Source organism: Micromonospora sp. NBC_01740, assembly GCF_035920365.1.
Lineage (GTDB): Bacteria > Actinomycetota > Actinomycetes > Mycobacteriales > Micromonosporaceae > Micromonospora > Micromonospora reichwaldensis.
In genome coordinates, this window is record NZ_CP109150.1 from 1,072,405 (window position 1) to 1,185,128 (window position 112,724).

At 73.5% G+C, this 112,724-nt stretch carries 104 protein-coding genes, 1 tRNA gene and 1 pseudogene (2 of these 106 only partly in view); 46 read left to right on the forward strand and 60 right to left on the reverse strand.

The window, feature by feature from the left end:
* The 5 genes from OG989_RS05145 to OG989_RS05165 all read right to left on the reverse strand — a co-directional run.
* On the reverse strand, positions 1-846 hold the 5' end (the start) of the coding sequence (locus OG989_RS05145) for an L-aspartate oxidase (RefSeq protein WP_327029831.1). Its footprint begins 849 nt before the window's first position; only the first 846 of its 1,695 coding nucleotides appear in the window; the start codon lies at positions 844-846; its stop codon lies beyond the left edge, outside the window.
* A gap of 128 nt (positions 847-974) precedes the next feature.
* Complete coding sequence (locus OG989_RS05150) at positions 975-1,856, reverse strand: septum formation family protein (RefSeq protein WP_327031111.1); 882 nt, start codon at positions 1,854-1,856, stop codon at positions 975-977.
* A gap of 191 nt (positions 1,857-2,047) precedes the next feature.
* On the reverse strand, positions 2,048-2,473 hold the full coding sequence (gene panD, locus OG989_RS05155) for an aspartate 1-decarboxylase (RefSeq protein WP_327029832.1): 426 nt from the start codon (positions 2,471-2,473) through the stop codon (positions 2,048-2,050).
* Between the two features lie 36 nt (positions 2,474-2,509).
* A complete protein-coding gene (gene panC, locus OG989_RS05160) occupies positions 2,510-3,358 on the reverse strand; it encodes a pantoate--beta-alanine ligase (protein WP_151457734.1) in 849 nt (282 codons plus the stop codon).
* 29 nt (positions 3,359-3,387) lie between these two features.
* The gene (locus OG989_RS05165; protein ID WP_327029833.1) at positions 3,388-4,341 is read right to left on the reverse strand and encodes a Rossmann-like and DUF2520 domain-containing protein; all 954 of its coding nucleotides are present in this window, start codon (positions 4,339-4,341) and stop codon (positions 3,388-3,390) included.
* A gap of 225 nt (positions 4,342-4,566) precedes the next feature.
* Between OG989_RS05165 and OG989_RS05170 the strand changes: the two genes are divergently transcribed.
* Both OG989_RS05170 and OG989_RS05175 read left to right on the forward strand, forming a co-directional pair.
* Positions 4,567-5,808 (forward strand): SAM-dependent methyltransferase, encoded by a 1,242-nt coding sequence (locus OG989_RS05170; RefSeq protein WP_327031112.1) that lies wholly within the window; start codon positions 4,567-4,569, stop codon positions 5,806-5,808.
* Positions 5,805-6,974: an NADH-quinone oxidoreductase subunit D gene (locus OG989_RS05175; protein ID WP_207914470.1), complete on the forward strand. Its 1,170-nt coding sequence runs from the start codon at positions 5,805-5,807 to the stop codon at positions 6,972-6,974. The genes OG989_RS05170 and OG989_RS05175 overlap by 4 nt, the downstream gene beginning before the upstream one ends.
* Positions 6,975-7,044: 70 nt before the next feature.
* Here the strand turns inward: OG989_RS05175 and OG989_RS05180 are convergent, their stop codons facing one another.
* From OG989_RS05180 to OG989_RS05195, 4 genes are all read right to left on the reverse strand, one after another.
* Positions 7,045-8,721 (reverse strand): hypothetical protein, encoded by a 1,677-nt coding sequence (locus OG989_RS05180; protein WP_327029834.1) that lies wholly within the window; start codon positions 8,719-8,721, stop codon positions 7,045-7,047.
* Between the two features lie 157 nt (positions 8,722-8,878).
* Entirely contained in the window at positions 8,879-9,883 is a 1,005-nt protein-coding gene (locus OG989_RS05185) for a glycine betaine ABC transporter substrate-binding protein (protein WP_442791908.1), read from the reverse strand.
* A 321-nt stretch (positions 9,884-10,204) separates the two neighbouring features.
* Positions 10,205-10,927 (reverse strand): ABC transporter permease, encoded by a 723-nt coding sequence (locus OG989_RS05190; RefSeq protein ID WP_151456516.1) that lies wholly within the window; start codon positions 10,925-10,927, stop codon positions 10,205-10,207.
* On the reverse strand, positions 10,924-11,610 hold the full coding sequence (locus OG989_RS05195) for an ABC transporter permease (protein WP_327029835.1): 687 nt from the start codon (positions 11,608-11,610) through the stop codon (positions 10,924-10,926). Before OG989_RS05195 ends, OG989_RS05190 begins: the two co-directional genes overlap by 4 nt.
* Positions 11,611-11,612: 2 nt before the next feature.
* Here OG989_RS05195 and OG989_RS05200 point away from each other — a divergent pair, with 2 nt between their 5' ends.
* The gene (locus OG989_RS05200; RefSeq protein WP_151456514.1) at positions 11,613-12,614 is read left to right on the forward strand and encodes an ABC transporter ATP-binding protein; all 1,002 of its coding nucleotides are present in this window, start codon (positions 11,613-11,615) and stop codon (positions 12,612-12,614) included.
* 12 nt (positions 12,615-12,626) lie between these two features.
* Here the strand turns inward: OG989_RS05200 and OG989_RS05205 are convergent, their stop codons facing one another.
* The 7 genes from OG989_RS05205 to folP form a co-directional block, all read right to left on the reverse strand.
* The gene (locus OG989_RS05205; RefSeq protein ID WP_311413186.1) at positions 12,627-13,124 is read right to left on the reverse strand and encodes a hypothetical protein; all 498 of its coding nucleotides are present in this window, start codon (positions 13,122-13,124) and stop codon (positions 12,627-12,629) included.
* A gap of 60 nt (positions 13,125-13,184) precedes the next feature.
* A complete protein-coding gene (locus tag OG989_RS05210; protein WP_327029836.1) occupies positions 13,185-13,499 on the reverse strand; it encodes a hypothetical protein in 315 nt (104 codons plus the stop codon).
* A gap of 54 nt (positions 13,500-13,553) precedes the next feature.
* Positions 13,554-14,768 carry an ABC transporter permease gene (locus OG989_RS05215; protein ID WP_442791909.1) on the reverse strand — a complete coding sequence of 405 codons (1,215 nt, stop codon included), beginning with the start codon at positions 14,766-14,768 and terminating at the stop codon, positions 13,554-13,556.
* A 121-nt stretch (positions 14,769-14,889) separates the two neighbouring features.
* Positions 14,890-15,432, reverse strand: coding sequence for a DUF3180 domain-containing protein (locus OG989_RS05220; RefSeq protein ID WP_132238636.1), 543 nt, complete (start codon positions 15,430-15,432; stop codon positions 14,890-14,892).
* 19 nt (positions 15,433-15,451) lie between these two features.
* Positions 15,452-15,979, reverse strand: a complete 528-nt coding sequence (folK, locus tag OG989_RS05225) for a 2-amino-4-hydroxy-6-hydroxymethyldihydropteridine diphosphokinase (protein WP_311413188.1) — start codon at positions 15,977-15,979, stop codon at positions 15,452-15,454.
* Positions 15,976-16,341, reverse strand: a complete 366-nt coding sequence (gene folB / locus OG989_RS05230) for a dihydroneopterin aldolase (protein ID WP_151456509.1) — start codon at positions 16,339-16,341, stop codon at positions 15,976-15,978. The genes folK and folB overlap by 4 nt, the downstream gene beginning before the upstream one ends.
* Positions 16,338-17,258 carry a dihydropteroate synthase gene (folP, locus tag OG989_RS05235; protein WP_327029838.1) on the reverse strand — a complete coding sequence of 307 codons (921 nt, stop codon included), beginning with the start codon at positions 17,256-17,258 and terminating at the stop codon, positions 16,338-16,340. The genes folB and folP overlap by 4 nt, the downstream gene beginning before the upstream one ends.
* A 343-nt stretch (positions 17,259-17,601) precedes the next feature.
* On the opposite strand from folP, the gene OG989_RS05240 reads away from it, so the two are divergent.
* From OG989_RS05240 to OG989_RS05270, 7 genes are read left to right on the forward strand one after another with little or no spacing between them, the layout of a single operon-like run.
* Complete coding sequence (locus OG989_RS05240; RefSeq protein WP_121401588.1) at positions 17,602-17,916, forward strand: hypothetical protein; 315 nt, start codon at positions 17,602-17,604, stop codon at positions 17,914-17,916.
* Positions 17,917-17,929: 13 nt separating this feature from the next.
* Positions 17,930-18,292 carry a hypothetical protein gene (locus tag OG989_RS05245; protein ID WP_089003089.1) on the forward strand — a complete coding sequence of 121 codons (363 nt, stop codon included), beginning with the start codon at positions 17,930-17,932 and terminating at the stop codon, positions 18,290-18,292.
* Positions 18,293-18,341: 49 nt separating this feature from the next.
* A complete protein-coding gene (locus OG989_RS05250; protein ID WP_327029839.1) occupies positions 18,342-21,761 on the forward strand; it encodes an ATP-binding protein in 3,420 nt (1,139 codons plus the stop codon).
* Between the two features lies 1 nt (position 21,762).
* A complete protein-coding gene (locus OG989_RS05255) occupies positions 21,763-23,730 on the forward strand; it encodes an MFS transporter (RefSeq protein WP_327029840.1) in 1,968 nt (655 codons plus the stop codon).
* Positions 23,727-24,284, forward strand: a complete 558-nt coding sequence (locus OG989_RS05260) for a hypothetical protein (RefSeq protein WP_327029841.1) — start codon at positions 23,727-23,729, stop codon at positions 24,282-24,284. The genes OG989_RS05255 and OG989_RS05260 overlap by 4 nt, the downstream gene beginning before the upstream one ends.
* On the forward strand, positions 24,281-25,447 hold the full coding sequence (locus tag OG989_RS05265; protein WP_327029842.1) for a M23 family metallopeptidase: 1,167 nt from the start codon (positions 24,281-24,283) through the stop codon (positions 25,445-25,447). Before OG989_RS05260 ends, OG989_RS05265 begins: the two co-directional genes overlap by 4 nt.
* Positions 25,448-25,460: 13 nt before the next feature.
* Positions 25,461-26,063 (forward strand): hypothetical protein, encoded by a 603-nt coding sequence (locus tag OG989_RS05270; RefSeq protein ID WP_151455495.1) that lies wholly within the window; start codon positions 25,461-25,463, stop codon positions 26,061-26,063.
* Positions 26,064-26,066: 3 nt separating this feature from the next.
* Here OG989_RS05270 and OG989_RS05275 read toward each other — a convergent pair whose 3' ends face one another.
* A complete protein-coding gene (locus tag OG989_RS05275) occupies positions 26,067-26,630 on the reverse strand; it encodes a hypothetical protein (protein ID WP_327031113.1) in 564 nt (187 codons plus the stop codon).
* A 195-nt stretch (positions 26,631-26,825) separates the two neighbouring features.
* On the opposite strand from OG989_RS05275, the gene OG989_RS05280 reads away from it, so the two are divergent.
* On the forward strand, positions 26,826-29,375 hold the full coding sequence (locus tag OG989_RS05280; RefSeq protein WP_327029843.1) for an FtsK/SpoIIIE domain-containing protein: 2,550 nt from the start codon (positions 26,826-26,828) through the stop codon (positions 29,373-29,375).
* Positions 29,372-30,136: a hypothetical protein gene (locus OG989_RS05285; protein ID WP_327029844.1), complete on the forward strand. Its 765-nt coding sequence runs from the start codon at positions 29,372-29,374 to the stop codon at positions 30,134-30,136. Before OG989_RS05280 ends, OG989_RS05285 begins: the two co-directional genes overlap by 4 nt.
* Before the next feature lie 53 nt (positions 30,137-30,189).
* Here OG989_RS05285 and folE read toward each other — a convergent pair whose 3' ends face one another.
* The 4 genes from folE to OG989_RS05305 all read right to left on the reverse strand — a co-directional run bounded on the left by folE (position 30,190) and on the right by OG989_RS05305 (position 34,227).
* Complete coding sequence (folE, locus tag OG989_RS05290; protein ID WP_121401600.1) at positions 30,190-30,855, reverse strand: GTP cyclohydrolase I FolE; 666 nt, start codon at positions 30,853-30,855, stop codon at positions 30,190-30,192.
* A gap of 38 nt (positions 30,856-30,893) precedes the next feature.
* Positions 30,894-32,918, reverse strand: a complete 2,025-nt coding sequence (gene ftsH / locus OG989_RS05295; protein ID WP_132238612.1) for an ATP-dependent zinc metalloprotease FtsH — start codon at positions 32,916-32,918, stop codon at positions 30,894-30,896.
* A 493-nt stretch (positions 32,919-33,411) separates the two neighbouring features.
* Complete coding sequence (hpt, locus tag OG989_RS05300) at positions 33,412-33,987, reverse strand: hypoxanthine phosphoribosyltransferase (RefSeq protein WP_151455493.1); 576 nt, start codon at positions 33,985-33,987, stop codon at positions 33,412-33,414.
* 102 nt (positions 33,988-34,089) lie between these two features.
* Entirely contained in the window at positions 34,090-34,227 is a 138-nt protein-coding gene (locus tag OG989_RS05305) for a hypothetical protein (RefSeq protein ID WP_192581456.1), read from the reverse strand.
* Between the two features lie 150 nt (positions 34,228-34,377).
* Between OG989_RS05305 and OG989_RS05310 the strand changes: the two genes are divergently transcribed.
* The gene (locus OG989_RS05310) at positions 34,378-35,334 is read left to right on the forward strand and encodes a GlxA family transcriptional regulator (protein WP_132238610.1); all 957 of its coding nucleotides are present in this window, start codon (positions 34,378-34,380) and stop codon (positions 35,332-35,334) included.
* Positions 35,335-35,400: 66 nt separating this feature from the next.
* Here OG989_RS05310 and OG989_RS05315 read toward each other — a convergent pair whose 3' ends face one another.
* From OG989_RS05315 to dacB, 4 genes are all read right to left on the reverse strand, one after another.
* The gene (locus OG989_RS05315) at positions 35,401-37,041 is read right to left on the reverse strand and encodes a gamma-glutamyltransferase family protein (RefSeq protein WP_327029845.1); all 1,641 of its coding nucleotides are present in this window, start codon (positions 37,039-37,041) and stop codon (positions 35,401-35,403) included.
* A gap of 103 nt (positions 37,042-37,144) precedes the next feature.
* Positions 37,145-38,137, reverse strand: coding sequence for a tRNA lysidine(34) synthetase TilS (tilS, locus tag OG989_RS05320; protein ID WP_327029846.1), 993 nt, complete (start codon positions 38,135-38,137; stop codon positions 37,145-37,147).
* Positions 38,138-38,147: 10 nt separating this feature from the next.
* Positions 38,148-39,218, reverse strand: a complete 1,071-nt coding sequence (locus OG989_RS05325; RefSeq protein WP_151457677.1) for a zinc-dependent metalloprotease — start codon at positions 39,216-39,218, stop codon at positions 38,148-38,150.
* Positions 39,219-39,402: 184 nt separating this feature from the next.
* Positions 39,403-41,100 carry a D-alanyl-D-alanine carboxypeptidase/D-alanyl-D-alanine endopeptidase gene (dacB, locus tag OG989_RS05330; RefSeq protein WP_327029847.1) on the reverse strand — a complete coding sequence of 566 codons (1,698 nt, stop codon included), beginning with the start codon at positions 41,098-41,100 and terminating at the stop codon, positions 39,403-39,405.
* Positions 41,101-41,451: 351 nt separating this feature from the next.
* On the opposite strand from dacB, the gene OG989_RS05335 reads away from it, so the two are divergent.
* Positions 41,452-41,958, forward strand: a complete 507-nt coding sequence (locus OG989_RS05335) for an inorganic diphosphatase (protein ID WP_151455811.1) — start codon at positions 41,452-41,454, stop codon at positions 41,956-41,958.
* A gap of 34 nt (positions 41,959-41,992) precedes the next feature.
* Here OG989_RS05335 and eccD read toward each other — a convergent pair whose 3' ends face one another.
* Positions 41,993-43,393 (reverse strand): type VII secretion integral membrane protein EccD, encoded by a 1,401-nt coding sequence (gene eccD, locus OG989_RS05340; RefSeq protein WP_327029848.1) that lies wholly within the window; start codon positions 43,391-43,393, stop codon positions 41,993-41,995.
* A 101-nt stretch (positions 43,394-43,494) separates the two neighbouring features.
* Between eccD and eccCa the strand changes: the two genes are divergently transcribed.
* The 3 genes from eccCa to OG989_RS05355 all read left to right on the forward strand — a co-directional run bounded on the left by eccCa (position 43,495) and on the right by OG989_RS05355 (position 49,842).
* Entirely contained in the window at positions 43,495-47,463 is a 3,969-nt protein-coding gene (gene eccCa / locus OG989_RS05345) for a type VII secretion protein EccCa (protein ID WP_327029849.1), read from the forward strand.
* 86 nt (positions 47,464-47,549) lie between these two features.
* Positions 47,550-48,944, forward strand: coding sequence for a type VII secretion-associated serine protease mycosin (mycP, locus tag OG989_RS05350; RefSeq protein WP_442791910.1), 1,395 nt, complete (start codon positions 47,550-47,552; stop codon positions 48,942-48,944).
* A gap of 124 nt (positions 48,945-49,068) precedes the next feature.
* Positions 49,069-49,842 (forward strand): phosphatase PAP2 family protein, encoded by a 774-nt coding sequence (locus OG989_RS05355; RefSeq protein WP_327029850.1) that lies wholly within the window; start codon positions 49,069-49,071, stop codon positions 49,840-49,842.
* Positions 49,843-49,846: 4 nt separating this feature from the next.
* Here the strand turns inward: OG989_RS05355 and OG989_RS05360 are convergent, their stop codons facing one another.
* The 6 genes from OG989_RS05360 to OG989_RS05385 form a co-directional block, all read right to left on the reverse strand.
* Positions 49,847-51,025, reverse strand: coding sequence for a MarP family serine protease (locus OG989_RS05360; RefSeq protein ID WP_151455806.1), 1,179 nt, complete (start codon positions 51,023-51,025; stop codon positions 49,847-49,849).
* A 63-nt stretch (positions 51,026-51,088) separates the two neighbouring features.
* Positions 51,089-51,781, reverse strand: coding sequence for an NUDIX hydrolase (locus OG989_RS05365; RefSeq protein ID WP_151455805.1), 693 nt, complete (start codon positions 51,779-51,781; stop codon positions 51,089-51,091).
* Positions 51,782-51,851: 70 nt separating this feature from the next.
* On the reverse strand, positions 51,852-52,475 hold the full coding sequence (locus OG989_RS05370; protein WP_327031115.1) for a TlpA family protein disulfide reductase: 624 nt from the start codon (positions 52,473-52,475) through the stop codon (positions 51,852-51,854).
* 162 nt (positions 52,476-52,637) lie between these two features.
* Complete coding sequence (gene nth, locus OG989_RS05375) at positions 52,638-53,426, reverse strand: endonuclease III (protein ID WP_151455804.1); 789 nt, start codon at positions 53,424-53,426, stop codon at positions 52,638-52,640.
* Positions 53,427-53,487: 61 nt separating this feature from the next.
* Positions 53,488-54,651 (reverse strand): CapA family protein, encoded by a 1,164-nt coding sequence (locus tag OG989_RS05380; protein ID WP_327029851.1) that lies wholly within the window; start codon positions 54,649-54,651, stop codon positions 53,488-53,490.
* Positions 54,652-54,707: 56 nt separating this feature from the next.
* Positions 54,708-55,370 (reverse strand): adenosylcobinamide amidohydrolase, encoded by a 663-nt coding sequence (locus tag OG989_RS05385; RefSeq protein WP_327029852.1) that lies wholly within the window; start codon positions 55,368-55,370, stop codon positions 54,708-54,710.
* A 217-nt stretch (positions 55,371-55,587) separates the two neighbouring features.
* Between OG989_RS05385 and OG989_RS05390 the strand changes: the two genes are divergently transcribed.
* The 9 genes and pseudogenes from OG989_RS05390 to OG989_RS05430 all read left to right on the forward strand — a co-directional run bounded on the left by OG989_RS05390 (position 55,588) and on the right by OG989_RS05430 (position 66,838).
* Positions 55,588-56,265 (forward strand): Crp/Fnr family transcriptional regulator, encoded by a 678-nt coding sequence (locus tag OG989_RS05390; protein ID WP_089003062.1) that lies wholly within the window; start codon positions 55,588-55,590, stop codon positions 56,263-56,265.
* 85 nt (positions 56,266-56,350) lie between these two features.
* Entirely contained in the window at positions 56,351-57,094 is a 744-nt protein-coding gene (locus OG989_RS05395; RefSeq protein ID WP_327029853.1) for a metallophosphoesterase family protein, read from the forward strand.
* A 365-nt stretch (positions 57,095-57,459) separates the two neighbouring features.
* Positions 57,460-58,062 carry a TetR/AcrR family transcriptional regulator gene (locus OG989_RS05400; protein WP_327029854.1) on the forward strand — a complete coding sequence of 201 codons (603 nt, stop codon included), beginning with the start codon at positions 57,460-57,462 and terminating at the stop codon, positions 58,060-58,062.
* Positions 58,063-58,115: 53 nt separating this feature from the next.
* Positions 58,116-58,895 (forward strand): annotated as a pseudogene (locus OG989_RS05405) (TIGR03084 family metal-binding protein); the annotation flags it as partial.
* A gap of 89 nt (positions 58,896-58,984) precedes the next feature.
* Complete coding sequence (locus OG989_RS05410; RefSeq protein ID WP_327029855.1) at positions 58,985-60,778, forward strand: acyclic terpene utilization AtuA family protein; 1,794 nt, start codon at positions 58,985-58,987, stop codon at positions 60,776-60,778.
* A complete protein-coding gene (locus OG989_RS05415; RefSeq protein WP_327029856.1) occupies positions 60,775-61,914 on the forward strand; it encodes an acyl-CoA dehydrogenase family protein in 1,140 nt (379 codons plus the stop codon). Before OG989_RS05410 ends, OG989_RS05415 begins: the two co-directional genes overlap by 4 nt.
* The gene (locus OG989_RS05420) at positions 61,911-63,512 is read left to right on the forward strand and encodes an acyl-CoA carboxylase subunit beta (protein WP_327029857.1); all 1,602 of its coding nucleotides are present in this window, start codon (positions 61,911-61,913) and stop codon (positions 63,510-63,512) included. The genes OG989_RS05415 and OG989_RS05420 overlap by 4 nt, the downstream gene beginning before the upstream one ends.
* Before the next feature lie 55 nt (positions 63,513-63,567).
* Complete coding sequence (locus OG989_RS05425) at positions 63,568-65,631, forward strand: acetyl/propionyl/methylcrotonyl-CoA carboxylase subunit alpha (RefSeq protein WP_327029858.1); 2,064 nt, start codon at positions 63,568-63,570, stop codon at positions 65,629-65,631.
* 16 nt (positions 65,632-65,647) lie between these two features.
* The gene (locus tag OG989_RS05430; protein WP_327029859.1) at positions 65,648-66,838 is read left to right on the forward strand and encodes an acyl-CoA dehydrogenase family protein; all 1,191 of its coding nucleotides are present in this window, start codon (positions 65,648-65,650) and stop codon (positions 66,836-66,838) included.
* A 95-nt stretch (positions 66,839-66,933) separates the two neighbouring features.
* Here the strand turns inward: OG989_RS05430 and OG989_RS05435 are convergent, their stop codons facing one another.
* Positions 66,934-67,536: a nucleotidyltransferase domain-containing protein gene (locus OG989_RS05435; protein ID WP_327029860.1), complete on the reverse strand. Its 603-nt coding sequence runs from the start codon at positions 67,534-67,536 to the stop codon at positions 66,934-66,936.
* A 99-nt stretch (positions 67,537-67,635) separates the two neighbouring features.
* Here OG989_RS05435 and OG989_RS05440 point away from each other — a divergent pair, with 99 nt between their 5' ends.
* The gene (locus OG989_RS05440; RefSeq protein ID WP_327029861.1) at positions 67,636-67,791 is read left to right on the forward strand and encodes a hypothetical protein; all 156 of its coding nucleotides are present in this window, start codon (positions 67,636-67,638) and stop codon (positions 67,789-67,791) included.
* A gap of 95 nt (positions 67,792-67,886) precedes the next feature.
* On the opposite strand, the gene OG989_RS05445 is transcribed toward OG989_RS05440, so the two are convergent.
* Together OG989_RS05445 and OG989_RS05450 are read right to left on the reverse strand one after the other, a co-directional pair.
* The gene (locus OG989_RS05445; RefSeq protein WP_327029862.1) at positions 67,887-68,999 is read right to left on the reverse strand and encodes a hypothetical protein; all 1,113 of its coding nucleotides are present in this window, start codon (positions 68,997-68,999) and stop codon (positions 67,887-67,889) included.
* Positions 69,000-69,250: 251 nt separating this feature from the next.
* Entirely contained in the window at positions 69,251-71,056 is a 1,806-nt protein-coding gene (locus OG989_RS05450) for an alpha/beta hydrolase (RefSeq protein ID WP_327029863.1), read from the reverse strand.
* 283 nt (positions 71,057-71,339) lie between these two features.
* Between OG989_RS05450 and OG989_RS05455 the strand changes: the two genes are divergently transcribed.
* Positions 71,340-71,687, forward strand: a complete 348-nt coding sequence (locus tag OG989_RS05455) for a hypothetical protein (RefSeq protein ID WP_327029864.1) — start codon at positions 71,340-71,342, stop codon at positions 71,685-71,687.
* Here OG989_RS05455 and OG989_RS05460 read toward each other — a convergent pair.
* The 7 genes from OG989_RS05460 to OG989_RS05490 all read right to left on the reverse strand — a co-directional run bounded on the left by OG989_RS05460 (position 71,664) and on the right by OG989_RS05490 (position 79,541).
* The gene (locus OG989_RS05460) at positions 71,664-73,169 is read right to left on the reverse strand and encodes a serine/threonine-protein kinase (protein ID WP_151456543.1); all 1,506 of its coding nucleotides are present in this window, start codon (positions 73,167-73,169) and stop codon (positions 71,664-71,666) included. The genes OG989_RS05455 and OG989_RS05460 overlap by 24 nt on opposite strands.
* Positions 73,170-73,199: 30 nt before the next feature.
* Positions 73,200-73,670 (reverse strand): hypothetical protein, encoded by a 471-nt coding sequence (locus OG989_RS05465; RefSeq protein ID WP_327029865.1) that lies wholly within the window; start codon positions 73,668-73,670, stop codon positions 73,200-73,202.
* A 127-nt stretch (positions 73,671-73,797) separates the two neighbouring features.
* Positions 73,798-77,382 carry an adenylate/guanylate cyclase domain-containing protein gene (locus OG989_RS05470; protein ID WP_327029866.1) on the reverse strand — a complete coding sequence of 1,195 codons (3,585 nt, stop codon included), beginning with the start codon at positions 77,380-77,382 and terminating at the stop codon, positions 73,798-73,800.
* Positions 77,379-78,206, reverse strand: a complete 828-nt coding sequence (locus OG989_RS05475; protein WP_327029867.1) for an MBL fold metallo-hydrolase — start codon at positions 78,204-78,206, stop codon at positions 77,379-77,381. The genes OG989_RS05470 and OG989_RS05475 overlap by 4 nt, the downstream gene beginning before the upstream one ends.
* Before the next feature lie 121 nt (positions 78,207-78,327).
* Positions 78,328-78,789, reverse strand: a complete 462-nt coding sequence (locus OG989_RS05480) for a RidA family protein (protein WP_151456539.1) — start codon at positions 78,787-78,789, stop codon at positions 78,328-78,330.
* Positions 78,790-78,865: 76 nt separating this feature from the next.
* The gene (locus tag OG989_RS05485) at positions 78,866-79,021 is read right to left on the reverse strand and encodes a DUF4177 domain-containing protein (RefSeq protein WP_018222171.1); all 156 of its coding nucleotides are present in this window, start codon (positions 79,019-79,021) and stop codon (positions 78,866-78,868) included.
* Between the two features lie 46 nt (positions 79,022-79,067).
* A complete protein-coding gene (locus tag OG989_RS05490; protein ID WP_327029868.1) occupies positions 79,068-79,541 on the reverse strand; it encodes a hypothetical protein in 474 nt (157 codons plus the stop codon).
* A gap of 532 nt (positions 79,542-80,073) precedes the next feature.
* On the opposite strand from OG989_RS05490, the gene OG989_RS05495 reads away from it, so the two are divergent.
* Genes OG989_RS05495 through OG989_RS05505 form a run of 3 tightly spaced genes read left to right on the forward strand, consistent with a single transcriptional unit; the run spans position 80,074 to position 82,850 of the window.
* Positions 80,074-80,640, forward strand: a complete 567-nt coding sequence (locus OG989_RS05495; protein ID WP_327031116.1) for an Rv0361 family membrane protein — start codon at positions 80,074-80,076, stop codon at positions 80,638-80,640.
* Between the two features lie 26 nt (positions 80,641-80,666).
* Positions 80,667-81,644 (forward strand): ArsA family ATPase, encoded by a 978-nt coding sequence (locus OG989_RS05500; protein ID WP_327029869.1) that lies wholly within the window; start codon positions 80,667-80,669, stop codon positions 81,642-81,644.
* Between the two features lie 54 nt (positions 81,645-81,698).
* Positions 81,699-82,850, forward strand: coding sequence for an ArsA family ATPase (locus OG989_RS05505; protein ID WP_327029870.1), 1,152 nt, complete (start codon positions 81,699-81,701; stop codon positions 82,848-82,850).
* A gap of 6 nt (positions 82,851-82,856) precedes the next feature.
* Here the strand turns inward: OG989_RS05505 and OG989_RS05510 are convergent, their stop codons facing one another.
* Positions 82,857-83,177: a WhiB family transcriptional regulator gene (locus OG989_RS05510; protein WP_132238543.1), complete on the reverse strand. Its 321-nt coding sequence runs from the start codon at positions 83,175-83,177 to the stop codon at positions 82,857-82,859.
* A 404-nt stretch (positions 83,178-83,581) separates the two neighbouring features.
* On the opposite strand from OG989_RS05510, the gene OG989_RS05515 reads away from it, so the two are divergent.
* Positions 83,582-86,017, forward strand: a complete 2,436-nt coding sequence (locus OG989_RS05515; RefSeq protein ID WP_327029871.1) for a penicillin-binding protein — start codon at positions 83,582-83,584, stop codon at positions 86,015-86,017.
* 81 nt (positions 86,018-86,098) lie between these two features.
* Here OG989_RS05515 and OG989_RS05520 read toward each other — a convergent pair whose 3' ends face one another.
* On the reverse strand, positions 86,099-86,554 hold the full coding sequence (locus tag OG989_RS05520) for a GatB/YqeY domain-containing protein (RefSeq protein ID WP_151453586.1): 456 nt from the start codon (positions 86,552-86,554) through the stop codon (positions 86,099-86,101).
* Positions 86,555-86,579: 25 nt separating this feature from the next.
* Between OG989_RS05520 and OG989_RS05525 the strand changes: the two genes are divergently transcribed.
* Complete coding sequence (locus tag OG989_RS05525; RefSeq protein WP_151453585.1) at positions 86,580-87,473, forward strand: metallophosphoesterase; 894 nt, start codon at positions 86,580-86,582, stop codon at positions 87,471-87,473.
* A 286-nt stretch (positions 87,474-87,759) separates the two neighbouring features.
* Positions 87,760-87,836: transfer RNA gene (locus OG989_RS05530), tRNA-Pro, on the forward strand.
* Positions 87,837-88,146: 310 nt separating this feature from the next.
* Here OG989_RS05530 and OG989_RS05535 read toward each other — a convergent pair.
* Positions 88,147-88,353, reverse strand: a complete 207-nt coding sequence (locus OG989_RS05535; protein WP_327029872.1) for a hypothetical protein — start codon at positions 88,351-88,353, stop codon at positions 88,147-88,149.
* Positions 88,354-88,540: 187 nt separating this feature from the next.
* Positions 88,541-89,020 (reverse strand): barstar family protein, encoded by a 480-nt coding sequence (locus OG989_RS05540; RefSeq protein ID WP_327029873.1) that lies wholly within the window; start codon positions 89,018-89,020, stop codon positions 88,541-88,543.
* A gap of 791 nt (positions 89,021-89,811) precedes the next feature.
* Here OG989_RS05540 and OG989_RS05545 point away from each other — a divergent pair.
* Positions 89,812-90,510, forward strand: a complete 699-nt coding sequence (locus tag OG989_RS05545) for an HAD family hydrolase (RefSeq protein WP_327029874.1) — start codon at positions 89,812-89,814, stop codon at positions 90,508-90,510.
* A gap of 169 nt (positions 90,511-90,679) precedes the next feature.
* Here the strand turns inward: OG989_RS05545 and uppS are convergent, their stop codons facing one another.
* Positions 90,680-91,462, reverse strand: coding sequence for a polyprenyl diphosphate synthase (uppS, locus tag OG989_RS05550; RefSeq protein WP_327029875.1), 783 nt, complete (start codon positions 91,460-91,462; stop codon positions 90,680-90,682).
* A gap of 624 nt (positions 91,463-92,086) precedes the next feature.
* Positions 92,087-92,311, reverse strand: a complete 225-nt coding sequence (locus tag OG989_RS05555) for a winged helix-turn-helix domain-containing protein (protein ID WP_327029876.1) — start codon at positions 92,309-92,311, stop codon at positions 92,087-92,089.
* Between the two features lie 485 nt (positions 92,312-92,796).
* On the opposite strand from OG989_RS05555, the gene OG989_RS05560 reads away from it, so the two are divergent.
* Together OG989_RS05560 and OG989_RS05565 are read left to right on the forward strand one after the other, a co-directional pair.
* Positions 92,797-93,015, forward strand: coding sequence for a flavin reductase (locus tag OG989_RS05560; RefSeq protein ID WP_327029877.1), 219 nt, complete (start codon positions 92,797-92,799; stop codon positions 93,013-93,015).
* A complete protein-coding gene (locus tag OG989_RS05565) occupies positions 93,012-93,185 on the forward strand; it encodes a hypothetical protein (RefSeq protein WP_327029878.1) in 174 nt (57 codons plus the stop codon). The genes OG989_RS05560 and OG989_RS05565 overlap by 4 nt, the downstream gene beginning before the upstream one ends.
* 268 nt (positions 93,186-93,453) lie before the next feature.
* On the opposite strand, the gene OG989_RS05570 is transcribed toward OG989_RS05565, so the two are convergent.
* On the reverse strand, positions 93,454-93,861 hold the full coding sequence (locus OG989_RS05570) for a hypothetical protein (protein ID WP_327029879.1): 408 nt from the start codon (positions 93,859-93,861) through the stop codon (positions 93,454-93,456).
* A gap of 365 nt (positions 93,862-94,226) precedes the next feature.
* Positions 94,227-94,700: a hypothetical protein gene (locus OG989_RS05575; RefSeq protein WP_327029880.1), complete on the reverse strand. Its 474-nt coding sequence runs from the start codon at positions 94,698-94,700 to the stop codon at positions 94,227-94,229.
* Between the two features lie 132 nt (positions 94,701-94,832).
* On the opposite strand from OG989_RS05575, the gene OG989_RS05580 reads away from it, so the two are divergent.
* The gene (locus tag OG989_RS05580; protein ID WP_327029881.1) at positions 94,833-96,116 is read left to right on the forward strand and encodes an MFS transporter; all 1,284 of its coding nucleotides are present in this window, start codon (positions 94,833-94,835) and stop codon (positions 96,114-96,116) included.
* Positions 96,117-96,198: 82 nt separating this feature from the next.
* Here the strand turns inward: OG989_RS05580 and OG989_RS05585 are convergent, their stop codons facing one another.
* The 4 genes from OG989_RS05585 to OG989_RS05600 form a co-directional block, all read right to left on the reverse strand.
* Positions 96,199-97,905, reverse strand: coding sequence for a bifunctional metallophosphatase/5'-nucleotidase (locus tag OG989_RS05585; protein WP_327029882.1), 1,707 nt, complete (start codon positions 97,903-97,905; stop codon positions 96,199-96,201).
* Positions 97,906-98,193: 288 nt separating this feature from the next.
* A complete protein-coding gene (locus OG989_RS05590; RefSeq protein ID WP_151453575.1) occupies positions 98,194-98,649 on the reverse strand; it encodes a lamin tail domain-containing protein in 456 nt (151 codons plus the stop codon).
* 270 nt (positions 98,650-98,919) lie between these two features.
* The gene (locus OG989_RS05595; protein WP_327029883.1) at positions 98,920-99,594 is read right to left on the reverse strand and encodes a histone deacetylase; all 675 of its coding nucleotides are present in this window, start codon (positions 99,592-99,594) and stop codon (positions 98,920-98,922) included.
* 19 nt (positions 99,595-99,613) lie between these two features.
* Positions 99,614-100,396, reverse strand: coding sequence for a phosphodiesterase (locus OG989_RS05600; protein WP_151453574.1), 783 nt, complete (start codon positions 100,394-100,396; stop codon positions 99,614-99,616).
* A 216-nt stretch (positions 100,397-100,612) separates the two neighbouring features.
* Between OG989_RS05600 and OG989_RS05605 the strand changes: the two genes are divergently transcribed.
* Positions 100,613-102,034 (forward strand): GGDEF domain-containing protein, encoded by a 1,422-nt coding sequence (locus OG989_RS05605; RefSeq protein ID WP_151453573.1) that lies wholly within the window; start codon positions 100,613-100,615, stop codon positions 102,032-102,034.
* A 14-nt stretch (positions 102,035-102,048) separates the two neighbouring features.
* Here the strand turns inward: OG989_RS05605 and OG989_RS05610 are convergent, their stop codons facing one another.
* The 3 genes from OG989_RS05610 to OG989_RS05620 form a co-directional block, all read right to left on the reverse strand.
* Positions 102,049-102,552 carry a helix-turn-helix domain-containing protein gene (locus tag OG989_RS05610; RefSeq protein WP_327029884.1) on the reverse strand — a complete coding sequence of 168 codons (504 nt, stop codon included), beginning with the start codon at positions 102,550-102,552 and terminating at the stop codon, positions 102,049-102,051.
* A gap of 62 nt (positions 102,553-102,614) precedes the next feature.
* A complete protein-coding gene (locus OG989_RS05615) occupies positions 102,615-103,028 on the reverse strand; it encodes a hypothetical protein (protein ID WP_327029885.1) in 414 nt (137 codons plus the stop codon).
* Positions 103,029-103,856: 828 nt separating this feature from the next.
* Positions 103,857-104,021, reverse strand: coding sequence for a hypothetical protein (locus OG989_RS05620; RefSeq protein ID WP_327029886.1), 165 nt, complete (start codon positions 104,019-104,021; stop codon positions 103,857-103,859).
* Between the two features lie 99 nt (positions 104,022-104,120).
* Between OG989_RS05620 and OG989_RS05625 the strand changes: the two genes are divergently transcribed.
* The 7 genes from OG989_RS05625 to OG989_RS05655 all read left to right on the forward strand — a co-directional run bounded on the left by OG989_RS05625 (position 104,121) and on the right by OG989_RS05655 (position 110,628).
* Complete coding sequence (locus tag OG989_RS05625) at positions 104,121-105,326, forward strand: hypothetical protein (RefSeq protein WP_327029887.1); 1,206 nt, start codon at positions 104,121-104,123, stop codon at positions 105,324-105,326.
* 329 nt (positions 105,327-105,655) lie between these two features.
* A complete protein-coding gene (locus OG989_RS05630) occupies positions 105,656-105,898 on the forward strand; it encodes a hypothetical protein (RefSeq protein ID WP_327029888.1) in 243 nt (80 codons plus the stop codon).
* Between the two features lie 18 nt (positions 105,899-105,916).
* Positions 105,917-106,063 carry a hypothetical protein gene (locus tag OG989_RS05635; protein ID WP_327029889.1) on the forward strand — a complete coding sequence of 49 codons (147 nt, stop codon included), beginning with the start codon at positions 105,917-105,919 and terminating at the stop codon, positions 106,061-106,063.
* A 229-nt stretch (positions 106,064-106,292) separates the two neighbouring features.
* The gene (locus OG989_RS05640; RefSeq protein WP_327029890.1) at positions 106,293-106,826 is read left to right on the forward strand and encodes an RNA polymerase sigma factor; all 534 of its coding nucleotides are present in this window, start codon (positions 106,293-106,295) and stop codon (positions 106,824-106,826) included.
* Positions 106,823-108,646, forward strand: coding sequence for a hypothetical protein (locus tag OG989_RS05645; RefSeq protein WP_327029891.1), 1,824 nt, complete (start codon positions 106,823-106,825; stop codon positions 108,644-108,646). Before OG989_RS05640 ends, OG989_RS05645 begins: the two co-directional genes overlap by 4 nt.
* A gap of 231 nt (positions 108,647-108,877) precedes the next feature.
* Complete coding sequence (locus OG989_RS05650) at positions 108,878-109,858, forward strand: hypothetical protein (protein WP_327029892.1); 981 nt, start codon at positions 108,878-108,880, stop codon at positions 109,856-109,858.
* A 230-nt stretch (positions 109,859-110,088) separates the two neighbouring features.
* Positions 110,089-110,628, forward strand: coding sequence for a histidine phosphatase family protein (locus tag OG989_RS05655; protein WP_327029893.1), 540 nt, complete (start codon positions 110,089-110,091; stop codon positions 110,626-110,628).
* 38 nt (positions 110,629-110,666) lie between these two features.
* On the opposite strand, the gene OG989_RS05660 is transcribed toward OG989_RS05655, so the two are convergent.
* The 3 genes in view from OG989_RS05660 to OG989_RS05670 are tightly spaced (each overlapping or abutting the next) and all read right to left on the reverse strand, a layout consistent with a single transcriptional unit that may run on beyond the window.
* Positions 110,667-112,157 (reverse strand): hypothetical protein, encoded by a 1,491-nt coding sequence (locus OG989_RS05660; RefSeq protein ID WP_327029894.1) that lies wholly within the window; start codon positions 112,155-112,157, stop codon positions 110,667-110,669.
* Positions 112,154-112,486, reverse strand: coding sequence for a helix-turn-helix domain-containing protein (locus OG989_RS05665; protein ID WP_327029895.1), 333 nt, complete (start codon positions 112,484-112,486; stop codon positions 112,154-112,156). Before OG989_RS05665 ends, OG989_RS05660 begins: the two co-directional genes overlap by 4 nt.
* Positions 112,483-112,724 carry the 3' portion of a tyrosine-type recombinase/integrase gene (locus OG989_RS05670; protein WP_327029896.1) on the reverse strand. The gene runs 883 nt beyond the window's last position, so 242 of the gene's 1,125 nt are visible here — the last part of the coding sequence; the start codon falls outside the window, past its right edge; the stop codon is at positions 112,483-112,485. The genes OG989_RS05665 and OG989_RS05670 overlap by 4 nt, the downstream gene beginning before the upstream one ends.

The following is a 112,724-nucleotide window of genomic DNA, read 5'->3' on the forward strand; positions in this document are numbered from 1 at the left end:
CTGCTGGGCGTGCCCGGTGCCGGGCACGCCGGCGCCGGCCGGGGTGATCAGCGCGGTCGGGTGGAACTGGACGAACTCCACGTCGGTCACCGCCGCGCCGGCCCGCATCGCGAGGGCCACCCCGTCCCCGGTCGACACGGCCGGGTTGGTGGTGGCCGCGTAGATCTGGCCCATCCCGCCGGTGGCCAGGACGACCGCCCGGCCCAGGATGGCGCCCACGCCGTCCTCGCTGCCCTCGCCGAGCACGTGCAGGGTGATGCCGCAGGCCGGGCCGAGCCCGTCGGGGCCGTCCCCGGGGGCGCGCAGCAGGTCCAGCACCAGGGCGTGCTCCACCAGCCGGATCCACGGGTCGCGGCGCACGGCGGCGTGCAGGGCGCGCTGCACCTCCGCACCGGTGGCGTCGCCGCCGGCGTGCACGATCCGGTCGGCCCGGTGCCCGCCCTCCCGGGTCAGCATCAGCGAGCCGTCCGGGTTGCGGTCGAACTCCGCCCCGATCCGCATCAGCTCACGCAGCCGGGTGGGGCCCTCCTCGACCAGCACCCGCACCGCCGCCGGGTCGCAGAGCCCCACGCCGGCGATCTCGGTGTCCGAGGCGTGCGCGGTCGGCGTGTCCTGCGGGTCGAGCACGGCGGCGATGCCGCCCTGCGCCCAGCGGGTCGACCCCTCGTCGATGTCGACCTTGGTCACCACGGTGACGTGCAGCCCCGCCTCGCGCAGGTGCAGCGCGGCGGTCAGGCCCGCCACCCCGGAACCGACCACGATCACGTCGGTGGTCTCCACCCAGCCGGGCGCGGGGGCGGCCAGCAGTCTGGGCAGCGCCGGCAGGTCGACGGTCGGAAGGTCCATACCCACAGTCAACCCGAAGGGTCCTCGCGGGGGGCGGCGGGGGCGGGACGAGTGGTTTGGGCCATGGGGTCCCGAGCCGGGCAAGCTGGCCGGCGCCACGCGTGGAGCCGCCTGCGTGGGCCGGCGCGCTACCGCGTCCGGACCGGGAGGGCCGCCGGGCCCGCGCCCCGCAGCGAGCCGGTCACCGTACGGTCGTCGAGCCAGAGGTAGCAGCGAACGCCCCGGTCGCCGACGCGCCACCGGCCCGCTCCCGGCGGACGGACCACCACCCCGCTGCGGAAGCGCAGGTCGGCGTCGTCGGGCACCCTCACGTAGCGGCTGAGCACCGAGCGGCAACCGGCGTACAGCGGGGCCCAGTCGGCGGCCCGGGTCGGGTACGGGCGGTCGGGCGCCCGCCACACCCCGACGAACTCGGCGTCGTGCCGGGCAGCGCAGTCGACCGGGAGCAGCGTCCGCACCGAACCGCCCCGGGAGCGGGCCTGCTGGCAGCCGAGGCGTAGCGGGGACGGCCCCCGCAGCGCGTCCCGGAGGCTGCCGGTGCGGACCACCACCGTGGCGGCGGCCTCGACGGTGCTCACCTCGGTCAGGTCGCACCGGTACCAGCGGGCGCCCGCCGTCCAGCCCGCCCCGGACGGCACCGCCACCGCCAGCCGCAGCCGCCCCGCCCGCCAGTCGGCGCCCACGTGACCGGTCGCCCGGCCGTCGCAGTCGGCGAAGGCGCCCCGCAGCTCGGCCGAGCCGCCCGGCGGCGGGGCGGGCCGCCCGGCCGGGAAGGCGCCCACGTGCACGGTCTCGACCCGGTGCGGCGCGGCGCAGTCCACCGGCGTGTACGCCGCCAGGGTCACCACGTCGACGAAGTCGGCGACCTGGCACACCCCGGCGGCCGGGGTGAAGGGCCCTGCGGCGGGTGGGGCCGCCCAGTCGTCGACCAGGTCACCGTCCAGCCCGCCGGCGTCGGCGCAGCCGGCCAGGAGCGCGGCCGTGGCGACGGCAGCGAGCAGGGTGGTCATCGCACGGCGCACAGCGGCCTCCCCCAGCCACCCGCGTCTCTCGACGGGCAACCAGACTACCCAGGGATGACCTTCCGGTGACAGACCGCACGCACGGTCGCTTCCCGCACCGCCAGGGTCCTGCGGTCACGAAGGGTACGAAAGCCCACAGAATGCCGCCGGAGGACCGGGCGGAGGCGGGACCGGGCGGGTCAGACGGCGGCGGCGAGGGGATTGGGGATCGGGGCGCCGGCGGTGCCGGGTGCAGCGGTGGTCGGGTCGGCGTTCAGCTCGACGACCCGGTTGTCGGCGTCGACGTGCACGACCCGCGGCCGGTAGGCGCGGGCCTCGGCGTCGTCCATCTGCCCGTACGAGATGAGGATGACCAGGTCTCCCGGGTGCACCAGGTGGGCGGCGGCGCCGTTGATGCCGATCACGCCGCTGCCCCGCTCGCCCGGGATCACGTACGTCTCCAGCCGCGCCCCGTTGGTGATGTCCACGATCGCCACCTGCTCGCCGGGGATCAGGTCGGCGGCGTCGAGCAGGTCCTCGTCGACGGTCACCGAGCCGACGTAGTGCAGGTCGGCCTGGGTCACCGTGGCCCGGTGGATCTTCGACTTGAGCATGGTGCGCAGCATCGGGATGCCTTTCGCGGAAGGTGGCGGGGGCGGGGTTCAGGAACGGGGGGCGAGCCGGATCGCCGCGTTGTCGATCAACCGGGTGGCGCCCACCCAGGCGGCCACGAGCAGCCGCGCCGGCCCGGAGACCGGCCCCGGTTCCAGGTCCGGGTCGGTGAGCACCAGGTAGTCGAGGCGCGCGCCGGGCGTACCGGCGCCGAAGGCCGCGTGCGCGGCGGCGAGCACCGCCCCCGCGTCACCGCCCTCGTCGGCGGCCGCGGCCCCGGCCCGCAGCGCCGCGGACAGGCTCAGCGCGGCCTCCCGCTCGGCCGGGGACAGGTAGCGGTTGCGGCTGGACAGGGCCAGCCCGTCCGGCTCCCGCACGGTCGGCACGCCGACCACCTCGACCGGCACGTCGAGGTCCCGGGCCATCCGCCGCACCAGGGTCAGCTGCTGGTAGTCCTTCTCGCCGAAGAACGTCAGGTCGGCGCGGGTGAGCTGGAGCAGCTTCAGCACCACGGTGAGCACCCCGTGGAAGAACCCGGGGCGGCTCTGCCCCTCCAGGTCCTCCCCCAGCGGGCCCGGGTTGACCCGCACCCGGGGCTGGCCGTCCGGGTACATGTCCGCCACGGCGGGGGCGAAGACCACGTCCGCGCCCGCCCGCCGGCAGATCTCCAGGTCGGCGTCGAGGGTGCGCGGATAACGGTCGAAGTCCTCGTTCGGGCCGAACTGCAACGGGTTGACGAAGATCGTGACGAGCACGTGGTCGGCGCGCTCCCGGGCCGCCCGCAGCAGCGTCTCGTGCCCGGAGTGCAGCGCGCCCATGGTCATCACGACGCCCACGGTGCCCTTGAGCCCGTCGCGCGCCGCAGCCAGCTCGGCGCGGGTGTGCACCAGTTCCGTCACCTGTCCCCCTCCGTCCACCGTCGGCCCGGTCACGCCGCCACCTCGCGCCGGTCGCCGGCGAGCACGCCGAGCAGCGACTCCGCGTCGACCGGCCGCAACCGGCCCGCGGCGATGGCCCGGTCGGCCGTACGCCGGGCCAGGGCCAGGTAGGGCGCCACCGACTCGGGGGCAGTCGCGGCGAGCCGCGCCAGGTGGCGCTCGACCGTGCCGGCGTCGCCCCGGGACACCGGCCCGGTCAGCGCGTCGTCGCCGAGGCGCAGCGCGTTCTCCAGGGCGGCCCGCAGCAGCGGGGCGAGCACCTTCTCCGGCTGGGCCACCCCGGCGTCGCGCAGCCGGTCGGCCGCCTCGTTGACCAGGGTCACCAGGTGGTTGGCGCCGTGCGCCAGCGCCGCGTGGTAGAGCGGCCGGTCCGCCTCGCCGACCCACTCCGGCACCCCGCCGAGGTCGGCGACCAGCCGGGCGGCCAGGGGGCGCAGCTCCGCCGGGGCGGTCACCCCGTACGAGATGCCGGCCAGCCGGGCCAGGTCGTCCGGCGTACCGGTGAAGGTCATCGCGGGGTGCAGGGCGAGCGGGCGGGCGCCCGCCGCGGCGGCGGGGGCGAGCACGGCCAGCCCGTGCGCGCCCGAGGTGTGCGCGACCACCTGGCCGGGGCGCAGCGCGCCACCGTCGGCCAGGGCGGCGACCACCCCGGCGAGCGCGTCGTCGGGCACGGCGACCAGCAGCAGGTCGGTGGCCGCCCGCGCCACGGCGGCGGCGGAGCGGCGGGACACGTCGGGAAGCAGCAGCGCGGCCCGGGCCCGGGAGGCGCCGGAGCCGGCTGTGACGGCGACGACCCGGTGGCCGGCGGCGGCGAGTGCGGCGCCCAGCACGGTGCCGACCCGGCCGGAGCCGACGACGCCGACGGTGAGGAGACGGGGGGTGGCGGCCGGCGGTACGGCGGCCCCGTGGGGGGCGGCCGAACGCGGGCGCGGGGGTGCGCTCATGGGCGACGATCCAGTCCTCGAGAAGGGGTACCGGTCGATGGCAAGTATGCGCCGGGGTTACGGAAGCGGGACAAGGATGTGTGAAAACGTTCACCGGCGGCACCGGCGGCACACCCGGGGATGGAACGTCCGCTCCGACCGGCTGACCGTAGGGTCGGGCCGGTGACGCACGCCGTACGGCCGGCCGGTGGCGGGCAGGACAGGCAGCTCGGGAGGAACGAACTGATGCCGGAGCGCTGGCGGGACGCGATGGAACGGTCCCTCTACGGGCCGGGCGGCTTCTTCGTCTCCGGGTCGGGCCCCGCCGGCCACTTCCGCACCAGCGTGCACGCGTCTCCGGCCTTCGCCGATGCGCTGCTGCGGCTCGTCGAGCAGGTCGACGCCGCACTCGGCCACCCCGCCGACCTCCGCGTCGTGGACGTAGGGGCGGGTCGGGGCGAGTTGCTGCGTGCGCTCTCCGCCGCGTTGGGGGTTGCCGGGGAGCCCGCCCGCTCCGGACGGTCAGGCTTGATCCCTCCGCGGACGGGCTCCCCGGCAACCCCGACTCCCCCGGCCGCCGCCCGGCCCTCGGCCTCTTCCGGCCCGCCGGCCGCCGGTCCCGCGCCCTCCGCGTCGGTTCCGCTCGCCTCCCGGGTACGCCTCACCGCGGTCGAGAAGGCAACCCGACCGGCCGACCTGCCCGACGGGATCGACTGGCTCGACGAGATTCCCGACGGGATCACCGGGCTGCTGGTGGCCACCGAGTGGCTGGACAACGTGCCGCTCGACGTGGCGGTGCACACCGCCGAAGGGTGGCGCTACCTGCTGGTCGACCCGGCCACCGGCGAGGAGACCGTGGACGACCCGGTCGACCCCGCCGACGCGGACTGGCTCACCCGGTGGTGGCCGGTGCCGGCGGCCGACATCGACGGGACCGGCCCGGCCGGGTCGGGGCTCCGGGCGGCCCGATCGGCGGAGGGATCAAGCCTGACCGCCCGGAGCGACCGCCCGGAACCCCTGACAGCAGTCAGAGCCGAGATCGGCCGGACGCGCGACGAGGCCTGGGCCGAGGCGGTGGGAAAGCTCGACCGGGGGCTGGCGCTGGCGGTGGACTACGGGCACCTGCGGGACGGCCGGCCCGTGGACGGGACGTTGACCGGGTACCGGGGCGGGCGGCAGGTGCCCCCGGTGCCGGACGGGAGCCGCGACGTCACCGCGCACGTCGCCGTCGACTCGGTCGCCTCCGCCGGCGCCCGGGTCGCGCGGTGCGCGTACGACCTGGTGTCGCAGCGGGAGGCGCTGCGGGCGCTCGGGGCCGACGGCGGCCGACCCCCGCTCAGCCTGGCCGCCAGCGACCCGGCCGGGTACGTGCGGGCGCTCGCCGCCGCGTCGGCGGTGGCCGAGCTGACCGACCCGGCCGGGTTGGGTGGGCACTGGTGGCTGCGGCAACCGGTCGGCGTCGACCCCGGGCCGTTCATGGCACGATGACGGGCATGACCACGGACGCCGGCGACCTCCGCGAGCTGACCGTCGGCACCGGGGCCGGCGGCGATCAGCTCGGCACCGACATGGTGCTCAACATCGGGCCGCAGCACCCCTCCACGCACGGCGTGCTCCGGCTCAGGCTGGTGCTCGACGGCGAGCGGGTGGTGGCCTGCGAGCCGATCGTCGGCTACATGCACCGGGGCGCCGAGAAGCTCTTCGAGGTCCGCGACTACCGACAGATCATCGTGCTGGCCAACCGGCACGACTGGCTCTCGGCCTTCTCCAACGAGCTGGGCGTGGTGCTCGCCGTCGAACGGCTGATGGGCATGGAGGTGCCGGAGCGGGCCACCTGGCTGCGGATGGCCCTCGCGGAGCTGAACCGGGTGCTCAACCACCTGATGTTCCTCGGCTCCTACCCGCTGGAGATCGGCGCGATCACGCCGATGTTCTACGCGTTCCGCGAACGGGAGACCATCCAGGCGGTCATGGAGGAGGTCTCCGGCGGCCGGATCCACTACATGTTCAACCGGGTCGGTGGGCTCAAGGAGGAGATCCCCGCCGGCTGGACCGGCCGGGCGCGGGCCGCCATCGCCGAGGTCCGCCGGCGGATGCCGGACCTGGACAACCTCATCCGGCGCAACGACATCTTCCTGGCCCGTACGGTCGGCGTCGGGGTGCTCTCCGCGGCGGACGCCGCCGCGTTCGGCGCGTCCGGGCCCGTCGCCCGGGCCTCCGGCCTCGACCTGGACCTGCGCCGCGACGAGCCCTACCTGGCCTACGACCAGCTGGACGTGCCGGTCGTGACGAAGACCGCCGGGGACTGCCACGCCCGCTTCGAGGTGCTGCTCGACCAGGTGTACGCCTCGCTCGACCTCGCCGAGCAGTGCCTGGACCGGGTGGACCGGCTCACCGGGCCGGTCAACACCCGGCTGCCGAAGGTGCTCAAGGCCCCCGAGGGGCACACCTACGCCTGGACCGAGAACCCGCTCGGCATCAACGGCTACTACCTGGTCTCCCGGGGCGAGAAGACGCCGTGGCGACTGAAGCTGCGCACCGCGTCGTACGCGAACGTGCAGGCGCTGGCCACCCTGCTCCCCGGCTGCCTGGTACCGGACCTGATCGCCATCCTCGGCTCGATGTTCTTCGTGGTCGGCGACATCGACAAGTGACCCGGCCGCGTACGCCCGTCCGGTCGCGACGGGCGGCGCGGCGGCTGCCGGTCGGAACCGACGTCCGGGGTCAGCGCCAGCGGTCGGCGTTGCGGGCTCCGCCCGCGCGGGGCTCGTCGTCCTGCGGCGGGTAGCCGTAGGGCTCCTCCTGCCGCCGGCCGTACCGCTGCGGCTCGGGCTCCGCCCGACGGGTGCGGTGCGCCTCGGGCTGACCGGCGTCGTGCCGCGCCTCGGGCTGCTGTCCCCGCTGACGGGGCGCACGCCACTCGTCGGGCACCGGCACCCCGCCGGCCGGCAGGGCCGGGGCGCCGTCCGGCTCCGACCAGCCGCCGCGCCACCCGTCGTCCGCCCGGTCCGGGCCCCGGCGCGGCTCGTCCCGCCGGACCGACGCCCAGCGGTCCGCGACCCGGTACTCGGTGCCGGTGGCGTCCGCGTGCACCTCGGCACGCCGCTCCCCGATCCGCAGCTCCCGGCCCCGGTCGTCGTCGCGCACGGCCGCCCACCGGTCCCCGGCGCGCAACTGCGACCAGTACTCCCCGCTCTCCGCCCCCGCCTCGTCCGGCGGGTACGCCCGGCCGTGCCCGCGCGCTTCGACCGGCGCATCCCAGCCCGGTGCCCCCGCGCCGCCCCGACCCGGGTCGGCCCGCTGCTGTCCGCGCTCGTCGTGCCGCCCCGGCCACTCCCGCTCGTCGCGCTCGCCGGACCACTCCCGGCCGCCGGGCTGGGCGGGCCGGGGCCGGTCGTCCCGGGCAGCCCCGGGGCCCGGCCGCGACACGTCGTCTTCCCGGCGTGGCCGGTCGTCGTGACGGGACCGGTCGTCGTGACGGGACCGGTCGTCCGGTTCGCCGTGCCCGTGACCGGCCCAGGAACGGTCGTCCGGCTCACCCGGCCACGGCCGCTCCTCCTGCTCCGGCGACCAGCGTCCCGCGTACCCGCCGCCGTAGCGGCTCCCGCGGTCACCGGGGACGGACGCGGCGCCGTCCACGATGGTGTGCCGGGTGGTGACGTGCACGGTCTCGGTGTGCCGCACCACCCCGAGCGAACGGGCCGAGGGCTGGCCCGTCGGCTCCGCCGGCCGGGCCGCCCCGTACACCCCGGCCGTTCCGCCGGCGGCCGGCCGCTCCGGGCCGTACCCACCGGCCGTGCCCGGGGCCGGCCCGTCCGTGCCGTACCCGGCGGCCGGGGCGGCCACGGGCCGCGCGGCACGCGGAGTCGGCTGCGGCCTGCCGGCGGGCTCCTCGTCGTCCCGGTCCGCGCGTCCCCGGCGGTGCACCGCGTCGTCCTGGTCCGGCACCTGCCTGCGGCCGGGGACCGCGTCGTCGACGGACGCCCGGGCCCGGCCGGCGCCGGCCGGGGCGTCGACGCCGGCCAGCGCGGCGCTGCTCGCGTCCAGCCGCCGACGCAGCGCGGCGACCTCGTCCTGCGCCCGCTGGGCGTGGTCGAGCGCCTGGTTGCCGCGTTGGGCGGCGGCCACGATCTCCCCGCGCAATTCGCGGCGGAGTTCCTCGATCTCGTCCAGCAGCTCGTCGGTACGGGCCGGGCCCGCACCGTCGGCGCGCAACGCGATCGACAGGCCGATCAGGACGACGGCCAGGATGGCCAGCACGGCGGCGAACCGCAGCGGGCCGTTGCCGTCGGCGACGAGCAGGATCAACGCCGCCACCGGCGCCAGGGCGACACCGATCCAGAAGAGCACGGTGAGCAGTGACGGACTGCGCTTGTAGGCGGGGGCGACCGGGGCTGGCATGGGTCCGGAGCCTACCGAGAGCTGCGCCGCCCGGGAAAGGGTGAACGGGGCATCCGGCATCTTCGCCGCCGATCGCCCCGCCCGCCGTCGACCGGCCGACCGCGCCGCCCGCCCGTCGGCCGCCGGCGGCACAAAGTCACCGGCGGCCGGTCGGGCATCAGCCGACGGCCAGTGCGCCGTCCGAGGAGAACACCAGGCCCACGCTCGCGGCCCCGGTCTTCAGCGCGTTCTTGGTCTGCGGGCCGCCCTGGTCCAGCGAGCTGAACGAGCCGGCCTTGAAGTCGTAGACCTGGACGAGCCCCGCCTGGCACTTCGGCCGCTGCGGGCACTCCGGCGGCCCGGCCAGCACCGTGGCCTGGCCCGAGCACTTGGCGGCCAGCTCGGAGAGCGTGCTGACGCCGTACTTGTCGGCGAACGCCTTCGTCACGGCGAAGGCGTTCTGGTCCTGCGCGGCGGCGGGCGTGCCGAAGACGAGGCCCGCCTTGTCGCCGGCCGCCTTGAGCGCCGCGACGGTCTTCTCCAGCTCCGGCGACGACACCGGCTGGGCGTCCTTGCCGTTGGCCTTGGTGTTGAGGAACTCGGCCATGGTCGCCGCGTACTCCGGGACGACCTGGATCTCGCCCTTCTCCAGGGCCGGCTCGTAGAGCTCGCGGTTGCCGATCTGCTGCACCTTGGCGTCGTAGCCGGCGGCCGTCAGGGCGATCTTGTAGAGCTCGGCCAGGATCTGGTTCTCCGTGAAGTTGGCCGCGCCGATCACGATCTGCCCACCGGGGCCCTTGGCGATGCCCGCGGTGACGCCGTTGGCCGCCGCGAACTCCTCGGCCGCTTTCTGGGCCGTCTTGCGGTCCACGTCGACGGCCTTGTTCAGCTGGATCAGCTTCGGCGTGTCGAGCGCGGCCGAGACCTTGTCCAGCGCCGCGATGAGCTGCGGGTTGGCCGCGTCGGCGTTGACCGCCGGAATGACGTTGTCGGTGTTCTGGAGCTTCTTGTCGTCGTCGAGGACGACGAGCTGGTCACCGGCGACCGGCGCGCAGCCGGCGCCCGAGGCCGCCTGCTCCGGGGCGTCCGTGCCGGAGGAGCCGGCGTCGCCGCAGCCGGTCAGCAGCCCCGCCGCGGCGATGGCTCCCACCGCACCGACGGCCAGGCGTGTACGAGCGCGCATCAGTGCCCGCCTTCCGTGTCCCGGCGCGACCCTGCCGGGCCGGCCGCGTGTCCGACGGGCGATCTCCGTCCGGCCGCCCGCTGTGTCCCACGGGCGGCTCGCGTTGCGGCCGCCCGGTTTCCCACCCCAACATCTTCCACGCGGGACCGACAACCCGAGGCGAGGTTTGTCACCGGATCGTCACCGGAAGTCAGCCGCGCCACCCCGTCATCGAGATGTTCCGGGGTCCGTGGCGTCGAGGCGTTCCGGTCCCCGTGCAACGGTGGCCGGGTACGGCCACGCAACCCACCCGGCGCAGGAATCCGGGTGGGCGGCCGACGCTCAGCCGCCGGCCACCGCCTGCGCCGCCCGGCGGCGCGCCCGACGGCGGTCCGCCCGCAGCGGGCGCGGCGTGACCAGCCGCTCGACCAGGGCCAGCACCAGTTCCAGCAGCATGGCGAGCCCGGCCACCAGCACGCCGCCGGCGATGATCTGGCCGCCGCCGGCGGCGATGTCCAGGCCGAAGCCCGCCCGGATGATCTGGCCCAGCCCGCCGCCGTTGACGAAGGACGCCAAAGCGGCGGTCGCCACCACCTGCACCGCCGCCGTGCGGAACCCGGCCGCCAGGTAGGGCACCGCCAGCGGCAGCTCGACGCGGCGCAGCAACTGCCACCCCGAGAAGCCCATCCCGCGCGCCGCGTCCCGGGCCTCCGGATCGGCCTGCCGTACCCCCGTGTACGCGTTGGCCAGCAGCGGCGGCACGGCGAAGACGGCCAGCGCGACCACCACCGACGGCCGGCCGAACCCGAGGAAGGTCAGCGGCAGGATGGTGAGCAGGGCGAGCGTGGGGATAGCGAGCGACACGTTGGACACCAGCACCACCAGGCCGCCGCCCCGGCCGGTGTGCCCGAGCCAGAGCCCGATCGGCCAGGCGACCAGGCAGCCGAGCGCCACCGCCGCCGCCGACATCGACAGGTGCTCGCCGAGCCGCTCCAGGACGCCACCCGGGTTCGTCCAGTTCAGCGGATCGTTGAGCCAGACCACCGCCGCCTCGACCGGATTCACCGGGACCGCCCCTTCAGCCACGGGGTCAGCAGCCGGCCCGCACCGGCCAGGACCAGGTCGAGCACCAGGGCGAGCAGGACGCAGAGCAGCGTCCCCGTCATGATCTGCGCCTTGTAGAAGTTGTTCTGGAAGCCGGCGAAGATGAGCTGCCCCAGGCCGCCACGCCCGATCACCACGCCCACGGTCACCAGGGCCACCGTGGAGACGGTCGCCAGCCGCAGCCCGGTGAGGATGCCCGGCAATGCCAGCGGCAACTCGACCCGGAACAGGCGGCCCCAGCGGCCGTACCCCATCCCCTCCGCCGCCTCGCGGACCTCGGGGGGCACCTGGTTGAGCCCGGCGACGGCGTTGCGGACGATCACCAGGAGTGCGTAGAGGACCACCACGCTGAGCGCGGTCGCCGCGCCGATGCCCAGGTAGGGGGCGACGAACGCGAAGAGCGCGAGCGACGGCACCGTGTAGAGCACCCCGGTGAGGGCCAGGACCGGCCCGGCGAGCGAGCGGTACCAGTAGGCGGCCACCGCCAGCGGCAGCGCGATCAGGGCGGCGATCAGCACCGCGCGAGCCGTCAGCGAGGTGTGCTCACGCACGGCGGCGAGGATCGTGTCAGAGTTGTCCCGCACGTACTGCCAGGAGAACCACGGGTTACCCGGGTCGGCCCGGTAGCTCAGGCGGAAGGACATGTGTGGACGTTACCCCGGAGGGCACCGCCCCCGCCGAACCGCGCGCGGCGTCGATCACGCTCGAGGGCATCCGCAAGCAGTACCCGGACGGCACCGAGGCCGTCCGCGAGCTGAGCCTGGACATCAGGGCCGGCGAGCTGGCGGTGCTGATCGGACCGTCGGGCTGCGGCAAGTCCACGGTGCTCCGGATGGTCAACCGCCTCATCGAGCCGACCGGCGGCCGGATCCTGCTCGGCGGCGAGGACGTCACCCGGGTCGACCCGGTCCGGTTGCGCCGCCGGATCGGCTACGTGATCCAGAACGTCGGGCTCTTTCCGCACCAGACGGTCAGCGCCAACGTCGCCACCGTGCCCCGGCTGCTCGGCTGGCCCCGTCAGCGCAGCCGCAGCCGGGTCGACGAGCTGCTGGAACTGGTCGGGCTCGATCCGGCCACGTTCGGCCGCCGCTACCCGCACGAGCTCTCGGGCGGTCAGCGGCAACGGGTCGGGGTCGCCCGGGCCCTCGCCGCCGACCCGGTGGTGCTGCTGATGGACGAGCCGTTCTCGGCCGTCGACCCGATCGCCCGGACCCGGTTGCAGGAGGAGTTCCTCCGGTTGCAGGCCGAGGTGCGCAAGACCATCGTGCTGGTCACCCACGACCTGGACGAGGCGGTCCGGCTGGGCGACCGGATCGCGGTGCTCTCCGAGGGCGGGCGCCTGGAGCAGTTCGACACCCCGGCCGCTGTGCTCGGCGCGCCCGCCACGCCCTTCGTGCGGCAGTTCGTGGGCGCCGACCGGGGCATCCGCCGGCTGGCGGTCACCCCGGTCACCGGCGAGGCCGTCGAACCGTTGCCCGAGACCGGGGTGGCCGAGCTGCCGACGATCCCGCTCGGCGGCTCGGCGTACGACGCGCTGGGTGTGCTGCTGACCTCGGCCGCGGACCGGGTCGTGGTGACCGACGGGGGGCGGCCCGTCGGCGTGCTCAGCCGGGCGCGGCTGCTCGAACTGGGCGCGCCCGAGCGGTGAGGCGCAGCCCGGTCAGGCGCGCCCGCCGAGGCTGGCCGCGCCGATGATCCACCCGGACAGGAAACCGTAGGTCGCGCCGGCGCCGCCCGCCTGGATCGCCGTGAGCAGCGACGGTTCCGGGCCGAGGAAGGCGGCGATCAGGGAGGCGAAGCCGCCGGCCAGGACGTACGCGGCCCAGCCGGAGAAGAACTGCGTCCCCGACCCCTGCACCCGGGCCACCTGCGAGGTGGGCAGCAGGTAGAGGAAGAGCGCCGCGAGGATGACCAGCAGGACGGCCCGCAGGTTCGCCACGAGCAGGTTGCCGGTCGCCCCGTCGCCGTTGAAGAGCCACGCCGGCCAGGAGAGCAGTTGCAGGTACCAGCCGCCGGCGGAGTTCGGGTCGGTGCCGGCGGCCCAGCCGACGTACGCCGGGCTGCCGCAGACCGCGACCAGGAGGAGCGCCGCGAGCGCGCCCGTGCCCGCCGCCGTCCCGTAGCGACCGCCGGTGCGTGACGGGTTGGTGAGCGCCATGATCGGCTCAGTTCCCGGCGGACCGCGGCGGGCAAACCTGCTTGGGGCCGGCGGTCGCCGTCACCGTCGCGGGTGCTTCATCAGGTAGTCGATGAACGCGGCCCGCAGCAGCGGCGCCGACTCCTCGTAGCCGTGCCCGGTCAGCTCGCGCCACAGCGCCGCGGCTTCGTCGATCGTCGGCCCGACCGAGTTGGGCGCGCCGTCGAGGACGGCGGCCTCGTCCGCGTTCGGCAGGTGCCGCAGCACGGACCAGAAGAAGCGCACGTCGTGGCGCTCCCGGGCGACCGCGAACGCCCGCTCCCGCAGCTCCTCGGTGGACAGCGCGTCGAGTTCCTCGAACGACGGGCCGGCGGAGGACGATGGTGTGTCGGTCATGCCGCCGAGCCTAACCGGCGAGATCACTCCCGGCCCGGTGGACGCGGCGCCGGCTCACCGCTCGCCGGCGTCCCACCGGCGCGGGCCGCTCTCCCAGCCGGGGTCGCTCCACGGGTCCACCGGGCTCTCGGGGGACCGCCTCGGCACGGCGGGCGGCCAGTCGCCGACCGGGTCCGCCGGGGGCGCCGTCCAGCCCGTGCCGATCCGGCCGTCCCCGGCGGGGACCGGTTCCGCCGCCGCGCCGGTCGCCGGCCGCCCGTACGCCTCGACCAGCCGGGTGGCCAGCAGCCCGACGCCGAGCGCCGCAGCGCCGACCGCCCACCGGCTCACCGTCCAGCCCCGCGCCTGCGCGTACGCGGAGAAGACCGTGACCAGGCAGACCGCCAGCAGGGTGCCGAAGACGCCGCCCCGCCGGCCGTAGGCGCTGGTGCCGGCGAGCAGCGCCAGGCCGACCGCGAGCACCGTCCAGTCCAGCCCCGGGTCCGGCGCGACCGGGGCGGCGTCCCGGCTGGCCGTCAGCATGCCGGCCAGCGCGGCCAGGACCGTGGAGCCGACGAGCGCGCCGGAGGTGACCACCGCCGCCACCGCGCCCCGACGGCGGGCGGGATCCACGACCGGGCGGAACCGGCCGACCACCCGGCGGACGGCCCGCACCGAGCCGAACAGACCGCCGAGCACCGCGACGGCCGCGAACCCGACGAAGAGGTGCAGCGCGCCGCGCTCCGGGTCGTAGTCGCCCTGCGGCAGGACCGACGCCGAACGCTGCTGGATGTACACGACCACCCCGGCGGCGGCGGCGAGGGACGCGGCCCAGCCGGGCACGTGCAGCACCACCACGACCAGCGCCAGGGCGATCCCGCCCAGCGCGGCGACCAGCAGGGCCGGGCCGGCGGCGGCGCTGACGCCCCGGTCGCCCTGCTCGGCGACGTGCAGCGCGGCAGCCACCGCCACGGGGCCGACGGCCAGGTTCACGGCGGCCGTACGCAGGGTCAGCCCGGCGGCCAGCGCCAGCAGCCCGAGCACGACCGCGTCGAGGAGCAGGGAACGCAGCCCGTCGCCGCGCAGCGCGGCCGGTTCCTCACGCCAGAGCAGGTACGCCAGGACGACCGACGCGGCCAGGAGCAGCAGCTCCCAGACGACGTGCACGGCGAACCGGTCGCGGCCGGGCTCACCATGCGCGGGGTCGTCGAAGACGTTCTCCAGGACGGAGGCGGGGATGCCGGACGAGGGCTCGGGGGACGGCTCACGCCCCGGTTCGTCGTACCGCATGACGCCGCCTCCCACGTGGCCGCCGTCCAGCCTGGCCCGACGCGCGGGCGGACCGGGGCGGCGTTGCTCTCCGGTCGCAGGCACCGTACCCGCGCGGGAGGCCGGGCGTAACCCCCCGGGATCAGCGCGGGCCGGGGCGGCCCTCCCGGCCGCCGGGCTCGCGGTCCTCGTCGTCCTCCTGCTCGGGAACCCGGCAGGAGCGCTCCAGCCAGAGCGCCGCCCCCGTCAGCGCCAACCCGGCGAGCAGGCCGGCACCGGCGATCGGCCGGTCGCCCATCGCGGCGTCGGTACGCTCCACGAAGAGCCAGCCGGTCAGCCCGGCGTAGAACCCGGTGAAGATCGCGCCGGCCAGCGCGGAGGCCTTGGCGAGCACCACGAACCGGGCCACCAGCAGCGGATTGACCGGCTCGCGGCCCGGCCTGCGCTCGATGCGCCCCCGGGTGTTCACGGCGGCGTACGCCTCCAGCACGGCCAGCGCGGCGAGCGTGACCACCGGCAGCCAGGGCAGCTCCGGCAGGTAGTCGTAGTAGAGGGTGCTGATCAGCAACCAGGCCACCGCGGCGGCGCCGAGGGCGGCCACCACCAGGGTGGAGATCCGGGTGGGGCCCATCCGGGACCGCTCGGGGCCCGTCCCGCCCGGTCGCGGGGACTGCGCCTGCGTCATGCCGGCCGGCTCCACTGGGTCATGCCGTCGACTCTATCGCCAGATCCGGCCGGGGGCGCAGATCCAGCGCGTCGTCGGCCACCGGAGGAGTGTTGAGCAGGTCGGTCAGCCAGCCGTGTCCGGGCAGCCGCCCGTACGGCTGGAGGTCGATCCACGGCCGCAGCACGAAGGCCCGCAGGTGGGCCCGGGGGTGCGGCAGGGTCAGCTCCGGGTCGTCGCTGAGCACCGGCTCGTCGCCGTCGGCCCACACGGCGATGACGTCCACGTCCAGGGTGCGCGGCCCGAAACGCCGCTGCGGGTCGCGGGTGCGCCCGGCGGCGCGCTCCGCCGCCCGGGCGCGCTCCAGCCAGTCGTACGGGGTAGCGGCCGGGTCCTCGGCGAGCAGCGCGGCGTTCAGGTACGCGGGCTGGTCCGCGTCCCCCCACGGTGGAGTCTCGTAGACGCCGGAGACCAGGAGCACGCTGTCGCCGAACGTCGAGACGGCGGAGCGCAGGTGGGCGAGCCGGTCGCCGAGGTTGCTGCCCAGCGAGAGCAGGGCGCGGGTCACCGGTCCCGCCGCCGCGTCATCGTGACGGCCACGTCGGTGAAGGCGTGCGGGACGGGCGCCTCCGGCTTGTGCACGGTGACCGTGGCGGCCTCGACGCGGGGGTCGGCCAGGCAGACGGCCAGCAGCCGGTCGGCGAGCGTCTCGATCAGGTTGACCGGCTCGCCGGTCACCACCGCGACCAGCCGCTCCGCCAGTTCGCCGTAGTGGACGGTGTCGCCCACCTCGTCGGAGCGGGCCGCCGGGGCGAGGTCCATCTCCAGGACGGCGTCCACCACGAAGTCCTGGCCCTGGGCGCGCTCGAAGTCGTACACCCCGTGCCGGCCGTGCGCCCGCAGGCCGGTCAGCTGGATCCGGTCGGTCATCGGTCTCCTCCGTGGTCGGCGGTGCGGTCCGCCCGGCCGGCGCCGGCGTGGGCCGCCCGGGCCCCACCGGTGGCGGCGGGCGCCAGGCGGGGCGCGCCCGTGGCCTGCCAGACGGCGAGGGCGTCCACGGTGGCCCGGACGTCGTGCACGCGTACGCCCCAGGCGCCGGCCGCCACCGCGAGCAGGCTGGTGGCGACGGTGGCCACGTCGCGGCCGTCCGTGGGGCGGGGGGTGCCGTCGGGACCGGCCAGCAGCCGCCCCAGGTACGACTTGCGGCTGGACGCGAAGAGCAGCGGGAAGCCGAGGTCCAGCAGCTCGGACAGGCGGGTGCTCAGTTCCCAGTTGTGCGCGGCCGTCTTGGCGAAGCCGAGCCCCGGGTCGACGACGATGCGGTCGGCGGCGACGCCGGCCCGCAGCGCCTCGTCGACGCGGCGGCCCAGCTCGGCGCGCACGTCGGCGACCACGTCGGCGTAGCGGGCCAGCTCACCCATCTCCCGGGAGTGGCCCCGCCAGTGCATGAGCACCCATGGGCAGCCGGCGTCGCGGACGACTCGGGCCATGTCGGGGTCGGCGAGGCCGCCGGAGACGTCGTTGACCACGGCCGCGCCGGCGGCGAGGGCCGCCTCGGCGACCCGTGCGCGGGTGGTGTCGATGCTGACCGGCACGCCGGCGGCGGTCAGTTCCCGGATCACGGGCACCACCCGGGCCGTCTCGGTCTCCGCGTCGACCCGGTCGGAGCCCGGCCGGGTGGACTCGCCGCCGACGTCCACCAGGTGGGCGCCGTCGGTCCGCAGCCGCACGCCGTGTCCGACGGCGGCGTCGAGGTCGGCGTACCGTCCGCCGTCGGAGAAGGAGTCGGGCGTGACGTTGAGGACGCCCATCACCACCGGGTCCGAGGCCCGTACCAGATCGGTCACGGCTAGACGGTACCGGTCGGCCGGAGCGCCCCGGACGGACCGGGTCGAGGGCGATGACATGCGCATTCGAACGGGTGTACGATCGGTCGTCCCGGTCGGATCGGGCAGACTCTTCGCGGCTTGTCGCAAACAGTGGGTGCCCGTACGCTTTGGAACTGCCCGGCATCGAGATGGCGAAGCCTGGAGGGAGGGCCGAAGCGGGAGAATCCGCCCAAAGCCCACCACCCTCCGTGGTGGGTAACGAACGCAGGGTCGCCGACGCTGCGCACAGGGAGCACCGTTCCCGCCAGGCATGACTACTGCACCACCGCGGCGCCGCCGGCCGCGACTTGGGGAGGTTCCAGTGATCGCCATCGAGCTGATGGAGACGGCGACGTCCGCCGCCGCCCACACGCTCTCCGCCCTGGCGTCGACTCCACTCGCCGAGCCTGCGCCCAAGGGCATCGACACCGAGGGTGTCGTCACGTTCTTCGCCAGCAAGATCGCTCCGATCCTGCTGGCCGTGCTGGGCGTCATCTTCATCGGGCGCGCCAGCCGGGGTGAGATCTCCAAGGTCCTCACCAGCTCGGCGATCGCGATCGTCGGGCTCGCCTTCATCGCCGGAGCCGCCACACTCTTCTTCATCGGCGACTACCTGATCGACCTGATCTTCGAATAGGCGCGGGCACGAGATGCGGCTGCGCACCGACGACGACATCTACCGGGCTCGCCTGGTCTACCTCGGGCCGCCCGGCTACACCCTTCCCGTCCACCTGCCGTACGCCCAGTACGGGCTGTTCATGCTGCTCGTTCCCCTCTACATGTTCATCCACTGGCTGTTCACGTTGCAGGTCGAGCTCTTCCCCGCCTGGGAGATCGCGCTCGCCATCGTGAGCACCTCGTTCATCTTCCGGTACGTCGATCCGGACCGGCCCGCGCGCATGGTGATCCGCACCGCGCTGACCGACTGGCGACGGACCCGGGAGCCGGCCGCGGAGCAGCGGGACCCCCGCCTTGTCGGCAGTCGGATCAGGATCCGGGAGGAACTGGCATGACCGGTCGCACCCCGACCAGGCAGTCGAACGACGCGGATGAGGCGGTCGTATGAATCGCAGTTCCACGCCGGGTTCCCCGGCAGGGCGTCCGGCCGTCCCGCACGGTAACCGTGCGCGGTCGTTCGACTACCCTGACGATCCCGAGACGGACGAGGTCTCCCTCGACCCGGCCCTGGTGACGACACCCGGGCACGGTGGCGTGGGCGTCTTCCAGGCCCCCCGGCCGGCGCCACGCCGGACGCCGCCGCCGGCCGAGCCGCAACCCGCCGACAGCGCCGACATCGACTCGCCCTTCCTCGACCTGTTCGGCGGCACGCACCCCGGCGCGACCCGGCCGACGGCACCCCCGCAGCGGGCCGGCGGGCGGGAGCAACCCGCCATCGGCCAGCAGCCGCCCGCCGCCACGCCAGCCCCGGCGGCGCTCCCGCCGGCTCCCGCCCCCCTTCCGCCGCCCCCACGCGCGGGTCACGGGGCCGACGCCCACCGGACCGGCCACCCGGCCGACGCGGCTCCCCGGACCGGCCAGCCGGCCCACCGGACAGCCCCGGGGGTGACGGCCGCCGACCAGCCCCCGGCCGACGCGTACGAGCCGCCCGCCCGAGCGGCCAGGTCCCGGGTACCGCACCAGTCCGGGGACCGGCTGCCCACGCTCCGCCCACTGGCGGAGGCAGAGGACGTGCCGCCCGTCGCGGCGGCACCGCCGACGTCCCACCCGGCGCCCCGCCAGCACGCGGCACCGCTCGACCCGCCCGCGCCGGACCCGGCGTCCGAGCCGACATCCCGCCGCACCGGGGAGCGCCCGCCGGAGCGGGCCGGCCGGGAGGTGGCGCCGCCGCGCCAGCGCTCCGCCGGCCGGCGCGACCAGCCCGTCAAGCCCACCAAGCCCACCCGGGTCAAGCCGCCGAAGATCAAGTTCGGGGACCGGGACCCGGCGGTCGAGCTGGCCATCACCGAGATCGCCGGCCACCTGACCTTCACCCCCAACACCGTCACCGCCTGGTACTGGCTGCCCGAGGTGCGCTGGGCGTTCCGGCCGGACGCCGAACGGGAGGCGCTGCTCTCGGCGATCTCCGAGCAGTACGCCGGCCTGGCCGGCTTCCGCCTGCACCTGCGGCGCACCACGCGGCCCTTCCCGGCCGACGAGTGGGCCCGCACCATCGACGCGCACACCGCCGCGCCGCTGCCCGACGTGCCCGGCACCGCCGGCTGGGGCGACCACCTCGTGGCCGCGCAGCGGCACCTGCTCTCGGTCAACCACGCCGAGGGGCAGACCTACCTCGGCGTCACCTTCGCCCGGCGCGCCCTCGGCGACTCGCTCACCGAGCGGCTGCTGCGCACCTTCGGCCGGGGCGTCGCCGAGGGCGAGCGCCGCAAGCTCGGCCGCACCGTCGAGCAGTTCGACGAGGTGCTGGGCGCATTCGGCATGCGCGGCCGGCGGGTCACGGCACAGGAACTGGAATGGCTGCTCTACCGCTCGGTGGCGCTCTGCATGGCGCCGCCCGGTCAGCTCTCCCCGCTCACCGACGGGCAGTGGGAACGCGGCGACCTGCTCGCCCTCACCGAGCAGGTCGAGCGCTACCGCACCCCGTACGGCTCGACCGTCAAGCTGGTCAACCGGATGACCGGCGAGGAACGGCACGTCGCCGTGCTGGCGGTCGGCCGGATGGAGCCCCTGGAGATCCCCGAGCGGCACGAGCCCTGGCTGCACTTCCACGAGCGGCTGCCGTGGCCGATGGAGCTCTCCACCCGCGTCGACATCCTCGGCTCCGGCGACTCCTTCCGTAACCTGGAGCACCGGCTGCGGATGATCCGCTCCCAGCAGCTCGACTACGCGGAACACGGCATCGACGCCCCGCCCGAGCTGGAGCGGCTGGCCAAGCGCGCCCTCGTCATCGGCGACGAGATGACCACCGGGCTGCCGGTCGACTCCGCCCGCGCGCACGGCTGGCACCGGATCGCCGTCGGCGGCCGCAACCGCGAGGAGTGCCTGGAGCGGGCCCGCCGGCTGATCCAGCTCTACTCCCGCGAGCTGCGGATCTCGCTGCAACACCCGAAGAACCAGGACTGGCTGGCCCGCGAGTTCATCCCCGGCGAGCCGATCGCCAACACCGGCTACGTCCGGCGGATGCCGGTCAACCTGCTCGCCGCCGCGCTCCCCCAGGCCGCCTCCACCGTCGGCGACCGGCGCGGCGACCTCATCGGGCGCACCGCCGGCACCTGCCGCCGGCCGGTCTTCCTCGACCTGCACTTCCCGATGGAAGTACGCGAACGCTCCGGGCTCGCCGTCTTCGTCGCCGAACCGGGCGGAGGCAAGTCCACCCTGCTCGGCGCACTCGGCTACCTCGCGGCCCGACGCGGGGTCCAGGTGACGCTGCTCGACCCGTCCGGCCCGCTCGCCCGGCTCTGCGCCATGCCGGAGCTCCGGCCGTACGCGCGGGTGCTGAACCTGACCGGCTCCGAGCACGGCACCCTGGCCCCGTACTCGCTCATCCCGACGCCGCTGCGCAGCGAGTTCGGCACCGGGGCCTCGGGCGACCGGGAGTTCGAGATCGCGGTCTCCAACGCCCGCGCCGAGCGGCGGATGCTGGTGCAGGACATCTGCATGATGCTGGTGCCCCCGCAGGTCGCCCGGGAGGCGTCCACCGCCACCCTCTTCCGGCACGCCGTACGCCAGGTGCCGGCGGAGGAGACCTCCACCCTGGACGACGTGGTCGCCTGCCTCAGCCAGCTCGACGACGACGCCGGCAAGGAACTGGCCAACCTGCTGCTCGACACCGCCGAGATGCCGCTGGCCATGCTCTTCTTCGGCCGCCCGCCGGAGGGACTGCTCGGCGCGGACGCCGCCCTCACCGTGATCACCATGGCCGGGCTGCGACTGCCCGACCTGAAGATCGAGCGGGAGTACTGGTCCGCCGAGGAGGCGCTGGCTCTGCCGATGCTGCACACCGCGCACCGGCTCGCCGTACGCCGCTGCTACGGCGGCTCGATGTCGTCGCGGAAGCTGGTCGGCCTGGACGAGGCGCACTTCATGGAGGGGTGGCGCTCCGGACGGTCGTTCCTGGTCCGGCTCGCGCGCGACTCCCGCAAGTGGAACCTCGCCGCGCTGGTCGCCTCGCAGAACCCGCGGGACATCCTCGGCCTCGACGTGCAGAACCTGGTCTCGACCGTCTTCGTCGGCCGGATCGCCGAGGACGCGGAGATCGCCTCCGAAGCGCTCCGCCTGCTGCGGGTGCCGGTCAACGACGGCTACGAGGCCACCCTGGCCTCCCTCTCCACCGCCGACGCCACCAGTTCGAGCCGGCTCGGCTTCCGGGAATTCGTCATGCGGGACGTCGACGGCCGGGTGCAGAAGGTCCGGGTCGACGTCTCGTACGTCGACGGGCTGCTGGACCACCTCGACACCACCCCCGCCGCGATCGCCACGGCGGCCGGGGTGCTGCCGGCAATCCTGCCGAACATGGAGGCGTGACATGGCGCGGGCCCGGGCACGGTTGGCGGCGTTCCTGCTCGCGCTCGGCGTACTCGCCGGGGCCACGATCGGCTGGCCGGCCGTCGGCGCCATGGCGGCCGCCCCCGCACCGCTGACCGCCCAGGCGAAGGCCGAGCTCTGCACCACGCCGGAGTGGCAGGCCGACTTCCGCGCCTGCGTCGCCAAACTGAAGGAAGTCGCCGACTCAGAGGTCAAGTGCCGGAACGCCCCGACTCCCGGTGCGCCCGACTCGGGGCTCGCCGGCTGGTTCGCGTCCCGCCCGGAGTCGGCCACGAAGCCGGGCCCGAAGGGCTTCTACAGCGACTACGGCTACGCCGGATACAGCTACTCCACGTACGACATCGACAGCGGTTGCGCGACCGCGGTGCTGCACCCCGACTACAAGTTCACCAACACGGTCGCCAATGGCGAGTTCATGATCGCCACGGCGATCGTGGGCGCCTCGAACGCGCTGCGGGAACGCGCCTGGGATCCGCGCTCGATGTGGGGCTGGGCCGATCCGTTGGTGGACCAGGCGACCAAGGCCGTCTACCAGAAGGTGTTCAGCGTCTTCGGCATCGTCACGCTGTGCGTGGTCGGCCTGTACCTGCTCTGGCGCTCCCGCCAGTCGGACATGAGCAACGCGATGACCACGGCGGGCTGGGCCCTGCTGGTGATGGTGGCGGTGACCGCCCTGGCCGCCTGGCCGGTCAAGTCGGCCAACATCGCCGACGGCACCCTCGTCACCACCCTGGGCGTGGTCCACGACGCGGTCGGCCCGGCCACCAAGGACACTCCTCCAAGTCAATGCGACGACCCAAATCCGGAGGCGTGCAAAGACAACCGGCCTCCCGCCGTGCGGGCCAGTGACACGGCCACCGAGGCGATGCTCTACCGCAACTGGCTGCGGGGTGTGCTCGGCTCGGCGGACAGCGAGACCGCGAAGAAGTACGGTCCGGCCCTCTACGACGCGAAGTCGCTCTCCTGGGAGGAGGCGGCAAAGCTCCGGTCGAATCCGGCCACGCGAGAGGCCACCATCAAGGCCAAGCAGCAGCAGTGGGCGCGGGTCGCGCAGCAGATCGAGGCCGAGGACCCGGAGGCGTACGAGTATCTCCAGGGCGTCCGGGACATGGACCGGGTTGGCTCCGGATTCATCGCGGTGCTGGCCGCCGTGCTCTTCGCGATGTTCGACCTGACCGCCTCGCTGCTGGTGCTGCTGGGCTTCCTGATCTTCCGCTGGGCGGTGATCGCCGCGCCGATCCTGGGCACGGTGGGCCTGATGCGCCCGGCCAGCGCCGGGTTGCGGCGGTTGGCGAACGCGGTGGTCGCCGCCGTCTTCAACATCGCCATCTTCGGCACCGGTGCCGCCATCTATCTCTTCGCGGTCGACCTCATCATGAGCACGCCGACCCTGCCCGGCTGGCTCCAGGTGGTGCTGGTATGGCTCTGCGGTGTGGTCGGCTGGCTTTTGCTGCGTCCCTATCGACGGATCACCCAGCTGGGCGGCAAGGACAGCAGCGAGGCGGTCAGCTCGGCCGGCTCGTGGCACCGGCGATTCTTCCGGGACATGCGCACCGCCGCCCGGCTCGACGTCGCTGAACCCGGCGGCACGGCCGAGCCGGCGATGGGCCGGCGTCGGGCTGTCGTGGCGGAGCAGCCCACCCTCCGGCCCGAGGCCCGGCGCGAGGATCCAGCGCACGCCGCCACCCGCGGTGGGCATGCCGCCAAACCCGGCGGAGAGGAGCGGCAGCGGCCCGACGGCCGCGAGTCGGCCGCCGAGAAGGGGGCGCCCTCCGAGGAAAAGGATGCCTCCCGCCCGGTCGCCCCTCGACCCCGGCGGCGGCAGCCGGCCACCTGGACGGAGCCGGACGTGCCGGACGAGAACCCCTCGTTCGTCATCTACCGTCCCGGGTCCACGGAACGCGAGCCCGACCGGCCCACTCCCCGGATCCGCTCAGAGGCGCGGTGAGCGCGGTGCGGCGGGCGATCGAATTCCTGGTGACCCGGGTCCTCCGGTCCCGGATCGGCATCGCGATCGGCATCGCCGTCCTCGTGTTCGGGATCATCGGAGCGGCACGGCTGGTCTCCGGGCCCGGTGACCCCACCTCCGGGCTCAGCAACCGCCCCAACCAACCGATCACCACGGTCGACCCGACCGCCGGCGACGACGGGGCATTCTCCACGGGCGCTCCCCCCTTCCCCGTCACCCGCCCCGGCGAACTCACGCCGGAGCAGACCGCCGCACGCTTCGTCGCCGCCTGGCTCGGCAAGCCGGGCACCACGGCAGAGCAGTGGCAGGAGGGCCTACGTCCCCTCTCCACCCCGGTGCTGACCGACAAGCTGGCCGGCGCCGACCCGTCCGGGGTGCCGACCGGTCAGGTCGACGGCGACGTCACTCTCCGGCCCCGGGCCGAGAACTTCGTCGAGGTGCTGGTTCCGCTCGACACGGGTCAGCTCCGCCTCGAACTCGTGGCGCCCGACGGGCGATGGCTGGTGGATGCCGTGGACTGGGAGCAGAAATGAGCGACGGGACGCGACCGCGCGGTCGACAGCTCCGACTCGGCGCACTGGCCGCCGCGTTGACGGCAACGCTCGCCCTGCTCTGCTGCACCGGCGGCGCGGGGGCCTTCTTCCTCACGGAACTGGGCGGCGAGTCCACGGACATGACCCCGGTGAGCATGGACTGCAAGGAGAACTACCGGGTCGATGTTCGTGGCAAGATCCCTCGGATGTCCGGCTACGGTCAGGTCCAGCTTCGTAACGCCGCTCGGATCATCAAGGTCGGGCAGGAGATGAAGGTGCCGCCGCGCGGATGGGTGATCGCCGTGGCGACCGCCATGCAGGAGTCCCGGCTGCGCAACCTGGCGAACCGGACCGTCGGCGAGTCCGAGGACATCCCCAACGAGGGGGTCGGTGCCGATCACGACTCCGTCGGGCTGTTCCAGCAGAGGGCGAGCTGGGGCACCGTGGCGCAGCGGATGACGCCCGAGTACGCCGCCCGGAAGTTCTACGAGAAGCTGGTCAAGGTGCCCGGCTGGGAGACGATGCCGCTGACCCGGGCCGCGCAGGCCGTGCAGATCAGCGCCTTCCCGGACGCGTACGCCAAACACGAGGACGTGGCCAGCCAGATCGTCAACGCGCTGGCCGGCGGAGCTGCCCGGATCGCGCTGATCGACGGTAGGAAGGCCTGCGACCGCGCCGCCGCCGGGCAGATAGCCGCCTCGGGCTGGACGGCTCCCATCCCCGGCGGCGTCGGCTCGGGCTTCCAGACCGCAAGCCGTCCCATGCACAACGGGGTCGACATCGCCGCGCCGAAGGGCACCGATATCCGGGTAGCAGCCACCGGACGCGTCCTGATCTCCCGGTGCGACCCGGACAAGAGAGGCCGGCGCACCTGTAACGTCGACGGCTGGCCGAACAAGGGCGGCTGCGGCTGGTTCGTCGACGTCCTGCACGCCGGTGGGTTCATCACCCGCTACTGCCACATGGTCAGCAAGCCCCGGGTCAAGGTCGGCCAACTCGTCGAGGCCGGCACGGTCATCGGCGAGGTGGGCAGCAGCGGCAACTCCTCCGGCCCCCACCTCCACTTCGAGGTGCACGAGGACGGAGACAGGAGCAGCCGGGGGGCCATCGACCCGGTGCCGTTCATGCGATCGCGCGGCGCGCCACTCAAGGGCGCGGAATGAGACGCTCGCCGTCATGAGCGACCCGCTTCCCGACCCGTTCGCCGACCATCCGGACTGGGCGCCCCGACCGCCCCGACCGATCGAGATCGTGCCGGCCACCGGGCGCGTCGAGCTCCGCGGGCAGCGCGTGCTGGTCGGCCTGCCCGGACTCGGCTGGCGCGGTGACCTCCGCGCCGACGACCGGGTAGTGCAGGGCAGCCGGACCTACGTGCCGGTCATCCCCGAGCACGAGTGGTACCGGGCGGAGTCCGACCAGGTGGAGGTCTTCGCGCCGCTGGTCCCGGTCGAGCGGGTCTGGGTGGAGACGGTGGGGGCCCGGCGACCGGACGCGTCGGTGGATCGCGAGACGGGCGTCCGCCTGGTCTCGCTGGACGCCCCGCCGCACCGCGCCCCGACCCCGGTCTTCGAGTCGCACGCCGTCACGGGCCGCCGGGTGGTGCACGTGGTGGAGTCCGTCGAGCACCGGGACCTGCGTGCCGTCACCGAGACCTACTCCGGCGCGGAGGGCGACATCTGCGTCCGGGTTGCGCCGGAGGTGGAGTGGTACCGCTGGGCCTGGCGGGGCCAGCCACCAACCACACTGGAGGTTCCTGTGCATCTGCTCTGGATCGAGTGACGGTCAGCCGGCCTTACGGCCACTACAGACCCGCCAGCCTTCGTCTCTTTCCACCACATCGAAGACCCAGTCCTCACGCCTGCTGCTACGGGGCTGGCCGTTGGCTGAGCCGGAGATGGTGAGCGTTGTGGCAACTGATTCGCCCTCGCTCGTCTCAGTTCGGGTGAGCGGCCCCCAACTGACTCTGACCACGACGCCGAAGTTGGCCTCACGCTGCTCGATCTCGCTACGCAGTCCGAGGACCCCAGCCCGATCGCCGCTTCCCTCGCAGGTGAAGAGGTCGGCGCGGGTGTCGTTGCGGTCCACGAGGAAGGCGCGGAGGTAGTTGTCCACCACCACGTCGGGCGCGCTGCGGTCCGGGGCCGCGGCCCGGTTGTAGAGCACGAATCCGGCGGCCACTCCGCCGAGGCAGAGTGCCGCGACAACGCTCGCGACCACGGTGACCATGGTGCGCAGCCGCCGCCGTGGCCGCTCCGGCACCGGGGCCGGCGAGGGCGGCGCCAGGTGGTCGGAGGGGGGCCGTTGCGCCGGTACGCGGGAGACCTGGGAACCGGCGGGGGGCTGCACTGATTCCACCCTCTGAGGCTAGCGGCTGGACGCGGTAGACCCAATGCCCCAGATCCAGCGGATCGTGACGGACCACTCCCCATCGGTGAGTTCCACGACATCCCCGGCGCAGTGCCGCCGCGCATCCCGGACGAGTCGGCCCGACTGGGTTACGGTCTCTGCGCGGGGAGGGGTTGCCGACCTCGGGCGGAGGGGGTGGACGCGGTGGCCGGTCCGAAGGCACGCACCAACCGCGCCGCCGCACTGCACCGGCGGGCCGCTGCCACCGCGACCGCCGCCGCGAGCGTCCTCGACGACACCCGGCCCGTTCCCGCCGACCAGCGCCGCCAGTACGAACTGGCAGACCGCCTCCGTTCGGCGGCGGCGGTGCTGGCCCCCGGTTGGGCGGGCGCTCCCCTGGAGACGGTGGCACCGGCCACACCGGCCGGTGAGGGGCCACCTCCCTTCGTCCGGGTCGGTACGGCGGCACCGCTGGACGACGCCCGGTTCCCCGCGCTGGTGCCGTTGCTCGGCACGGGTCACCTCTCGGTGGACGTGGACGCCCGGGATCCCCGGGTAGCGGGGCTGCTGCGGGGCGTACTGCTGCGGCTGTTGGCGGCGAGCCCGGCCGGGGCGCTGCTGGTCCGCGCGGTGGACGCGACCGGCTCGGCCCTCGCGCCGTTCGCGCCGCTCGCGGACGCGGGTTTGCTGCCGCCCCCGGCGGTGGACGTGGCCGGGCTGCGGGCCGTGCTCACCGAGGCCGAGCAGTGGGTGACCCCGGGGTCGAGCGGGCGACGCCGGCACGACCGGACGCTGCTGCTGGTGATCGCCGCGCTGCCCGAGTCGACCGGTCCCACCGACCTGGCCCGTATCGAGGCCCTGGCCGAGCCGGACCGGTCCGCAGGGCTGCACCTCGTGGTGGCGGGCTGGCCCCCGGCAGGCGACCGGGAGCCGCTGCCGCGCGCGACGACGCTGGCGGTCCGGACCGCGTACGCGCTGCTGGGTGACCCGCCGGGCGGGTCGTTCGCCGGCCCGGGTGCCGAGCCGCCGGGCGGGCTGAACTCGCCGGTCTTCATCGAGGCGGATCCGCCGGCCGAACTCGTCGACGCGGTCTGCCATCGGCTGGCCGCGCAGGTGGAGGCGGGTTCCCGGCTGGCGCTGACCGACCTGCTGCCGGCGGCCGACGAGGAGCTGTGGACGGCGAGCGGGGTGGGCGGGCTGACCACGACCGTCGGGGACGCCGGTGGCCGTCCCGTGTCGCTCGGCTTCACGGAGCTGACGCCGCACTGGCTGGTCAGCGGCCGCTCGGGCACGGGTCGCTCCACGTTCCTCACCACCGCGCTGCTCGGCCTGACCGCCAGGTACGGCCCCGACGAGCTGGCTCTCTACCTGGCGGATCTCGCCGACGCCGAGTCCTTCGTGGAGTTCCTCCAGACCGAGCGGGACCGGTCGTGGATCCCGCAGGTGCGGGCCGCCGCGATGGCCGCCGACCGGGAGTACGTGCTGAGCCTGCTGGACGAGCTGGTGGCGGAGGTACGCCGGCGCGAGGAGGCGGGCAGCCGGGCCGGCGGGCAGCGCTTCGCCGAGCTGCGGCAGCACCGGGCCATGCCCCGGATCGTGTGTGTGCTCGACAATCTCCCGTTGCTCTTCGCCGAGCGGGACCGGCTGGCCGCCGACGCCACCGCCCGGCTGGACGCGCTGGCCCGGACCGGGCGCGCGTACGGGGTGCACCTGGTGCTGGCCGGCGAGGGCGACCTGGGGTTGGGCTCACGTACGGACCGGGACTCGGTGCTGGGGCAGTTCCCGGTGCGGGTGGCGCTGCCCGGTGGGGGCGCCGTGCTGGAGCCGACGAACGACTCTGCCGCCGGGCTGCCGGTGGGCAGCGCGGTGGTGAACACCGCAGGCGGGCTCGGCGGGCCCCGGGGCGCGATCCGGGGGCACGAGCGGATGGTCCGGTTCCCGGATCCGCAGGATCACCCCGACACGGTGGAGGCGCTGCGGCACCGGCTCTGGTCGGCCCGCCCGGAGGGGGCCACCCCGCCGGTGGTCTTCGCCGGCTACGCCCGCCCGCTCCTGCGCAACGATCCCCGGCACCGGGCCGCGCTCGCCGGGCAGGCGCCCGGTCCCGCCGCCCTGCTGGGTCGGGCGGTGGACGTGCCCCGGAGCACCGTCGCCGTGTCGCTCGGGCCGGCCCCGGGGCGGAACCTGGCCGTGCTCGGTCCCGGGCCGGAGGCGGCCCGGCTGCTGGTCACCGCGGCGCGCAGCGTGGCGGTGCACCACGCGCCGGGGGCCGCCCGCTTCGTGCTCGCCGCGCCGGACGAGGAGTGCCGGCCGGTGGCCGAGGCGTTGGCGACCGAGCTGGCCGGGCGGCATCCGGTGGACATAGTGGACCTGACCGGCCTGCTCGCCGCCGTGGACGACGCCGTGCCGGCCTACCTGGTGGTCTTCGGGCTGGACGTGCCGACCCCGGAGCAGCTGCCTCCGGAGCGGCTGCGCGCGCGGCTGCTGGAGGGCCCGCCCGCCGGCCGGCACCTGCTGGGCCGCTGGCGGACGGTGCCGTCGTTCGCGGCGCTGCTCGAACCCGAGGGCGAGGTGGACAAGCTCGCCGCCGTGGCCGTGGTGGACCTGCCGGGTGCGCAGCTGACGTCGGTCTTCGGGCGGCAGGTGCAGTGGCGGCCCCGCCCCGGCCGGGCGGTGCTCTGGGACGGTCCCGGCGAGCAGGGCATCGTGCTGGTCCCGTTCGGCGAGGAGGGGGAGCCCGGATGACCCGTGGCGGGGCACGGACCACGACGGGGCACGCCGCGCCGGGGCGGCAGCGTTCCGGCGCCGACCCGACGCCGGAACGCGCCGACACGGCCGGGCAGGCAGAGAGCGTCGGGGGCGTCGACCCGGTGCGGACCGCGTGGACCGAATACCTCGCCGCCGCCCGCCAGCTCGACGGGGTACGCCGCGACGCGGCCACCGCCGCCGGCGAGCAGGCCCGGTCGGTGCAGGCCGCCCGCGAGGAACTGACCGCCGTACGCACCCGGCTGGCGTCGCAGGAGGCCCGGCTGCACGAGCGGGGCGTACCGCCGATCTCGCTGGTCCCGACGCCGCCGGAGCTGACCGAGGCGACCCGGGCGATGGCGGGCGGGCCGGCGGCGGTGCTGGCCGCACTGCGCACCGCCCGGGGCCGGGCGGACGCCGCGGACGCGACGCTCGCCGCGCGTGGGCTGCCCCGCCTGGCCGCCTGGCCGCCGCGCCTGCGGAACCTGCTGGTGTACGGGCCGCTGGCGCTGCTGGTGCCGGCGATCCAGCTGGTGTTGTTCGTGACGACCGGCACCGGGGCGGCGAGCGTGGCCGCGCTGGTCTGCGGGCTGCCGATGCCGGCGGTGGCGTTCGTGGCGGGCTGGATCGGCGTCGGGCGGCTCTTTCCGCCGCCGGCGGGTGGCCGGGTGGAGCGCACGGCCCGGCTCGGCGCCCTGGTGTGCCTGGTCCCGGCGGTGCTGGTCAGCGCGGGCCTGTTGCTCGCGATGCTGGCCGGCTGACGCGCGACGGCCGGCCGACCCGGGTGTGGGTTCGGCCGGCCGGTCTGTCGCGGTCAGCGGGGGATGATCAGCGCCATCGCCTCGGCGCGCGACTTGGCGTCGCGCTGGAGGGTGCCCCGTACGGCCGAGGTGATGGTCTTGGCACCCGACTTCTGGATGCCGCGCATCGCCATGCACATGTGCTCGCATTCGAGCACCACCACCACGCCGCGCGGCGCGAGCCGCTCCATCAGCAGGTCGGCGATCTGCGAGGTGAGCCGCTCCTGGACCTGCGGCCGGCGGGCGAAGACCTCGACCAGCCGGGCCAGCTTCGACAGGCCGGTGATCCGGCCGTCCGGCCCGGGAATGTAGCCGATGTGGGCGCTGCCGCGGAACGGCAGCAGGTGGTGCTCGCACAGGCTCATCACGTCGATGTCCCGGACGAGCACCAGCTCCTCGTGGTTGGCCTCGAAGGTGGTGCTGAGCACCTGGGCCGGGTCGACCCGGAGGCCGGCGAAGAGTTCGGCGTACGCCCGGGCGACCCGGGCCGGCGTCTGCTGGAGCCCGTCGCGGTCCGGGTCCTCCCCGACGGCGATGAGGATCTCGCGGACCGCCTTCTCGATCCGCCCGAGGTCCATGGTCTCCTCGACGGGCCGACCGGTGAGCTTGCCGCTGATCAGGCGCGCGGCGACGTAGTCGAGGGTGTCGTCGCCGTCCGGCTCGGTCGCGGAGACGGCCAGTCCCCGGTGCTCCCGGGAACTGGCCGTCGGGTCCGTGCTCAGTGCGTACCGTCCGAGTTGTTGGAGTTGTTCGAGGTGCCGCCGCCCACCGTCGCCTGGGCGCCGTCGGCCTGGGCCTGCACCTTGAGCGCGTCCTTCTCCGCCGGCGTGAGCACGGGCGGCTCGGTGGAGGGCTGGCGCTTGCCGAAGCCGTTGTACGGCGCCATCGGCGGCCGCTTGGCCACCCGGGCGCAGATCCGGGCCATGTCGGCGGTGGAGAGGGTCTCCTTCTCCATCAGCTCCAGCACGATGTTGTCCAGGACGTCCCGGTATTCCACCAGGATCTCCCAGGCCTCGTCGTGGGCCAGCTCGATCAGCGCCCGCATCTCGCCGTCGATCTCGGCGGCGACGACGTCGGAGTAGTCCCGCTCGTGGCCCATGTTGCGGCCGAGGAACGGCTCGTCGCCGCTGGTGCCGTACTTGATCGCGCCGAGCTTGGAGCTCATGCCGTACTGCGTGATCATCGCGCGGGCCAGCTGGGTGGCCTTCTCGATGTCGTTGCCGGCGCCGGTGGTCGGCTCGTGGAAGACCAGCTCCTCGGCGGCCCGGCCACCCAGCGCGTACGCCAGGGTGTCGACCATCTCGGCACGGGTCTGGGTGTACTTGTCCTCGGTGGGCAGGACCAGGGTGTGGCCCAGCGACCGACCGCGGGACAGGATCGTCACCTTGTGCACCGGCGCGGCGTGCGGCAGCGCCCAGGCGACCAGCGCGTGCCCACCCTCGTGGTACGCGGTGATCTTCTTCTCCTGGTCGCTCATCACCCGGGTGCGGCGCTGCGGACCGGCGATCACCCGGTCGATCGACTCCTCCAGGGAGTCGTTGCTGATCGCCCGCTGGTCCTTGCGGGCGGTGAGCAGCGCGGACTCGTTGATCACGTTGGCCAGGTCGGCACCGCTGAAGCCCGGGGTACGCCGGGCCACCGCGTCGAGGTCGACGTCGGGGGTGAACGGCTTGCCCTTGGCGTGCACCCGCAGGATCGCCTTGCGGCCCTCCATGTCGGGGGCGTCCACCGGGATCTGCCGGTCGAAGCGGCCCGGGCGCAGCAGCGCCGGGTCGAGGATGTCCGGCCGGTTGGTGGCGGCGATCAGGATGACCCCGCCCTTGGTGTCGAAGCCGTCCATCTCGACGAGCAGCTGGTTGAGGGTCTGCTCGCGCTCGTCGTGACCGCCGCCCATGCCGGCGCCGCGGTGGCGGCCGACGGCGTCGATCTCGTCGACGAAGACGATGGCCGGGGCGTTCGCCTTGGCCTGCTCGAAGAGGTCGCGGACCCGGCTGGCGCCGACACCGACGAACATCTCCACGAAGTCCGAGCCGGAGATCGAGTAGAAGGGCACCCCGGCCTCGCCGGCGACGGCGCGAGCCAGCAGCGTCTTACCGGTGCCGGGCGGGCCGAAGAGCAGGACGCCCTTCGGGATCTTGGCGCCCAGGGCCTGGTACTTCGCCGGGTTCTGCAGGAAGTCCTTGATCTCGTGCAGCTCCTCGACGGCCTCCTCGGCGCCGGCCACGTCCGCGAACGTGGTCTTCGGCGTGTCCTTGGTGATCATCTTCGCCTTGGACTTGCCGAAGTTGAGCACCCGGGAGCCGCCGCCCTGCATCTGCGACATGAAGAAGAGCAGCAGGAGCACCAGCAGGGCGATCGGGAGCAGGTTGACCAGCAGGCTCACCCAGATGCTGTCGGACGACACCTCGACGTTGGCCGGGCCGGTGACCCGGTTGTTCGCCTTGGCCTCGAGGACCTCGTTCCAGACCTCGTCGCCGACCTCGTAGGGGAACTGCGCCTCGATCCGGTCGGTGTCGGTGTCACCGAACTTGGCCTTGTCCTTCAGGTCGAGCCGGAGCGTCTGCTCCTTGTCCTGGAAGACGACCTTGTCGATGCCGCCCTTGTTGAGCTGGTCGAGCGCAATGGAAGTGTCCACCCGGTGGTAGCTGGGACCAGCGGTGAACAGTTGACTGAGCACAACGGCGCCGAGGATGACCAGGATGATCCAGACCACCGGTCGGCGGAAGAAACGCGTACGTTCCATGCTGTTGTCGAGCGCCGAGGCGCCCGCATCCTCCTGATCGACGTCCTGACCGTCTGATGGTGTCGCCGCCTGTGGCGGCGGCCGGAGCCGCCGTGCGGGCCGGCTCGACCCCGAGGCACGAAACTGCCGCGCCGCGGTCATTCGACGGTACACCGTGCACGCGAGGAGTGAGCTTGCGAGCCCCGCAGTCGCGCACAAAGGGAACAGCTGTGCGCGCACCGAGCGAGCTTGCGAACCCCGCCATCGCGCACGATCCGATCATCGTGCGCGCGTGGAGCGCGCTTGCGAGCCCAACAATTACGCGTAGGGCGAACCGGGTCCAGCCGGCGTGACGGGAGCTCCGCGCCCGGCCTCCCGTCCGCCCGGTCCCGCGGTTCGAGGGGTCGGGCGTGGAGGATGCCTCCACGCCACCGGCCTCTACCGTAGTCCGAATCGCTGAGAGCCCGCTGAACGTCCGCTCGACCGGTGCCGATGTGACCGGGCCGGCGAGGGCTCAGGTGCGGGCGTACACCTCGGGCTTGAGCACCCCGACGTAGGGCAGCTCGCGGTAGCGCTCGCCGAAGTCGAGGCCGTAGCCGACGACGAACTCGGTCGGGATGTCGAAGCCGACGTACTTCACCGGCACCGGCACCTTGACCGCGTCCGGCTTGCGGAACAGCGCCACCACCTCGACGCTCGCGGCCGAGCGGGACTCCAGGTAGCGCAGCAGCCAGGACAGGGTCAGGCCGGAGTCGACGATGTCCTCGACCACGACCACGTGCCGGCCGGCGATGTCCCGGTCGAGGTCCTTGAGGATGCGGACCACGCCGGAGGAGGTGGTGCCCTGGCCGTAGGAGGAGATGGCCATGAAGTCCAGCTCGGCGGGCGGCCCGCTGCGGCCCAGCGCCCGGGCGAAGTCGGCCATGAACATCACCGCGCCCTTGAGGACGCAGACCAGCAGGAGCCCGTCATCGACGTCGGCGTAGTCCGCCGACACCTGCTTGGCGAGTTCCGCGGTCTTCTCGCGGATCTGCGCCTCGGAGATGATCACGTGGTCGATGTCGGCGTCGTACCAGGAGCCGTCAGCCATGGCTCCTAGCCTGCCGTACGCCGGATGGCCTCCGTCGGCGGGGCCGCCCCTTTTGGGCGCGGTCCCACCCCGGATGAATCCTGACGAAGGCCGCGAACCACCTCAGCAGGCACGCGACCGCCAGCGGCGACCGTCGTCGGACGGCTTCCAGTCGGCCGAGTCCCGGCTGTCGGCGGTGAGGCCGGCGGCCGAGGCCAGGGCCAGGAGGACGAAGAAGAAGAGGAAGAGGAGGATCTCCATGGCGGCGCTCGCTTTCGCATGGTTGCTGTCGGTTTCGCCGCCGGTGCGCACCGGACTGGAACCAGTTTCCGCCGGCCACCGCCACCCGGACAGTGGCAGGAATGCCACTCCCCCTCGATTTCCTGCCAACCGCACGGTTACCCTCGTCACATGCTCAGATCGGTCGCCGTCCTCGCCCTGGACCAGGTCGCCACGTTCGAGCTCGGGGTCCTCGCCGAGGTCTTCGGGACCGACCGCACCGCCGACGGGTTCCCCGACCACCGCTTCCACGTGTGCAGCCCCGACGGGGCCCCGGTGCGCACCTCGTCGGGCTTCCACCTGACCCCGCACGCCGACCTCGGCCCGATGGAGGAGGCCGACCTGGTCGCCGTCCCGGCCCATCACGGCACCGTCGTGCCCGGCACGGTGCTCGCCGCGCTGCGCCGCGCCGCCGACCGGGGGGCGTACGTGTTCAGTGTCTGCTCCGGCGCGTTCGTGCTGGGCGAGGCCGGCCTGCTCGACGGCCGGGAGTGCACCACCCACTGGCGGTACGTCGACGAACTGCAACGCCGCCACCCGACCGCCAGGGTCCGCTGCAACTCGCTCTACGTGCAGGACGGCCGGCTGCTCACCAGCGCCGGCACGGCCGCCGGCATCGACGCCTGCCTGCACCTGATCCGCCAGGAGCACGGCTCGGCGACGGCCACCCGGCTGGCCCGCCGGATGGTGGTGCCCCCGCACCGCGACGGCGGACAGGCGCAGTACATCGAGGCACCCATCCCCGAGACCCCCGAGGCGCCGACGCTGGAGCCGGTGCTGGAATGGCTGATGGGGCACCTGGACCGCCCGGTCACCGTCGACGAGCTGGCCGCGCGGGCGGAGATGTCGCCGCGCACGTTCGCCCGGCGGTTCCGCGCCGAGACCGGCACCACGCCGCACGACTGGCTGACCAACCAGCGGGTGCTGCTGGCCCGGCGGCTGCTGGAGGAGACCGGGCTCAGCGTCGAGGCCGTCGCCGACCGGGCCGGCTTCGGCGACTCGGCGGCGCTGCGGCACCACTTCGCCCGCCGGGTCGGCGCCACGCCCCACACCTACCGGACCACGTTCCGCGAACGCGTGGAGGCCTGAGCTCCGGACCCGCGACGTCGGACCGCGGCACCGGGAGCGGGGCCGACGGCACGCCCGGGGCTCCGGTCACCAGCCGAGCATCCCCCCGCCCACCCGGGGCTCCGAGCCGACGACGTAGCCGCCGTCCGGCAGTCGCCAGATCGCCTGCCCGTGCCCGAAGACCCCCGGCTCCTCCGCGACGGCGATCTCGTGCCCCCGGGCCCGCAGCTCGTCGACCGCGGCCCGCCCCTCGGCAGTGGCGACCAGCTCCGACTCGACCAGCACCGACCGGCCGGCGTGCCAGTACCAGCGCGGTGCGTCCAGCGCCGCCTGCGGGTCGAGCCCGCCGTCCAGGGTCGCCGAGACGAGCTGCACGTGCCCCTGCGGCTGCATGTGCCCGCCCATCACCCCGAACGGGCCCACCGGCCGCCCATCGCGGGTGAGGAAGCCGGGGATGATCGTGTGGTAGGGCCGCTTCGCCGGCCCCACCACGTTGGGGTGGGCGGGGTCGAGGCGGAACCCGAGCCCCCGGTTCTGCAGGGCGAAGCCGTGCCCGGGCAGCACCACGCGGGAGCCGAACGCCAGGTAGGTCGACTGGATCAGGCTGACCATCATGCCGCCGGCGTCGGCGGTGCAGAGATAGACCGTGCCGCCGCGCTCCGGGTCGCCGGCCGTCGGCTCCCCCGCCCGCTCGCTGATCAGCGCGCGGCGGGCCGCCGCGTACGCCGGCGAGAGCAGCGCCTCCGTCGGCACCGGCACCCGCTCCGGGTCGGCGACGTGGGCGTGCGCGTCGGCGAAGCCGAGCTTCATCGCCTCGATCTGCCGGTGCAGCCGCTCGGCGAGCGACAGCCCGGCGAGGTCGGCCCCGTCGAGGATGTGCAGCGCCAGCAGCGCCGCCAGGCCCTGCCCGTTGGGCGGCAACTCCCAGACCTCGTGGCCCCGGTAGCGGGCGGACACCGGGGTCACCCACGTCGAGGCGTGCCGGGCCAGGTCGTCGCCGGTGATCAGGCCGCCGGTGCGGGCCGCGTGCGCGGCCAGCGCCTCCGCGATCCCGCCCCGGTAGAAGTCCTCCGCCCCGGTGTCGGCGATCAGCCGCAGGGTCCGCGCCGCGTCCGGGTTGCGCCAGCGCTCCCCGGCCCGGGGCGCCCGGCCGCCGGGCGCGAACACGCGGTCGAACTCGGCGAACTCCGCGCCGGTCGGGCCGGGTGCGGCGAGCGCACGTGACCAGATCCCCGACACGCCGGGGGAGACCGGATGACCGTGCTCGGCGTAGCCGATCGCGTCGGCGAAGAGATCCGCGAAGGGCAGCGAGCCGAACCGGTCGTGCAGGTCGCGCCAACCGGCCGGGGCGCCGGGGACGGTCACCGGCAGCCAGCCCCGGGCGGGCATCGCCGGCCCGGCCCGCTGCGCGCCGCCCAGGGCGTCGACCGGGGCCGCGCCGGACCCCCCGGTCGCGGCGAGCACCAGCTCGCGGGTCAGGGCCGCCGGGGACCGGCCGGAGGCGTTGAGGCCGTGCAGCCGCTCGCCGTCCCAGACGATCGCGAACAGGTCACCGCCGATGTCGTTGGACGGGGGCTGCACCACGGTCAGGGTGATCGCGGTGGCGAGGGCCGCGTCGACGGCGTTGCCGCCGCGTCGCAGCACGGCCAGGCCGGCCGCCGCGGCCAGCGGCTGGCTCGTCGCCACCGCGCCGTGCGGCGCGAAGAGCGGCTGTCGGGGGTACGCCATGCGCCATGTCTACCGCCTCCCGGCGGATCCCGCGGCCCCGGAACCGGGCCCCGGGCCGACGGACCGGCGCCCGGGCCACGGGGTCACCGTCCGGCGGAGCGGATCAGCGGGAGCCGATGGCGGCGAGCCGGCCGTCGCGGCGCAGCACCCGCAGCCCGCCCGGCAGGTGCGCCGCCCCCTGCCCCCGCCAGCCGGTCACCAGCGTGTCCAGCGCGGTCACGTGCCGGTGCGACAGGGCGGCGGGCGAGGCGCCCAACTCCCGGGCCCAGGCGTGCAGCACCCGGCCGCGTACCGCCGGCGGGAGCTCGGCCAGCGCCCGCACCGCGAGCCCGCCGTCGGGATGGCGGACGTCGGCCAGCGCGGCGTCGGCCAGCTCGTCGAGGACGGCGTTGTCCGCCGCCACCAGCCGGGCGGTCCGGGCCAGGTTGTCCAGCACCCCCGGCCCGAGCGCGCGGACCAGGGCGGGCAGCAGGTCGGCCCGGACCCGGGCCCGGGCGTACGACGGGTCGGCGTTGTGCGGGTCCTCCCAGGGGTTCAGCCCGAGCACCGCGCACGCCGTGCGGGTCTGCTCCCGGCCGACCTCCAGCAGCGGGCGCAGCAGCGGCACCCCGTCGAGGTCCCGTCGGGCGGGCATCCCGGCCAGCCCGCGCGGGCCGGCGCCCCGGGCGAGCGCGAGCAGCACGGTCTCCGCCTGGTCGTCGCGGGTGTGCCCGGTGAGCAGGGCCGTCGCCCCGAGCCGGCCGGCCACCTCGGCGAGCGCCAGGTAGCGCGCCTCCCGGGCGGCCGCCTCGGGCCCGCCCGGGCGCCCGGCCACCTCCACCCGCACCGACTCGACCGGGGCCAGGCCGACCTCGCGGGCCCAGGTCACCACCGCCGCGGCCCGCCGCGCCGAGCCCTCCTGGAGGCCGTGGTCGACCGTCACCAGGCCGGCGGCGCGACCCAGCCGAGGCGCCACGAACGCGGTGGCGGCGGCCAGCGCGAGCGAGTCCGCGCCGCCCGAGCAGGCGACCAGCACCGGCCCTCTGGGCGGCAGGTCGGCCAGCGCCCGGCGGACCGCGACCCGGATCGCGGCCACCGGCGGGGCGAGCGCGGCCACGGGCGTACGGTCAGCCGGCGGTCGGGGCCGGGCCGACCGGCCCGTGCACCCGCGCCACCCAGGCGTCCGGGTCTCCCAGCTCCTCCAGCCGGGGCAGGGTGAGCGGCGAGTCGAAGATCTTGTTGAAGCCCGCCATGCCTACCCGGTCCACGACGCCGTGCACGAACTTGCGGCCCTCGGCGTACTGACGCATCTTGACCTCGATGCCGAGCAGCCGGCGGATGGCCTTCTCCAGCGGGTTGCCGGCCTCCCGGCGCCGGTTGAACGCCGCCCGGATCCGATCCACGCTCGGGACGACCTGCGGGCCGACGCCGTCCATGACGAACTCGGCGTGCCCCTCCAGCAGGGTCATCAGCGCGGTGAGCCGGTCCAGCACGGCCCGCTGCCCCGGGGTCTGGACGATGTCCAGCACGCTGGTGCGGCTCTCCGGGTCCTTCACCGCGTCCGAGAGCGTGGCGACGCCCCGGCGCAGCCGCTCCAGCAGGTGCTCGCCGCCGCTGGACGACGCGTCCACGAAGGCCTGCACCTCGCTGAGGAAGTACGCCCGCATCCACGGCACGGCGGTGAACTGGGTGCGGTGGGTCACCTCGTGCAGGCAGACCCAGAGCCGGAAGTCGCGCGGGTCGGCCCCGAGCTTGCGCTCCACCTCGACGATGTTCGGCGCGACCAGCAGCAACTGCCCCGGGTCGGCGGAGAAGACCTCGTACTGGCCGAGGACCCGGCCGGAGAGGTAGGCCAGCACGGTGCCGGCCTGCACGCCGGTGACCCGGGAGCCGATCGCCTCTGTCAGCGCGCTTGGCTGCTTGTCCTTGGTGAGCCGGCCGACCAGGGGGGTGATCACCTCGCGCAGCCCGGCGATGTTGGTCGCCGCCCAGTCCCGCCGGTCCACCACCCGCACGGGCGGGTGCGACACCTGCGAGCGGAGACCCGTGTAGTCCGCGACGTGCCCCGCCGCCTCGTCGGTCAACCGCCGCAGGTCACTGACCACGTCGGTGGCCTCGGTGTACGAAACCCGGGGGCCCGACTTGCTCAGCGCCCCCGCGGTCGCGGCGGCCAGATCCCAGTCCACGAACTGCGCCATGCACCCCACCGTACCCGCGCCGCGACACCCCGGCCCGGGCTCGCGCCCGGCGAGCGACGCCCGTCCCGCCCGACGCGGTCCCCGTCCGGCCCCGGCACTACGTGACGCCGATCCCGCCCAGGCCCGGCGCACGTCGCCGGTCCCGTCCAGGCCGGCGTGCGGCACCCGTCCCGCCCGGCGGCGGTCAGCGGCAGCCGCAGCCGGCCAGGGCGGCGCCGATCTGGTCCAGCGCCCCCCGGGCGGCCGTCAGCCCGTCGGGGGGCACCGCGTCGGTGAGCACGGCGAAGGTGAGCAGCCGACCGTCGGCAGTGCTGACCAGGCCGGCGACGGCGTGCACCTTGGTCAAGGTACCGGTCTTGGCCCGGACCACCCCGGCGCCGGCCTTCGTCGCCGCCGTCTCGTAGCGGTCGGCGAGGGTGCCGGACCAGTCGGCGACGGGCAGGCCGCCGAAGATCGCGGCCAGCTCGGGGCGGCTGCCGTCGCCGGCGAGCGCGATCAGGTCGGTAAGCAGCGAGGGGCTGATCCGGTTGCTGCGCGACAGGCCACTACCGTCGGCGAGGGTGAGTTCGTCGGCCGGCAGGCCGAGCTCCCCGGCCACGGCGTCCATCGCCGCCCCGGCGCCGGCGAACGAGGCCGGCTGGTTGCGGGCCAACGCGACCTGCCGGGCCAGCGCCTCGGCGACGATGTTGTCGCTGTCGCTGATCATGATGTCGACCAGCCGGACCATCGGCAGCGACTCCACCCTGCCCAGCTCCGCGCCGGGCCCCGGGGCGGCCGCGGGGGTGGTGCCCGCGTCGGCAGCGGGGGTGGAGCCGGCGGGGGCGGTGCCGCGGGCAACCGCACCGGCCGGCACGCCGAGCAGCCTGGCGAAGGCCCTGCCGGCCGCGAGGTCGGGCTGGGACACCCGCTCGGCCCAGTGGTTGCCGGCCGCCTCGTCCTTCTTCGCGCGGGTCACGTCGCTGCGGGCCCCGTCGGTCATCAGCGCCGAGATCGCCCCGCCGTAGCCGCCGGTGGGGATGTCGTCGTCCCAGCCCGGCTCGAAGAGCGGACCGGAGTAGAGCGACGAGTCGACCGTCACCTTCGTCGGCTTCGTGCCGGCGAGGGCGTCCCGCACCTGGTTGGCGAGGTCGTCCAGGCGAGCCGCGCCCGGGTAGAAGCCGTTCTTGTCGACCGCCAGCGTGGGGTCCCCGCCGCCGACGATCACCACCTCGCCCGGGGACGCGCCGGCCACCGCCCGGGTCGGGATGCGGTACGCCGGACCACGCGCGGCGAGCACCGTGACCCCGGTGACCAGCTTGGTCACCGAGGCGGGCACCGTGCCGTCGTCCTCGCCCCGGCCGAAGAGCGGCTGGCCGGTGGTCACGTCGGCCACCGAGACGTGGACCCGGTCGCCGAGGGCGGGCACGCCGACGAGGGGGGCGAGCGCGGCGCGTACACCCTCGGGGGTGGGCATCGGGGCGTTCGCGTCCGCGCCGGCCAGCACCGCCACGGGCGCCGGTTCCGCCGCCGTCTCGGCGGCCCCCCGCTCGGCGGGCTCGGTGCCCAGCCAGTCCGCCACCGGTCCCGGACGGACCACGGCGATCCCGACGGCGGCCAGCACCAGCACGAGCACCGCAGCCAGCACGACGGGCAGGGTCCGGCGGCGGCGAGAGGCCGGCGCGGGCGACACGGCGGGGCCGTCCGGGCCGCCGGGGCCGGATGGACCGCCGGGGCCGGATGGACCGCTGGCGGGTCGGTTCGCGGCGGCGGCCCAGAGGTCGGTCGAGCCCGACGAGGCATCCGGACCGGCCGCGCCGGTCGGGCCCGTTGCGCCGGGCTGGCCGCCCGGGGCGCCCGGACCGGCCGAGGCACCGGGACCCGTCGGACCGTCAGGACCGGTCATGGCGTCGGCACCGGCCGGGGCGTCGTTGCCCGGGGACGGGACCCGCGTCAGGGCAGGGTCGCCCGGGGACGCGGGCGGGTGGGGAAGATAGGCGTCGGGCACCGGGAACCGCCCGGTCGCCTCGCCGGAAGCAGATCCCCCGGTACCCCGTCCAGCGTCGGCATCCGGACGGTAGTGTGAATCTTCCCTCCCCACGGCCCCCTCCTCGCCCCGTGAAAATCTGCTTGGGTGACACTACTTCGGTCCGAACACTATGCGGCGGCCGGAGCCCGCGGGTGGGCATTCACCCGTGCGGGAGCGGCGTGCCGCTGGTTTCCGTTGGCCAGCGTGGGCAAACGAGGGAGCGTGCAGATGGATTTCGACGTGACGGTTGAGATCCCCAAGGGTCACCGCAACAAGTACGAGGTCGACCACGCGACCGGCCGGATCCGGCTGGACCGTACCCTCTTCACCTCCACGCAGTACCCGGCCGACTACGGCTTCATCGAGGGGACACTGGGCGAGGACGGCGACCCGCTGGACGCGCTCGTGCTGGTCCCCGAGCCCACCTTCCCGGGCTGCCTGATCCGGTGCCGCACCATCGGCATGTTCCGGATGACGGACGAGAAGGGCGGCGACGACAAGGTCCTCTGCGTGCCCTACGAGGACCCGCGCCAGGAGCACCTGCGCGACATCCACCACCTCGGCGAGTTCGACCGGCTGGAGATCCAGCACTTCTTCGAGGTCTACAAGGACCTGGAGCCCGGCAAGTCGGTCGAGGGCGCCACGTGGGTGGGGCGGATCGAGGCCGAGGCGGAGATCGTGGCGTCGTACCAGCGCGCCCGGGACGCCGAGGCGCGCGGCGAGTCCACGCACTGACCCGGCACAGACCACCGACGGGCCCGGGGGCCGCTCAGCCGAGCAGCCCCCGGGCCCGTTCGTACAGGTCGAGCACCGCGCAGGCGACGGGCACCACCGACACCACCAGGGCGGTGTCGGCCAGGTCCGCGATCCGGCCGACGTACGGGGAGACCGGGCGGCGGGCGTACGTGGTGCCGGCGACCACCGCCACCAGGGCCAGCGCCAGCCCGCCGACGACCAGCGTGAGGCGGCCGGTCGGGCCGGAGCGCCCGACGAGCACGGCGCCCAGCACGGCGTACCCGGCGAGGCCGGCGACGACGGTCGGCACCCGATGGCGCAGGGACACGAACAGCCGGGAGCGGAGCAACAGCACGGCCGCGGCCACCGCCACCAGCAGCCGGCCGGCCGTCCCGCCGGAGAGGCCCAGCACCACCGCGGCGGCGACCGCCAGCACGGCGTGCCCGAGCAGCATCCCGGTGAGCATCTCCTCGGTGCGGGCCACCGCCGCGTAGACCCGGTCCCGGTCCGGCAGGTCGCGGACCCGGTCGGCGTCGCCCGGCTCGCCGGTGGGCAGGGTGATCGGGGGCAGCGGCACCTTCCCGAGCCGGATGGCCAGCAGCGGCACCGCCCCCACGGCGAAGACCAGCACGCAGAGCAGAATCGCCGCCGTGCCGGCCGGGCTGAGCAGCAGTCCGCCGAGGGCCGCCAGCGCGCCCACGAACCCGGCGGTGGCGCCCGCCACGAAGACCCGCAGCCGGGTGGCGACGCCGACCAGCCCGAGCACCGACACCAGCAGCAGCGCCACCGACCCGGCGAGCAGCTCGGGCGCGCCGACCCAGCGCAGCCCCGGGACCGGCCCGACCGGATCGCCGGAGCTGACCGCCAGGGCGCCCGCCGCCGCCGCGTACGGCAGGGCGTAGCCGCCCAGGGTCGCGCCGGCGGCCCCGTCCGCGTGGGCGCGGGACGCCACCACCCCGGCGAGGGTGAGCAGGAGCGCCACCACGGCGGCGGCCGGCCAGGCCGACCCGTACGCCGGACCGCCGGCCGTCACGGCGAGCAGCCCGACGGCCAGCGGCACGGCGGCCCCGGCGAGGGCGGCGGCCCGGGTGGCGGCGGGTGACCACGCCCCGCCGCGCCGCCGGGCGCCGTCGGCGATCGCCTCGACCACGTCGTCGTACTCCAGCTCGGGCCACTGCGCGCGGGCCGGCACGAGGTGCAGCACCTCGCCGTCGCGGACCCCCTGCGGCAGCAGGGCCTGGGCGGTGGTCAGCACCGCGCCGTCGGTGCGCCGCAGCACCCAGCCGCCGTGCCGCTCGCCGTCGTCGGCGAGCCCCTCGCCGGCGTGCCGCAGCACCTCGGGCAGCAGCTCGGCCAGGGGCACCTGCTCGGGCAGTGCGACGTCGACCCGCCGCTGGGGGGCGCTGATGGTGACCCGGGCCAGCCCGATCGTCATCGACTGATCTCCATGTTCGGCGGGATTGGTGGCTGCGCGGACGACAGGACTTTACCTACCATGAGCCAGGCTCGGGTTACCGAGCGCTGTCAGGAGGTCGAGTGTCCACTGTCGTCATCAAGCGGCCGCCCCGCCGACCGGCGCCGGAGATCCCGGTGGGTGAGCTGCCGGTGGACGCGCCGCCGGAGATCCCCGCCGTGGCCGGCGGGCGCTGGCAGCAGCTGCTCATGGTGCTGCCCATGCTCGGCGGCACCGTGGCGATGGCGATGATGTTCGGCCGCGGCGGGGGCGCCTACTCGTACGTGGTCGGCGGGATGTTCGGGCTCTCCTCGCTGGCCATGCTGGTGACCTCGTGGGGCAGCGCCTCCGGCACACCGAAGAAGTCGGAGATGATGGCCGCCCGGCGGGACTACCTGCGGCACCTGACCGTGCTGCGGCGCCGGGTCCGGCAGACCGCCGGGCAGCAGCGTGCCGGGCTCTACTACCGGCACCCGGATCCCGGCCGGCTCTGGTCGACCGTCGACAGCCACCGGGTCTGGGAACGCCGCCCCACCGACCCCGACTTCGGGGTGGTCCGGGTCGCCGTCGGCCCGCAGACCCTCGCCACCCCGCTGGTCCCCCCGGTCACCCGCCCGCTGGAGGAGCTGGAACCGATGACCGCCGGCTCGCTGCGCCGGTTCCTGGACGCGTACTCCGTGGTGCCGGACCTGCCGGTGGCGCTCTCCCTGCGCAGCTTCGCCCGCGTCTTCGTACGGGCCGCCGGCCCGGCCGACGACGGCGACGGACCCGCCGCCCAGGCCCTGGCCCGGGCGATGCTCGCCCAGCTCGCGGTCTTCCACGCCCCGGACGAGCTGCTCGTCGCCGTCTGCGCCGGGCCGGAACGGCGGGCCGCCTGGGAGTGGGTCAAGTGGCTGCCGCACGCCCACCACCCCACCCGCACCGACGCGCTCGGCCCGGTCCGGCTGGTCACCAGCGCGGGGGTCGAGCTGGAGGGGCTGCTGGACGAGGTGCTGGCCAGCCGGTCCCGGTTCAGCCCCGCCGGCCCGGCCACCGACGGCCCGCACGTGGTGGTGGTGCTCGACGGGGGCGACCTGACCGGCGCCACCGACCTGACCGGCGACGGCGGCATCGACGCGGTCACGATCATCGACCTGGACACCCCGCCGCCGCGCCTGCTGGACCGGTTCGCGCTGCTGCTGGAGCTGCGCGGGGGTCGGCTGCACTCCCACTCCGCCGACGGGCACGCCGAGGTCGGTACGGCGGACCGGCTGGACCTCGTCGACGCGGAGGCCGTCGCCCGACGGCTGGCCCCGCTGCGGCTGGCCACGGCGGCACGCGGCCCGGACGCCCCGCCGGGCGCGGAGCTGGGCCTGCCCGAGCTGCTCGGTCTCGGCGACCCGGAGAGCTTCACCGCCGAGCAGGGGTGGGCGCCCCGGTCCGCCCGGGAGCGGCTGCGGGTGCCGATCGGGGTGGGCACCGACGGCGGCGCCATCGAGCTGGACCTCAAGGAGTCGGCGCAGGACGGGATGGGGCCGCACGGCCTGCTGATCGGGGCGACCGGCTCCGGCAAGTCCGAGCTGCTGCGCACGCTGGTGCTCGGGCTGGCCGCCACGCACAGCTCGGAGCAGCTCAACTTCGTACTGATCGACTTCAAGGGCGGCGCGACCTTCGCCTCGTTCGACCGGCTGCCGCACACCGCCGCGGTGATCACCAACCTGGCCGACGCGCTGCCGCTGGTCGACCGGATGGTCGACGCCATCAACGGCGAGCTGGTCCGCCGCCAGGAGCTGCTGCGCCGGGCCGGCAACTTCGCGAGCCTGCGCGACTACGAGCGGGCGCGCGCCGCCGGCACCCCGCTCGCCCCGCTGCCGTCGCTGCTGCTGATCTGCGACGAGTTCTCCGAGCTGCTCTCGGCCAAGCCCGACTTCATCGACCTGTTCGTGCAGATCGGCCGGCTGGGCCGGTCGCTCGGCGTGCACCTGCTGCTGGCGAGCCAGCGGTTGGAGGAGGGGCGGCTGCGCGGACTCGACACCCACCTGTCGTACCGGATCGGGCTGCGGACCTTCTCGGCGCTGGAGTCCCGCACGGTGCTCGGGGTGCCGGACGCGCACGAGCTGCCCCGCTCCCCCGGCCACGGCTACCTGCGCTTCGGCACCGAGCCGCTGGTGCGGTTCAAGGCCGCGTACGTCTCGGGGGCGCTGCGCCGGCGCGGTGCGGCGCCCGGCGCGGGCGGCACCGGGGCCCCGCGCCTGCTCGCCTTCTCCACCCACCTCGTGCCCAAGCCGGAGCCGGTCGGGCCGCCCGCCCTGCCCGCGACGGCCGACGAGGGCGGCACGGAGAGCCTGCTGGAGCTGATGGTCGACCGGCTCGCCGGGCAGGGGCCGCCGGCCCACCAGGTCTGGCTGCCCCCGCTCGGCCGGGCGCCCGCGCTGGACGAGCTGCTCGGGCCGGTCGGCGTGGACCCGGCGCGCGGTCTCACCTTCGGCAACCCGGAGCTGCACGGCGCGCTCCAGGTGCCGGTCGCGGTCGTCGACAGGCCCTTCGAGCAGCGCCGCGACGCGCTCTGGCTGGCGCTGGACGGCGCCGCCGGCCACGTCGCGGTGGTCGGCGGCCCGCAGAGCGGCAAGTCGACCGCGCTGCGCACGCTGATCTGCGCCCTGGCGCTCACCCACACCCCGGCCGAGGTACAGGTCTACTGCCTCGACTTCGGCGGCGGCGGGCTGGCCGCGCTGCGCGACCTGCCGCACGTCGGCGGGGTCACCGGCCGCGCCGACCCGACGGCCGTCCGGCGTACGGTCGGCGAGATCGCGACCCTGCTGGTCGACCGGGAACAGCGCTTCGCCGAGCTGGGCGTGGAGTCGATGGCCGCCTGGCGGCAGCGCCGGGCCGCGCTCGCGGGCACCGGCCAGCCCGGGGCCGACCCGTTCGGCGACGTGTTCCTGGTGGTGGACGGTTGGGCCACGCTGCGCGGCGAGTACGACGACCTGGAGCCCCTCATCACCGACCTGGCCACCCGGGGGCTGTCGTACGGGGTGCACGTGGTGGCGACGGCGGTGCGTTGGCTGGACTTCCGGCCGGCGATCCGGGACCTCTTCGGTTCCCGGCTGGAGCTGCGCCTCGGCGACCCGGCCGACTCGCTGGTGGCCCGCCGGGCGGCGGCGAACGTGCCGGAGAAGACCCCCGGCCGGGGCGTCACGGCGGAGAGCCTGCACTTCCTCACCGCGCTGCCGCAGCTCGCCGCCTCCGGCGGGGACACCACGGATCTGGTCAAGCAGTCCGCCGGGGGCTGGGCCGGCCCGGTCGCGCCCCCGGTGCGGCTGCTCCCGCCGGTGCTCCCGTACGCCGAGCTGGACCTGGCCGCGGCCACCGGACTGCGCATCCCGGTGGGGATCGCCGAGGCGGACCTGCGCCCGGTGGTGCTGGACTTCGGCACCGAGCCGCACTTCGTGGTCTTCGGCGACGCCGAGTGCGGCAAGTCGTCGTTCCTGCGCGCGCTGGCCACCTCGATCATGACCCGGTTCACCCCGGAGCAGGCCCGGGTCATCCTGGTCGACTACCGCCGCAGCCTGGTGGACCTGACCGAATCGGCGTCGCCGCACCTGATCGGCTACGGCTCCGCCGCGGCGCACACCACCGACCTGGTCGAGTCCGCCGCCGGCTACATGGCGGGGCGGGTGCCCGGGCCCGACGTCACGCCCGCGCAGCTGCGGCAGCGGTCGTGGTGGTCCGGGCCGGAACTGTTCGTGCTGGTCGACGACTACGACCTGGTCGCCGGCGGGCCGTCCAACCCGCTGCGCGCCCTGGAGGAGCACCTGCCGCACGCCCGGGACGTCGGGCTGCACCTGGTGCTCGCCCGCCGCTCGGGCGGCGCCGGACGGGCCCAGTACGAGCCGCTCGTGCAGCGCCTGCGGGAGCTCTCCACCTCGGGGCTGGTGATGGCGGGCAGCCCGGAGGAGGGGGCGCTGGTCGGCCCGGTCCGGCCCGGTCCGCTGCCCCCGGGGCGCGGCCGGCTGGTCACCAGGCGCGAGGGCGTACGCCTCGTCCAGTTGGCCCATCTGCCGCCGCCGTGACCGGTGTCCCGGGAACGCCCCGCAAGGCGGCGAGGAACCGGTAATCTCCGATCGTCATGTTTGCGTCGTGATGAATCCCTGAGGATGTGACGACCGTGCGGCACAGCTGTCCGCCAGCGGCTCGGCGGATCGCCGGACGTACGTTGCTCGGTCTGGCGGCCGCCGTCGTGTCGGTCGCGGGTCCGGTCACGGCGGCCGACGCCGCCTCTCCGCAGCCCGCCGCCCGGCCGGTCCTCGACCCGCCGGCCGTCGTCGTCCCGGTGGCGCTCGCGGCGCCCGACAGCAAGAACCGCCCCGACCAGGTCCGCGACGAGCAGTGGCAGCTCGACGTGTTGCAGGCGAAGACCGCGTGGCGCAGCTCGACCGGGCGGGGGGTCACCGTCGCGGTGATCGACTCCGGCGTGGACGCCGCCCATCCCGACCTGGCCGGCCAGGTGCTGCCCGGCCTCGACCTGGTCGCGCCCCGGGGTGCCGCCGGCGACCCCGATCCGGTCGGCCACGGCACCACCGTGGCCGGGCTGATCGCCGGCCGCAACGACGACGCGCGGGGGGCCGTCGGCCTGGCGCCGGACGCCCGGATCCTCCCGGTGCGCGTCCTCGACGCCGAGAACCGCTACGACGACGCCCTGATCGTCGCGAAGGGCGTGCGCTGGGCCGTCGACAACGGCGCCCGCGTGATCAACCTGTCCCTCGGCGGCAGCGGCGACAGCCCCGCCCTGGCGGCGGCGCTCGACTACGCCTTCGCCCGGGACGTCGTCGTGGTCGCCTGCACCGGCAACCTGGGCAACTCGTCCAACGCGAAGGTCTGGTACCCGGCCCGCGAGCCGGGCGTCATCGCGGTCGCCGGGTCGGAGCGCGACAGCGACAACCTCTGGTCGGGTTCGATCACCGGGCGGGCCACCGTGCTCACCGCCCCCGCGACCGGCCTGGTCGGGGCCCGGCCGGGCGGCTACTGGCGGGTGCAGGGCACCAGCTTCGCGGCGCCGCTGGTCGCCGCCACCGCCGCGCTGGTGCGGGCCCGCTACCCGGAGATGTCCGCCGGCGACGTCGTCAACCGGCTGCTCGCCACCGCCCGCGACATCGGCCCCACCGGCCGGGACGACCGTTTCGGGTACGGCATGGTGAACCCGGTCGCCGCGCTGGACGCCGAGGTGAGCCCCGTGGGCCGCAACCCACTGGACGACGAGTCCTCGCCGGGCGTGGTCGGTTTCGGCCCGGCCCCGGGGGCGACGCAGCCCGACGTCGCGGGGGTCGGCGGCGACCCGCGCGGCTTCACGGTGCCGCGCCAGCAGTCCCGGTGGGCGGCGCAGCCGGCGGGCGCGCAGGAGGAGACCACTCCGGAGCAGCTGTGGACCGGGGCCGCGTTCTTCGTCGCCCTGCTGACCGGGGCCGCGTTGATGGTGCGCCGGTTCCGCCAGTGGACCCCGCTGGCCTCGCCCCGGCGCAGCACCGGGACGTGGCGTCGCCCGCCGGCGCCCTGACCGGCCGGCCCGGTCGTCGTCGCCCTCGCGGGAGGAACCGCCGGCGCCCCGACCGGGCAACCGGCCCCGGGTGGACGCCCCGGATCGGGTCTGACCGGGCCGCGTCCCGGGTAGGTGCACGGTCATGAGCCCGTCCGGCCCGCGTACGCTCACCGCCCCGCCGCGCTCCTCGTGGCGGGGCCGCCGCCTGCACCCGGACCACGCCCGGGGTCTGCGGCTGACCCTCGCCGCGGCGGCCGCGTTCCTGGTGGCGGTGCCGTTCACGCTGCTGGCCGTCCTGGTCCTGGGGGACTGGTCCCCGCTGCGCCGGCTGGACACGGCGGTCACCGACACGCTGGTCGGCTACGCCGCCGACCACCCGGCGTGGGTACGCCTGATGACCCTCTGGACCGACGTGTTCGCCCCGATGCCGCTGCGCGTCGGCGCCCTGGTCCTGGTCCTCTGGCTGGTCCGCCGGGGTGCCCGGCAGCTGGCGGTCTGGGTGGCCGTCACCATGACGGTCGGCGGCCTGCTCAGCCCGCTGCTCAAGCTGCTCGTCGGCCGGCCCCGGCCGGACCTGCCGGACCCGGTGGCCGAGGCGCCCGGCCTGGCCTTCCCGTCCGGGCACGCGCTCAACGCCGCCCTCGCGGCCGGGGTGCTGCTGGTGGTGTTCCTCCCGTACGCCCGGCCGGCCGGGCGCCGGGTGGTGTGGACGGCCGCCCTGCTGCTCGCCCTGGTGACCGGGTTCAGCCGGGTGGCCCTCGGCGTGCACTGGACCAGCGACGTGCTGGCCGGCTGGCTGCTCGGCGCGGCCGTGGTGGCCGCGACCGCCGCCGCCCTCACCGTCTGGCGGGCCGACCCGCCGGGCCGCCCGGCGCCGCCCACGGGTCACGGGCCGGCGGCGGGTACGGGGAGCTGACCGGTCAGGTGCACTCGCCGGTGCCGACGGCGCGGGTGCGCTCGGCGCCGGCGAGGGCCACCGGGCGGGCCTCGGCCGCGGTCACCGCGAAGCCGGTGTTCGGATCGTCGGCCACCGCCGCGAAGATCACCCCGAGCACCAGCCCGTTCGACGAGACCAGCGGGCCCCCGGAGTTGCCGCTCTGCACGAGCGCCCGGATCGTGTAGACCTCCCGGGTCACGTTGCCGCCGGAATAGATGTCGGGCCCGGTGATCCGGTTGACGTCCCGGATCCGCGCGGACTGGGCGTTGTACGGCCCGTCGAGCGGGAAGCCCAGCACGATCGCGTCCGCGCCGCTGCCCGCGTTGCCGGCGGCGAACCGCATCGACGGGCCGGGCAGCCCCGGCACGTGCAGGACGGCCAGGTCCCGGTCGGGGTCGTAGACGACCACCTTGCTGTCGTACCGCTCGCCGTTCAGCTCGACGACGGTGGACCGGGTCCCGGCGACGACGTGCGCGTTGGTCATCACCCGGTCGTCGGCGTAGACGAAGCCGGAGCCCTCGATCCGGCGCGAGCAGCTCGGGGCGGAGCCGAGCACCTTGACCACCGAACGCTGGCTGTTGACCACCACCTGCGAGCCGGCGAGCGCCGGATCCGGCGGGGACACCTGACGGGCGCGGGTGGGCGCGAGGTCGCCGAAGACGTCGGGGAAGCCGTTGGTGTCGACGGTGTCCCGCAGCGCCGTGGAGAGCTGCTGCGCCTGGTCGGGCAGGACCCGGTCGACCACCGTGAGCAGCGCACTGTTGCGCACCGACGAGGCCAGCCAGGGCAGCGACGACGAGCCGAGCGGCACCGCGACGAGCCAGGCGACCAGCAGCACGGCGAAGAGCGAGACGAACGCCCCGCCGACGTCGTCGACCCGCTTGGCCACGTCATTGGTGATCGTCTTGCGCAGGTGCGAACCGAGCCAGCCGGCGAGCGCCTGGCCGACCACCGCCAGCCCGAAGATCGCCACCAGGGAGATCAGCACCCGGGTGCCGCTGTCGACGAACTGCTGTGCCAGCAGCGGCCCCAGTTGGAGGCCCACCAACGCGCCCAGGAAGAAGCCGGAGAACGACAGCACCCCGATGACGAAGCCCTGGCGGTATCCGCTGATCGCGAACACGAGCATGAGCAGCAGCAGTACGAGATCCACGGCGGACACGCGTCAAGCGTACGGGCACCGGGCTCGCGAGATGACCATCGCTTGCGGAAGGTGACCGTCCGGTCAGCGCACCGGGGTCTCGTCGACCGCGTCGGTGCCGGCCGAGGGCGCCGGGGTGGCCCCGGTCGGCGGCAGGTCCACGACCCGGTCGCGGGGCCACGGCCGGGCCCAGCCGCCCATGTCGAGCAGGGCGGCCAGCACCCCGGCGGTGAAGCCCCAGACCAGCATCCCGCGCGCCGAGAAGGCCGGGCCGATCCAGCCGCTCGGGTGGCGGACCCGCATCCGGTTCGCCGGGTCGACCAGCTCGGCGACCGGCAGCCGGGCCACGTGCGCCACCTCGGCCGGCTCCCGGGGATGCACCGGGTGCGGCGCGTGCCACCAGGCGAGCACCGGGGTGACCACGAAGTCGCTGACCGGGATCCAGAGCTTCGGCAGCTCCGCCAGGACGGTGACGCTGGTCGGGTCGAGGCCGACCTCCTCGTTCGCCTCGCGCAGCGCGGTCGCCCGGGCGTCGGCGTCCTCCGGGTCGGCCGCGCCGCCGGGGAAGGCGGGCTGCCCCGCGTGGTTGCGCAGGGTGGCCGCCCGCTGGAGGATCAGCACGTCCGGGCCGGCGCCGGGCTCCTCGCCGAGCAGCACCAGCACCGCGCTCTCCCGCCCCCCGCTCTCCGGGGTGACCAGCCGGGTGAAGTCCTCGCTGCGCGCACTACCGAGCCGGGTCAGCAGCGGGTCGAACCAGCCCGGCGGACGCCGGTTCACGCCGACACTCCCGCGTCCTGCCGGTGGCCCGTGCCCGCACCCCCGCGCCCCGTCGCGCGTGTCGGACGGCTCACGCCGGCACCGTCACGCCGAGGTGCTGGCGGACCAGGTCCGCCAGCCGGGCGTCGTCGAGGGCGCCGCTGGAGTCCACGTGCCGGATGCGGCCCTGCCCGTCGACGAAGACGGTCAGGGGGATGGCCTTGCGGTTCAGCTCCCGCTTCAGGCGCTCACCCTGGTCGACCAGGACCGGGAAGCGGACGCCGAAGTCCTCGCCGATGGCCTGGGCCGCCTCGCGGCCGTCCTGGTTGTTGACCCCGACCACCTGGAGCTGGCCGGCGGCCCGCTGGCTGAGCCGCTGGAAGGCGGGCAGTTCCTTGCGGCAGGGCGGGCACCAGGACGCCCAGACGTTGATCACCGCCGGGCCGCGCAGGGCGCGCAGGGCGACCGGGGCGCCGCCGGTGAAGCAGTTCAGGGTCAGCTCGGGCAACGCCTGGCCCCCGCCCCCGGCCGGGGCGGCGGGTGCGGCGGACGCGGGCGGCGTACCGAGGGCGGAGCAGTCCTGGAAGGGCGACGGCCGGCTCGCGGCGGCCTTCTGCCGGTCGGTGGGGCCCGGGTCCTTCTCCTCGGTGCCGGCGGTGCACCCCGCGACGGCCAGCAGCACGGGTACGAGCAGGGCGACGAGCCGGCGCTTCACCGGTCGCGACTGCGGGGCTCGCAACACCGGCTCACTCCTCGCGCTCATCGGTTCACCGTGGTTCGCGACTGCGGGGCTCGCAAGACCGGCTCACTCCTCGCGCTCACGGCGATACCTCGGTTCGCGACTGCGGGGCTCGCAACACCGGCTCACTCCTCGCGCTCACGGGGCCTCCGCCACGACGGCCTGGACCGGCACCAGCTCCGGGTCGACCCCGGCCGCCACCGCCAGGTCCCGGGCCCGGGGGCCCTTGAGCAGCTTCGCGGCCGCCGCCGGCTCGGTCGGGCCGGTGCCGTACGACGGGCACAGCTTCACCAGGGTGCACGCCCCGCAGGCCGGCTTGCGGGCGTGGCAGACCCGCCGGCCGTGGAAGATGATCCGGTGCGACAGCATGGTCCAGTCGCGCCGGGGGAAGAGCGCCCCGATCGCGTGCTCGATCTTGACGGGGTCGGTCTCGGCGGTCAGCCGCCAGCGCTGGACCAGCCGCTGGAAGTGGGTGTCGACGGTGATCCCGGGGACGTCGAAGGCGTTGCCGAGGATGACGTTGGCGGTCTTGCGGCCGATGCCGGGGAGCGTCACCAGGTCGGCGAGCTTGCCGGGGACCCGGCCGTCGTACCGCTCCACGAGGGCCTGGCCGAGCTTGATCAGCGAGTCGGTCTTGTTGCGGTAGAAGCCGGTGGGCCGGATCAGCTCCTCCAGCTCCGTCCGGTCCGCCCCCGCGTAGTCGGCCGCGCTCGGGTAGCGGGCGAAGAGCTTCGGGGTGACCTCGTTGACCTTCTTGTCCGTGCACTGCGCGGAGAGGATCGTCGCGACGGCCAGCTCCAGGGCGTTGGAGTGGTCCAGTTCACAGTGCGCGTCAGGGTGGGTGTCGGTCAGCGCCCGGCCGATCCGCCGGGCGCGACGGGTGCGCCCGAGGTCGGTCTCGGTGAAGCCGGAGGAACTCGTGGTCACGCCGGCCAGCCTACGTCGCCCGGCCGACGGTCGGCCGGGTCCACGCGCCGTGCCGCCCCGGTCAGCCGCCCTGCGGCGCGCTGATCGCGCCCGAGTCGTCGAAGTCGGCCCCGGTCTCCGGGAAGTCGCTCTTGGTGAGCTGCTTCATCAGGCCCAGCCCGCGGTCGTCCTTGTCCATGGTCGGCTTGCCGATGGAGTTCATGTACGTGGAGACGAACGAGCCGCCGGCCCAGCTCCCGTCCGGCTTCAGCGAGACCTTCAGCACCCCGCCCCAGCCGAGCCGGCCGGCGTTGCTCAGCGAGTTGCCTCCGCCGGCGAAGTTGCCCAGGCTGTACGCGATCAGCCGGCCCTTGTAGAACTCCATGCCGCGCAGCACGTGCGGGCCGTGCCCGACGATCAGGTCCGCCCCGGCGTCGATCATCGCCTTCGAGAACTTGACCGGGTCGCCCCGGTTCTCGCCGAGGAACATCTCGGTGCCGGGCCGCACCCGCGTCTTCTCGGAGCCCTCGCCGCCCATGTGCACCTGCACCACCACGATGTCGGCCATGCCGGCCGCCTTGGTGATCACCTTCTTCGCGGCGGCGATGTCGGTGAGGCTGTTGGACCAGACGTACGACGAGAAGCCGGCAACCGCGACCTTGACCCCCTTGACGTCGACCACCGTGATCTGGTCGGGCGCCCCGGTGTGCGCGAGGTCGTACTTCTCCAGCGCCTTCTGGGTGTTCTCGTAGCCCCTCGGCCCGAAGTCGTAGCCGTGGTTGTTGGCCTGGTTGAGCAGGTCGAAGCCCGCGTCGCGCAGGTGCGCGGCGTACTCCGGCGGGGCCCGGAACTGGAAGCAGCGGGTCGAGTTCGGGCCGCACTTGCCGGTGCCGGTGTCGACGGTGAGCGGCTCCTCCAGGTTGCCCATCACCAGGTCGGCGGCGAGCGCCTTCTCGACCGAGTCGAAGAAGCCCTTCCCGCCGTTGGGGGGCAGCCGGTTCGGCGCGTTGCCCATGATGATGTCGCCGGTCGCCGAGAGCGAGATCGCCTGCTCGGCGGGCTGGGTGGTGCTCGTGGGCTCGCCGGAGCGGACCGGGGCGCCGGTGTTGCCGCCGCCCGCGCCGGGCTGCCAGACCGCGTCGGACCCGGACCCGGGACCTCCACAGCCGGCGGTGAGCAGGACGGCGAGGAGTCCGCCGAGGGCGAGTGCGGCCCGGCGACGCGGAGAGGAGGCGGCAGCGTACATCGAGCGCGACCTTATCGGCTGGGCAACGCCGAAACGAGGGCCGATCGGACGGAGTCTCAGCCCGCCAGTCGGTCCGACCACGGGACCACGGTGCCCGCCCCGCCGGCCGTCACGGCGGCGTGCACGGCCCGGGCCAGCGGGGCGCCCCAGGTGGAGCGCGGTCCGCCGTACGCCGACTCGGGCCCGTCGACCGGGCAGAGCACGGTGACCGCGTCCGTCGGGGTGCCGGTACCCGGCACGCCCAACTCGGCGATCGCCTGCGCCTTCGCCTCGGTGGCGGTGGCCACCGCGTTGACGAGGGCGGCGTCGCCGAGCCGCGCCGGGACGTACACCACGATGTTGACGGTGCCGACCCGCTGGGCCAGCGCCGCGGGGGCGGGCTCCGCCGCCCGGACCGGGGTGCCCAGGCCGACCGTCGCCCAGGCCCGCACGCCGGTGTCCGTCCGGGCGACCACCTCGGCGACGTCCACCCCGGTCAGCAGGCCCACCCCGGGCCCGTCGAGGTCGAGCCGGTCGGCCAGTTCGGCCAGGTGTTCGGCGGGGTCGTCCCGGTCGTACGACATGGGCACGGTCGCGTTGACGACCCAGTGCCGGACGCCGATCCCGCCGCCCAGCGGCGCGGAACTGACCGCGCGCAGCGGGCGGTCGGCGCGCCAGAACAGCAGCGGGACGTCCCGACCGTCCTCCTGGCGGGCGGTCAGCACGGGTTCACTCAGCACGTGGTGACCCTACGACCCGGGTGTCGGGGGCCGGATCGGCGTCCGGGAGGGCGCGCGATTTTACTGCTTGATCAGGCCCGGCAGGTTACGCCCAACGATCAAGTTTCCAGGGGTGCACCTCTGATTGCTGCTCACGTGCGCCTAGACTGGCGACGCGCGAGGGATCAGCGGACGGCGGACCCGGCCGACGGACGGCACGCGCAGGCGGAGGTGCGCGATGGACGAGGTACTGGCCCGCAGCGGGATCTTCCAGGGCGTCGACCCGGAGGCTGCCGAGGCGCTCGCCAAGGAGATGGAGACGCTCGAGGTCCGCAAGGGCGAGATCGTCTTCAACGAGGGCGAGCCCGGCGACAGTCTCTACATCCTGCTGTCCGGCAAGATCAAGGTGGGTCGGCGGGCTGCCGACGGCCGGCAGAACCTGATCGCGGTGATGGGCCCGTCGGACATGGTGGGCGAGCTGTCGCTCTTCGACCCCGGCCCCCGCACGGCGACCGCTACCGCGGTGACCGACACCCGGCTGGTGCGGCTGCGCAAGCAGGCCCTGCGCCCGTGGCTGAACAACCGGCCGGAGATCGCCGAGCAGCTGCTCCGCGTGCTCGCGCGCCGGCTGCGGCGGACGAACGACTCGCTGGCCGACCTGATCTTCACGGACGTGCCCGGCCGCGTCGCCAAGAACCTGCTCCAGATGGCCGGCCGCTTCGGCACCCGCGACGGCGGCGTGCTGCGGGTGACCCACGACCTCACCCAGGAGGAGATCGCCCAGCTCGTCGGCGCCTCCCGGGAGACCGTCAACAAGGCGCTGGCCGACTTCGCCTCGCGTGGGTGGCTGCGCCTGGACGGCAAGAGCATCATCATCCTCGACCCGGAGCGCCTGGCCCGCCGCGCCCGCGTCTGACGCACCCGGCTGATCTGCCCCGGGCTCTGTCTGCCCGGGGCAGAATCGTTGGACACCGGCACGGGCCGGTGGGCACGGTGGAGCGATGCTGAACCGGGTCGCCGTTCTCTCCGACATCCATGGTGCGCTGCCGGCGCTGGAGGCCGTGCTGGCCGAGCCGGACGTCGCCGCCGCCGACCTGATCGTGCTCACCGGCGACATCGCGGCCGGCCCGCAGCCGGTCGAGGTGCTGGACCTGCTCGCCGACCTCGGCGACCGGGCCTGCTGGGTGCGCGGCAACGCCGACCGTGAGCTGGTGGAGGCCCGGGCCGGGCACCTCTCTCCGGTCGACGTCTCCAACTGGGCGGCCGAGCTGCTGCGCGACGACCAGCTGGCCCGGTTGGCGGCGCTGCCGCTGACGGTCACCCTGGAGATCGCCGGCCTCGGTCCGGTGTTGTTCTGCCACGCCACCCCCCGCGACGACGAGGAGGTCGTGCTCGTCGACTCCCGGATGGAACGCTGGGCGGAGGTGCTCGCCGACGTCCCCGCCGAGGTGGGAACGGTGGTCTGCGGGCACACCCACATGCCGTTCACCCGGCTGGCCGACCGCCGGCTGATCGTCAACCCGGGCAGCATCGGGATGCCCTACGGCGGCCCCGGCGCCTTCTGGGCGCTCCTCGGGCCCGGCGTGGACCTGCGGCGTACCCCCTTCGACGTGGACGCCGCCTGCGCCCGGGTGGCGGCCGAGTCGGGCTTTCCCGACGCCGCCGACTGGGCGGACGAGTACCTGCGCTCCCGACACAGCGACGCCGCGGCCCTCGCGGTCTTCGCCCCGCGCGACGGCCGCTGAGGACGGCGGGACGAGGGACGCGGAGGGCGACGGGACGAGGGACGCGGAGGATGAACGGAGGAAGAACCCGGCCACCGCCCTGTCGAACTGAATCGCCTACGACATCAGAGGAATCCGGCGCCGCGTCTCTGCGGTCGCCGCAGGAAGGCGCGGTCGCGTGAGTCGTCTACGACATCAGTTCGACAGGGCCGCGTAGGTCATCCGCCGCCCTGCCCGGCGCCCTGCCCGCCACGCTGTCCGCGGGCCATCGCGGTGGCGCGGATGGCGGGCTTGCAAGCACCGGGACCGGCGAGGCATGCGGTCGAGTCGCCCGCCGAGAAAAAGTCAGTCTTGACTGTTTGTTTCTGCGGCGGCACGCTGTCTCCATGTCCGCATCGACCCGCGTCCCTCAGCAGGAACGCAGCCGCGCCACCCAGGCGCGGCTGCTGGAGGCGACCGTCGAGTGCCTGGTCGAGCACGGCTGGTCCGGCACCACCACCACCGTCGTCGCAGCCCGGGCCGGCGTCTCGCGCGGCGCCCAGCTGCACCACTACCCCACCAAGGCCGCGCTGGTCACGGCCGCCGTCGCCCACCTCGCGGAGCGGCGGGCGGAGGAGCTGCGCACCGAGGCCGAGGCGCTGCCGCCCGGCCCCCAGCGGCTCGACCGGGTGATCGACCTGCTCGGCGCGGCCTTCACCGGCCCGCTCTTCGTCGCCGCCCTCGAACTCTGGGTCGCCGCGCGCACCGACCGGGAGCTGCGCGAGGCCCTGGTGCCGCTGGAGGCCCGGGTCGGCCGCGAGATGCACCGGCTCACCGTCGCGCTGCTCGACGTGGACGAACGCCGTCCGGGCGTACGCGAGGCGGTGCAGGCGACCCTCGACCTGCTCCGCGGGCTCGGGGTGGCCAACCTGCTCAACGACGATTCGTCCCGCCGCGCCGCCCTGCTGCACACCTGGAAGCGCCAGCTCGCCACCCTGCTCACCCCCTGACCGCCCGCCCCGACCGGCCCGCCCTGGCCGCCCGCCCAGCCCCCGGAGGCACCATGGTCGACCTCAAGGACCTGCTCGCGGACCTGGCCGACGAATCCCAGCAGCTCGACGACCTGGTGACCGGCCCGCCGACCGACTGGGAGCGCGCCACGCCGTCCCCGGGCTGGAGCGTCGGGCACCAGATCGCCCACCTCGCCTGGACCGACCACGTCGCACTGCTCGCCGCCACCGACGCCGAGGCGTTCCTCGCCGTCGTGCTCGCCGCCCCCGACCCGGCCCGGCTCGTCGATGTCGGAGTGGCGGAGTTCCTCGCCCCGCCGAGCGGGTTGCTTCCCCGCTGGCGGGCCGGCCGGGCGGCGCTCGCCGACGCGTTGGCACGCGTGCCGGCGGGCGGGAAGCTGCCCTGGTTCGGCACCCGGATGTCGGCCGCCTCGATGGCCACCGCTCGGATCATGGAGACCTGGGCGCACGGCACGGACGTGGCCGACGCGCTCGGCGTGACCCGCCCCGGCACGGCCCGACTGCGGCACGTGGCGCACCTCGGCTTCCGTACCCTCGGCCACAGCTTCGCCGCCCACGGCCGGCCGGTGCCCACGGCGCCGGTGCGGGTCGAGCTGGCGGCGCCGGACGGCGACACCTGGGCGTACGGCCCGGCCGACGCCGCCGACCGGGTCACCGGTCCCGCGCTCGACTTCTGCCTGCTGGTCACCCAGCGGAGGCACCGCGCGGACCTGGCGCTGGCGGCGACCGGCCCGGTCGCCGACGCCTGGCTGGACGTCGCGCAGGCCTTCGCCGGCCCACCGGGTCCCGGCCGCCCGCCGACGGCTCCCGCACCCGACACAGCCGACGCGGCCAACACGACCGACGCGGTCCCCGCTGCCGGGGCGGCCGGCTGGACCGGCGTGGCGGGCGGGGTGCCGGCGTGAGCGACGTGCTGCGGGTGGGCAACGCCTCCGGCTTCTACGGTGACCGGTTCACGGCGTGGCGGGAGATGCTCGACGGCGGCGAAGTGGACGTGCTGACCGGCGACTACCTCGCCGAGCTGACCATGCTGATCCTCGGCCGGGACCGGCTGCGCGACCCCTCCCTCGGCTACGCGAAGACCTTCCTCCGCCAGCTGGAGGGCTGCCTCGGCACGGCGCTCGACCGGGGCGTACGGATCGTGACAAACGCCGGCGGGCTGAACCCGGCCGGCCTGGCCGCCGCCATCGGGTCCCTCGCCGACCGGCTCGGCCTGACCGTCCGGGTCGGGTACGTCGAGGGCGACGCCCTCGCCCGCCCGGACGCGCTGACGGCGAACGCCTACCTGGGGGCGTACGGCATCGCGGCCTGCCTCGACGGCGGGGCGGACGTGGTGGTCACCGGCCGGGTGACCGACGCGTCACTGGTGGTCGGGCCGGCGATCGCCCGGTTCGGCTGGGGGCGCGACGACCTGTACGCGCTGGCCGGGGCGACCGTCGCCGGTCACCTGGTCGAGTGCGGGGCGCAGGTGACCGGGGGCAACTTCAGCTTCTTCACGGAGCTGCCCGACGGCGGGCGGCGCCCCGGCTTCCCGGTCGCCGAGCTGCACCCCGACGGCTCCTGTGTGATCACGAAGCACCCGGGCACGGGCGGCGCGGTCACCGTGGAGACGGTCACCGCCCAGCTGCTCTACGAGGTCGGCGGCCCGGCCTACCTCGGGCCGGACGTGGTGACCCGGCTGGACACGGTCACCCTGAGCGCCGACGGGCCGGACCGGGTACGGGTGAGCGGCGTCCGGGGTACGCCCCCGCCAGCCACGCTCAAGGTGGGCGTCAACAACCTCGGCGGCTTCCGCAACTCGATGACCTTCGTCCTGTGCGGGCTCGACATCCCCGCCAAGGCGGCCCTGGTGCGGAGCCAGGTCGAGGCGGCGGTCGGCACGGAAGGGCTGGCGTTCACCCTGGCCCGCACCGACCACGCCGACGCGGTCGACACCGAGGCGGCGAGCGCGCTGCTGCACGTACACCTGCGCGACGGCGACAAGGCGCGGGCCGGGCGGGCCTTCTCGGCCGCCGCGGTGGAACTGGCCCTGGCCTCCTACCCCGGCTGCACGCTGACCACGCTGCCGGGCGACGCGACGCCCTACGGGGTGTTCACCGCCGACTCCGTGCCGCAGGACGCGGTGCCGCACGTCGCGGTGCTCCCCTCCGGCGAGCGGGTGTCGATCCCGCCGCCGGCGCGGACCGCCGGCCCGCCCGACGAGCCGGGATCCCCCGCCGGCCCGCCTGATGCAACGACACCCGACAGACCGACACCCGACGCAACGGCGTCCGACGGGACGGCGCCCGACGGGACGGCCCCGGCGGCCGACCGGCCCGTCCGGCGCGCGCCGCTCGGCGAGCTGGTCGGGGCGCGCTCCGGCGACAAGGGCGGCGACGCCAACCTCGGCGTCTGGGCCCGCACGGACGCCACCTGGCGGTGGCTGCGCGGCTGGCTGACTACCGCGCGGCTGCGCGAGCTGCTGCCGGAGACCGCGCCGCTGACCGTGGAGCGGTACGAGCTGCCGAACCTGCGGGCCGTCAACTTCGTCGTCCGGGGCCTCCTCGGCCAGGGGGTGGCGGCCTCCACCCGGTTCGATCCGCAGGCCAAGGCGCTCGGCGAGCTGCTCCGGTCCCGGCTCGTCGACCTGCCGGCGGAACTCACGCCCGGCCCGGACTCCCCGGCCGTAGGCGCGACGCCCCGGGAGGGCCGATGACCATCGTGGACACGCCGGAGCGCCGGCAACTGCGGGAGCTGACCCGGGCCTTCGTCACCCGGGAGGTGCTGCCGCACCTGGACGACTGGGAGCGGGCCGGCGAGATCCCCCGGGAACTGCACGCCACCGCCGCCAAGCTCGGCCTGCTCGGCATCGGCTTCCCGGAATCGGTCGGCGGCAGCGGGGGCGACCTGCTCGACTCGGTCATCGTCACCGAGGAGATCATCCGCTCCGGCGGCTCGTCCGGGCTGATCGCGGCGCTGTTCACCCACGGCATCGCCCTGCCGCACATCGTCGCCTCCGGCGACGCGGAGCTGATCGACCGGTACGTCCGGCCCACGCTGGCCGGCACCATGATCGGCGCGTTGGCGATCACCGAACCGGACGGCGGCTCGGACGTGGCGAGCATCCGCAGCCACGCCCAGCGCGACGGCGACCACTACGTGGTCAACGGGTCGAAGACCTACATCACCAGCGGCGTACGGGCCGACTTCGTGACCACCGCCGTCTGCACCCTGCCGCCGGGCACCGGCGCCCTGACCCTGCTGGTGATCGACAAGGGCACGCCAGGCTTCACGGTCGGGCGTCGGCTGGAGAAGCTCGGCTGGCACTGCTCCGACACCGCCGAGCTGTCCTTCGTCGACGTCCGGGTGCCGGTGGCGAACCGGGTCGGTGCGGAGGACACCGCCTTCCTGGCGATCATGCAGAACTTCGCCGCGGAGCGGCTCTCCCTCGCCACCCAGGCGTACGCCATCGCGCAGCGTTCCGTGGAGCTGGCGGTGCGCTGGTGCCGGGACCGGTCCACGTTCGGCCGCCCCCTGGCGAGCCGGCAACTGATCCGGCACCGGCTGGCCGAGATGCACACCCGCACCGAGGCGGCCCGCGCGTACGTGCACCAGGTGGCGGCCCGGGTGGCGGCGGGCGAGCCGGTGGTGACCGAGGTGGCGATGGCGAAGAACGTCGCGGTGGCCGCCTGCGCCGAGGTGGTCGACCAGGCGCTCCAGTTGCACGGCGGCTACGGCTACCTGCGCGACGCCGAGGTGGAGCGGCACTACCGCGACGCCCGGATCCTCGGCATCGGCGGCGGCACCACCGAGATCATGAACGAGATCATCGCGAAGGGCATGGGCCTATGACGACACTGCGCAGCGCGGTCGACGCGTCCTCGCCGGGGTACCGCGCCAACCGGGAGGCCCTGCTGGAGCGCCTCGCCGAGCTGGAGACGGCCCTCGACCAGGCCCGCGCCGGCGGCGGCGAGAAGTACGTGGCCCGGCACCACAAGCGGGGCAAGCTGCTCCCCCGGGAGCGGATCGAACTGCTGCTCGACCCGGACAGCCCGTTCCTGGAGCTGTCGCCGGTGGCGGCGTACGGCACCGACTTTCCCGTCGGCGCCAGCGTGGTGACCGGCATCGGCGTCGTCGAGGGCGTCGAGTGCCTCATCGTCGCGAACGATCCGACGGTACGCGGCGGCGCGGTGAACCCGTGGTCGCTGGCGAAGACCCGCCGGGCGGGCGAGATCGCCCTGGCCAACCGCCTGCCGATGGTGAACCTGGTCGAGTCGGCGGGCGCGGACCTGCCCACCCAGGCGGAGATCTTCATCCCGGGCGGGCGGGTGTTCCGCGACCTGACCCGGCTCTCGGCCGCGAAGATCCCCACGGTCAGCGTGGTCTTCGGCAACGCCACCGCCGGGGGCGCGTACGTGCCGGGGATGTCCGACCACGTGATCATGATCCGGGACCGGTCGCAGGTCTACCTGGCCGGGCCGCCGCTGGTGAAGATGGCCACCGGCGAGGTCACCGACGACGAGTCCCTCGGCGGGGCCGCCATGCACGCGAGCACGTCCGGCCTGGCCGACTTCCTCGCCGAGGACGAGCCCGACGGCATCCGGCTCGCCCGGCAGTGCGTACGCCGGCTGAACCGGCGCAAGCAGGGCCCGCCGCCGCGCAACCCGTTCCCGGCTCCGCCGAAGTACGACCCGGAGGAGCTGCTCGGCATCGCCAGCGCCGACCTGAAGGTGCCGTTCGACCCGCGCGAGGTGCTGGCCCGGGTGCTCGACGGCAGCGAGTTCGACGAGTTCAAGCCGGCCTACGGCACCGCCCTGGTGACCGGCTGGGGCGAGCTGCACGGCTATCCCGTCGGGGTGCTGGCCAACGCGCGGGGCGTGCTGTTCAGCGAGGAGGCGCAGAAGGCGGCCCAGTTCATCCAGCTCGCCAACGCCGCCGACACCCCGCTGATCTTCCTCCAGAACACCACCGGCTACATGGTCGGCACCGAGTACGAGCAGCGCGGCATCATCAAGCACGGCGCCCTGATGATCAACGCGGTGTCGAACTCGACCGTGCCGCACCTGACGGTCAACCTGGGCGCCTCCTACGGCGCCGGCAACTACGGCATGTGCGGGCGGGCGTACGAGCCGAGGTTCCTCTTCACCTGGCCGAACGCCAAATCGGCGGTGATGGGGCCGGCGCAGCTCGCGGGCGTGCTGTCCATCGTGGCCCGGCAGGCCGCCGCCGCCCGGGGCTGGGACTACGACGAGGACTCCGACGCCGCGATGCGGATGATGGTCGAGCAGCAGATCGAGTCGCAGTCCGGCGCGCTCTTCCTCTCCGGCCGGCTCTACGACGACGGGGTGATCGACCCCCGCGACACCCGTACCGTCCTCGGGCTCTGCCTGTCGGCGATCCACACCGGACCAGTCAGGGGCGCCGACGGCTTCGGCGTCTTCCGCATGTGAGCGCGAGGAACGCAGCGAAGCGGAGTCCCGCAGTCGCGAACGAAAGGCAGACTCAGTGATCACGAGACTTCTGGTGGCGAACCGGGGCGAGATCGCCCGCCGGGTCTTCGCCACCTGTCGGACGCTGGGCGTCGAGACGGTGGCCGTGCACTCCGACGCCGACGCCGACGCGCCGTTCGTCGCCGAGGCCGACCAGGCGGTGCGGCTGCCCGGGAACACGCCCGCCGAGACGTACCTGCGCATCGATCTCATCCTGGACGCGGCCCGCCGGGCCGGTGCGGACGCGGTCCACCCCGGCTACGGCTTCCTCGCCGAGAACGCCGAGTTCGCCGCGGCGGTGACCGACGCAGGGCTGATCTGGGTCGGCCCGCCGGCCAAGGCGATCGCCGCGATGGGCGACAAGGTGGCGGCGAAGGCCCTGCTCGCCGAGGCGGGCGTGCCGATGCTGTCCACCTGGACCGACGCCGACGAGATCACCGACTTCCCGGTGCTGGTGAAGGCGTCCGCCGGCGGCGGCGGGCGCGGCATGCGGATCGTCCGCGGCGCCGCCGACCTCGCCGAGGCCGTCGCCTCCGCGCGCCGCGAGGCGGCTGCGGCGTTCGGCGACGGCACGGTCTTCGTCGAGCGGTACGTCGAGCGCGGCCGGCACGTCGAGGTCCAGATCTTCGGCGACACGCACGGTACGGTGGCCGCCCTGGGCGTGCGCGAGTGCTCGATCCAGCGCCGGCACCAGAAGATCGTCGAGGAGGCGCCCGGCGTCCTCCCGCACGAGGTGCGGGAGCGGCTGCACGAGGCGGCGGTGGCCGCCGGCCGGGCGGTCGACTACGTGGGCGCCGGCACGGTCGAGTTCCTGCTCGCGCCCGACGGGGAGATCTACTTCCTGGAGATGAACACCCGCCTCCAGGTCGAGCACCCGGTCACCGAACTCTGCACCGGGCTGGACCTGGTCCGGCTGCAACTGATGGTCGCCGAGGGCCAGCCCCTGCCGGAGAACGCCATTGACCCGCACTGGATGCGTGGCTACGCGATCGAGGTGCGGCTCTGCGCCGAGGACCCGGCGCAGGGCTGGCTTCCCGCCACCGGCACCCTCCACCGGTTCGCGGTCCCCGGGGTGGCGCGGGAGTTCGGCAACCTCCGGGCGATCGGCCTGCGGCTGGACTCCGGCGTGGTGGACGGCTCGACCGTCGGGGTGCACTACGACTCGATGCTGGCGAAGGTGATCGCCTGGGGCCAGACCCGCGCCGAGGCGATCCGGCTGCTGGCCGACGCGCTGACCCGGGCCGAGCTGCACGGGGTGGCCACCAACCGGGACCTGCTGGTCCGCATCCTGCGCAGCCCGGAGTTCGGCGCCGTGGAGATCGACACCGGCTTCCTGGACCGGCACGGGGAGGTCTTCGCCCCGCTGCTGCCCACCGACCAGCTCCCCCTGGTGGCCCTGGCCGCCGCGCTGGCCACCGCCGCCGCCCGCCGCGCCGCCGCGCCGGTGCTCGCCGGCCTCCCGTCGGGCTGGCGCAACGTGCCCGCCTTCCCGCAGGTCACCCGCTACGTGGGACCGGACGGTGAGATCGAGGTCCGCTACCGGCTGGACCGCTCGGGCGGCCTCGCCGAGTGGTCGGCCTCGCCGGGCGCCGGCTCCACCGCCCGCACCGACGGTCCGGCCCCGGACGGAGCGGTCCCGGCCAGCGGGTCGTCGTCGAACAAGGCGGCCCCGGCAGGCGGGCCGACGCCCGTGGTGAGCCTTGTCCAGGCCACCGCGGACCGGGTGGTGCTCGACGTCGACGGGGTGCGGCGGGCGTACCGCGTACACCGGGTGTCCTCGGAGGTCTTCGTGGACGGCCCGGACGGGGCGGCGAGCCTGACCGAGCTGCCGCGTTTCCCCGAGCCCACGGCGGAGCTGGCGGCCGGGTCGCTGGTCGCGCCGCTGCCCGGCGCGGTGACCCGGGTGCACGTCGAGGTCGGCCAGCGGGTGGCGGCCGGTGACCTGCTGCTGACCCTGGAAGCGATGAAGCTGGAACATCCCGTGCTCGCCCCGGCCGACGGTGTGGTCGCCGAGCTTCCGGTCGCGGCCGGCGGGCAGGTCGACACGGGCGCCGTGCTGGCCGTGGTCAACCCCGAGTGATCCTGGAGGCCCCCCGATGAACTTCGACCTCACCCCCGAGCAGGACCAGCTCCGCGACGCCGTGCGCGCCCTGGGCCGCCGGTACGGCCACGAATACTTCGTCGCCAAGGCGAGATCCGGCGAGCACACCACCGAGCTGTGGGACGAGGCCGGCCGGCTGGGCTACCTCGGGGTCAACATCCCCACCGAGTACGGCGGCGGCGGGGGCGGGATCACCGAGCTGGCCATCGTCTGCGAGGAGCTGGCGGCGGCCGGCTGCCCGCTGCTGCTGCTGGTGGTCTCCCCCGCCATCGCGGCCACGGTGATCGCCCGGCACGGCACCGAGGAGCAGCGCAAGCGCTTCCTGCCCGGTTTCGCGGACGGCTCGCTGAAAGTGGTCTTCGCGATCACCGAGCCGGAGGCCGGCTCCAACTTCCACCGGCTCGGCACGGTGGCCCGCCGCGACGGCGACGACTGGCTGCTCTCCGGTCGCAAGTGCTACATCTCGGGCGTCGACGAGGCGTCGTACGTGCTGGTCGTCGCCCGCGTCGCTGTCGAAGACGGCCAGGCCGGCACAGGGGATGCCACGCCGCAGAAACTAAAGCCGGCGCTGTTCATCGTGCCGACCGACGCGCCGGGGCTGACCCGCTCCAAGCTGGACATGGAGATCGTCTCCCCGGAGAACCAGTTCCTGCTCTACCTCGACGACGTGCGGCTGCCCGCCGACGCGCTGGTCGGCGAGTCGCTGGACGCCGGCCTGCCGGCGCTCTTCGCCGGGCTCAACCCGGAGCGGATCACGGTCGCCGCGATGGGCGCCGGCACCGGCCGGTACGCGATCGAGCGGGCCAGCGAGTACACCGCCACCCGCAAGGTCTGGGGCGGCCGGACCATCGGCTCCCACCAGGGCGTGGCCCACCCGCTCGCGCACGCCGCCGTGCAGGTCGAGCTGGCCCGCCTGATGATCCACAAGGCGGCCACCCTCTATGACGCGGGCCGCGACCTGGAGGCCGGCGTCTCCGGCAACATGGCCAAGTACGCCGCCGGGGAGGCCGCCGCGCTGGCGGTCGACACGGCCGTCCAGGTGCTCGGCGGGGCCGGCATGACCACCGAGTACGGCGTGGCCACGCTCCTCGGCGCGGTGCGCGCCGGCCGGATCGCCCCGGTCAGCCGCGAGATGATCCTCAACTTCGTCGCCCAGCACGTCCTCGGTCAGGACAAGTCCTACTGACTCCGGCTCGCCCCGTGCCAGGTACGGGATCCACCCGTTGAGGCAGGCTCTGACGGCGGGGAGCACCGCTCATCGTGGATGGGCGGTGTGGGTCTTCAGTGCTCGGCGCCAATGATGGTCAGGAAGGGTGGTTCCCAGGGCCTCGTCGAGCCATCGGCTGGCTGGTTGGCTGAGAAGCGGCAGGGCTGCGGCGAGTCGATCTCATCCTTGGCCAGTTGGTTTGCCGGCTTCGCCTTGTAGTGAAGCTGGACCTCTGGAGCAAGGTACGGCCAGCCATCGCGGGTGCGTCGACCGAGGCGGTCGACAGGAAGTGTCACCGCCGGGTGGCGTCGCGAGTGCCAATGCTGCCCTTCGGCGTTGTCGATCATGAACTGGATCCGCCAGGGCGAGGTGGGACCTTCTCGGCACCAGATGTCGTGGACGTGTTCGGGAAGCAGCTCCCCCTCTCTCCAGGGACGCAGCTGCCCGGGCGGATCGGCGGCTTGGATGTCCCAGCCGGGTAGGACGTGGTGGACCATCCACTGATCACGTCGAAGGATCAGGACGTCGATGTCACCGTGGGGGCGAAGACTGCGGCCGGCGAACAGTTCGATCGCGTAGCCGCCGGCGATCCACCACGGCTGTCGGACGTCGCTGCGGCGGAACCGGTCCACGACTTGTCGAGGAGTCTCCGGCTCCCATCTTCCGAGATCGCTCATCGGTCCATCGTTCCACTCAGCAGGGCTGACGCAGCGGGCCATGTTCCGTCCTGCAACCCTGGCCGGGCGACGGAGCTGTCCGGTAGCCGGGTGCAGCCGGTGACCACACTCGACATCGTCGCTCAGGCGTCGGACCTGCCGCCCTTGATGTCCTGGACGAAGCTGGAGCTGCTGGCCGCCGGTGAAGGACGACACCTCCGCGTGAGCGCCCGCCCCGGTGATCAGGACGCCATGGACCTCAAAGCAGCCGGATGACGTCCATAGGATCCTGATCACCCGCCCCGCGCCCCGGCGCGACTGGGCGGCGGCCGGCAGGTCAGCCGTGACGGCATCCGGCCGATGGCGTAGCGCTAGCGCAGGACGTTGGCGATGTGGCCGCCGGCCTGGATGCTGGGGGCCTGGAACGAGGAGACGACAGCGTTCCACGGCTCGGGATGGGGGCCGGACGGCGGATTCGGCTTCGGGATGCGGATCTGCCACGCCAGGCTGTTGCCGCACCAGTCGCCGTCGAGGTGGTCGCCGTGGATGGTGGTGGCGATCGGCTTTCCGGGGATGGCGACGCCGGATGCGGTGGCGGCCGTCGGCTCGTGCCAGGTTCCGGCGACGTTCGAGGTGGCCCGGACGGCGCCGTCGTGGCCGGCGAACATGACGATGGCCGGGCCGCCGGCGAACTGGGCCGCGGCGAGGTGCGCCCCGGCCGGTGCGGTCCCGGCACCGGCGACGGCGACCGGTTGCCACGGGTCCGGTATCGGGCCGCCGGTCAGCCTCACCTGCCAGATCCGTCCGTCGAGCCCGGTGACGAACCCGGCGAGGGCGGAGATGGCGGCGAGCCCGCCACCGGGTGTGGCGAAGTTCGGCGGGCTGGCCGGTGCCGTCGTCCAGGTGCCGGTGCTGTTCGACCGGACCACGCGGAGTGCGCCGTCGGTGCCGACGAACGCCACTCCGGGAGTGGTCCCGGGGATCGCGGCGACAACCGCGCCGGGTGGGGCGATGCCGGCGACGGTGACCGGCCGCGGCCCGACCGGCGCGCCGCTCAGGTATGACCTGTTGAAGACCGCGCCGTTGCGGCCGACGAAGAAGACGTCCAGGCCGGCGGCGGCTGTCGGGGCCCCGGGTGGGGCCAGGCCGGAGGGGCCGTCGATGGTGACGGCGGGGCCGGGGCCGAGCGGCAGGGTCCGCGACATGACGAGACCGCCGTTCAGGCCGATCGCGAACGCGGTGACGCTGCCGGATGCGGGCCGGATGGTGGCGATGCCGGCCCCGGGCGGCGCGACGTGCTCACCGTGCACCAGGGCTGGTGCGCCGCCGGTGGACTTGTAGAGGCCGTAGCCCGTGCCGATCGTGTACGCCTCGACCTGGCTGTCGGCGTACGCCGGTGGGGTGCCGATCGGCGCGGCCGTGAGGATCAGCGCGGCGCCCATCGCGACCGCAACGCGTCGATGTCCGGCGCGGATCTGGATCATGCGTGCCCCCTGCGGGTGATGGAACCGGTAGGGACAGAGTCGCCGCAGGACCACAAATCGCATAGGGATTCGTCGATCGATTTCGGGTGTCGGCATTTTCGGCACGACGATGAGGATCCTCAGCCGCGTCGCCGAGCCAGCCCATGTCGACCACGACCTGCCGCGGTTCCGCCTCGCTCGGGCATCTCCTGCGCGCGCTGTCGCGGGCCGGGGTGCAGCGGGCGCCCGATCGCCCGCCGCACCCCGGGTCCTCAGCGGACGGTCAGCGAGCCGACCGCCGGCAGCGGGGCGACCACCGGCGGGAGCCGCTTCGGCTCACCCCGCCCGGGGGCGCCCTCGGCGGCCAGCGCGCCCTTCGACGCCTCCGCCCGCCGGGTCGCCTCCGGCTCGGCCGGCAGCTCGGCGAACGGCTGGACGTCGCCCACGCAGACCTTGCCGTTGGCCGGCAGCGCCCCGCGCAGCAGGTACGCGTCGACGGCGCCGGTCACGCAGGCCGACGTCCCGTACGCGGTGTGCCCCCAGCTGTCACTGCTGAGCAGGCGGCTGTTCGGCAGCAGCCGGGCCGAGCTGACCGCGCCCCGGTAGTTGGTCGCCGGGTCCCAGTAGTTGCCCACGACCAGCACCGGCGCGGCGGTCCGCCGGTTGAACGGGCCGGTGTAGGCGTCCTCGTCCCGCACGGTCCAGCTCTTGCGGGCGCACGGCGAGGTGACCCACGTCCACAGCCGACCGAAGTACGGGTCGCGCTTGTCGGCGTTCGCGGCCAGCGCCGGGAACGAGCCGGCGTCCTTCGGGTGGTACGCGTCGGTGCAGTCCACGCCGAGGAAGGTCTCCAACCCGTTCTCGTACGGGAAGTCGTACCGTCGGGCCTGCTCGCGGGCCTTGGCGGCCTGGCGGGTCACGTCCGCCGTCGCCGGGCGGCGGGCGGCCGGCGACGACGCCGGGTCGGTGAGCACCAGCAGGGCGGCGGTGAGGTCGACGACCTCGGCGTAGCCCGTCGGGCCGTAGAGCATGCTGAGGTTGGCGGCGACGAAGTCGGCGTACGTGATGGTGACCGGGCCGAGGTCGGGGTCCTCGATGACCACCGGCTTGGCCCGCAGCCGCTTCGCGACCAGGTCGAACGACGCGACAGGATCGCCCTCGGCCAGCGCACACGCCTCCGCGCCGGCCTTGTCGCAGCGCACCAGGATCTCCCGCAGCGCCTTGTACGCGCCCTGCGCGCTGCGCATCCGGTCCTCCTGGGACAGGTTGCGCGCCCTGCCCTGGCCGACCCACTCGTTCGGGTTGAGCACGCCGTCGATCACCAGGGCGCGGACCCGGTCCGGGAACATGTTGGCGTAGTACTGGCCGAGGATGCTGCCGTAGCTGAAGCCGAGGAAGGTGAGCTTCCGGTCACCCACGGCACGGCGCAGCACGTCCATGTCGCGGGCGACCTCGGCGGTCGACATCGCGCCGATGAGCGGCTTGCCCGTGGTGGAGCAGCCCTTGCCGACGGCCTTCGAGGAGGCCACGTAGGCCTTCTCCTCGGCCTTCGTCCACGGGAACGCCACGTTCAGCCCGGCGTACGCCCGGGTCTGCTCCTTGACGGAGGGGAAGCATCTGACCTGCTGGCTGGCGGCGACGCCGCGCGGGTCGACGCCGACGATGTCGAAGCGGTCCAGCACCTCGTCACCGAGGAAGTACGGCGCGGCGAGCGCGACGTCGGTGCCGGAGCCGCCGGGGCCGCCCGGGTTGACGAAGAGGCTGCCGATCTTCCGCTGCTGGTCGCGGGCCTTGACCCGCAGCACGGCGACCTCGGTCGTCGGGCCGTTCGGCTTGTCGTAGTCGCGGGGCAGCCGGACGGTGGCGCACTCGGCGTAGCCGTAGCAGGCGTACCAGTCCAGCGCGGGCGTGGGCACCCGGTCGACCCGGCGGGCCTCCTGCGGGCTGGTCCGGTCGGAGGTGACCGGACGGTCCCCGCCGGCGGGGGACGGTGCGGCGGCGGCGGGTGCGACCGCGGCGCCGGCGAGGAGCACGCCGGCGATTCCCGCGGCGGCGAGGGACCGGTTTCGTCGTGGCATGTGGACGCCTTCCGGTGGGCGACAGGACGGTCGAGCCGTGGCTCGACCTCCGTCACTCTAGGAACGGCGGACCAGGATTACCGGCCGGCGAACGGCCGCATATCCGACAAACCGCTGACCGATGTAACGAATTGTTCACCGTCGACGCTTTTGGCGGCGGCCAGGCGCAGTGGCCCGGCGTCAGCCCGCGCGCCGGCTCACCTGATGCCGGCCATCCACACCGGCGGTCATCCGGTGCCGGCGACCCGGTTGACAGCGGGCCCCGCTCGGACATCCTGGACGGGTGAGACTTGCGAGGCCCGATGCACGGGCGAAGGCGGTGGCAGCCGCGCTGGTGGCGGCCTCCCTGCTGGTGACGCTGATCGTGTGGGGGCGCCAGGATCTCGTCGGCGTGACGTTGGCGCTGCTCTGCGTACTGGCGACGATGATCGCGGCGGTGTCCGTGGCGGCGGCCCGGCAGGACGACGGGCCGGAACCGGCGGTCACGCCGAACGGCCCGGGGCAGCCCGTCGGGGGACTGTACGGCGTCGACGCCGACACGCTGGAGTCGCTGGACCACCGGGATGCCGTCCGCGCCATGCGCGAGCGCCACCGGGGACGCGGCGGCTCAGCGGCCCGTGAGGGTGGGTGAGACGAGCGCGTCGAGCCCACGCCCGGCCAGGCAGCGGTACGTCCGGTCGGCGTCGGCCCCGGCCGGGGGCAGCACCTCCAGGTTCCAGCCGTCCGCGTAGCTGATCCCGCTGGTGAGCCGGAAGGTGGTCTCGTTGCAGACCCCGCGTACCGCCGCGTCCGCGCTGACCTGGTCGTGGCCGGCGCCGACCAGGGTGTCGGGGAGCTTGCCCTCGGCGTAGCTCTCCCAGGTGTGCTGGCCGTCGCAGGGCACCCGGGGCGCCCGGGTCCGCGCGCCGCGCACCTCCATCGGCCCGAAGCACTCCAACTCGTCGGCGCAGCCCGCGCCGGCCGGCAACGCGGTCGTCAGGGCGCAGGCGGGCAGCACCGTGCTCGTCGCCGCCACGCCGGCCGTCGGCGACGGGCCCGGGCTGGAGACCGCGCCGGCCAGCCAGGCACCGGCGCCCGCCGAGGCGGCCAACGCGACCATCCCGGCGCCGCCGAGAAACCAGCGCCGCCGACGCCGCTGGCGGGCGGTGGGCACCGTGGGGTGGAGGTCCTCCACCGGCGGTCGCGGAGCGGGCCGGGAGACGTGGTCCACGCCGTACGGGCCGACGGGGCCGGGCACGCCGCTGACCGGACCCGGGATGCCCGTGCCGCCCGCCTGGGCGCCGGCGGGACCGAGCGGCAGGCCGACCAGCAGGTCGCGCAGCTCGACGGCCGAGGGACGCTCGCCGGGATCGTTGGACATGCCGGCCCGGAGCACGTCGATCATCTCGGCCGGCACCCCGGGCAGGCCGGGAACCGGCTGGTGGAACATCTCCAGCACGGTGACCAGGCTGGGGTTGCGTTCGGACTGCCAGCGCGGCGGGCGGCCGTGCATCACCGCGTAGAGGGTGGCGCAGAGGGCGTAGACGTCGACGGCGGGCGACGGCGGGCTGTGGTTGAACATCTCCGGCGGCGCGTAGGCCGGGGTGAGCACCTCCAGGGCGACCGAGGCGTCACGCATCTCGGCCACCACGGCCAGCCCGAAGTCGGCCAGCACCGCCGAGTTGAAGTGCGAGTAGAGGATGTTCGCCGGCTTGACGTCGCGGTGCAGCACGCCGGCGGCGTGCGAGTGGGCGACGGCGTCGGCGATCTTGACCCCGAGGTCGCGCGCCTCGGCGGGCCCGAGCGGCGAGGTCCGCATCCGCTCGGCGTACGAGCCGTCGCAGAGCTCCATGATCAGATAGGGATGCTGGTCGACCGTGACCCCGACGTCGAAGAGGTCGACCACGTGCGGGTGGGACGACATCCGCCCGGCGGCCCGCGCCTCGCGCAGGAAGCGGGCCTGGTCGTGCTCGCTGTCGAGGGTGCGATTCTCCACCTTGACCGCGACCTCTCGCCCCACCGAGATCTGGGTCGCCTTGTAGATCGTCGCGTAGCCTCCCCTGGCAAACACGCGCAGATCGGTCAGACCGGGCACAATGGGCGCCGGCAGGGCGCCGGGCGGGGTCGCGGTCACAGCTCGAAAATACCCAACCGGACCGACGGCTCAGTGAACCGCATCAGCGGCCGGAACGGCACCGGCTGCGGAATCGCCTCCGCCGCCCACCGCCCCCGGGCCCGCGCGACGGTTGTCCCACCAGAGCCCGACGGCGGTCGCCACCGCGCCGAGGCCCTCCCAGGCGGCCACCCCGAAGAACCTCCCGGGCGCGATGTCGGCCAGCACCGCGATGCTGAACACCGTGAACGTGACCAGCCGGAACACCACCGTGAAGCGGAAGAACGACCGCCATTCGGTGGCGGTGGCGAGCAGGTAGTAGACCCCCATGTTGAACGAGGCCATCGAGGAGGCGATCAGGAAGGTGCCGGTGTGGTCGCCGACCGCGCGCGTCGCCGGCACCTCGAAGCCGAGCATTCGCAGCAGCGCCTCCGGCCAGACCAGCCCGACCGCGCCCATGAGCAGGGCCAGCACGCCGAAGACCGCGATCGTCCATCCGGCGGCCGAACGCGGCAACCTCATCACGGCCCTCCCCAGACCCGACGCGGTCGCACGACCGACCGCCCCTCGGACCTGACACGCTATCGGCCATCCCCGACACACCGCATCCCCAGAACCGCCAGACCTTCCGGTTCCGGGGTCCGCGGGACTAGGGGGTGGTCAGGCGCGCCCGCAGGGCGTCGGCGGCGGCGCGCTCGCTGCGCTGCTCGGTCGCGTACGCCAGGCGGACCGCCTCCTCGGCGCTGGCGAGCGCCTCCACGGGCCGGCCGCAGGCCGCGAGCGCCTCGGCGAGCACCCGGGCGGCGACCACCTGGCTGCGCACGTCCTCCGCCGGGGCGGCGACGGCCCGCCGGGCCCAGTCCAGCGCCTGCTCGCACTGGCCGTGGGCGAGCAGGGCGGACGCGTACCGGGCCATGGTCTGGCGGCGGGAGAAGAGCAGCGAGGGCACGGTGGCGGCGGCGGTGGCCACCGGGGCGAGCAGCCCCACGGCGGTCGCGGAGTCGCCGGCGGCCAGCCGGGCGGTGGCCAGCAGCACCCGGGGCCCCACCTGGGCGGGTGCCTGCGGGTTGTGCGGCTCGACGGCGGTCAGCACCGACCGGGCGTCCCGCTCGGCCGTGTCGCAGTCACCCAGGTCCAGCGCCACGAACCCGCGCAGCGTGCCGGCCATCCCGGTGAGCAACGGGTGCGACGTCCGCTCCGCGTACGACAGCGCGTCGGTGAGCAGGTCGGCGGCGTGCCCCGGCTCGCCCAGCCCGCGCGCCACGACGCCCCGGACGACCAGCGCGAACCCGCGCCCCCAGTCGTCGGAGGCGGCGGCGAACTCGCGGTACGCCCGACGGGCCCCCCGGTCCGCCTCGCCCAGCTCGCCCAGCTCGGCGGTGGCGAACGCCTCGACCGCGCGCAGGGTGCCCACCGCCCACGCCTCGCCGACCCGCTCGCCGAACGGCAGGAAGACCTGCGCCATCCGGCACGCCTCGCGCAGCCGGCCGGCGAGCAGCCGGGCGAAGGCGGTGGTGCCGCGCAGCCAGGCCCGCCCGTACGGGTCCTTCAGCTCGGCGAAGAGCCGGGCGGCCCGGCCGAGCACGGCGTCGGTGCCGGCGAAGTCGCCCCGGGTCGTGGTCACCCAGGCCAGGTTCTGCAACGACCACGCCTGCCCCCGGCGGTCCTGCGACTGGAGGCTCACCTGGTACGACGCGGCGAGCCGGCTGCTGGCCTGCCCCAACCGCCCGGCGACGAAGTCGGCCATGCCGAGGCGGCGCATCGCCGAGGCGCGCAGCGTCGGCAGCCCGCCGGCCGTGGCCACCTGCAACGCCTCCTGCCAGCAGCCCACCGCGCGCGCCTGGTCGCCCATGGTCTGGTGGGCCTGCCCGGCGAGCAGCAGCGCGCTGGTCCGGACGGCGGACTCGTCGCCGGCGTTGGCGGCGATCTTCTCGGCGAAGGCGAGCGCGTCGGCGGGGCGTCCGACCTGGAGCAGCGCCCGGGCGTGCACCACCCGGTCGGCCGCCGGCACCCCGTCCCGGGCCAGCTCGGCCGCGCGTTCGGCGTACTCCACGGCCAGCGCGGGCTCACCCGCCTGCAACGAGCGGCGCGCGGCCCCGCCGAGGGCGGTGACGCCCAGACCGACGACGGCCCGCGCCGGCGCGTCCGGCCGCAGCCCGACCGCGTCGGCCAGCGCGGCGGCCCGTTCCACGTGCTGGGCCACGAAGACGTCCCGGGCCGCCTCGGCGAAGCCGCCCGGCGCGCCCGCACCTGCCGACGGGCCGGCCGCGGCCCACCGGGCCAGCGCCGCGTGCCGCTCGGCCAGCTCGGCCTTGCTCACCCCGGCGTACGCGGCCTCCCGCATCAGCGGGGTCGCGAAGGCGTACCCGGCGCGGGTGCGGTGCAGCATCCGGCGTTGCAGCAGCTCCTCCACCGCCCGTTCCAGCTCGACGGCGACCACCGCCGCCGGGCGGCCGTCGCGGCCGGCCCGCTGCTCGCGCAGCGCCTCCAGCGCACCGTCCGGCACCGTGTCGCCGACGACGGCCGCGTCCCGCAGCACGGAGCGGGCCTCCGCCGGCAGCGCGTCGATGCGCGCGGCGAGCACCGCGGCCAGGTCGCGGGAGAGCAGGCGGCTGCCGAGCGAGCCGGGCACCAGTCGCCAGCCGCCCGGACTCGGGGAGTTCCGCTCGGCGACGGTGGTCAGCGCGCCCCGCTCCATCAGCAGGGTGACCAGCTCGGCCAGGTAGAACGGGTTGCCCTGGGCGGTGGCGAGCAGCCGGTCCGCGTCGGACTGCGGCAGCCTGCCGCCGCCGAGGTAGGTGGTGAGCAGCCGGGCCGCGTCGGCGCCGCGCAGCGGCGGCAGCGCGTGCACCTCGGCGTCGGCGACCCGGGTCAGCGCCCCGGCGGTACGCACCAGCTCGGGCCGGCCGAGCAGCAGCACCAGCACCGGGCCGGCGAGCCGGGACAGGGTGATCCCGAGCGCCTCGATGGTCTCGGCGGTGGCGTCGTGCAGGTCGTCGACGACGACCACCAGGGGCGCCTCCCCGGCGAGCGCGGTGAGCAGGTCCGCGACCGCGTTCGGCACGGTGTCGGCGTCGGCGGGCTGGGCGGTGCCCCACTCGCCCTGGTCGGCCGGGCCGCCGCCGGGCAGCTCGGCGTACCCGAGCAGGGCCAGCAGCTGGTCGATGGCGACCGGCGCCGGCGTGCCGGTGCGGCTGAGTCGCTGGCCGAGCCGGCGCAGGCGTTCCTCGACGGCCGGGCGGGTGAGCGCGGTGGCGGCGTCGTTGGGCAGGCCGACCGCCGCCCGGACCAGGTCGGCCAGGGGCGCGAGCCGGCGTCGCTCGCCGAACGCGGCGCAGCGCACCGACAGCACCCGGGCTCCGGTGTGCGCGGCGTACCGGCCCGGGCCGACGTCGTAGCCGGCGGCGAGGCGTTCCACCTCGGCGGCGAACCGGGACTTGCCGATCCCGGCCTCGGCGGTCATCAGCAGCACCCGGGGTTCGGCGCGGTCGATCACCTCGGCGAGCCGGCCGGCGACCCGGCCGATCTCGGTCTCCCGGCCGACGAAGGGCGCCTCGTCGCCGAGGCCGGACCGGGTGCCCGGGGCGTCCAGGAGGCCGAGCAGCTCGTACGCCTCGACCGGCTCCCGCTTGCCCTTGAGCCGCAGCGGGCGCAACGCCCGCCAGGAGGCCACGTGCCGGGTGGCGGCGGAGGTCCGCGCCCCCGCGTAGACCGCGCCGACGGCGGCGGCGTCGGCCAGCCGGGCGGCGGTGTTGACGGTGTCGCCGATGACCGTGTACTCGATGGCGGCCTGGATGCCGGCGATCACGTCGCCGGTGTTCAGCCCGACGCGCAGGCCGAGCGGCGCGCCGCCGCCCCGCTCGTCGTCGAGCACCCGGCGGACCGCCCGCTGCATCGACAGCGCGGCCCGCACGGCCCGCTCGGCGTCGTCCTCGTGCGCGACCGGCGCCCCGAAGACCGCCATGATCCCGTCGCCGGTGAGCTTGTCGACGTGGCCGCCGAACGTCTTCACCGCGCCGGCCAGCGCGGCGAGCACCCGGTCGGTGACCGCGCCGACGCGTTCCGGGTCGAGGTCCTCGGACCAGGAGGTGAAGTCGGACAGGTCGCCGAAGAGCACCGTCACCACGCGGCGTTCGGCCGCGGGCAGCGTCGCGGCGGCCGGCAGCGCGGCGCCGCAGTTGTGGCAGAACCGCGCGCCGGGCACGGCGACGGTTCCACACACCGGGCAGGTCACGCTTGCTCCAACCCTGCGGCACCTCCGCCGGATTCCCGGCCCAGGTACTCCAGCTGGGCCCGGACGGACCACTCGGCGGCCCACCACAGCGACCGGTCGACGTCGGCGTAGACCGTCGCGACCACCTCGGCGGCGGTGGAGGCGCCCGCGGCGACCGCCGCCCGGACCTGGTCGAGCCGGGCCCGGCGGTGGGCCAGGTAGAAGTCCGCGGCGACGCCGCAGTCGGCCAGTGCCGGACCGTGCCCCGGCAGCGCCGGGATCCCCCGGTACGTCGAGAGCAGCTCCAGGCTGGCCAGGTAGTCCCCGAGGTGCCCGTCCGGGTGGGCGACCACGGTGGTCCCCCGGCCCAGGATCGTGTCGCCGGTCAGGACCACCCGCTCGTCGCCGTGCTCGACCAGGAAGCAGACCGAGTCGCCGGTGTGCCCGGGGGTCGGCACGAGTCGGACGCCCAGCCCGTGGCCGTCCAGCTCCCCGCCCGGCCCGGTCAGCGTTTCCCCGGCGATGGTGTGCGCCGGGTCGGCGGCGCGTACGGGCACCCCGCCGAGCAGCTCGTGCAGGCGGCGCGAGCCGTCGGTGTGGTCGGGGTGGCCGTGGGTGATCAGCACCAGGCCGATCGGCCCCTGCGCGGCGATCGCCGCCAGGTGCCCCTCGTCGGCCGGACCCGGGTCGACGACGACGGCGTGCTCCCGGCCAGGGGCGCGCAGCACCCAGGTGTTGGTGCCGTCGAGCGTCATCGGCCCAGGGTTCGGGGCACGCAGCAGCGTCACCCAACCCGGCAACCCGTCGGCGAGCGCCGCCGCCGGCGCGGTGAAGTGCCCGGTCATGGCTGCGATCGTACGGCCCCGCCGGCCACTCCCCGCGATCTTGCAGGCTCCGCCTCTGATACGTACCGGTTCACGGCTTTTGCCGGGCACCGAACGCAAGATCGCGGGGATGTGGTGCGGGTCAGGAGACCTCGACGACGACCTCGACCTCGACGGGGGCGTCCAGGGGCAGCTCGGCCACGCCGACGGCGCTGCGCGCGTGCCGGCCGGCCTCACCGAAGACCGCGCCGAACAGGTCGGACGCGCCGTTGATCACGCCCGGGATGGCGGTGAAGCCCGAGGAGGCCGCGACGAAGCCGGTCAGCTTGACGACCTTGACGACGTTCTCCAGGCCGACCAGCGAGTCGATCGCGGCCAGCGCGTTGAGCGCGCACTGCTGGGCCAGGTCCTTGGCCTGTTCGGCGGAGACGCCGGCGCCGACCTTGCCGGTGGCGAGCAGCTTCCCCTCGACCATCGGCAGCTGCCCGGAGACGTAGACGTGCTGCCCGGACTGGACGGCCGGCACGTAGCTGGCCAACGGCGGGACCACCTCGGGCAGCGTGTGCCCGAGTTCGGCGAGTTTCGCGTGCGGACCGTTGCTCATGCCGCCACCTCGCTGCGCTCGGCGGCGTCATGAGCCCTCGACGCGCCGGTCAGGATGATTCGCTCGCTCCGCTCGCTCATGCCTTCGGCCGCTTCAGGTAGGCGACGAGCTGCTCCGGGTTGGGACCGGGAACCACGGAGACGAGTTCCCACCCGTCCTCACCCCAGTTGTCGAGGATCTGCTTGGTCGCGTGGACCAGCAGCGGGACCGTGGAGTATTCCCACTTCTGCATCGGTGGAGGGCTCCCTTGGCTGGAGTTCGACTTCTCGACGCACAGCCTACGGTCCGGCGGACGGGCGGGGCGCGGGACGCTGCTCCGGGGGCGCCGGCACCTCCCCGCAGGAGCCGCCGTGCTCGTACGGCTGGGGGCAGCGGGAGCGGTCCGGCAGCAGCAGGTCGCAGAAGACCCGGTGCCGGTTGTTCTGGTCGTCGGTGCTGGAGACGGTGGTCTCGCCGGCGTCCAGCTCGCTGAGGAAGCTCAGCGAGGTGGCGACCGTTCCGGCCAGCGCGGTGGCCGCCCTCAGGTCGGCGACCCGGATCGGCAGGTGGATGACGAAGCCGGGCTCCTCCTCGTCCCGGGCTCCCGGCCGGGAGGGCACGCGCACCACCTCGACGGGTTCGGCGAGCCGCCGGTACGACCGTTCGTTGACGGGCAGGCCGACGCCGCCCTCGGCCTCCCCCGGGAAGCCGGGCCGCCGCGCCCGGTCGCCCACCGGGAACTGTGCCCGAGGATTGTTGTCCACGTCGCGCATGCCTTGCCTCCGGACGTCGTACCTGGTCAGGTCATCGCTTGCGGGTCCGGGCCCTCCGCCCGGCCCGCCCCCCGCGCCGCTGAGAACGTAGGTCGGCGGCGACAGACACGCCAACCGGACGCGCACAGACGATCACCCAAAGTCACATATACGACACACCATCGGTAAGGAACCTGACGGCACCCGCCGCCCCCCGGAGCGGGGACCCGACCGTTACCCTTCCGGTCGGACGGGCGCTCCGCCGGCTCGCCGCCAGCTCGATCACGCTCGTCGCCCGGTCAGGCGGCGACGCCGCAACCCGGGGGATGAGATGACCCAACCACCCAGCGGTGGCCCCGTCGGACCGCCGGCCGACCAGCCCGGCTCCCCGGCGGCTCCCGGCCCGGCCGCCGCACCCGACCCGGCGACCCCATCCAGCCCGGCAGTCCCATCCGACCCGGCCGCCGGGCCCCACCCGGCCACCCCGTCCGGCCCGGCCGCCGTTCCTCCGCCCGGTCCGGCCACCCCACCCGGTCCCGCCACCCCACCCGGCCTGGCTGCCGCCCCTCCGCCCGGTTCGGCCGTCGCTCCTCCGCCCGGCCCCGCCGTCGCCCCGGACCCGTCGATCCCGCCGGCCCCGGTCGGGTACCCGCCCTACCAGCCGCCCGCCGCGCCGAAGAAGAAGCGCGGCGTGCTCATCGCCTCCATCGCCCTGGCCGTGATCCTGCTGCTCTGCGCCGGCGGCGGCGTCGTCGCGTTCCTGACGCTGCGCGACGCCGACAGCGGCACGGGGGCCAAGGAGCCGACGGTCGCGGTCGACGAGTTCCTCAAGGCCGTCTACCAGGAGCGCGACGCGGACCGGGCGGCCGGCCTGGTCTGCTCGTCGTCGCGGGACGAGAAGAAGATCGCCGCCAAGGTGGCCGAGGTCGAGAAGCACGTCTCGGCCCACCAGAACCCGCGGTTCCGGTGGAGCACCCCGAAGGTGGACAACCAGACCGGCGACCGCGCCACGGTCACCACCAAGGTCACCATGACCACCGCGGACGAGAAGGTGGCCGACCAGGACCTGCGGTTCACCGTGGTGAAGAAGACGGGTTGGTGGGTCTGCGAGGTCGCCTGAGCCCACGGCCTGGATAGGCTCGACGGGTGCGCGCAGCAGAGTCGCCGGCCGACCCGGCCGGCACCCAGTGGCCGGCCCGCCTCCACGTCGTGACCGGCAAGGGGGGCACCGGCAAGACCAGCGTCGCGGCGGCGCTGGCCCTCGCGCTGGCCGCCGGCGGCCGGCGCACGCTGCTGGTCGAGGTCGAGGGACGGCAGGGCATCGCCCAGCTCTTCGGCACCGATCCGCTGCCGTACGAGGAGCGGCACCTGACCGACGCGCCGGGCGGCGGGGAGGTGCGGGCCCTGGCGGTGGACGCCGAGGAGGCCCTGCTGGAGTACCTCGACATGTTCTACAAGCTCGGCGCGGCCGGCCGGGCGCTGCGCAAGCTCGGGGCGATCGACTTCGCCACCACCATCGCCCCCGGCCTGCGGGACGTCCTGCTCACCGGCAAGGTGAAGGAGGCGACCACCCGCACGTCCGGCCAGCGGCGCGCGTACGACGCGGTGGTGCTGGACGCGCCACCCACCGGGCGGATCGGCCGGTTCCTCAACGTCACCGCCGAGACGGCCCGGCTGGCCAAGGTGGGCCCGATCAAGACCCAGAGCGAGGGGGTCGCGGCGCTGCTGCGCTCCCCGATCACCGCCGTGCACGTCGTCACCCTGCTGGAGGAGATGCCGGTCCAGGAGACGGTCGACGCGATCGCCGAGCTGACCCAGCTCGGCTTCCCGGTGGGACGGGTGATCGTCAACGGCGCCCGCCCCCCGCTGCCCGCGGGGCGGGTGGTGGCCGCCACCGAGCTGGAGCGGGGGCTGCGCGCCGCCGGGCTGCCGACCGACCGGGACACCGTCGTCGGGCTCGTCGCCGAGGCGCGCGACCAGGCCATCCGCCGCGAGCTGGAGGATTCGCTCCGCGCCGACCTGGTGGAGCTGGGGCTGCCGATGACCGAGCTGCCGCTGCTGCCCGACGGGGTGGACCGGGCCGGCCTGGACCAGCTCGCCGCGACCCTCGTCCGGGCGGATTGACTCACACCTGCGACCGGCCCGGGCGCACGGACCGACCCGGCCCGATACGCTCGATTGGTGCCTTCCGAAGACGCGGCGCCGCAGCTGGACGTCGACCAGATCCTCGCCGATCCGGGCGTCCGGATCGTGGTGTGCTGCGGGGCGGGCGGGGTGGGGAAGACGACCACGGCCGCCGCGCTCGCGCTGCGCGCCGCGGAGCGACACGGCCGGCGCACGGTGGTGCTCACCATCGACCCGGCCCGCCGGCTGGCCCAGTCGCTCGGGCTGACCGAGCTGGACAACACCCCCCGCCAGGTCAAGGGGATCGACGTCGAGGCCAGCGGCGGCGAGCTGCACGCCATGATGCTCGACATGAAGCGCACCTTCGACGACGTGGTGCTCCAGCACACCGACCCGGCGAAGGCGGCGGAGATCTTCGCCAACCCCTTCTACCAGGCCATGAGCTCGACCTTCGCCGGCACGCAGGAATACATGGCGATGGAGAAGCTGGGCCAGTTGCACGCCCGGGGCGAGTGGGACCTGATCGTGGTGGACACCCCGCCGTCCCGCTCGGCGCTCGACTTCCTGGACGCACCGGCCCGCCTGTCCCGCTTCCTCGACGGGCGGATGCTGCGCCTGCTGCTGGCCCCGGCGCGGACCGGCGGGCGGAGCATGTTCAGCCTGGTCACGGCCTCGTTCGGGATGTTCTCCAAGGTCGTGCAGAAGGTGCTCGGGGCCCAGTTGCTGACCGACCTCTCCGGTTTCGTCGCCGCGTTGGATTCGATGTTCGGCGGCTTCCGGCAGCGCGCCGAGCAGACGTACCGCATCCTCCAGGCGCGGGAGACGGCGTTCCTGCTGGTCGCGGCGCCGGAGCCGGACGCGGTCCGGGAGGCCGCCTACTTCGCGGGCCGGCTGCGCGAGGAGAAGATGCCGCTGGCGGGCCTGGTGCTCAACCGGGTGCACCGCTCGGCGGTGCCCGGGATCGACGCGGCGGAGAGCCTGGCCGCCGCGGAGCGGCTTGCCGGCCTCGGCGGGCACGAGGGCACCGTCGACGTGCTGCGGGCCCACGCGACGCTGGCCCAGCAGGCGGTACGCGAGCGGCAGGTGGCGGCCCGCTTCACCGAGGCGTTCCCGGCGGTGCCGGCGGTGTCGGTGACGGCGCAGCCCGCCGACGTGCACGACGTCGACGGGCTGCGGACGATCGGCGCGGCGATCAGCCGGCCGTGACGGTGCTCAGCCGGCGGTGGTGACGAGGATCTTGTCCTTGCCGGTCTTGTCCTTGGCGTTCTTCTTCATCGCGGCCTCGAACATCTTGCGCCAGCTCGCCACCTGTGGGTGACGGCGCAACAGCGCGCGACGTTCGCGTTCGGTCATGCCGCCCCACACTCCGAACTCGATCCGGTTGTCCAGCGCGTCGGCCAGGCACTCGTACCGAACTGGGCAGCTCCGGCAGATCCGCTTCGCCACGTTCTGTTCGGCGCCCTGTACGAACAACGCGTCCGGGTCCCCGTTCTGACACGCCGCCAGCGACGGCCAGTCAGTGATCATGCCCATCTGTACACGTCCCCCCTTGCAGTACCTACCGACCCCGTCGCGGACCAGCCGGCAATCCCCCCGATCGCCCTGCCCGCCTTCCCCAAGGCGGCACGGACGACATGTGGCGCTGTCGCCGCCACCATCATGCTCTGTAGTCGCCTGATTACGCAACGTTGTCGGCGAAATCCATCATTCCGGACACTCCCGGCTTCCCGGGCTTCGCGACCGCCGGTTACCCCGTCGGGGTCCGTGAAAACGCTGCGGGCCCCCTCCGTCAGGAGGGAAACTCGGCGGCGGATTCACGCAACCTCGCACCGGGGGTCGTGCGTTTAGCACAACGAGGTCGGCGCGCGCAGGAAATGGGGAAAGAACGCCCCGGCGCCCCTCGTTCCCTACTCGCGTACCCTGTCGAGGTGACCTGGATGCGGAAACGTGACCACAATGTGCTGACCAACGCCGCATCGCTACTCATCTGTGGCCTGTTGGCCGGCGTGGTGGTCGCGGCGGCGGCCTTCCCCGCAGTGGCGATGTCCGGACTGGCCGCGAAGGCCGGCGCCGAGACCTTCGGCGCACTGCCCAAGGAGCTGACCGTGGCCCGCGCGCCGCAGATCAGCTACCTTCTCGCCTCCGACGGCAAGACACCGCTGGCGACCATGTACGACGAGAACCGTCGCGACGTGAAGCTGGCCGACATCGCGCCCGTCATGCAGAAGGCGATCATCGCCGCCGAGGACCACGACTTCTACAAGCACAACGGCGTCGACCTCAACGGCATCGCCCGGGCCTTCGTCAACAACCAGTCCAACGCGTCCAGCCAGCAGGGCGCCTCGACGCTGACCATGCAGTACGTCCGCCTCGCCATCGCCTACTCGGCGAGCCACCCGGCGGACGTGGTCGCGGCCACCGAGGACACCAGCGCCCGGAAGCTGCGCGAGATGCGCTACGCGATCCAGATCGACAAGGAACTCTCCAAGGACGAGATCCTGGAGCGCTACCTCAACATCGCCGCGTTCGGCAACGGCGCGTACGGCATCTACGCCGCCAGCCAGGTCTACTTCAACAAGCCGCCGAGCAAGCTGAAGCTCGAGGAAGCGGCCATGCTCGCCGGCATGGTGAAGGCGCCGAGCACCAACGACCCGACCACCAAGAGCGGCCACGCGGCGGCCCTCGCCCGGCGCAACTACGTCATCCAGAACATGGTCGAGACCGGCGCCGTCACCCAGCAGGAGGCGGACGCGGCGAAGGCCACCAAGCTCGTGGTCACCGGCAAGCGGGCCCCCAACGGCTGCGTCTCGACCAACGAGAAGGGCTGGGGCTTCTTCTGCGACTACTTCTACCGCTGGTGGATGGGGCAGGAGACGTTCGGCTCGACCTCGTACGACCGGGAGCGGCGGCTGAAGAGCGGCGGCTACACCGTCATCACCACCCTGGACCCGCAGGCCCAGCGGGGCGCCGACAAGGCCGTCCGCAAGGCCAAGTCGGAGAAGAGCAAGGAAGCCGCCATGGTGGCGGTGGTGGAGCCGGGCACCGGCCGGGTGCGGGCGCTGGCGGTGAACCGGAACTTCAAGCTCGACGACCCGAAGAAGCCGGCCAACAAGGAGCACAGCGACCCCAAGCAGCGCAAGAAGGGCAAGCGCGGCAACTACCCGAACACCGTCAACCCGCTGCTCACCGGCGGCGACGGCATCACGGGCTACCAGGCCGGCTCGACCTTCAAGATCTTCACCATCGTGGCGGCGCTGGAGAAGGGCATCCCGCTCGGCTACACGATCAACGCCCCGCAGGCGTTCAAGTCGGAATACATCGTCGAGGCGGGCAGCCAGGCCGCCTGCCCGGGCACCAACAAGTACTGCCCGACCAACTCCGGCAAGAAGGCCGGCGGCGTGCAGAACATGTGGAGCGCCTTCTCCTCCTCCATCAACACCTACTTCGTGCCGCTCCAGCAGCAGGTCGGCGCGGAGAACGTGGTCGACGTGGCCAAGCGGCTCGGCATCCAGTTCCGGGTCAGCAGGGAGAACGACTGGGCCAACAACAAGGCGGCCGCGCACGACTGGGGCGCGTTCACCCTGGGCGTCTCGAGCACCACCCCGCTTGAGCTGGCCAACGCCTACGCCACCCTCGCGGCGGACGGCAAGTACTGCGAGCCCATCCCGGTGCAGATGATCAAGGACCCGGAGGGCAAGAAGCTCGACATCGCCAACCCGCGTTGCGAGAAGCGGGTCAGCACCGAGGTGGCCCGCGCCGCCGTCGACGCCGCCCGCTGCCCGGTCGGTGACAACTCCTCCACCAGCAAGTGCGGCGGCAGCCGTACGGCGGCCGAGGTCAAGCAGGTCGTCGACGCGCCGGTGGCCGGCAAGTCCGGCACCACCGACTCGGAGAAGAGCGCGGCCCTGGTCGCGATGACCAAGCAGTACGCGGTGGCCGGCATCATGGCCGACCCGGACTGGCCGCAGACCAACGTCAAGATGAAGCACAAGCAGAAGGACGGCATCAACCCGCCGGTCTACGAGACGCTGCGCGACGCCATGAAGGGCAAGGACCGGAAGAACTTCGAGCCCCCGGGCAAGAAGATCTCCGAGGGCGACCAGCGCCGGATCCCCGACGTGAAGTGCCTCGACCCGGAGCAGGCGAAGTCCCGGATCAAGGCGGAGGGCTTCGACGCGATCATCTCCGACATCAAGGTCCCGTCGAGCTGCCCGGCCGGCAAGGCCGCCGGCACCAGCCCCGACGGCCGGACCATCAAGGGCGGCGTGGTCACCATCCAGATCAGCTCCGGCGGCGGCACCGCCCCGGGCACGACGCCCGACAACAACCGGCCGAACACCCCCGGCCGACCGCCGGGTCGATCCGGCGGCTGAGCCGGCCGGACGAACGCCACGGGCGGGCACCCTTCGCGGGGTGCCCGCCCGTTTCGCGTACGCGGGTCGGTGCGGCCGGGGTCAGAGGCCGAGCTGGCGGCGTACCTCGGCGGCGACGCGACCGCCCTCGGCCCGGCCGGCCACCGCCGCCTGGGCCGCCTTCATGGCCGGGCCCATCTGCGACTTGCCGGTGAAGCCGCCCGCGGCGAGCGCCCCCGAGACCAGCTCGGTCAGCTCGGCGTCGGGGAGCTGCTTCGGCAGGTAGCGCTCCAGCACCTCGCCCTCGGCGATCTCCTTCGTGGCCTGCTCGGTGCGGCCGGCGTCACCGAAGGCGGTGGCGGCCTCCCGGCGCTTCTTCGCCTCCTTGGTCAGCACCGCGAGCACCTCGTCGTCGGTGAGCTCGCGCTTGGCCTTGCCGGCGACCTCGGCGGTGCCGACGGCGGCCAGCGCCATCCGCAGCGTGGAGGTGGTCAGTTCGTCGCGCGCCTTCAGGGCGGCGCGCATGTCGGCGGTCAGACGGTCCTTCAGCGTGCTCATGGTCGGTGAAACTACCCTGAACGGCATGCGAAAGCGCACACTATTCCGGCTCGCGACCGGGACCGCCGCGCTCGGCGCGGCGACCCTGGCCTATGCGTCACTCGTCGAGCGCAACATGTTCACCCTGCGGCGGTACGACGTGCCGGTCCTGCCGGCCGACGCGGAGCCCCTGCGGGTCCTGCACCTGTCGGACCTGCACATGATGCCCGACCAGGGGCGTAAGCAGCGCTGGGTGGCGTCGCTGGCCGCCCTCGACCCCGACCTGGTCGTGGTCACCGGGGACAACATGGCGCACCCCGGCGCCGTGCCCGGCGTGCTGCACGCCCTCCAGCCGCTGCTCGACCTCCCGGGAGCCTTCGTCTTCGGCTCCAACGACTACACCGGGCCGGTCTGGAAGAACCCGTTCACCTACTTCCTGCCCGACCGGGAGTACACCGAGGGCGTCGAACTGCCGCACGAGGAGTTGCGGGACGTCTTCGTCGGCGCCGGCTGGGCGGACCTGAACAACGCCCGCACCACCGTCAAGGCCGGCGGCCGGGTCGTCGAGCTGCTCGGCGTGGACGACCCGCACGTCGAACGTGACGACTACGACTCGGTCGCCGGGCCGGTGTCGCCCACCGCCGACCTGTCGATCGCGCTCACCCACTCCCCCGAGCCGGCCGTCCTCGACCGGATGGCGGCCGACGGCTTCGGGCTGATGCTCGCCGGACACACCCACGGCGGCCAGGTCTGCGTACCGGGGGTCGGCGCCCTGGTGACCAACTGCGGCCTGCCCCGCTCCATGGCACGCGGCCTGCACCGTTGGCCCGGCTCCGACTCGTGGCTGCACGTCTCCGCCGGCCTCGGCACCCACCCGACCGCGCCGGTCCGGTTCGCCTGCCCACCGGAGGCGAGCGTGCTCACCCTGATCCCCCGCTGACCCTTGCGCCGGTGATCCGCCGGGCTGCCGCCTACGGCTCGGCGGCTCGGCCGGTTGACGAGCGAGGCGGGAATTGGCTGCCGGCAGGCAGCCGTGCAGGGTGAGCGTCGGATCCGCCCGGGGGACCTGGCTGTGTTCGCCCTGTCGAGCTGAGTCGTTCACGACATCAGGCGCCAGACGGGGTCGGCGCCCGGCGGGTACCGCACGGTCCGGGAGGACCCGCAGGGCGGTGGGGGTACCGAGTTGGACCACCGACGGGGGTGGGCTACTATTTGTCGGCACGCCTCGGGGTGTGGCGCAGCTTGGTAGCGCGCTTCGTTCGGGACGAAGAGGTCGTCGGTTCGAATCCGGCCACCCCGACCAGAGGTAAGAGCAGGTCAAGGCCCCTCCAACGAGGGGCCTTGATTCGTTTCTGACGATCATTGCTTTCTCGAAGGCAGCGAGAAGGCAGCGAACGACGCGAGCACCCTGCGATCCTGGTCTCGAGTCGAGTGCGTGTAGCGGTCCAAGGTGGTTGACGTCACGAGCAAGGGATGGCCGGACGTGACGGGAAGGTTGGGAATCAGTCACGCACAGGGTGACCGATGCGAGCCAACCGTCGGTTGGCGGATCAGGTAACCACGTAGGCGCGTCTGAGCCGCTGCGGTCCCAGGAAGTTGCCGCTTACGTGATATTAGTTAGGGATTTGCCCGCTTCGCCATACCTCACCCTGCGCGCCATGGCGCTCGGCCGCGTGTCGCGCCTGGGCGGATGCGGCATCGCGCGCCGCAGCCGAATCCTCATGTGAGGAGAGCCGCTTGCGGTCTCGCCAGCCGACAAAGATGAACGCCGCGATTAGCAACACGACGAACGCAGCGAGAGACACCACCACAGCTGTCATGCCATCGACGCTACGACATGCCCACCAGGATCCGTGCTGCCAGCCAGCTCGGGGGCCAATCTGCGCGTCGCGACTGTCAGGTGATCTGTAACAAGGGCTGGCGGTCTAGATGCGGCAGGTTGACCGTCGGCGGGACGTCCGCTCATTCGATAAGCGGGTGGTAGACGGCGGTCGCGCGCATGACGGTTCACCGCATCTTGTGGACTGCGTAGGCGATCTCCTGCCGCAACAGCGCCGCATCCTCGTCGCGATCGCACAGCAGCAGCACCTTGAACGGGCTGCCCTTGCCGTCCGGCTGGCCGAGCGGGCTCGCCCAGTGACGAACGGCCTGATACAGGATTCGGAACAACGTGTGCTGATCCTCGGCACTGCTCGACAGCAACTGGGGCGCGTTCTCGACCACGATCAGGTACCCGTCCGCCGGCAACCAGTTCAGATCATGGAGGCAGTCGGACAACGCGTCCCAGTTCCAGCCAAAGTAGCCAGGAAAGAGGAGCGCGTCGGAGAACTCGTAGAGGGCGTGGTCCGCATCCGTCATCCTCATTCCGTCAAGCCGGGCAACGACGAACCTGCCCGTTGCCGGTAGCACCGCGGCGATCTCCACCAGGGCACTGCGCGAGCAGACCGCGAGCTGGTCAGTTGAGCCGCTCCACCAACTGTTCATCATTCAGCCCCACCACGGTCGACGTAGTTTCCCGACCTCAGTGGCCTCGCGCGCGCCGGACCCCATGGCCTTCAGTTTGCCCGGGAGGCAGCACAGCACGACGGGTAGGCCCTCGACGAAATGACTGCATGTGCCGCGATCAGCGCGCTGAGGCGTCGCAAAAACAGTTGGCGGACGGCTGTTGCACATCAGCCGACGGAGGACACCGACTGCCGGCCGGGTGTGGGAGGACTTTCTGTACATCTATCAAGGCGGCCCTGAGCGGGCCGCACGCGCCGCCGCCAGGGCGCGCGGCCTGCACTCCGCTGTCGCTCCGCTCCGGCCACGCAACACGCCCGGCGGCTGGCGCGGAGAGCGGGGAGCCCGGTGGGCCGCCGCAGAACGACAGCAGCATTGACCGGGTGGTGGTGGGCCGGCAGCCGGCCGGACCGCGCGGCCACGAGCCGCGCGGCGTAGGGGAGCGCACGCCGGCCGCGTCGGCGAGCTGGCGGCGGTTGCGGGGGTTGCGGTTACTGCGCCTCCGGCGGGGGCGCTCCGGCTCCAGGATGGCCGGACTCCGCCGGCGGGTCACGGTTCGTGGGTGGTTGCGGGAGCCATCCCGCCTGCCGTCGACCCGGGCGAGCCGAGCGGGCCGCCGCCCGGCCCGCCAGCGTCCGTACGAGCCGTCAAGGTCCGCTTGACGTGGCGGGCCGGGCGGCGGCCCGCTCCCCACACGGGCGGGTCGATGGCAGACGGGATGGCAGGCAAGGTGACAGCGGTGGCGATCTCAGTAGGATGCTGAGATGTCTCGGCCAGTGATCTTCGACCTCTTCCATACCCTGATCCAGGGGGCCGACGAGGAGCGTGACCGGGTAGTCGGCGAGATGGCGGTCATGGTCGGGGTAGCTCCGGCCGAGCTGGTTGCCGCGTACCACGCCACCTGGCGGGACCGGCTGGTCCGGTGGGACGTGGAGGAGACCATTCGCATCCTCGCCGGACGCCTCGGCGGCACACCAACCATCGAACAGGTGACACGGGCCGGTAAGCATCGGCGAGCCCTCGGGCGTCGGGTGCTGGACAGCATTTCGGCCGCCACCCTGGATGTGCTCGACGCGCTACGCAGCGATGGGCATCCGCTGGCACTCATCAGCAACGCCACCTCGGACACTGCCGAGGCATGGCCGCAGAGTCCGCTCGCCCAACGGTTCGATGTCGCGGTCTTCTCCTGCGATGTCGGGCTGGCCAAGCCCGACTCGGCGATCTATCACCTTGCTGCCGAGCACTTGGGCGTTGGACCGGCGGAGTGCGTCTTTGTTGGTGACGGCGCAGACGGTGAGCTGGCGGGGGCGGCAGCGGTCGGTATGACCGTCTTCCGGACCACGGAGCACAACGACACCGACCCGGGCTGGGGCGGACTGGCTTTCGATACCCTGGGCGACCTGCCCGCCATACTTCGAGAGCCGTTCAAGGTCATGGAGCCGTCCGGGGCACACACGGGGCACAAGACAGCGTGAAACGTCGGCAACCAGCGACCAATGACGTGAGCCCAAAACGGGACGTGACCAGCGCGGCGACCAGGCTGCCGCAGGCCACGGCAGGGCGCACCTGAGTTCCGCTTCAACGTCTGACGGTCGCCGGTCTTTGCGGTTGCGCCACGGAACCGGGAGCAGGGGGATGTGGTTGTCACGCTCCGAATCGTCGACTGCGGGCCGAGTAGGAGCGCAGGGCGCGCAGGAAGTCGATCTTCCGGAAGCCGGGCCAGTACACGTCGCAGAAGTAAAGTTCGGAGTAGGCGGCCTGCCAGAGCAGAAACCCGGACATGCGGCGTTCTCCGCTCGTGCGGATGACCAGATCAGGGTCGGGTTGGCCGCCGGTGTACAGGTGCGCCGCGAGAGCCTCGGCGGTTAGTCGCTGGGCGACGTCGTCGAGTGTGGCGCCCGCTCGTGCCTCCTGTTCCAGCAGGGAGCGAACTGCACTGACGATTTCCTCGCGGCCGTCGTAGCCGATGGCGACTGTGAGATGGAACTCGGCACCGCGTTCGCGGGTGGCGTCTTCCGCGAGTTTCAGGGCGTGGCGTGTCGAGTCGGGTAGGACGTCGGCACGGCCGGCCAGGTGAAGCTGCCAGGGATTGGCCGGGCGGAGGAGCGGCTCCGCGACGACCTCCTCGATCATCCGCATCAGGTTCTCCACCTCTTCGGATGCCCGTTTACGCATGTTGTCGACGGAGGCGATGAACAGAGTGACGTGATGGATGCCCATGTCGGCACACCAGCCCAGTACCTCGTGGACGTGTTCCGCGCCGTACCGGTGGCCCACCCCGGGGTCATCGAAGCCCACCTGCCTGGCCCACCGGCGGTTCCCGTCCATCACCATAGCCACGTGCCGTGGCAGCGACTTCCCGGCCAGTTGGGCGCGGAGGCGGCGGGCGTAGAACCGGTAGGCGCCATGGCGTATGGGCTGCATCATGATCGAATGAAATCACCTCATCGGCGCTGGCGTTGGCCCGGCTGCTCAAACGTCAGGCGGACGGGGAATTGTGACCTTTGCCCGGGCGGGCTGTCGACAGCAACGGTGACAGCTACGAGCCGGAACAAAGACGACCACGCCCGGCGCCGCATGGACGGTCGGCCGAGGCGGGCGACGGATGCGGACGCAGGCAGACGAAGCGCACGGTTCTTGTAAGCGAGGCGTCAGGCTGCGACCGGGCAGTCAGCGGGGACCACGCCGCAACCCATCGCTTGAAGGTCGGGCACAGATTCGGCACAACCGAGCGCGAGTAACAGCGGAAGACGCCGGAAGTTGACGGAAGGCGTTCCAGCAGGTCAGCAGCCGTACCGAGGATCACGCGGGAGGTCGGGCGACCGGGGGTCTTACTTCCAGCGGAACTGCACGACCGGCACCCCAACGGGTCATCGCCCGGAACGACAGCTTGGGTCGGGTGGAGTTGCTGACAGCGACCGGCGTACGGGCGCCCGTCGGCGGAGGCGTGCGGACAGTCGCCCGAGGTTCGCGAACGTGGACAGAAGACGACCTCGGACGATCCACACAGAGGGGATAAGCGAGGTGTCGAGCCTCGATGGACGACCGCCCTTACCGGGGGAGCGGGTTGGCGACGTAGACGCCCTTGCCCTGCCGGCCGTCGATCAGCCCTTCGGCCTTGAGTAGGAGCATGGCGGCGCGGATGACGGTGTTGCTGGCCTTGTAGTGCTCGCAGAGGGCGGCGAACGAGGGCAGCTTGTCGCCCGGCTTCAACTGGCCGGAGCTGACCTGCTCGCGGATATCCCGGGCTACCTGTAGGTAGGCGGCTTCAGACATAGGTGGTGCTCCCAGCTTGGCGGCTGGTGCAAGCAGACCACACCTCCGGCTCGACTTACAACGCTATGTGTCGTAGCTGTTGACCCTGCGCACATTGCGTCCTAAGTTGCTGGTGGGGCTACCCAGCTTGGCGGCCGGGTCGTCCTGCCGTGGGTGCCCTGTCTCCGGACACGGCTGACCGGGTGCCCACGGGATCCTCAGCGTCGGCGGGGAGGCACAGTGACCAGACCGAACGATGCAACTTCTCCGACCGCAGGTCCCGTGCGGGACACCGGCTACCACCAGAGGCAGAACAACAGCCGGCGACGCGTGCCCTACGACGAGTACGTCTTGGCGGCGGCGTTGACGCTCGCCCGCCGGCACCGGCCCGTCTGGTCGTGGCGGCACTGGCGGCGTATCTGCCGCTGCGGAAGCGACCTGCCCTGCCGAAGCCGTCATCCCATCCCGATCAACCGCGGCCACTGGCCGAGCCAGGATGCGCCGCGATGACGACACACCTCCCGGTGACACCGGCTTGGACGTGCGGCGGCTGCGGTGCCGACTGGCCCTGCCAGCCCCGACGGCGCGAACTACGAGCGGAGTACGACCGTGCCCCGGTGTCGCTGGCCCTCTACCTCGCCGCCCAGTTCGTCGACGCCGCCCAGGACCTGGCCCACGTTCCCGCCGGCCGCCTGCACCGTCGGTTCCTCGGCTGGACCCGATGAGCATCCTGCGGGCCGGCGACGAGAAGTTCCACTACAGCGACGGCTCCCACAAGTGGATCCCACCCGACCCCGACTACGACCAGGAGGTCTGGGACGAGCAGGTCCGCCAACACAAGGAAGGACACCTCAGGAACGAGCAGCCCAAGGTCCGCATCCAGCGCCTCATCTGACGCCAGCAGTACAGCAGCGAAGTACAGCAACCGAGCCAGCCGAACGAAGCCGAGAGGTGCGTCAGCGGGCCCCTTGACCTCGCACTAAGCTCGATCCGGCCCACTCGCCGAGAGTTCGGGACGAAGAGGTCGTCGGTTCGAATCCGGCCACCCCGACCAGAGGTAAGAGGGCACATCCAGTCGATGGATGCGCCCTCTCGTGCCCCGCACAGGTCGGCGACACCCTCCAGCCTCACAGCGCCTACTGTGCGCTACGCCCTTCCTGTTGCTAGCAGGTCGGCGAATCCATGATGCGAATCTTGTCTACCGTCCAGAAACCCGTGGGATTCGTCGAGTTGTTGACGTAGGTGCTGGGGTGAAGACAGTAGGTGTAGCCGTTGGTGTAATGCAGCAAGGCTCCGTCGTCATTCCGGGAGTTGTATACGTAGTAAGACCCGTAGGCGCCAGAGCTCAGGTTCTGGTAACTGCCGGTGATGTCCTGGTAGGCCGCAGTCCAGTCCCTCGCGGTCCAGTTGGCCTGGGTCTTGTAGAAGCAGACCTGCGGATAGCCGCATCCGTAGGCCGTGCCGGCGGGGCCGACGTCACTTGCGATGGCGGGTGAACTGGTGCCGATTGCCGCAGAGACGACCGCAGAAGCTGTGGTCAACCCGGCTGCGAGAAGCTTCTTTACGCCCATTGTCCGGTGCACTCCTTGCCGTAGGGGCCATGGCAACACACAAAGTAGCCGTACGACTGCGTGCGGTAAAGGGTGCAGACGCCCATGCAACCAGGTAGAGACATTGATCACAACCTTTGGAAGCCGCGACAGATCCCGGCGGATGCCAGCGTGGCGACTAAAGGCGCAGGTCATTCAGTTCCACGTCGTCCGCGCGACGACGTTCAATCGGAAGTCAGGTCAGCGAGCTTCGTGGCCGGCTCATCGCCCGCATTACCCCTGCCGAGCTTGACTATTTGTTCCGCCCCGAAAGCCGTTCGACCGCGCCCACCCGCCGCGTTCGATGAGATGCAGCGGCGAGGAACAGCAACCGTGTCAGCGCGCGCTCAGTCGTGTCGCTCCGTGCGTGCGATCTCGGTGAACGCGGCGGTCAGGTAACCCTCGACGGGCCGGCCGGTGACGGTGAGCAGGTCGGCGACGAGCAGCGGCGCGTGCTGCGCCACGGCGGGCGGGTCCGGCGGCGACTCGTCGCCGTCGGGGTCGTAGACGCCGAGGGCGCCCGCCAACAGGACGAGGACCACGTGCGGGTCGACGTCGGGCCGCCACTGCGCGGCGTCGCGGACGCAGCCTTCGAGCACCTGACGGACGTCGTCGCCGTCGAGGCCGTCGGGGTGGGTCTCCTCCAGCAGCAGCCGGACCACCGCGCCGAGCACCAGGCCCGACCGTTCGGCCGCCGCGAGCCGGGCCACCGCGACGTCGTACGCCTCGGAGGCGCGCTCGCGGGCGGCGGCGACCGCGTCGGTGGTGGCGGCGGCGATCTCGCGGGCCGGTGGGGGCAGGTGTCGCCAGGCTGTGGTCATCCCGACCAGGATCGCAGAGAGGTACGACGCCGCGCCGACGCGCCTGCGGTGTGACCCCGCGCACACGGCGAACGGGAAACTCGGCGCGAAAAGGTCTCGCGCCGTGTCACACCCAGCACACAGAATCGGGGGATGCTCAGTCGCGCCCTGCCCCGCCGTTCCGAAGCCCGGCGGATGCTCATCGGCACGCTGTTGTCGGCGATCGGGCGCGGCCTCACCCTGCCGTTCCTGTTCATCTACCTGACCGACGTCCGGGGTCTCACCGACACCCGCGCCGGCCTGGTGATCGGCTGGTACGGCGTGATCACCCTGGCGCTCTCGCCGATCGGCGGCGCGCTCATCGACCGGTTCGGCGCGCGCCGGATCCTGCTGTCGGGCCTGCTGATCGAGGCGGTCGGCACCGGGTCGCTGGCCCTGGTCGACTCGAGCGCCTCGGCGTTCGGGGTGATGACGCTGGTGGCGATGGGCAGTTCGGTCATTTGGCCCGGGCAGAACACGATCCTCGCCTCGCTCACCGACGCCGACGAGCGGCAGCGGGTCTTCGGGCTGAACTTCGCCCTGCTCAACCTCGGCATCGGCGTCGGCGGCCTGACCTCCGGCGCGATCGTCGACACCGCCCGGGAGGTCACCTTCCAGGCGATCTACGTGCTCGACGCGATCAGCTACCTGATGCCCGCGCTGATCCTGCTGACCCTGCCGCACGTGGGCCACCGGCTCGCCGCCGGACCGGCCGGGGAGCGGACGTCGGCCGGCGGCTACCTCACCGTGCTGCGCGACCGTCCGTTCCGGCGGCTCGTCATCTTCGGCCTCGTCCTGACCACCTGCGGCTACGCGCAGATCGAGGTCGGCTTCACGGCCTACGCCGTGCGGGTGGCCGAGGTGACGCCGCGCGTGGTCGCCTGGGCGCTGGCCGGCAACACGGTGATGATCGTGCTCTCCCAACTGCTGGTCCTGCGGCGGATGGAGGGGCGCAGCCGCACGGGCGGGCTGGCGGTCGTGGGCGGGGTCTTCGCGATCGCCTGGCTGGTCCTGGGGGCCGGGGGCGTGGTCGGACCGGGCAACGCGCTGCTTGCCGCCCTCTGCGTCGTGGCCTGCTCGGCGATCTTCGGCTTCGGCGAGACGCTGCTGTCGCCGGTGATGCCGGCGCTGACGAACGCGCTCGCCACGGACGCGCTGCGCGGCCGGTACAACGCCATGAGCTCGATGATCTTCGGCATCAGCGGCGTGATCGGCCCCGTCACGGCGGGCCCGCTGCTCGGTGCGGCCAACGGCCGGATCTGGGTCGTGGTCGTCGTCAGCGGCTGCCTGGTGGCCTCGCTCATCGCGCTCTCCCTGCGCCGGCTGCTCACGCCGGCCCAGGACGGCCGCGCGCCGGCCGCCCCGCCGGCCACCGAACCGGCCCCCGTGCAGGCCTGACCGCACCGCCCCACCGCGGACGGCGACGGGCCCCGGAATCCGCAAGGGATGTTCCGGGGCCCGTCGGTGCGTACCGCTGCCGTCAGGCGGTGGGGACCTCCGCGGTGGTCCGGATGCGGTCCAGAGCCGGCGCCGAGACCGGGGACTCGGCGGTCAGGTAGGCCACGAACGCGTCCAGGTCGATCATGCCGGTGACCGCGTTGGTGCCGCCGGTGAGGACGGTGAAGCCGTCGCCGCCGCCGGAGAGGAAGTTGTTCACCGTTACCCGGTACGTGGCGTCGGCGGTGACCGCCACCCCGCCGAGGGTGAGGCTGCCCCGGACGACCCGGGTGCCCGTGCAGGCGTCGGCGACGGTGCCGGTGGTGCCGGCCGGGTCGACGACGTAGCGGACGGTCGACGACGGGTAGAGCGTCCGGCCGGTGACGAACTGCTGCTCCAGCATGCAGTAGAGCTGCGCGCCGGTGAGGTCGAGCGTCACGAGGTTGTTGCCGAACGGCTGCACCGTGAACGCCTCCTCGTAGGTGACCGGGCCGGCGTCGAGGTCGGCGCGTACGCCACCGGGGTTCATGAAGGCGGCGACGGCGCCCTGCTCGTCGTCGGTGGCGGCGAGCTGCGCGTCGGCGATCACGTTGCCCAGCGGGGACTCGCCCAGGGTCGTACCGAAGAGGGTCTCCTGGGTCTTCTTGATCTCCTCGGTGGTCTGGCCGACCTCGCGGCCGGCCACCGGGCCGAGCACGGTCTTGTAGCGGTTGATCAGCGCGGTCTGCGCCGGGTCCTTGGGGAGGTCCCGGGTGACCACCACGTTCTCGGCCTTGGCGCTGATCACGTCGCCGGTGCGCCGGTCGATGGAGAGGTCGATGTCGGTGACCAGGCGACCGAAGGAGCTGGCGCTGGTGACTAGCTTGCCGGCGATGTCGCAGTTGTACGCCTGGTGGGTGTGGCCGCTGACGACCACGTCGATGGACGGGTCCATCCGGTTGGCGATGTCCACGATGGGGCCGGAGATGCCCTTGCAGTCGTTGATGCCGCCGGTCGCGTCCTGGGTGCCGCCCTCGTGCAGCAGCACGACGATGGTCTCGACGCCCTGGCGGCGCAGCTCGCGGGCGTACCGGTTGGCGGTCTGCGCCTCGTCGGCGAAGGTCAGGCCGGCGACGCCCTGCTGGCTGACGATCCGCGGGGTGCCCTCCAGCGTCATGCCGATGAAGCCGACCTTGACGCCCTGCACCTTGTGGATGGCGTACGGGGCCAGCAGCGGCTGGCCGGTCGCGGTCTTGAACGCGTTCGCGGAGAGGTACTGGAAGCCGGCGCCCTCGTACGGGGTGCCGTCGACGCAGCCGTCGACCGGGTGGCAGCCGCCGTTCTGGATGCGCAGCAGCTCGTCGGCGCCCTCGTCGAACTCGTGGTTGCCGACGCTGGCGTAGTCGAGCCCGGCCAGCGAGAGCGCCTCGATGGTCGGCTCGTCGTGGAACGCGGCGGAGAGCAGCGGGGAGGCGCCGATCAGGTCGCCGGCCGCCACGGTGATGGTGTTCTGCTTCTTGGCGTGCCTGCGCAGCTCGGCGAGCTGGGTGGCGAGGTGTTCGGCCCCGCCGGCGGGCTGCCCGGCGATGCTGCCGCTGGAGCCGGACGGCGGTTCGAGGTTGCCGTGGAAGTCGTTGAGGGCGAGCAGCTTGACGGCGACCGGCTTCGGGCCGGCGTCCGCCTGGTCGGGGGTGGTCGTGACCGCGCCGAAGGCGGTCACGGCGAGCGCGGTCAGGCCGATGGCGGCCCGGCGCATCCCGGGGATGGACATGGAACTCCTCGTGGGAAGCCGGCGCGGGCACCCGGGTGACGGTCCACCCCGGGGGCGGGCCGCGCCGTCGACAGGTTCGGTCGCGGTGGCGAGGGTGGCCGAGCGCCGCCGCGTCGCGGACAGCCTCTCATCGTCGCCCGCCCCGGTCGACCGGGGCGGGGGTGCAGACCTGCGCAAACTCGCGGCCGGCGACCGTCCGGACGGGCGTTTCCGACATGCCCGGCAGCCTGGGCGCCGGCCGGCGGAGGGGTGCCGCCGGCCCCGGCTGCCCGGGGCCGGCCGCCCGCCTCAGCAGTACGTGTAGCTGCCCTTGCTCCCCCACGAGCAGGAGTCGATCAGGGTGCCGGACGAGTTGCGCAGGGACGCCTTGTCTCCGGTGTTGTTCCAGATGTAGGCGCCCGAGCCCCAGTAGCGGTGGGTCGAGCTGTTGGTGCCCTTCCCGGTGTGCACGAAGACGCTGGCGCCCGGGGCCAGCCGGAAGTCGCCGGAGAACTTGTAGACGTGGTTGGACTGGTCGCGCAGCGTCCAGTACTTCAGGTTGACGGTGGTGGAGCGCCGGTTGGTCAGCCGGACGTACTCGGCGTTCAGGCTGGAGTTCGAGCGGTTGTCGGCGCCCGGCGAGTTGTAGTAGGCCTTGGTGATCTGGACGGCCGGGGTGGCGGCCTGGGCCGGGCCGGCGGTGGTCAGCGACACGCCCACCGTGACGGCGAGCGCCACCGCGAGACCGATCAGCCTTCTCCTCATGCGATTCCCCCACACAGACGGCCGGTCGTGGTGCCGGCGGATGAGCCGTACCCGCGCACGGCCGGCCGAGGTTATCGATCTCCGGCGGTGATTGTGGACGGTGAAACGGCCGCCCCGGGCGATTGCGTCCGCCCGGTTGATCCGCTGTCGGCCGGCGGGACGTGCGCCGCTCGTCCGACCGACCGCCGGGGTCACCGTGCGGCGCGACGGCGGCCACCGAGCGTCCCGCCCCCGCCCGCGTTCGGCGTCGGAGGCCGTACGGTGCGTCGGTCAGCCCGGCACCTCGGGCAGGTCCGTGGTCAGCCCGGCACCCTCGCGCCGGTGCGTCCCGGCGAGCAGCGCCGCGACGGCCACGGCGTCCCAGGCGCCGGCGACCCCCGGCCGAGCCAGCAGGTACTGGGCGATCCGGTCGGCGTCCCAGCCGTGCGACTCGCGCAGGCCACGGGCGATCATGTCTAGGTAGGCCGGGGCCGGGGCCCGCCACGGCACCTCGGACGCCGCCCACGGGGCGGTGAAGGTCAGCAGCGGGAGCCCGTCGAGCCGGCCGGGGCAGAGCAGGGTCTCGTACCGGCCGGGGCCGAGGGTGGCCCTCCCGGTGGCGACGGCCTCGGCGATCAGGCCGGCGTCGGCGCCGGGTTCCCGGTACATCTCCTGGGCGGCCACGTCGGCGAACTGCCCGACGTCGAGCAGGTAGGCCCGGGCCGCCGCCTCGCCGGGGAGCGCCGGGTCGTAGAACGCCATCCCGCCGGTCCAGGCCCGCGACTCGCCGGCGAAGTAGACGCCGCCGGGCAGCGACACCGGCACCGTACGCCTGGGGGGTCGCGGGTCCCGGCAGCCCGGATACGTCCGCCGCCCGCCGGGCGGGCAGCCTCCCGCCAGGTAGAAGCCGAGCCGGGCGGCGTGCATGTTCGACCCGTACGCGACGTACCAGACCTCGCCCACCACGGCCGACCGGTCCCGGCGGTCAGAAGCCGCAGGTCATGCCGGCGGCGTGGCTGGCCTGCACCAGGTGCGTGGCGCAACCGCTCCCGGTGACCTTGTGCAGCAGGAAGCCGGTCGGCTCGACGACCCAGCCGAACTGGTCGTCGGCGCTGGTGGTGAGTGAGCTCTGTCGCCAGGTGCTCGGCGCGGTGGTGAGCACCGTGCCGGCGAAGGTCACGGTGACCGGGCGGTGGACGTGCCCGGCGACCACCCGGACCACGTGCGGGTGGCGGGCGATCACCTCGGCCAGCTCGTCGCCGTCGGTCAGCCGGATGTCGTCGAGGAACGGGATGCCGACCGGTGCCGGCGGGTGGTGCAGGCAGACCACGGCCGGCACCTCGGGTCGACCGGCCAGCACCCCGTCCAGCCAGCCGAGCTGGTCCTCGCCGAGGCAGCCGGCGTCGCCCCCGCCCGGCATCAGGGAGTCCAGCACCACGACAGTCGCCTCCGGGTGGTCCACGTGGTAGTGCGCCGAGAAGCCGCCGCCGAGCCACGGCGTGCCCCCGAAGGCGTCCAGCAGCGACTCCCGGTCGTCGTGGTTGCCGGCGACCAGGTGCACCGGCAGCGGGAACCGGCCGATGACCTCGCGCAGGGTCGCGTACTCGTCGGGGCGGCCACGGTCGACCAGGTCGCCGGTGATCACCACGCAGTCGGGCCGTGGGTTCAGCGCCAGCACCCGGCCCAGGGCGCGGTGCAGGCCGGCGGCCGGCTCGGCGGCGAGCACGCCGGTGGTCAGGTGCGGATCACTGAGCTGGGCGATGAGCATCGGTGCCTCCACTCGACCGGGACCCTCACGCTATCGCCGCGGGCCCCGGCGCGCGGCCCGCCCGTACCCACAGGCCCTGTCCACAGCCTGTGGATGGCACATGTGTACGAAAGTCTCGACGATCTTGAATCCCGCTGGTCCCGCGCCTGCCTGAGTACGCTTGATCGCGGGCCCGCCCGCCGGTCGCGGCCCTCCCTACCTGGAACGACGTGCCGAGTGGATCACGAGCGAGTCATCCGTGACGTCACGGTCCGCCTCCCCATGGCGTCGACCGTCGTCGAGGCGTGCCGGTGGACCGTCACCGCGCTCGCCCGCCACGCGCCGGCCACCATCTCCGTCCTGCTGCACGTCCACGACCGGCTCCGCTGCGTCGCGGCCACCGGCTCCTGGCAGGTCTTCTCCACCGTGCCGCCGAAGACCGGGATCGTGGGCCGCGTGTACGCCTCCGGCGAGACCGCCGTGGTGCCCGACGTCGCCGCCGACCCCGACTACATCCCGGTACGCCCCGACGTCACCGCCGAGGTGTGCGTACCGGTGCTGGACCCGGCGGGCCGGCCCATCGGGGTGCTGGACCTCCAGTGGTGCGGCCCGGCCGACCTCGGCCCGTGGCGCGACACCGCCGAACGGCTGGCGGCCCGCCTCGGGGCCCGGATCGTGGCGCTCGGCGGGCCACCGCCGGAGAGCCGCAGCGAGAAGCTCCTACGGCACGCCGCCGCGCTGACCTCCGCGTCGACGGAGTGGGACCTGTTCGCCGCCGCGATCGCCGCCGCCCGGGACGTGTCCACGCTCTCCGCGGCGGTACTGGTGCTCGCCGGCCCGGACGGGCCCCGCCTGGGTACGCCGCCGGCCACCCCCGGCGAGCTGGAGGCCCGGATCCGGGCGGAACTGACCGAGGCGGACCCCGCCGCGCTGGACGGACTCGTGGCTCGCGCCCACCGCCACGGCGTGGGCTACACGCTCGGCGAGGCGGGACACCCGCCCGTGCCCGACCACCGGCCGCTGACCCGGGCCGGGGTGCGCACGCTGGTCGCCGTGCCCGTCGGCCGGCCCGACGACGGCGGGGTGCTGCTGGTGGCCGACGAACGACTGCTGCGCCCCGACCCGACCACCGTCAACCTGCTGGAGCTGCTCGCCGGCCAGGCGTGGAGCTGCCTCGACCGGCTGCGTACCCTGGCCCGCCTGCGCGAGCAGGCCAACTCGGACCCGTTGACCGGGCTGCGGCACACGGGGCCGTTCGGCCAGCGGATCGCCGTGGCCACCCCGGGGCGTACGGCCCTGCTGGCGATCGACGTGGACGGCTTCAAGGCCGTCAACGACACGTACGGCCACCAGGCCGGCGACCGGGTGCTCGTCCGGCTGGCCCGGGCCCTGGAGGGGGCGCTGCGGCACGGCGACGAGCTCTACCGGATCGGCGGCGACGAGTTCGTGGCGGTGATCGAGGTGGGGCGCCCCGAGGAGGCGGTCCGGATCGCCGAGCGCCTGGCCGAGGCGGCGCGGCAGATCGGCCGCACGATCAGCGTCGGGGTGGCCCTTCCCCGCCCGGGCGAGTCACCCGAGGCCACGCTGCGCCGCGCCGACCAGGCGCTCTACGCGGTGAAACACCACGGCCGCGACGGCGTACGCCTGGCCCCCGCCTGACCGCCTCCGTCCGGTCACCGTCGGCGGCGGGCGACGTTCACCGGCTTCTGCTCGTTCGGGGGCATCTCGACCCGGGCGACGCCGGCGTGCCACCGGGTGTGCAGCGCGGTGTCCGCGATCCACGCCCCGCACCGGTGGCAGACCTCGACGTCCTTCGGTCGCCGCCCCGCGGGCAGCAGTTCCCCGCCGGCGTTGTCGGTCCCCGTGAGCGGGTTGGCCTCGTTGTCGGCGAGCATCCAGAGCCGGTGCCACGTGGTCTTGATGTCCTCCCGGGAGACCCCGAGCGCGAGCAGCAGCTCGGTCAGGTTCTCCCACTTCGGCGGCTTCCTGGCGGTGAAGATGCGGCTGATCGTGGAGGTCGACAGGCCGATCGAGGTGGTCCGGATGATCGTGCGGTAGGACGGGTTCCCCGCCTGCCGGTAGGTCAGCTTCAGCTGACGGACGAGTTCGGTGAGGTGAGGGCTGCCGTTCTCGGAGCCTGGGCCCTCACGCCCGGCGTTGTTCGTGTTCGTGGACATCGGCGGCGCGCCGTGGTCGCCGGTGCCGGACGCGGGTCCGGCACCGGCGCGCTTCGTCGGCGCTACACCCCCCACCGAGGGCCAGGCGCCCCGAACAGCCAGGTGGAGACCCGGCCGGCGACGGCGCCGGTCAGACAGACCGCCAGCGCGACCTCGGTCGGTGGCCGACCGGTCAGCAGCACCGCACCCGCGAGGACGGCGACCGCCGCAGTCACGAGTGCCGTGGGCAGCGGCCCGTGGACGCCAACGGTCCGGCGGGCCACCTCGCCGGCCAGCAGGACGACCGCACCCGCCGTCAGCAGGGTCTCGTCCAGGGCGCGCCCCGACAGCAGCAGGGCCACCGACGTGGCGATCACGATCACGATCACGATGACGCCGGGCCACCAGGCCCCCGGCTGCGGGGCCGGTCGCCGGGTTGCCGGGAGGCCGCATGGAACGGCCGCCCGGCGGGGGTCGAGGGATGGTTGTTCGGTCATCCGGCTCGGAACTCCTTCGGTCGTGGCGGCCGCGCGGCCGCCGCCGAGTTGACCGGGGCGGGCGTCCGCCCCGGCGGGTGGGGCGGAGGCAGCGCCTCCGCCCCGGTGGTGCTGGTCCGGGCCTCCCGGGGGAGTCGGTTGTTGCGCACAGCGCGGGCCCGCGACGCGGGCCCGCGTACCGCCCCTGGTTGCAGCCAGTGGCCGGCGGTACCCGACCATCATCGGGCACGGAACCGGCCCAACTGAAGCGCGTGAACCAAGCTGAAACGCCGGGACGGCCGCCGCCGGACACCGTTGTCGTCAATGCGCGGAACCGGCGCAGAAAACCGTACGTCCGTCCTGCGCGAACCCGCGACGCGAACGGAATTGTCGATACGCACCGAAAAACAGAAACCCCCCGCTGCAACGGGGGGTTTCCATTTGCGCTTCTTCCGAAATCCGGCCCGGACCAGCAGGCAGCAACTCGGAGGTTTTCCCGATGGAGAAAACCGGTAGCGCTGATCGGCCGACACTGGCAGCCGAGTCGGCTACAGGTTTCCCGATCGGGCGGGATACCTCAACCCACGGAGCCGGACCTGCAACGGGATGAAACACATCGAAGCACGAACATGAGGCAATGCCCCACCCCTTCGGCCCTTCGTCCCATTTAAGCCTTTTGAAGGTTGATCCACCAGCTCCGTCCGGAGAAAGTTTCATCCCAGCGTGATCACACGGCGACCGAGAGTCCGATCGACACTCGGTCACGTTGACACCGATGGCCCGAACAGCCCGAACCGGATCCCCCGAACGTGAGGTTTCACGAGGAGACGGTCCAGGATTATTCGACAGTCAGTTGACAGCCGCCACAACACCCAGGCGGCGCTGCGCCGACAGATCGGCGACCTCAAGGCGTGGATCGTCAAGGACACCCGCCGCGTCGACGTCCTCGACGACGCGGTCAGCCGCCGCCAGGACACCTGCGGCGACAAGTTCGCGGCCACCGTCGCCGGACATCGGTTCACTAAACGCGCCGAGGCCGGCCGGGCCCTGCAACACGCCCTGACCGCCCACTCGCAGGGCCTCGCCTCCACCGACCAGCGTGAAGCCGACGGCGTGGCAGAGTTCGGCGGCTTCCGCGTCGACGCGGTGTTCTGGACCGGCCGCGACGGCCTGCTCGTCGCCCTGAAATTCCACGGAATCCCAGACTCCTCCACCACGATCAGCCTCACCGCCGCGATCGAGGGTGACCCCACCGGCCTGGTCCGCCGTCTGGAGAACCAGCTCACCGACCTCGACAGCACCCGGGACACCGTGCAGGCGCGCATCGCGCAGCAACAGGACGAGATCGACCGGGCCGTCGAGCAACTCGACCAGCCCTTCCCGCGCCGGGCCGAACTGCTGGACACCCGCCGCCGGCTCCGCGCCATCAACGCCGTCATCGACCTCATGGCGGCCCCACCGCCACCCACGCCGAGCGTGCCGCCGGCCGTGCCGGTCACGGTCACCGACTGGATGCCAGCCGACCTGCGCGAGGGCCTGACCCCCGACGAACAGAGCTGGCTCGAACGCCGGGTACAGAACGTCGCCGGCGACAGAGCCGTCCAGCAGGCCGCACGCACCACCGATCTGCCCACCTTTGCCGCCGCCTTCGACACCGCGCTCAGCCACGCGCTGGCCGACCCCGGCAGCACGGAGATGGCCGTGGCCGTCATGCTTCGGTGCGACGAGCCGGACTGGCGCCACGCCCTCTACAGCGCCGCCGGGCAGGCCGTGCACCAGGTCGTGCGCGCTGCCTTGCCACCGGCGCCGGCGGCCTCCACCGCGCCCCCGCAGCGTGACGTCGAGCCGGACCAACCGCAGCCGGTGAGCCCGATGACGCCGGCCGCCATCGTCGCGGCCACCACTCAGGCGGACCGGGCCCTGCTCGACGCCTGCACCAGGCAGGCCGTGCGCGTCGACCACGTTCAGACCGCCGCTCGATCCGGCGACGAAGCGGCCTTCGCCGCCGCCTTCACCACCGCGATGACCACGGCCATCGGTCAGCTCGACGACCCTGCCGACGTCGAGCGCCTCACCGAACTCCACGGCAACGAGGCGTTCCGTGACGGCCTGGCCCAACTCGTGTGGAGCAAACTCACCCCACTGCCCCACGTCGACCAGGACACCGTGCCCGACTCTCGGCCGGCCGACGCCGCAGCGGTCGCGGCCACCGCGTTCCCTACCGCCACCACCGCCGTGCCGACGGCGGCGTCGACACGGTCCGCAGCATCGGCGGTGCACAGACCCGCGCCGACAGCTGAACCGGAGTCTGCCCGGTAGGACAGTGGGCACGGTCAGGGAAGGAGGTGCTGCCGCGCCGCTTCCGGTCCTCGCGCCGTGGCCGGCGCTGCGGTCCGGGTCGGCTTGCCACCGGCTCTCGGACGGCCTCTGTACCGCATAGTGACCCACCTGAGTCGGCGCGGAACCACCACCGTTCGGGCAGCCCGAACCAAGAACCCCACCGCCCCCGGCTCAGGCCCTGGACCTTCACCGGATCACACCCAGGCATCACGAACCGACGGCCCCGACCGACCCCGCCAGCAACCCTGCTAGTGCTTTGAGCAGCGGTTGTTCACACGGCGTCCCCGAACTGGTCCTTGTCTACGAGCGTGCTGTTCGAGCACGGCAGTGACTACCGGAAGGGCTGTCTGTTGTCCAACCCCGCCGTCCGCGGCCTCTGGCTTGCGATCGCCACTCTGACCGCCGCCCTCGTCGGCGCCACCGCCGGACTGCTCGCCTGGGCCGGCGGCCTCAACCCACCCACCGCCGTCCTCACCGGCGGCGGCGCCTTCGCCGGCACCGTCCTGCTCGTCCTCACCGTCGTCCGGTTCACCACCGGCCAGGCGGAGTAGGTCACCCCGATCCGCACGGTGCCCCTTGGCCACGACGTCGAGGGGCTGGTCCTTGTCTACGAGCGCGAGCACGGCAGTGACTACCGGAAGGGCTGCCTGTTGTCCAACCCCGCCGTCCGCGCGGCGACGATCGCGGTGACCGTGATCGTGATGGCCGACCGCTAGCCCCGGAAAAAATCTTGGTCGCGGACTTCACGCGGCACCGTCCGTCCGGTCCTACCACATAGGGGCCGGACGGGCGGCTTCCCGCCGACAGGCCCGGTCCAGGCCCAGCAGGCAATCAGACGTCAAAGTCGACGAGATCGGAGGGCCGCCGGTGGTCCAAGCGGAGAAAGGACTGGCCCCTGCGGCGCCGGAGCCACGCACCGAACACCGGCCGCCCTCGCCCCAGTCCTTGGTCGACGAAGAGTTCAGGGAGTTCTTCAACACGATGTACGCGCCGCTGCTGTCGTTCGCCACCGTGTGGGGCAGGAGCCACCACGACGCGGACGAGGCACTCGGCACCGTCATGGCCGACATGTACGGGCGATGGACCGATATTCGTCACCCGGTCGCGTACGCACGACGCGCAGTCACCTGGGCCATCCTCAAGATCCGCCGAGATCGCGGCGACGACCGATGCTTCCCCGCACCGAGCGATCAGCTACCTGATGGGACGGACGAGGCCCCCGAGTTCGACCAGCTGGAAGGCGAGCAATGGGTGACCCAACTGCTCGCCGAGCTGCCACCAACCCAGTACGCGGTGCTCAGCCGCTTCCTCGCCGGGCTGAGCATGAAGGAGATCTCCGACGAGCTACGCAAGAGCGAGTCGACAATCCGGCAGAACTTCAAGCTGGCTCGCGACCGATTGCGGCTACACGTCAAGGAGTACGACCGAAGAAGATCCGGCCCATCCGCCGGGCAGAGGCCGAGGGAGGAGAACCGATGAACCACGGCGACTTCAACCGCGACCCGGTGGAGAGCGACGAGTTCTTCGGCGAGCTGGCCGACATGATCGACATCGTCGATACGATGACCCACGAGCGGCTCAGTAACGGTGAACTGGACCGCCGTCGCGAGGACATCATAGATCGGGTGCGCCGCCGCAAGGCGGCCGCGCCGATCGCCAGCACCACCCCCGCGAACACGGCGCCGGCACCACGCCCGAAAATGGGCGCGTTCGGCAGCACCAGCAGGAGCACCCTCGACGGGCAAATCAGAATCGGCGCTTGGGAAGTTGAGTGGCAATCGCTGGTTTGCTCGTCACTACTCAAGGGCACCGTGGCGGACACCTTCGCACCCAGCAGCTCGCTTCCTGTGGCGGCCCACGCCGCCGCCCAAGCCGACGTCGAGCACTACCGCGACAGAGCGCTGCAGGAAGCCGCTGCAATCGTCAAGAAGGCGCAGCAGGAAGCCGACGGCCTACGGGCCGAAGCACAGCGGATCCTCGACCAAGCGCGTCGAGAGGCAACGGAGACGGCCACAGTCCAGCCACAAGACGACCAGACAGCTGAACCCATCGGTCCGCTCTCCCGCCACAACGTGCCGCCCAGCCCACCGGGAATCCACTCCTTGTCTCCGGGACACGGGTTGCCAAGGGCATTGGCAGAGCGGCTAACCGCCTCGTTCATTGACCCTTGCAGCGAGTGGCCACCGGCGGTGTTGGTCGTTCCCGCCGCTGCTCCTGCCCAAACGGCCGCATCCCTACTGGGCAGGGACACCGCCGCTGACGCCGGGTGGGACGTTTTTCGCTGTGGAGAACCGGTCGACCCGCTATTGCTCGCGCAGTGCAAAGACACCATTAGCTCAGGTAACGGCGAACGCAATCTCCTACTATTGTTGGCGTACAGCAGCGGTGATTGGGAACGCGTCGCCGATGTGGCGCGGCGCTCGCGCCGTGCCCGTGCCGACGATTGCGAACTGAGCCGCCGGTCGCTACAACGGCTCTGGCGGTCGCTGACAGCTTCGACGGCATACGACGTCGCGGCGCGGCGTCTTCCTGGCCTCTCTGCAGCGCTGGCGCTGTACTCGGATGACTCGACAACCAGCCTTACCGCGTCGCTGCCGATACTGTCGCCGGTGCGTCGAATGCTGCTGGCCTGTGATGTCGAGGGTTTCGCCAAGGCGGCTTCAAGCCTGCAATCGCACTGGCGACAGAAAGTCCGTCTGATTATCGGTGAGGCAGCAGCCGAAGCCGGTTTGGACAGCAACCGCTGGCTACGGCGGGCCAGCGGCGACGGCGAACTCGCAATCCTGCCGGCGGGGACGCCACAGCACACCGTGTTCAATCAGCTGCTGGCCGCCTTGAACCGGCAGTTGCGCGAGCACAACCGCTACGCCGCAGACAAGGCACGGCTGCGTCTGCGAGTGGCAGTGCACGAAGGAGTCGTCACCTCCGACATGACCCACGGCTTCACCGGCCATGCGGCCAACACCGTCAGCCAACTTGTCGATGCACCACCGTTAAGCCAGGCGCTCTCGGAATCCCCGAGTGCCAGCATGGCGGTGGCGATATCGGATCCGCTGTATCAAGACGTGACAAAGCACCAATCGGCAGCCAGACACGAACGGTACTTGCGAATCACCGTGCCACAGACCAAGAACACCTCAGAGGCAGCCTGGGTGCTCGTGCCCGACGAAAGCCTCAAATTTCCGAGCTGGCAGGGAGAAACCACAGAAGCCCACCCTGCAAACAGTCGGCGCTTCGCCGGGCAACACGACCACCCGGTCAACTCACCGACGCGGCCGGGATTGCTGTCGGCCACCTAGAACATCAATAGCTACAGAAAGGATTCAGCTAGTGAGACCGGGCATGGGACTGCGTAGATCTTCGTGTTTGACTTGGGCATGCTCCGTTAGACAGGACGCCGGGCCTGCCCAACGGGCCACATCATGGCAGACAAAAATGAAGCCTGCCGTCATTGCGTGCCTTTAACGGCCTGCCGGTAGCTTCCGGGGGAGTTCTCCCCGGCTGCCCACACCTCACCGACAAGGAAGATCATGGACGACACCGTAGCGACGCGGGACGCGCTACTCGACTGGGCCTATGACCAGGCCGGCGGCGACACCATGAGCGATGTCCCGGTCACGCCATTCGCGGAAGAACGTGCTCTCGACCTCGACACCGGCTTCACGCTGGTGGACATCTGTGTAGCCAGCGGCCTGGCTCGGTCCGCGTCCACGTTCGGGAATCCGAGCATCATGCTGACTCCAGACGGGCTGACTTACGTGCAGAAGCGCCGCCGGCGCCGGGAAGATCCGGCGCTGCGCGCTGCCGCCGCCCGTAACGAACTGCTGCGGTGGATGTACCGCCAGCACATCGCCGGGGTCCACATGCCCCTCCCGAGCGGGTTCATCTCGGCTCCCGAGGCGACCTTCGAGGGCAGCGCGTTCACCAAGAAGGAGATCGAGCTGGCTGCCCAATACCTCGCGAAGCGGGAACTGATCAAAGGCCCCGGCGCGTTCGGCCACACCGGCCCGCTGCGGGCCGACATCACCCCGGATGGCATGGACTGCGTCGCCGATTGGAGCGCCAACGTGTCCGCCTACCTGCGCCGTCAAGAGCCCACGGTCTCGACGTCGACCTCGACATACAACGGCCCCGTGTTCAACCACAGCAGCGCGAACGGGGCGCAGATCGCCTGGAACAACGAGTCGGTGACTCAGAACAACAACCGGGTCGAACAGGTCGCCCCGGGGTACGAGGCGCTCGCCAAGGCGCTGACCGAGGTGCTGCAACAGGTTTCGGCCATGGGCCTGTCCGAGGAAGCCCGGGAAGACGTCGACGCGGCCAGCAACGAGATCCTCGCCGAGATCGTCCGGGACGAACCGCGGCCCGGGCCGATCCGGCGGGCCGCGACGATCCTTCGCACCTGGCTCACTCCGATCGCCGCCGCCGGCACGGCCGGAGTCAGCCTGGGCGTAAGCGAAGGTGCGCAAGAAGCGGCGCGCACCGCCATCGAGCTGATCTCGCCGTTCTAACCGCTCTTGCTGGACTCCACGTACGGCGCGCCGTACGTGGAGTCCAGCAAGAATTTCGTGCGCGTCCGCGGCTGGCGGGCACCGTCGCATTGGGGCTCACCCTCGGTGGACCGGCGGGTGATACTGGTGAGACCGCCTATTGAACTGTCGTGTGTTCCCGGCGTGGGTAAGACCAATGGTCACCGTGTGCTACGAGTCGGAGCTTGGAGCGTTCCCTGTAGCCTCGCGTGATGCCGATCGAGATCGTGTTCGAGACCCATGCGCTGAGCGAGGACAACGAGCGTGGCATCGCCACTGGTTGGCTTCCCGGGCGCCTTTGCGAGCAGGGCCGAGCCAACGCCGCCGACATGGGCCGACGTCGACGCGATGACGGCATCGCCGCGGTGTTCACCTCGGACTTGCGCCGCGCGGCGGAGACTGCGGAGATCGCGTTCGGCGACACCGACATTCCGATCCTCTATGACTGGCGGCTGCGCGAGTGTGACTTCGGCACCCGCAACGGCTCACCTGGGGCCGAGGTCAAGAAGGACCGCCTCGACTACTGCGATCGTCCCTATCCCGGCGGCGAAAGTCATGAGCAGGCGATCGCGCGGGTGGTCGGGTTCCTCGCCGATCTGCCGTCCAGGTGGACTGGACGACGCGTCATGCTGATCGGGCACCTCGCGACGTACCGGGCGCTGGAACACGTAACCACCGGCCTGACCGTGCGGGAACTGGTCGCGGCCGATTTCGAGTGGCAAGCCCAAGGTTGGGAGTATCAGCTCGCCTGATCGTCACGCAAGGCCGGTGCTGACTACGGTTTCCTGCCCTACCTGCCGTTGGCGCCGGCGGCGTAACTGGACCAGGTAGTGCCAGCCTCGGCGGCAAGGCGTGCGGTTGTGACCTGGTGGTAGCGGAGCGCAGCGGCGACGATCGGAGCGGGCAGGTCGAGGACGTGCTGGCGGATCGCCGCGGCGCGGGCGGCGGTCGCGGGGATGCCGAGGTCGTGGACCAGCGCGGACAGTGTGTCGGAGCGGAGTGGCTGGCCGGCGCGGCGGCCGGGGAAGAGCCAGCGGGATTCGCGGTTCGTGGCGGTGGCCATATTGCTGCGCTGGCCGAGGTACTCGAGCAGCAGAGCGGCAACCGGCCCGGGCGCCGGTGATGGCGGGTCACCGAGCCGCAGCAGAACTTGGTCGCCGTTGCGGATGACGTCGTCGATGGTGAGCTGGGTGGTCCGGCTGAGCGGCTGGGCGTAGAGCAGCAGGATCACGGCGGCGACCCGGCTGCGCAGCGGTGAGCTGTCGTCGGCGAGGACGTGGCCGAGCAGCGCGGTGCGGTCGCGCTCGGGCATCGGGGCGCCGCCGGGGCTTTGCGCGGCGGGCAGCTCGAAACGGCGAGTCAGTCGGGCCTTGGCTGACCACTGCAAGAACGCCCGGACGTTGACGCGGTTGCTGTTGGCCTGCTCGACGGACCAAGCATCGACATCAGCCTGAGTGCAGTCGGCGAGCTGGCGGCCGTGGCTGGCGAGCCAGCCGAGCAGTGCGGTGGCCTGGAGGACCTGCTCGCCGGCGTAGCGGCGCCCGGCCGGGCTGATCGGGCGGACCTCGGCGCGAGTCCGGAGCTGGGGCAGGACGTGCCAGGTCGCGAACCGGCGCAGAATCTGGGCGTGCTCGGCTTCGACGACGCCGGCGAGGTGCTCGTGGAGCCATCGCTCGAACAGCAGGATCTGCTTGTCGACGGCAGGTAGCAGGCCGCAGGCCATGAGCAGTTCGCGCAGGTGCGCGGCCGCGCGCCAGGGCTGCAGCGTCCGGAACGCTTCGTGGGCCAGTGGGATCTCCTCACGGGCCAGGCCGCGGAGCAGGTCGGCCGCCGCGCCGCGGCTGGCGGACAGCCAGGTCAGCCCGGAGAGCGGCTTGTCCATGCCGCGCAGTTGCTCGGCGAGTGGAACCAGGCGTGGGTGGATGCGGCCGGTGTCGTCGTCGAGTAATTCGGCGATCCGGTCGGCGAGGGTGCAGCGGGTGCAGCGGCGGCCGCCGTGCAGCTTGCCTTCGTGGCCGCAGCGGGAGCAGGCGTAGGACATGGTGAACCCGGCGCAGTCCGGACAGATCGCGGCGCCGTCGTCCGGGCGCAGGCCGGGCAGGATCCGGTCGGTGCCGCAGCCAGGGCAACGGCCGTGCTGGCGGAGAGCCCGATCGTGGCAGGTGCGACAGACGTGCCCGTCAGGCCAGCGGCCAGCGAAGCAGCCGTGCCGGCCGCAACGGGCGCAGTCACGCTTGTGCCAGCGTTCGTACTGCTCGGCGGTGGTGTAGGCGGGGCTCATTCGTCAGGCAGGATCAGGGCCGGCCGGGGCCGGAACTTTCCACCGGTGGGCGGGGCGGGCAGGTCGCCGGTGGCGGTCTTGCGGACGCCGGCGTTCTGGGCGCTGGTGGTGATCAGCTCGGCGGGGGTGCAGCCGAGGATGTCGCAGAACGCGGACAGCACCTGCAGCGACAGCCGTTCGGGGGTGCCGGAGACCAGCCGGTGGACCTGCGAGGCGGACAGGTCGATGCCGCGCTCGTGTAGCAGCGGCACCAGTTCGGTGGCGGTGAAGATCTTGTGCTGGGCCATCACCTCGCGCAACCGCCAGTCGTAGCTGACCTTGCGTTTCATGCCTTCCTCCCGGTCTGGGTGGCGAGCGCGGCCGCGGTCGTGGCGTCCAGGTGACGGCGCAGGGTGCTGGTGCGGTAGTCCGAGGAGACGCAGGTGTAGATCGAGGTGGTGGAGGCGTGTTCGTGGCCGACCTGCTCCTGCACGAACCGGGCGTCGTGGCCGGCCTCGATGAGGTGGGTGACGTAGGAGCGGCGGAACGAGTGGAAGTCCAGGCCCGCGTCGAGGCCGAGGGCATCGC

What these genes read in the sequence shown, in the direction of transcription:
- OG989_RS05150 (WP_327031111.1), bottom strand. Translation starts at nt 1,856, where the DNA reads ATGACCACCCTGCTCGCTGCCGTCGCCACGGCCGCGCTCCTGGCCGGC.
- panD (WP_327029832.1), bottom strand. Translation starts at nt 2,473, where the DNA reads ATGCTGCGCACCATGCTCAAGTCGAAGATCCACCGGGCCACGGTGACC.
- OG989_RS05165 (WP_327029833.1), bottom strand. Translation starts at nt 4,341, where the DNA reads ATGAGCGCACCCCCGCGCCCGCGTTCGGCCGCCCCCCACGGGGCCGCC.
- OG989_RS05170 (WP_327031112.1), top strand. Translation starts at nt 4,567, where the DNA reads ATGCCGGAGCGCTGGCGGGACGCGATGGAACGGTCCCTCTACGGGCCG.
- OG989_RS05175 (WP_207914470.1), top strand. Translation starts at nt 5,805, where the DNA reads ATGACGGGCATGACCACGGACGCCGGCGACCTCCGCGAGCTGACCGTC.
- OG989_RS05180 (WP_327029834.1), bottom strand. Translation starts at nt 8,721, where the DNA reads ATGCCAGCCCCGGTCGCCCCCGCCTACAAGCGCAGTCCGTCACTGCTC.
- OG989_RS05185 (WP_442791908.1), bottom strand. Translation starts at nt 9,883, where the DNA reads ATGCGCGCTCGTACACGCCTGGCCGTCGGTGCGGTGGGAGCCATCGCC.
- OG989_RS05195 (WP_327029835.1), bottom strand. Translation starts at nt 11,610, where the DNA reads ATGTCCTTCCGCCTGAGCTACCGGGCCGACCCGGGTAACCCGTGGTTC.
- OG989_RS05205 (WP_311413186.1), bottom strand. Translation starts at nt 13,124, where the DNA reads ATGGCGCTCACCAACCCGTCACGCACCGGCGGTCGCTACGGGACGGCG.
- OG989_RS05210 (WP_327029836.1), bottom strand. Translation starts at nt 13,499, where the DNA reads ATGACCGACACACCATCGTCCTCCGCCGGCCCGTCGTTCGAGGAACTC.
- OG989_RS05215 (WP_442791909.1), bottom strand. Translation starts at nt 14,768, where the DNA reads ATGCGGTACGACGAACCGGGGCGTGAGCCGTCCCCCGAGCCCTCGTCC.
- OG989_RS05220 (WP_132238636.1), bottom strand. Translation starts at nt 15,432, where the DNA reads ATGACGCAGGCGCAGTCCCCGCGACCGGGCGGGACGGGCCCCGAGCGG.
- folB (WP_151456509.1), bottom strand. Translation starts at nt 16,341, where the DNA reads ATGACCGACCGGATCCAGCTGACCGGCCTGCGGGCGCACGGCCGGCAC.
- OG989_RS05245 (WP_089003089.1), top strand. Translation starts at nt 17,930, where the DNA reads ATGCGGCTGCGCACCGACGACGACATCTACCGGGCTCGCCTGGTCTAC.
- OG989_RS05250 (WP_327029839.1), top strand. Translation starts at nt 18,342, where the DNA reads ATGAATCGCAGTTCCACGCCGGGTTCCCCGGCAGGGCGTCCGGCCGTC.
- OG989_RS05255 (WP_327029840.1), top strand. Translation starts at nt 21,763, where the DNA reads ATGGCGCGGGCCCGGGCACGGTTGGCGGCGTTCCTGCTCGCGCTCGGC.
- OG989_RS05265 (WP_327029842.1), top strand. Translation starts at nt 24,281, where the DNA reads ATGAGCGACGGGACGCGACCGCGCGGTCGACAGCTCCGACTCGGCGCA.
- OG989_RS05270 (WP_151455495.1), top strand. Translation starts at nt 25,461, where the DNA reads ATGAGCGACCCGCTTCCCGACCCGTTCGCCGACCATCCGGACTGGGCG.
- OG989_RS05285 (WP_327029844.1), top strand. Translation starts at nt 29,372, where the DNA reads ATGACCCGTGGCGGGGCACGGACCACGACGGGGCACGCCGCGCCGGGG.
- ftsH (WP_132238612.1), bottom strand. Translation starts at nt 32,918, where the DNA reads ATGGAACGTACGCGTTTCTTCCGCCGACCGGTGGTCTGGATCATCCTG.
- hpt (WP_151455493.1), bottom strand. Translation starts at nt 33,987, where the DNA reads ATGGCTGACGGCTCCTGGTACGACGCCGACATCGACCACGTGATCATC.
- OG989_RS05305 (WP_192581456.1), bottom strand. Translation starts at nt 34,227, where the DNA reads ATGGAGATCCTCCTCTTCCTCTTCTTCTTCGTCCTCCTGGCCCTGGCC.
- OG989_RS05310 (WP_132238610.1), top strand. Translation starts at nt 34,378, where the DNA reads ATGCTCAGATCGGTCGCCGTCCTCGCCCTGGACCAGGTCGCCACGTTC.
- OG989_RS05315 (WP_327029845.1), bottom strand. Translation starts at nt 37,041, where the DNA reads ATGGCGTACCCCCGACAGCCGCTCTTCGCGCCGCACGGCGCGGTGGCG.
- OG989_RS05325 (WP_151457677.1), bottom strand. Translation starts at nt 39,218, where the DNA reads ATGGCGCAGTTCGTGGACTGGGATCTGGCCGCCGCGACCGCGGGGGCG.
- dacB (WP_327029847.1), bottom strand. Translation starts at nt 41,100, where the DNA reads ATGACCGGTCCTGACGGTCCGACGGGTCCCGGTGCCTCGGCCGGTCCG.
- OG989_RS05335 (WP_151455811.1), top strand. Translation starts at nt 41,452, where the DNA reads ATGGATTTCGACGTGACGGTTGAGATCCCCAAGGGTCACCGCAACAAG.
- eccD (WP_327029848.1), bottom strand. Translation starts at nt 43,393, where the DNA reads ATGACGATCGGGCTGGCCCGGGTCACCATCAGCGCCCCCCAGCGGCGG.
- OG989_RS05355 (WP_327029850.1), top strand. Translation starts at nt 49,069, where the DNA reads ATGAGCCCGTCCGGCCCGCGTACGCTCACCGCCCCGCCGCGCTCCTCG.
- OG989_RS05380 (WP_327029851.1), bottom strand. Translation starts at nt 54,651, where the DNA reads ATGTACGCTGCCGCCTCCTCTCCGCGTCGCCGGGCCGCACTCGCCCTC.
- OG989_RS05390 (WP_089003062.1), top strand. Translation starts at nt 55,588, where the DNA reads ATGGACGAGGTACTGGCCCGCAGCGGGATCTTCCAGGGCGTCGACCCG.
- OG989_RS05395 (WP_327029853.1), top strand. Translation starts at nt 56,351, where the DNA reads ATGCTGAACCGGGTCGCCGTTCTCTCCGACATCCATGGTGCGCTGCCG.
- OG989_RS05400 (WP_327029854.1), top strand. Translation starts at nt 57,460, where the DNA reads ATGTCCGCATCGACCCGCGTCCCTCAGCAGGAACGCAGCCGCGCCACC.
- OG989_RS05415 (WP_327029856.1), top strand. Translation starts at nt 60,775, where the DNA reads ATGACCATCGTGGACACGCCGGAGCGCCGGCAACTGCGGGAGCTGACC.
- OG989_RS05420 (WP_327029857.1), top strand. Translation starts at nt 61,911, where the DNA reads ATGACGACACTGCGCAGCGCGGTCGACGCGTCCTCGCCGGGGTACCGC.
- OG989_RS05430 (WP_327029859.1), top strand. Translation starts at nt 65,648, where the DNA reads ATGAACTTCGACCTCACCCCCGAGCAGGACCAGCTCCGCGACGCCGTG.
- OG989_RS05435 (WP_327029860.1), bottom strand. Translation starts at nt 67,536, where the DNA reads ATGAGCGATCTCGGAAGATGGGAGCCGGAGACTCCTCGACAAGTCGTG.
- OG989_RS05445 (WP_327029862.1), bottom strand. Translation starts at nt 68,999, where the DNA reads ATGATCCAGATCCGCGCCGGACATCGACGCGTTGCGGTCGCGATGGGC.
- OG989_RS05450 (WP_327029863.1), bottom strand. Translation starts at nt 71,056, where the DNA reads ATGCCACGACGAAACCGGTCCCTCGCCGCCGCGGGAATCGCCGGCGTG.
- OG989_RS05465 (WP_327029865.1), bottom strand. Translation starts at nt 73,670, where the DNA reads ATGAGGTTGCCGCGTTCGGCCGCCGGATGGACGATCGCGGTCTTCGGC.
- OG989_RS05475 (WP_327029867.1), bottom strand. Translation starts at nt 78,206, where the DNA reads ATGACCGGGCACTTCACCGCGCCGGCGGCGGCGCTCGCCGACGGGTTG.
- OG989_RS05480 (WP_151456539.1), bottom strand. Translation starts at nt 78,789, where the DNA reads ATGAGCAACGGTCCGCACGCGAAACTCGCCGAACTCGGGCACACGCTG.
- OG989_RS05485 (WP_018222171.1), bottom strand. Translation starts at nt 79,021, where the DNA reads ATGCAGAAGTGGGAATACTCCACGGTCCCGCTGCTGGTCCACGCGACC.
- OG989_RS05490 (WP_327029868.1), bottom strand. Translation starts at nt 79,541, where the DNA reads ATGCGCGACGTGGACAACAATCCTCGGGCACAGTTCCCGGTGGGCGAC.
- OG989_RS05510 (WP_132238543.1), bottom strand. Translation starts at nt 83,177, where the DNA reads ATGGGCATGATCACTGACTGGCCGTCGCTGGCGGCGTGTCAGAACGGG.
- OG989_RS05515 (WP_327029871.1), top strand. Translation starts at nt 83,582, where the DNA reads ATGCGGAAACGTGACCACAATGTGCTGACCAACGCCGCATCGCTACTC.
- OG989_RS05520 (WP_151453586.1), bottom strand. Translation starts at nt 86,554, where the DNA reads ATGAGCACGCTGAAGGACCGTCTGACCGCCGACATGCGCGCCGCCCTG.
- OG989_RS05525 (WP_151453585.1), top strand. Translation starts at nt 86,580, where the DNA reads ATGCGAAAGCGCACACTATTCCGGCTCGCGACCGGGACCGCCGCGCTC.
- OG989_RS05535 (WP_327029872.1), bottom strand. Translation starts at nt 88,353, where the DNA reads ATGACAGCTGTGGTGGTGTCTCTCGCTGCGTTCGTCGTGTTGCTAATC.
- OG989_RS05540 (WP_327029873.1), bottom strand. Translation starts at nt 89,020, where the DNA reads ATGATGAACAGTTGGTGGAGCGGCTCAACTGACCAGCTCGCGGTCTGC.
- uppS (WP_327029875.1), bottom strand. Translation starts at nt 91,462, where the DNA reads ATGATGCAGCCCATACGCCATGGCGCCTACCGGTTCTACGCCCGCCGC.
- OG989_RS05555 (WP_327029876.1), bottom strand. Translation starts at nt 92,311, where the DNA reads ATGTCTGAAGCCGCCTACCTACAGGTAGCCCGGGATATCCGCGAGCAG.
- OG989_RS05560 (WP_327029877.1), top strand. Translation starts at nt 92,797, where the DNA reads ATGACGACACACCTCCCGGTGACACCGGCTTGGACGTGCGGCGGCTGC.
- OG989_RS05565 (WP_327029878.1), top strand. Translation starts at nt 93,012, where the DNA reads ATGAGCATCCTGCGGGCCGGCGACGAGAAGTTCCACTACAGCGACGGC.
- OG989_RS05570 (WP_327029879.1), bottom strand. Translation starts at nt 93,861, where the DNA reads ATGGGCGTAAAGAAGCTTCTCGCAGCCGGGTTGACCACAGCTTCTGCG.
- OG989_RS05575 (WP_327029880.1), bottom strand. Translation starts at nt 94,700, where the DNA reads ATGACCACAGCCTGGCGACACCTGCCCCCACCGGCCCGCGAGATCGCC.
- OG989_RS05580 (WP_327029881.1), top strand. Translation starts at nt 94,833, where the DNA reads ATGCTCAGTCGCGCCCTGCCCCGCCGTTCCGAAGCCCGGCGGATGCTC.
- OG989_RS05585 (WP_327029882.1), bottom strand. Translation starts at nt 97,905, where the DNA reads ATGTCCATCCCCGGGATGCGCCGGGCCGCCATCGGCCTGACCGCGCTC.
- OG989_RS05590 (WP_151453575.1), bottom strand. Translation starts at nt 98,649, where the DNA reads ATGAGGAGAAGGCTGATCGGTCTCGCGGTGGCGCTCGCCGTCACGGTG.
- OG989_RS05600 (WP_151453574.1), bottom strand. Translation starts at nt 100,396, where the DNA reads ATGCTCATCGCCCAGCTCAGTGATCCGCACCTGACCACCGGCGTGCTC.
- OG989_RS05610 (WP_327029884.1), bottom strand. Translation starts at nt 102,552, where the DNA reads ATGTCCACGAACACGAACAACGCCGGGCGTGAGGGCCCAGGCTCCGAG.
- OG989_RS05615 (WP_327029885.1), bottom strand. Translation starts at nt 103,028, where the DNA reads ATGACCGAACAACCATCCCTCGACCCCCGCCGGGCGGCCGTTCCATGC.
- OG989_RS05620 (WP_327029886.1), bottom strand. Translation starts at nt 104,021, where the DNA reads ATGTCCGGCGACGGTGGCCGCGAACTTGTCGCCGCAGGTGTCCTGGCG.
- OG989_RS05645 (WP_327029891.1), top strand. Translation starts at nt 106,823, where the DNA reads ATGAACCACGGCGACTTCAACCGCGACCCGGTGGAGAGCGACGAGTTC.
- OG989_RS05650 (WP_327029892.1), top strand. Translation starts at nt 108,878, where the DNA reads ATGGACGACACCGTAGCGACGCGGGACGCGCTACTCGACTGGGCCTAT.
- OG989_RS05655 (WP_327029893.1), top strand. Translation starts at nt 110,089, where the DNA reads ATGCCGATCGAGATCGTGTTCGAGACCCATGCGCTGAGCGAGGACAAC.
- OG989_RS05660 (WP_327029894.1), bottom strand. Translation starts at nt 112,157, where the DNA reads ATGAGCCCCGCCTACACCACCGCCGAGCAGTACGAACGCTGGCACAAG.
- OG989_RS05665 (WP_327029895.1), bottom strand. Translation starts at nt 112,486, where the DNA reads ATGAAACGCAAGGTCAGCTACGACTGGCGGTTGCGCGAGGTGATGGCC.